The 110,847-nt window shown below is 71.3% G+C and carries 108 protein-coding genes and 1 pseudogene; 52 read left to right on the top strand and 57 right to left on the bottom strand.

The genetic code is table 11. The features are described 5' to 3' along the window. Window positions 1-831 precede the first annotated feature (831 nt). Entirely contained in the window at window positions 832-1,173 is a 342-nt protein-coding gene (locus F0L68_RS42280; RefSeq protein ID WP_188316508.1) for a hypothetical protein, read from the top strand. Window positions 1,174-1,228: 55 nt separating this feature from the next. After that, the gene (locus F0L68_RS11250; protein WP_149849443.1) at window positions 1,229-1,846 is read left to right on the top strand and encodes a hypothetical protein; all 618 of its coding nucleotides are present in this window, start codon (window positions 1,229-1,231) and stop codon (window positions 1,844-1,846) included. 126 nt (window positions 1,847-1,972) lie between these two features. Here F0L68_RS11250 and F0L68_RS11245 read toward each other — a convergent pair whose 3' ends face one another. The 4 genes from F0L68_RS11245 to F0L68_RS11230 form a co-directional block, all read right to left on the bottom strand. Next, on the bottom strand, window positions 1,973-2,353 hold the full coding sequence (locus F0L68_RS11245) for a hypothetical protein (protein WP_149849442.1): 381 nt from the start codon (window positions 2,351-2,353) through the stop codon (window positions 1,973-1,975). 147 nt (window positions 2,354-2,500) lie between these two features. After that, window positions 2,501-3,034, bottom strand: a complete 534-nt coding sequence (locus tag F0L68_RS11240) for a hypothetical protein (RefSeq protein ID WP_223198690.1) — start codon at window positions 3,032-3,034, stop codon at window positions 2,501-2,503. Continuing rightward, window positions 3,034-4,287: an ALF repeat-containing protein gene (locus F0L68_RS11235; protein ID WP_149849467.1), complete on the bottom strand. Its 1,254-nt coding sequence runs from the start codon at window positions 4,285-4,287 to the stop codon at window positions 3,034-3,036. The genes F0L68_RS11240 and F0L68_RS11235 overlap by 1 nt, the downstream gene beginning before the upstream one ends. 207 nt (window positions 4,288-4,494) lie before the next feature. Next, on the bottom strand, window positions 4,495-5,424 hold the full coding sequence (locus tag F0L68_RS11230) for an ADP-ribosylglycohydrolase family protein (protein ID WP_149849440.1): 930 nt from the start codon (window positions 5,422-5,424) through the stop codon (window positions 4,495-4,497). Between the two features lie 53 nt (window positions 5,425-5,477). Here F0L68_RS11230 and F0L68_RS11225 point away from each other — a divergent pair, with 53 nt between their 5' ends. Continuing rightward, window positions 5,478-6,173: an SDR family NAD(P)-dependent oxidoreductase gene (locus F0L68_RS11225; protein WP_223198689.1), complete on the top strand. Its 696-nt coding sequence runs from the start codon at window positions 5,478-5,480 to the stop codon at window positions 6,171-6,173. A gap of 34 nt (window positions 6,174-6,207) precedes the next feature. On the opposite strand, the gene F0L68_RS11220 is transcribed toward F0L68_RS11225, so the two are convergent. Both F0L68_RS11220 and F0L68_RS11215 read right to left on the bottom strand, forming a co-directional pair. Further along, a complete protein-coding gene (locus F0L68_RS11220; protein WP_149849438.1) occupies window positions 6,208-7,164 on the bottom strand; it encodes a zinc-binding dehydrogenase in 957 nt (318 codons plus the stop codon). A gap of 89 nt (window positions 7,165-7,253) precedes the next feature. Then, a complete protein-coding gene (locus F0L68_RS11215) occupies window positions 7,254-8,699 on the bottom strand; it encodes an MFS transporter (RefSeq protein WP_223198688.1) in 1,446 nt (481 codons plus the stop codon). Between the two features lie 142 nt (window positions 8,700-8,841). Here F0L68_RS11215 and F0L68_RS44545 point away from each other — a divergent pair, with 142 nt between their 5' ends. Further along, the gene (locus tag F0L68_RS44545; protein ID WP_276313847.1) at window positions 8,842-11,703 is read left to right on the top strand and encodes a helix-turn-helix transcriptional regulator; all 2,862 of its coding nucleotides are present in this window, start codon (window positions 8,842-8,844) and stop codon (window positions 11,701-11,703) included. Window positions 11,704-11,749: 46 nt separating this feature from the next. On the opposite strand, the gene F0L68_RS11205 is transcribed toward F0L68_RS44545, so the two are convergent. The 3 genes from F0L68_RS11205 to F0L68_RS11195 all read right to left on the bottom strand — a co-directional run bounded on the left by F0L68_RS11205 (window position 11,750) and on the right by F0L68_RS11195 (window position 16,276). Further along, window positions 11,750-12,517 (bottom strand): phosphotransferase, encoded by a 768-nt coding sequence (locus tag F0L68_RS11205; RefSeq protein ID WP_149849437.1) that lies wholly within the window; start codon window positions 12,515-12,517, stop codon window positions 11,750-11,752. 7 nt (window positions 12,518-12,524) lie between these two features. Further along, window positions 12,525-12,938: a VOC family protein gene (locus tag F0L68_RS11200; protein WP_223198687.1), complete on the bottom strand. Its 414-nt coding sequence runs from the start codon at window positions 12,936-12,938 to the stop codon at window positions 12,525-12,527. An 80-nt stretch (window positions 12,939-13,018) separates the two neighbouring features. Then, window positions 13,019-16,276, bottom strand: a complete 3,258-nt coding sequence (locus F0L68_RS11195) for a UvrD-helicase domain-containing protein (protein WP_149849436.1) — start codon at window positions 16,274-16,276, stop codon at window positions 13,019-13,021. A gap of 532 nt (window positions 16,277-16,808) precedes the next feature. Here F0L68_RS11195 and F0L68_RS11190 point away from each other — a divergent pair. Together F0L68_RS11190 and F0L68_RS11185 are read left to right on the top strand one after the other, a co-directional pair. Next, window positions 16,809-17,810, top strand: coding sequence for a LysR family transcriptional regulator (locus F0L68_RS11190; RefSeq protein ID WP_149849435.1), 1,002 nt, complete (start codon window positions 16,809-16,811; stop codon window positions 17,808-17,810). 88 nt (window positions 17,811-17,898) lie between these two features. Further along, window positions 17,899-19,221 (top strand): C39 family peptidase, encoded by a 1,323-nt coding sequence (locus tag F0L68_RS11185; RefSeq protein WP_223198686.1) that lies wholly within the window; start codon window positions 17,899-17,901, stop codon window positions 19,219-19,221. A 60-nt stretch (window positions 19,222-19,281) separates the two neighbouring features. Here F0L68_RS11185 and F0L68_RS11180 read toward each other — a convergent pair whose 3' ends face one another. Further along, window positions 19,282-20,145, bottom strand: coding sequence for an SDR family oxidoreductase (locus F0L68_RS11180; protein WP_149849434.1), 864 nt, complete (start codon window positions 20,143-20,145; stop codon window positions 19,282-19,284). A 197-nt stretch (window positions 20,146-20,342) separates the two neighbouring features. On the opposite strand from F0L68_RS11180, the gene F0L68_RS11175 reads away from it, so the two are divergent. From F0L68_RS11175 to F0L68_RS11165, 3 genes are all read left to right on the top strand, one after another. Continuing rightward, the gene (locus tag F0L68_RS11175; RefSeq protein ID WP_223198685.1) at window positions 20,343-20,753 is read left to right on the top strand and encodes a winged helix-turn-helix transcriptional regulator; all 411 of its coding nucleotides are present in this window, start codon (window positions 20,343-20,345) and stop codon (window positions 20,751-20,753) included. Window positions 20,754-20,838: 85 nt separating this feature from the next. After that, complete coding sequence (locus F0L68_RS11170) at window positions 20,839-21,945, top strand: S-(hydroxymethyl)mycothiol dehydrogenase (protein WP_149849433.1); 1,107 nt, start codon at window positions 20,839-20,841, stop codon at window positions 21,943-21,945. After that, window positions 21,942-23,009 (top strand): gamma-glutamylcyclotransferase family protein, encoded by a 1,068-nt coding sequence (locus tag F0L68_RS11165; RefSeq protein WP_149849432.1) that lies wholly within the window; start codon window positions 21,942-21,944, stop codon window positions 23,007-23,009. The genes F0L68_RS11170 and F0L68_RS11165 overlap by 4 nt, the downstream gene beginning before the upstream one ends. Window positions 23,010-23,054: 45 nt before the next feature. Here F0L68_RS11165 and F0L68_RS11160 read toward each other — a convergent pair whose 3' ends face one another. After that, a complete protein-coding gene (locus F0L68_RS11160; protein WP_223198684.1) occupies window positions 23,055-23,720 on the bottom strand; it encodes a dienelactone hydrolase family protein in 666 nt (221 codons plus the stop codon). 129 nt (window positions 23,721-23,849) lie between these two features. Between F0L68_RS11160 and F0L68_RS11155 the strand changes: the two genes are divergently transcribed. The 7 genes from F0L68_RS11155 to F0L68_RS11125 all read left to right on the top strand — a co-directional run bounded on the left by F0L68_RS11155 (window position 23,850) and on the right by F0L68_RS11125 (window position 30,873). Then, a complete protein-coding gene (locus F0L68_RS11155) occupies window positions 23,850-24,803 on the top strand; it encodes a hypothetical protein (protein ID WP_188316507.1) in 954 nt (317 codons plus the stop codon). 146 nt (window positions 24,804-24,949) lie between these two features. Further along, on the top strand, window positions 24,950-25,210 hold the full coding sequence (locus F0L68_RS11150; protein ID WP_149849430.1) for a hypothetical protein: 261 nt from the start codon (window positions 24,950-24,952) through the stop codon (window positions 25,208-25,210). Window position 25,211: 1 nt separating this feature from the next. After that, complete coding sequence (locus F0L68_RS11145) at window positions 25,212-25,463, top strand: hypothetical protein (protein ID WP_149849429.1); 252 nt, start codon at window positions 25,212-25,214, stop codon at window positions 25,461-25,463. Between the two features lie 76 nt (window positions 25,464-25,539). Next, window positions 25,540-28,317 (top strand): FtsK/SpoIIIE domain-containing protein, encoded by a 2,778-nt coding sequence (locus tag F0L68_RS11140; protein ID WP_149849428.1) that lies wholly within the window; start codon window positions 25,540-25,542, stop codon window positions 28,315-28,317. Next, window positions 28,314-28,796 carry a hypothetical protein gene (locus tag F0L68_RS11135; RefSeq protein ID WP_149849427.1) on the top strand — a complete coding sequence of 161 codons (483 nt, stop codon included), beginning with the start codon at window positions 28,314-28,316 and terminating at the stop codon, window positions 28,794-28,796. The genes F0L68_RS11140 and F0L68_RS11135 overlap by 4 nt, the downstream gene beginning before the upstream one ends. Before the next feature lie 479 nt (window positions 28,797-29,275). Then, window positions 29,276-29,677 carry a hypothetical protein gene (locus tag F0L68_RS11130; RefSeq protein ID WP_149849426.1) on the top strand — a complete coding sequence of 134 codons (402 nt, stop codon included), beginning with the start codon at window positions 29,276-29,278 and terminating at the stop codon, window positions 29,675-29,677. 185 nt (window positions 29,678-29,862) lie between these two features. Beyond that, window positions 29,863-30,873 (top strand): NADP-dependent oxidoreductase, encoded by a 1,011-nt coding sequence (locus tag F0L68_RS11125; RefSeq protein ID WP_149849425.1) that lies wholly within the window; start codon window positions 29,863-29,865, stop codon window positions 30,871-30,873. Window positions 30,874-30,933: 60 nt separating this feature from the next. Here the strand turns inward: F0L68_RS11125 and F0L68_RS11120 are convergent, their stop codons facing one another. Continuing rightward, window positions 30,934-32,136 carry an amidohydrolase gene (locus tag F0L68_RS11120; RefSeq protein ID WP_149849424.1) on the bottom strand — a complete coding sequence of 401 codons (1,203 nt, stop codon included), beginning with the start codon at window positions 32,134-32,136 and terminating at the stop codon, window positions 30,934-30,936. Window positions 32,137-32,288: 152 nt separating this feature from the next. Then, entirely contained in the window at window positions 32,289-33,962 is a 1,674-nt protein-coding gene (locus tag F0L68_RS11115) for an FAD-binding oxidoreductase (RefSeq protein ID WP_149849423.1), read from the bottom strand. A gap of 16 nt (window positions 33,963-33,978) precedes the next feature. On the opposite strand from F0L68_RS11115, the gene F0L68_RS11110 reads away from it, so the two are divergent. Both F0L68_RS11110 and F0L68_RS11105 read left to right on the top strand, forming a co-directional pair. Then, window positions 33,979-34,617, top strand: coding sequence for a TetR/AcrR family transcriptional regulator (locus F0L68_RS11110; RefSeq protein WP_149849422.1), 639 nt, complete (start codon window positions 33,979-33,981; stop codon window positions 34,615-34,617). Window positions 34,618-34,856: 239 nt separating this feature from the next. Continuing rightward, window positions 34,857-36,401, top strand: a complete 1,545-nt coding sequence (locus F0L68_RS11105) for a glycerol-3-phosphate dehydrogenase/oxidase (protein ID WP_149849461.1) — start codon at window positions 34,857-34,859, stop codon at window positions 36,399-36,401. Window positions 36,402-36,443: 42 nt separating this feature from the next. Here F0L68_RS11105 and F0L68_RS11100 read toward each other — a convergent pair whose 3' ends face one another. Both F0L68_RS11100 and F0L68_RS11095 read right to left on the bottom strand, forming a co-directional pair. Beyond that, window positions 36,444-36,941 carry an AAA family ATPase gene (locus F0L68_RS11100; RefSeq protein WP_149849421.1) on the bottom strand — a complete coding sequence of 166 codons (498 nt, stop codon included), beginning with the start codon at window positions 36,939-36,941 and terminating at the stop codon, window positions 36,444-36,446. Between the two features lie 218 nt (window positions 36,942-37,159). Continuing rightward, the gene (locus F0L68_RS11095) at window positions 37,160-38,182 is read right to left on the bottom strand and encodes a glycoside hydrolase family 113 protein (RefSeq protein ID WP_149849460.1); all 1,023 of its coding nucleotides are present in this window, start codon (window positions 38,180-38,182) and stop codon (window positions 37,160-37,162) included. 142 nt (window positions 38,183-38,324) lie between these two features. Between F0L68_RS11095 and F0L68_RS11090 the strand changes: the two genes are divergently transcribed. The 4 genes from F0L68_RS11090 to F0L68_RS11075 are packed head-to-tail and all read left to right on the top strand — an operon-like array spanning window position 38,325 to window position 41,288. Further along, window positions 38,325-38,603, top strand: coding sequence for a helix-turn-helix transcriptional regulator (locus F0L68_RS11090; protein ID WP_149849420.1), 279 nt, complete (start codon window positions 38,325-38,327; stop codon window positions 38,601-38,603). Continuing rightward, window positions 38,600-39,136, top strand: coding sequence for a hypothetical protein (locus F0L68_RS11085; protein ID WP_149849419.1), 537 nt, complete (start codon window positions 38,600-38,602; stop codon window positions 39,134-39,136). Before F0L68_RS11090 ends, F0L68_RS11085 begins: the two co-directional genes overlap by 4 nt. Before the next feature lie 44 nt (window positions 39,137-39,180). Next, a complete protein-coding gene (locus tag F0L68_RS11080) occupies window positions 39,181-40,092 on the top strand; it encodes an ABC transporter ATP-binding protein (RefSeq protein ID WP_149849418.1) in 912 nt (303 codons plus the stop codon). Beyond that, window positions 40,089-41,288 carry an ABC transporter permease gene (locus tag F0L68_RS11075; protein WP_149849417.1) on the top strand — a complete coding sequence of 400 codons (1,200 nt, stop codon included), beginning with the start codon at window positions 40,089-40,091 and terminating at the stop codon, window positions 41,286-41,288. The genes F0L68_RS11080 and F0L68_RS11075 overlap by 4 nt, the downstream gene beginning before the upstream one ends. 91 nt (window positions 41,289-41,379) lie before the next feature. On the opposite strand, the gene F0L68_RS11070 is transcribed toward F0L68_RS11075, so the two are convergent. From F0L68_RS11070 to F0L68_RS11060, 3 genes are all read right to left on the bottom strand, one after another. Next, complete coding sequence (locus tag F0L68_RS11070; protein ID WP_149849416.1) at window positions 41,380-42,711, bottom strand: citrate synthase; 1,332 nt, start codon at window positions 42,709-42,711, stop codon at window positions 41,380-41,382. A gap of 450 nt (window positions 42,712-43,161) precedes the next feature. After that, on the bottom strand, window positions 43,162-44,127 hold the full coding sequence (locus F0L68_RS11065) for a carbohydrate kinase family protein (RefSeq protein WP_149849415.1): 966 nt from the start codon (window positions 44,125-44,127) through the stop codon (window positions 43,162-43,164). A 117-nt stretch (window positions 44,128-44,244) separates the two neighbouring features. Next, on the bottom strand, window positions 44,245-44,865 hold the full coding sequence (locus tag F0L68_RS11060) for a TetR/AcrR family transcriptional regulator (protein WP_149849414.1): 621 nt from the start codon (window positions 44,863-44,865) through the stop codon (window positions 44,245-44,247). 118 nt (window positions 44,866-44,983) lie between these two features. On the opposite strand from F0L68_RS11060, the gene F0L68_RS11055 reads away from it, so the two are divergent. Next, window positions 44,984-46,126 carry an acyl-CoA dehydrogenase family protein gene (locus F0L68_RS11055; RefSeq protein ID WP_149849413.1) on the top strand — a complete coding sequence of 381 codons (1,143 nt, stop codon included), beginning with the start codon at window positions 44,984-44,986 and terminating at the stop codon, window positions 46,124-46,126. Between the two features lie 67 nt (window positions 46,127-46,193). Continuing rightward, complete coding sequence (locus F0L68_RS11050) at window positions 46,194-46,919, top strand: NIPSNAP family protein (protein WP_149849412.1); 726 nt, start codon at window positions 46,194-46,196, stop codon at window positions 46,917-46,919. Between the two features lie 63 nt (window positions 46,920-46,982). On the opposite strand, the gene F0L68_RS11045 is transcribed toward F0L68_RS11050, so the two are convergent. Then, a complete protein-coding gene (locus F0L68_RS11045) occupies window positions 46,983-48,197 on the bottom strand; it encodes an amidohydrolase (RefSeq protein ID WP_149849411.1) in 1,215 nt (404 codons plus the stop codon). A 46-nt stretch (window positions 48,198-48,243) separates the two neighbouring features. Further along, window positions 48,244-49,155, bottom strand: a complete 912-nt coding sequence (locus F0L68_RS11040; RefSeq protein WP_149849410.1) for an aldose 1-epimerase family protein — start codon at window positions 49,153-49,155, stop codon at window positions 48,244-48,246. Window positions 49,156-49,211: 56 nt separating this feature from the next. Between F0L68_RS11040 and F0L68_RS11035 the strand changes: the two genes are divergently transcribed. Both F0L68_RS11035 and F0L68_RS11030 read left to right on the top strand, forming a co-directional pair. Further along, the gene (locus F0L68_RS11035; RefSeq protein ID WP_149849409.1) at window positions 49,212-49,775 is read left to right on the top strand and encodes a TetR/AcrR family transcriptional regulator; all 564 of its coding nucleotides are present in this window, start codon (window positions 49,212-49,214) and stop codon (window positions 49,773-49,775) included. Between the two features lie 37 nt (window positions 49,776-49,812). Further along, the gene (locus F0L68_RS11030; protein WP_149849408.1) at window positions 49,813-50,652 is read left to right on the top strand and encodes an MBL fold metallo-hydrolase; all 840 of its coding nucleotides are present in this window, start codon (window positions 49,813-49,815) and stop codon (window positions 50,650-50,652) included. Window positions 50,653-50,687: 35 nt separating this feature from the next. Here F0L68_RS11030 and F0L68_RS11025 read toward each other — a convergent pair whose 3' ends face one another. Further along, entirely contained in the window at window positions 50,688-51,287 is a 600-nt protein-coding gene (locus tag F0L68_RS11025; RefSeq protein ID WP_149849407.1) for a hypothetical protein, read from the bottom strand. Window positions 51,288-51,310: 23 nt separating this feature from the next. Further along, complete coding sequence (locus F0L68_RS11020) at window positions 51,311-51,580, bottom strand: hypothetical protein (protein WP_149849406.1); 270 nt, start codon at window positions 51,578-51,580, stop codon at window positions 51,311-51,313. A gap of 147 nt (window positions 51,581-51,727) precedes the next feature. Between F0L68_RS11020 and F0L68_RS11015 the strand changes: the two genes are divergently transcribed. Together F0L68_RS11015 and F0L68_RS11010 are read left to right on the top strand one after the other, a co-directional pair. Further along, the gene (locus tag F0L68_RS11015; RefSeq protein ID WP_188316506.1) at window positions 51,728-52,576 is read left to right on the top strand and encodes a helix-turn-helix domain-containing protein; all 849 of its coding nucleotides are present in this window, start codon (window positions 51,728-51,730) and stop codon (window positions 52,574-52,576) included. A 26-nt stretch (window positions 52,577-52,602) separates the two neighbouring features. Then, window positions 52,603-52,884: a DUF397 domain-containing protein gene (locus F0L68_RS11010; protein WP_149849404.1), complete on the top strand. Its 282-nt coding sequence runs from the start codon at window positions 52,603-52,605 to the stop codon at window positions 52,882-52,884. On the opposite strand, the gene F0L68_RS11005 is transcribed toward F0L68_RS11010, so the two are convergent. Next, window positions 52,835-54,064 carry an MFS transporter gene (locus tag F0L68_RS11005; protein WP_149849459.1) on the bottom strand — a complete coding sequence of 410 codons (1,230 nt, stop codon included), beginning with the start codon at window positions 54,062-54,064 and terminating at the stop codon, window positions 52,835-52,837. The genes F0L68_RS11010 and F0L68_RS11005 overlap by 50 nt on opposite strands. Window positions 54,065-54,268: 204 nt before the next feature. On the opposite strand from F0L68_RS11005, the gene F0L68_RS11000 reads away from it, so the two are divergent. Continuing rightward, the gene (locus F0L68_RS11000; protein WP_149849403.1) at window positions 54,269-55,024 is read left to right on the top strand and encodes a CPBP family intramembrane glutamic endopeptidase; all 756 of its coding nucleotides are present in this window, start codon (window positions 54,269-54,271) and stop codon (window positions 55,022-55,024) included. Here F0L68_RS11000 and pdxH read toward each other — a convergent pair whose 3' ends face one another. Both pdxH and F0L68_RS10990 read right to left on the bottom strand, forming a co-directional pair. Further along, complete coding sequence (pdxH, locus tag F0L68_RS10995) at window positions 55,025-55,681, bottom strand: pyridoxamine 5'-phosphate oxidase (protein ID WP_149849402.1); 657 nt, start codon at window positions 55,679-55,681, stop codon at window positions 55,025-55,027. A 201-nt stretch (window positions 55,682-55,882) separates the two neighbouring features. Beyond that, complete coding sequence (locus F0L68_RS10990) at window positions 55,883-56,626, bottom strand: urease accessory protein UreD (protein ID WP_149849401.1); 744 nt, start codon at window positions 56,624-56,626, stop codon at window positions 55,883-55,885. A 122-nt stretch (window positions 56,627-56,748) separates the two neighbouring features. Here F0L68_RS10990 and F0L68_RS10985 point away from each other — a divergent pair, with 122 nt between their 5' ends. Continuing rightward, entirely contained in the window at window positions 56,749-57,429 is a 681-nt protein-coding gene (locus tag F0L68_RS10985; protein WP_223198683.1) for a DUF4232 domain-containing protein, read from the top strand. 150 nt (window positions 57,430-57,579) lie between these two features. After that, window positions 57,580-58,071, top strand: coding sequence for a DUF4232 domain-containing protein (locus F0L68_RS10980; RefSeq protein ID WP_223198682.1), 492 nt, complete (start codon window positions 57,580-57,582; stop codon window positions 58,069-58,071). A gap of 179 nt (window positions 58,072-58,250) precedes the next feature. Here the strand turns inward: F0L68_RS10980 and ureG are convergent, their stop codons facing one another. The 5 genes from ureG to F0L68_RS10955 form a co-directional block, all read right to left on the bottom strand. Continuing rightward, window positions 58,251-58,937: an urease accessory protein UreG gene (gene ureG / locus F0L68_RS10975; RefSeq protein WP_149849400.1), complete on the bottom strand. Its 687-nt coding sequence runs from the start codon at window positions 58,935-58,937 to the stop codon at window positions 58,251-58,253. 151 nt (window positions 58,938-59,088) lie between these two features. Next, a complete protein-coding gene (locus F0L68_RS10970) occupies window positions 59,089-59,793 on the bottom strand; it encodes an urease accessory UreF family protein (protein ID WP_438672269.1) in 705 nt (234 codons plus the stop codon). After that, window positions 59,793-61,511 (bottom strand): urease subunit alpha, encoded by a 1,719-nt coding sequence (locus F0L68_RS10965; protein WP_149849399.1) that lies wholly within the window; start codon window positions 61,509-61,511, stop codon window positions 59,793-59,795. Before F0L68_RS10965 ends, F0L68_RS10970 begins: the two co-directional genes overlap by 1 nt. Beyond that, a complete protein-coding gene (locus F0L68_RS10960; protein WP_149849398.1) occupies window positions 61,508-61,837 on the bottom strand; it encodes an urease subunit beta in 330 nt (109 codons plus the stop codon). The genes F0L68_RS10965 and F0L68_RS10960 overlap by 4 nt, the downstream gene beginning before the upstream one ends. 20 nt (window positions 61,838-61,857) lie before the next feature. Then, window positions 61,858-62,160, bottom strand: coding sequence for an urease subunit gamma (locus tag F0L68_RS10955; protein WP_149849397.1), 303 nt, complete (start codon window positions 62,158-62,160; stop codon window positions 61,858-61,860). A 287-nt stretch (window positions 62,161-62,447) separates the two neighbouring features. Between F0L68_RS10955 and F0L68_RS10950 the strand changes: the two genes are divergently transcribed. Beyond that, window positions 62,448-63,578, top strand: coding sequence for a citrate synthase 2 (locus tag F0L68_RS10950; RefSeq protein WP_188316509.1), 1,131 nt, complete (start codon window positions 62,448-62,450; stop codon window positions 63,576-63,578). A gap of 63 nt (window positions 63,579-63,641) precedes the next feature. Here F0L68_RS10950 and F0L68_RS10945 read toward each other — a convergent pair whose 3' ends face one another. Then, a complete protein-coding gene (locus F0L68_RS10945; RefSeq protein WP_188316505.1) occupies window positions 63,642-65,063 on the bottom strand; it encodes a YncE family protein in 1,422 nt (473 codons plus the stop codon). Window positions 65,064-65,361: 298 nt separating this feature from the next. Here F0L68_RS10945 and serC point away from each other — a divergent pair, with 298 nt between their 5' ends. Further along, window positions 65,362-66,498 carry a phosphoserine transaminase gene (gene serC / locus F0L68_RS10940; protein WP_149849394.1) on the top strand — a complete coding sequence of 379 codons (1,137 nt, stop codon included), beginning with the start codon at window positions 65,362-65,364 and terminating at the stop codon, window positions 66,496-66,498. Window positions 66,499-66,795: 297 nt separating this feature from the next. Then, window positions 66,796-67,746: a septation protein SepH gene (gene sepH, locus F0L68_RS10935; protein WP_149849393.1), complete on the top strand. Its 951-nt coding sequence runs from the start codon at window positions 66,796-66,798 to the stop codon at window positions 67,744-67,746. Between the two features lie 95 nt (window positions 67,747-67,841). On the opposite strand, the gene F0L68_RS10930 is transcribed toward sepH, so the two are convergent. After that, a complete protein-coding gene (locus tag F0L68_RS10930; protein ID WP_223198681.1) occupies window positions 67,842-68,078 on the bottom strand; it encodes a hypothetical protein in 237 nt (78 codons plus the stop codon). A gap of 185 nt (window positions 68,079-68,263) precedes the next feature. Between F0L68_RS10930 and F0L68_RS10925 the strand changes: the two genes are divergently transcribed. Then, window positions 68,264-70,093, top strand: coding sequence for an ABC transporter ATP-binding protein (locus F0L68_RS10925; protein ID WP_223198680.1), 1,830 nt, complete (start codon window positions 68,264-68,266; stop codon window positions 70,091-70,093). After that, window positions 70,090-71,955, top strand: a complete 1,866-nt coding sequence (locus tag F0L68_RS10920) for an ABC transporter ATP-binding protein (RefSeq protein ID WP_149849391.1) — start codon at window positions 70,090-70,092, stop codon at window positions 71,953-71,955. Before F0L68_RS10925 ends, F0L68_RS10920 begins: the two co-directional genes overlap by 4 nt. 69 nt (window positions 71,956-72,024) lie before the next feature. Here F0L68_RS10920 and F0L68_RS44540 read toward each other — a convergent pair whose 3' ends face one another. The 3 genes from F0L68_RS44540 to F0L68_RS10905 all read right to left on the bottom strand — a co-directional run bounded on the left by F0L68_RS44540 (window position 72,025) and on the right by F0L68_RS10905 (window position 73,683). Next, window positions 72,025-72,126 (bottom strand): DUF2537 domain-containing protein, encoded by a 102-nt coding sequence (locus F0L68_RS44540; protein WP_276313846.1) that lies wholly within the window; start codon window positions 72,124-72,126, stop codon window positions 72,025-72,027. A 5-nt stretch (window positions 72,127-72,131) separates the two neighbouring features. After that, a complete protein-coding gene (locus tag F0L68_RS44535; protein WP_149849389.1) occupies window positions 72,132-72,785 on the bottom strand; it encodes a DUF2537 domain-containing protein in 654 nt (217 codons plus the stop codon). A gap of 100 nt (window positions 72,786-72,885) precedes the next feature. Further along, window positions 72,886-73,683: a TrmH family RNA methyltransferase gene (locus tag F0L68_RS10905; protein ID WP_149849388.1), complete on the bottom strand. Its 798-nt coding sequence runs from the start codon at window positions 73,681-73,683 to the stop codon at window positions 72,886-72,888. A gap of 195 nt (window positions 73,684-73,878) precedes the next feature. Between F0L68_RS10905 and F0L68_RS10900 the strand changes: the two genes are divergently transcribed. Then, a complete protein-coding gene (locus F0L68_RS10900) occupies window positions 73,879-75,375 on the top strand; it encodes a glutamate-cysteine ligase family protein (protein WP_149849387.1) in 1,497 nt (498 codons plus the stop codon). Between the two features lie 79 nt (window positions 75,376-75,454). On the opposite strand, the gene F0L68_RS10895 is transcribed toward F0L68_RS10900, so the two are convergent. Then, the gene (locus F0L68_RS10895; RefSeq protein WP_149849386.1) at window positions 75,455-75,865 is read right to left on the bottom strand and encodes a hypothetical protein; all 411 of its coding nucleotides are present in this window, start codon (window positions 75,863-75,865) and stop codon (window positions 75,455-75,457) included. Between the two features lie 185 nt (window positions 75,866-76,050). Between F0L68_RS10895 and F0L68_RS10890 the strand changes: the two genes are divergently transcribed. After that, a complete protein-coding gene (locus F0L68_RS10890) occupies window positions 76,051-76,680 on the top strand; it encodes a superoxide dismutase (protein WP_149849385.1) in 630 nt (209 codons plus the stop codon). Window positions 76,681-76,858: 178 nt separating this feature from the next. Here the strand turns inward: F0L68_RS10890 and F0L68_RS10885 are convergent, their stop codons facing one another. The 4 genes from F0L68_RS10885 to F0L68_RS10870 form a co-directional block, all read right to left on the bottom strand. Next, window positions 76,859-77,602 carry an ABC transporter permease gene (locus F0L68_RS10885; protein ID WP_223198679.1) on the bottom strand — a complete coding sequence of 248 codons (744 nt, stop codon included), beginning with the start codon at window positions 77,600-77,602 and terminating at the stop codon, window positions 76,859-76,861. A 64-nt stretch (window positions 77,603-77,666) separates the two neighbouring features. Next, the gene (locus tag F0L68_RS10880; RefSeq protein WP_149849453.1) at window positions 77,667-78,917 is read right to left on the bottom strand and encodes an MFS transporter; all 1,251 of its coding nucleotides are present in this window, start codon (window positions 78,915-78,917) and stop codon (window positions 77,667-77,669) included. Window positions 78,918-79,127: 210 nt separating this feature from the next. After that, window positions 79,128-79,580 carry a MarR family winged helix-turn-helix transcriptional regulator gene (locus F0L68_RS10875; RefSeq protein ID WP_188316504.1) on the bottom strand — a complete coding sequence of 151 codons (453 nt, stop codon included), beginning with the start codon at window positions 79,578-79,580 and terminating at the stop codon, window positions 79,128-79,130. An 82-nt stretch (window positions 79,581-79,662) separates the two neighbouring features. Further along, window positions 79,663-81,123 (bottom strand): NCS2 family permease, encoded by a 1,461-nt coding sequence (locus F0L68_RS10870; protein WP_149849383.1) that lies wholly within the window; start codon window positions 81,121-81,123, stop codon window positions 79,663-79,665. A gap of 74 nt (window positions 81,124-81,197) precedes the next feature. Here F0L68_RS10870 and F0L68_RS10865 point away from each other — a divergent pair, with 74 nt between their 5' ends. Further along, the gene (locus F0L68_RS10865) at window positions 81,198-81,491 is read left to right on the top strand and encodes a DUF2530 domain-containing protein (RefSeq protein ID WP_223198678.1); all 294 of its coding nucleotides are present in this window, start codon (window positions 81,198-81,200) and stop codon (window positions 81,489-81,491) included. Window positions 81,492-81,629: 138 nt separating this feature from the next. Here F0L68_RS10865 and F0L68_RS10860 read toward each other — a convergent pair whose 3' ends face one another. The 4 genes from F0L68_RS10860 to F0L68_RS10845 form a co-directional block, all read right to left on the bottom strand. Continuing rightward, on the bottom strand, window positions 81,630-82,592 hold the full coding sequence (locus F0L68_RS10860; protein ID WP_149849382.1) for an LCP family protein: 963 nt from the start codon (window positions 82,590-82,592) through the stop codon (window positions 81,630-81,632). Then, window positions 82,592-83,092, bottom strand: a complete 501-nt coding sequence (locus F0L68_RS10855; protein WP_223198677.1) for a SigE family RNA polymerase sigma factor — start codon at window positions 83,090-83,092, stop codon at window positions 82,592-82,594. The genes F0L68_RS10860 and F0L68_RS10855 overlap by 1 nt, the downstream gene beginning before the upstream one ends. Before the next feature lie 117 nt (window positions 83,093-83,209). Then, window positions 83,210-86,209 carry a sacsin N-terminal ATP-binding-like domain-containing protein gene (locus tag F0L68_RS10850; RefSeq protein WP_188316503.1) on the bottom strand — a complete coding sequence of 1,000 codons (3,000 nt, stop codon included), beginning with the start codon at window positions 86,207-86,209 and terminating at the stop codon, window positions 83,210-83,212. Continuing rightward, on the bottom strand, window positions 86,206-87,177 hold the full coding sequence (locus tag F0L68_RS10845; protein WP_188316502.1) for a DUF3027 domain-containing protein: 972 nt from the start codon (window positions 87,175-87,177) through the stop codon (window positions 86,206-86,208). Before F0L68_RS10845 ends, F0L68_RS10850 begins: the two co-directional genes overlap by 4 nt. Window positions 87,178-87,277: 100 nt before the next feature. Here F0L68_RS10845 and F0L68_RS10840 point away from each other — a divergent pair, with 100 nt between their 5' ends. Beyond that, window positions 87,278-88,063: a glutaminyl-peptide cyclotransferase gene (locus tag F0L68_RS10840; RefSeq protein WP_438672271.1), complete on the top strand. Its 786-nt coding sequence runs from the start codon at window positions 87,278-87,280 to the stop codon at window positions 88,061-88,063. A 44-nt stretch (window positions 88,064-88,107) separates the two neighbouring features. Here the strand turns inward: F0L68_RS10840 and F0L68_RS10835 are convergent, their stop codons facing one another. Next, window positions 88,108-89,604 carry an MFS transporter gene (locus F0L68_RS10835; RefSeq protein WP_149849380.1) on the bottom strand — a complete coding sequence of 499 codons (1,497 nt, stop codon included), beginning with the start codon at window positions 89,602-89,604 and terminating at the stop codon, window positions 88,108-88,110. A gap of 241 nt (window positions 89,605-89,845) precedes the next feature. Between F0L68_RS10835 and F0L68_RS10830 the strand changes: the two genes are divergently transcribed. Both F0L68_RS10830 and F0L68_RS10825 read left to right on the top strand, forming a co-directional pair. Further along, window positions 89,846-91,684, top strand: a complete 1,839-nt coding sequence (locus tag F0L68_RS10830) for an MFS transporter (protein WP_223198676.1) — start codon at window positions 89,846-89,848, stop codon at window positions 91,682-91,684. Window positions 91,685-91,695: 11 nt separating this feature from the next. Further along, window positions 91,696-92,166 (top strand): DUF2771 family protein, encoded by a 471-nt coding sequence (locus F0L68_RS10825; RefSeq protein WP_149849379.1) that lies wholly within the window; start codon window positions 91,696-91,698, stop codon window positions 92,164-92,166. Window positions 92,167-92,200: 34 nt separating this feature from the next. Here the strand turns inward: F0L68_RS10825 and F0L68_RS10820 are convergent, their stop codons facing one another. Continuing rightward, window positions 92,201-92,587, bottom strand: coding sequence for a cold-shock protein (locus tag F0L68_RS10820; protein WP_149849447.1), 387 nt, complete (start codon window positions 92,585-92,587; stop codon window positions 92,201-92,203). A gap of 176 nt (window positions 92,588-92,763) precedes the next feature. Between F0L68_RS10820 and F0L68_RS10815 the strand changes: the two genes are divergently transcribed. Beyond that, entirely contained in the window at window positions 92,764-92,976 is a 213-nt protein-coding gene (locus tag F0L68_RS10815) for a hypothetical protein (RefSeq protein WP_149849378.1), read from the top strand. Here F0L68_RS10815 and F0L68_RS10810 read toward each other — a convergent pair. After that, window positions 92,942-93,628: an HAD family hydrolase gene (locus F0L68_RS10810; protein ID WP_149849377.1), complete on the bottom strand. Its 687-nt coding sequence runs from the start codon at window positions 93,626-93,628 to the stop codon at window positions 92,942-92,944. The genes F0L68_RS10815 and F0L68_RS10810 overlap by 35 nt on opposite strands. A gap of 82 nt (window positions 93,629-93,710) precedes the next feature. Between F0L68_RS10810 and F0L68_RS10805 the strand changes: the two genes are divergently transcribed. The 4 genes from F0L68_RS10805 (at window position 93,711) to F0L68_RS10790 (ending at window position 97,087) form a co-directional block, all read left to right on the top strand. Beyond that, window positions 93,711-94,331 (top strand): TetR/AcrR family transcriptional regulator, encoded by a 621-nt coding sequence (locus F0L68_RS10805; RefSeq protein ID WP_149849376.1) that lies wholly within the window; start codon window positions 93,711-93,713, stop codon window positions 94,329-94,331. Next, on the top strand, window positions 94,328-95,284 hold the full coding sequence (locus F0L68_RS10800; RefSeq protein WP_149849375.1) for a R2-like ligand-binding oxidase: 957 nt from the start codon (window positions 94,328-94,330) through the stop codon (window positions 95,282-95,284). The genes F0L68_RS10805 and F0L68_RS10800 overlap by 4 nt, the downstream gene beginning before the upstream one ends. 101 nt (window positions 95,285-95,385) lie before the next feature. Next, window positions 95,386-96,618, top strand: coding sequence for an Nramp family divalent metal transporter (locus tag F0L68_RS10795; protein ID WP_438672270.1), 1,233 nt, complete (start codon window positions 95,386-95,388; stop codon window positions 96,616-96,618). A 94-nt stretch (window positions 96,619-96,712) separates the two neighbouring features. Further along, window positions 96,713-97,087, top strand: coding sequence for a YccF domain-containing protein (locus F0L68_RS10790; protein ID WP_149849373.1), 375 nt, complete (start codon window positions 96,713-96,715; stop codon window positions 97,085-97,087). Window position 97,088: 1 nt separating this feature from the next. Here the strand turns inward: F0L68_RS10790 and F0L68_RS10785 are convergent, their stop codons facing one another. Beyond that, window positions 97,089-98,717, bottom strand: coding sequence for an AMP-binding protein (locus F0L68_RS10785; protein ID WP_149849372.1), 1,629 nt, complete (start codon window positions 98,715-98,717; stop codon window positions 97,089-97,091). Between the two features lie 88 nt (window positions 98,718-98,805). After that, complete coding sequence (locus tag F0L68_RS10780) at window positions 98,806-99,633, bottom strand: metallophosphoesterase family protein (protein WP_188316501.1); 828 nt, start codon at window positions 99,631-99,633, stop codon at window positions 98,806-98,808. A 196-nt stretch (window positions 99,634-99,829) separates the two neighbouring features. On the opposite strand from F0L68_RS10780, the gene F0L68_RS10775 reads away from it, so the two are divergent. Beyond that, on the top strand, window positions 99,830-100,153 hold the full coding sequence (locus F0L68_RS10775) for a hypothetical protein (RefSeq protein ID WP_149849371.1): 324 nt from the start codon (window positions 99,830-99,832) through the stop codon (window positions 100,151-100,153). Window positions 100,154-100,272: 119 nt separating this feature from the next. Here the strand turns inward: F0L68_RS10775 and F0L68_RS10770 are convergent, their stop codons facing one another. The 3 genes from F0L68_RS10770 to moaA all read right to left on the bottom strand — a co-directional run bounded on the left by F0L68_RS10770 (window position 100,273) and on the right by moaA (window position 102,689). Further along, complete coding sequence (locus tag F0L68_RS10770) at window positions 100,273-100,941, bottom strand: LysM peptidoglycan-binding domain-containing protein (RefSeq protein ID WP_149849445.1); 669 nt, start codon at window positions 100,939-100,941, stop codon at window positions 100,273-100,275. Between the two features lie 480 nt (window positions 100,942-101,421). Continuing rightward, a complete protein-coding gene (locus tag F0L68_RS10765; protein ID WP_149849370.1) occupies window positions 101,422-101,676 on the bottom strand; it encodes a MoaD/ThiS family protein in 255 nt (84 codons plus the stop codon). A 2-nt stretch (window positions 101,677-101,678) separates the two neighbouring features. Next, window positions 101,679-102,689: a GTP 3',8-cyclase MoaA gene (gene moaA, locus F0L68_RS10760; protein ID WP_149849444.1), complete on the bottom strand. Its 1,011-nt coding sequence runs from the start codon at window positions 102,687-102,689 to the stop codon at window positions 101,679-101,681. 265 nt (window positions 102,690-102,954) lie between these two features. Between moaA and F0L68_RS10755 the strand changes: the two genes are divergently transcribed. Beyond that, window positions 102,955-103,443 carry a MarR family winged helix-turn-helix transcriptional regulator gene (locus tag F0L68_RS10755; protein WP_149849369.1) on the top strand — a complete coding sequence of 163 codons (489 nt, stop codon included), beginning with the start codon at window positions 102,955-102,957 and terminating at the stop codon, window positions 103,441-103,443. A gap of 44 nt (window positions 103,444-103,487) precedes the next feature. Continuing rightward, window positions 103,488-104,288 carry an HAD-IIA family hydrolase gene (locus F0L68_RS10750; protein WP_149849368.1) on the top strand — a complete coding sequence of 267 codons (801 nt, stop codon included), beginning with the start codon at window positions 103,488-103,490 and terminating at the stop codon, window positions 104,286-104,288. A gap of 48 nt (window positions 104,289-104,336) precedes the next feature. On the opposite strand, the gene F0L68_RS10745 is transcribed toward F0L68_RS10750, so the two are convergent. The 4 genes from F0L68_RS10745 to F0L68_RS10730 all read right to left on the bottom strand — a co-directional run bounded on the left by F0L68_RS10745 (window position 104,337) and on the right by F0L68_RS10730 (window position 107,700). Further along, a complete protein-coding gene (locus tag F0L68_RS10745; protein ID WP_149849367.1) occupies window positions 104,337-105,419 on the bottom strand; it encodes a molybdenum cofactor biosynthesis protein MoaE in 1,083 nt (360 codons plus the stop codon). Further along, window positions 105,416-105,898, bottom strand: a complete 483-nt coding sequence (moaC, locus tag F0L68_RS10740) for a cyclic pyranopterin monophosphate synthase MoaC (protein ID WP_149849366.1) — start codon at window positions 105,896-105,898, stop codon at window positions 105,416-105,418. The genes F0L68_RS10745 and moaC overlap by 4 nt, the downstream gene beginning before the upstream one ends. A 28-nt stretch (window positions 105,899-105,926) precedes the next feature. After that, window positions 105,927-107,315, bottom strand: a complete 1,389-nt coding sequence (locus F0L68_RS10735) for an NAD-dependent malic enzyme (protein ID WP_149849365.1) — start codon at window positions 107,313-107,315, stop codon at window positions 105,927-105,929. A 199-nt stretch (window positions 107,316-107,514) separates the two neighbouring features. Further along, window positions 107,515-107,700 (bottom strand): hypothetical protein, encoded by a 186-nt coding sequence (locus F0L68_RS10730; protein ID WP_149849364.1) that lies wholly within the window; start codon window positions 107,698-107,700, stop codon window positions 107,515-107,517. Window positions 107,701-107,836: 136 nt separating this feature from the next. Here F0L68_RS10730 and F0L68_RS10725 point away from each other — a divergent pair, with 136 nt between their 5' ends. Together F0L68_RS10725 and F0L68_RS10720 are read left to right on the top strand one after the other, a co-directional pair. Next, the gene (locus F0L68_RS10725) at window positions 107,837-110,104 is read left to right on the top strand and encodes a helicase-associated domain-containing protein (RefSeq protein ID WP_149849363.1); all 2,268 of its coding nucleotides are present in this window, start codon (window positions 107,837-107,839) and stop codon (window positions 110,102-110,104) included. 146 nt (window positions 110,105-110,250) lie between these two features. Continuing rightward, window positions 110,251-110,568, top strand: coding sequence for a hypothetical protein (locus F0L68_RS10720; protein WP_149849362.1), 318 nt, complete (start codon window positions 110,251-110,253; stop codon window positions 110,566-110,568). Window positions 110,569-110,632: 64 nt separating this feature from the next. Here F0L68_RS10720 and F0L68_RS10715 read toward each other — a convergent pair. Next, a pseudogene (locus F0L68_RS10715) lies at window positions 110,633-110,847 on the bottom strand (ATP/GTP-binding protein); the annotation flags it as partial.

The raw sequence follows: 110,847 nt of genomic DNA, 5'->3' as shown, positions 1-110,847 counted from the left end.
GCCGACGGCCGGGCGGCGCGGCCCAGCCGCGCGAGGGCAGCGCCACCGCCGACGACGCATGGATCTTCGAACCACCGGGCAGCGACCGGACTCCCTACGAGCGCCAGTGTGGTCGGCCTGGCAGAGCTGGGCACGGCGCTCGGCTGCCGCGACGGCTCCGCCGCCTTGCCAACGGGTAGCCGGGTCACCTCAGCGAGGCCCACAGCCATCGGTCCGCGTCGGCGCGAAGCCGCCAGTCGGGAAGCTGCCTTCCGCGAAGCGCGAAGCAGTCGCGAAACGATTCGAGGCACCCTCAGCACGGGATCACGCTCCGCCGCAGGTCACGCGGTAGGTGGGACCGTGTGACGCAAGACCGTTCCTAAACCGTGTGTCGCAGGTTCGAATCCTGCCTGGGGCACCACCTTTCGCCGGGTGAAATCAAGCCCCTGACCTGTGCAAACGGGTCAGGGGCTTGATCTTTTTCCAAAGGGCATGAAGCGACGTTGAGGACCGTCATGACATCACTCGTGGCGCGAAACAGTCGTACGCTGGCCCTAGGTCAGAGCCGCACGAAGAGGGAGCGCGGGGGCATCGACGAGCTGCCCAGCGGTGCCCTGAGGGTCGTGTGTACGCCGGGCTCGACCCGATCACCAAGCACCGCCGGTACCTCACGGAGATCATTCCCGAGGGCACGCCCAAGGCAGAGCAGCTGGCCGAGAAGGCCCGAACGAAGCTGCTTGGAGCGGCAAGCTCTACGACGAGCTCAGCGGCGCCGACGATGACGACGCCGCCTGGACCGAGTTCGCCCGCCGCGCCGCTCCCTACTGCCGCCGCATCGCCGCCCTACATGCCGTGCTCGACGGCCGCGACCTGGTCGACGCCACCGACCTCGCAGCGGCTGCCGCGCTGGTCCGCTACGCGATCGGCTCCGCCAAGTACGTCCTGGACCGCACCATCCGCAACCCGAAGATGGATCGCCTGCGGCGCGCCCTCGACGGCGCAGGAGCCGACGGCCTGAGCCGTGAGGACATTTCCGCGTTGTTCAGCCGCAATCTCACGAAGAAAGTCCTCGACGAGCTCCTGGCCGACCTCCTCGACACCGGCGGGTACGAGGAGTTCACACGCCCAGCTCAGCGAGGCCGTCCAGCGCGCCGGTACCGCCGCGCCACCGACCCACCGAACGGCTCGGATTGACTTCCTTCGTTCCTTCGTTTCCTTCGTCAGCCCCTGTCCCCGGGAGGACAGCAACATGACCGCCACCAACCAGCCCGGTAACCCCGCGCTGCAGCTCGCCACCGCGACCTACATCGCCGGCCGCGCAGCCAACGCCGACTCCGCCTGCGTGGAGCACAATCCGCTGGGCGCTGGTGCCGCGATCGTGGACGGCATCGGCTCCAGCGCCGCAGTAGTCGCCGCAGCCCACCGGGCGGCCGAGACCGCCGCAGTCGTCGCCTCGCACCGCGGCGCGCAGACCGGGATCATTCGCCGCCCCGACGCTTCCCTCACCCCGAACGCCGAAAGCCCCGACGAGCACTGGACTGCTCGCCGGGGCCGAGGGAAGAACTCCTGTCACCAGCATACCCAGGAGGCCACGATGCCGCGCCCGCTCGTTCCGCCACCCGAGCTGGAGCTGACTGCCGTGCGCCGACTCGCCAAGCAACTCGCCGAGGTCGAATCGGAGGTAGATCGGATCTGCGCCGAGCGCAATCAGGCGATGATCGTCGCCAAAGCCGCAGGCGCCACCGGCGACCACCTTGCCGAAACGGCCGGCATCGCACGCCGCAACGCCATGGACATCGTCAAGACGACGCCGGGTGACACCAAACCACAGGTCGTAGCCGAACTTGACAGCCATTCGAACGCGTAGGCCATACCGCTCCGCGCCCCAGCGTCACGGTGACAGTGGCCACGGCCGGTCACTTCTTGGTTGCTGCCACGCCATTGCGTAGGGCACTTACGTTAGCGTGGCACGTGCCACTCTTCGCCGTTCGACCTACTGTCCGACTTGATGCAACATGTCAGCAGTCGAAATCGAGAGTCGAGTCGCGACCATGCAGACAAGTTCATCATCTGACGACATTCCTACGGCAACATCGCCACACCTCAAGTATTTTATCGCCGCAACGGAAGAGAACCACAGCACAAAACTATCGTCACCCGATGAACAAGCCAGATCTTCAGTTGAGTCGATGTCTCGCTTTTCAGGCTCCGAGTAGTCGGGAGTCACCTTCCACGGCCACATCTTGGTATCAAGCACTGGCACACCGGTCTCGAAATTGCCCTCTATATCAATAGCCCTATCAACCTTCGGGGGGACGTCAATCATCACTAGACCCAGCAGCGCCCCAGAGTCTGGCGCGATCTTCAGCTCCACATAGCCGCCACTGCTACCTGAAACGAATAGGTACAGTGGCTGATCGAGAGAATCGACGTGCCATCTGACTGCCATCGGGACCCACCGGTCCCCCTCCACTGATGCACCAGTGCAAGGAACAGACCCAAGAACCCTAGGCATTGCGGCTCACCCTACCATTCTGGCGTGAATCAGCGCCGGCAAGAGGTCCCCGGCACCTTGCCTGAACTCTAGCTGCCAACCCCCCACAGTCAAACGCTGGTTCAACGGGACGCCCCCCTTAGTCGCCTCGGCAACTGCCGCCTGCATACTCCGAAGCTGTTGCTGCATCTGTAGCTTCACTGCCTCCGGCGAGAGACCACGCGCGGCAAAGCCCTTGGCAGCTTCAGCGAAGTGGTCGGTCGCATTGCCATGCACCCACACCTTCGCACCATCGGTCGACAGCTCGAACGACTTAGGAATCCCCGCTCCAGAGATCTCAGGCTGAGTCGCCTTAACGCTGTCCCGCACGGTGCCCGTCGGTTTCACCGCCTTCGCCCGGGCTTCGACGATGACCGTTCTCCCCTTTTCCACAATATTCTTGGCGATAGATGTTTCCTCGATGAATTTTCCAAAATTTGAACCAACACGCCAGAGGGCTCGAGCAATCACGGGCCCCTTGACGAACATCACACCAAGGGAGGCCACATCAACTACCCCCATCAAGCAATTGACAAAGCTAGGATTGTTGACGCACGCTTAATGCCGCCGGCGAATAGGTCGACCAGAATCTGGCCACCATTTTGAATGATCCAGTCAAAAATACTCTTGTTCGCGTCAGCTTGCGCCTTGCGATACTGGTCAACCAGCTCTTGGCCGCCCACGGCACGCAGGGCGGCCTCGTCGTCAACCGTCACGTTGCCTGTGCCCACGGCATCGGCGTCTGCCTTGCGTTGCCTGCCTTCGGCCTGCAGCTGCTCTGCAGCGAATTTCTTGGCGTCCTCGGACGCTGCTGCTGCGTCGTCAGCGCTCTTGCCTGCTGCCAGCTCGGAGGCGCGGGCTTGGTCAGCGTAAGTCTGGGCAGTGGCGGCATAGTCGTTGGCGCGACTGGCTGAGGTGCGGGCCTGGTTGGCGGAGGTTTCGGCTGCTCGGGCGTCGGCGAGGGCGGCTTGTTGGGCTTGGCGGGCCTGCTGAGCCGAGGCTACGGCTTGGTCGGCGGATTTCTGGGCGGCATCGGCCGAGGCGTTGGCGGCCTGGGCGGCCTCGTTCTTGGAGTTCTCGGCCTGCCGCGCCCAACCGTCTGCCTCCGCAGAGGCATTGCTCGCGCGGGCGGCGAACTCGGAGGCCCGGTTGGCGGTCTCGTGTGCGGTGGCGGCGGTCTGGGCGGCCTGCGCGACGTGGCGGGCGATGACCGCAGCATGGGCGGCGGTGTCGGCGTCGCGCTGGGCAGTGGCGTACTGGCCGGAATTCAGGAAAACTTGCCGCCAGGAGGCGGGTCCTTCCTGGGAGGCCTGGCCGGCGGCTTTGACCTCGGGGCCGCCGGTGTTGATGACCTTCTGCACGGCCAGCTGCTCATCGACATCCCTGGTCTGCTGCTGGCCGTTCTTGAGGAAGTCACGCACGTCGGCGGGTGAACCAGACAGCGCCGCGTTGGCGGCACGCCGGGTGGACGGGCCGCCGGTGTTCAGCAGTCGCTGGACCTCGATCTCGTCGTCGATCCCGGTGCCTTCGTAGGCCCTGTCACGCAGGATCGCGAGCACCTGGTCGTGGGATCCGGCCAGAGCGGCGGGAGCGGCTTGCTTGAGCTTGGGCCTGCTGGTGGTGGCGGCCAGGCTTTCCAAAGCGACACGGTCATCCTGCTCGACGGCCAGAGTCAGACCGGTGGCCAGGAAGGCATGGACCTCGGCCGGTCCTCCGGCCAGGGCGGTCGCCGCGGCCGTCTGTGTCCACGCACCGCCACTGATCAGTAGGTTCACCGCAGCCTTGCGGCCTGCGATGACGGCCGCGTCCGCTGGGGTGTTGGGGTTGCGGGCTTCGGTGAGCAGGCGGCTGGTCTCGGCGTCACGCTGGGAGATCTGGTCTGCGTCGTAGTTGGAATCAAGCCCCTGACCTGTGTAAACGGGTCAGGGGCTTGATCTTTGTCGTGCTCTTGTCTGCCGCCGCTACGGCCGCCGTGCCACGGCCTACTCGACCACCCATGCCGGGAGGGGTTCACGAGCCGCGAGCCACGTCGGTGGGACGCCGATCGTGCCCGGTCGGTCGCCGATGCCGGTGTGGGACGCCACTATGCCGCCGACGATCGCGCTGGTGGTGTCGATGTCGCCGCCCGCAGCGACACACGTGGTGATCGCGGCGGGAAAGTCGGCCAGGTGGGTGGCCGCGACCCACAGCGTGAACGGGACCGTGTCCTGGGCGGTGACTCGGGAGCCGTTGCCCAGTTCGTAGGCCGCCTCGGCGGCGGTTCGGCCTAGCAACGCCCTGGCGCGCAGGACACCTTGGCGGACGTCGCCGGCGGGCAACCTGTCGGTCACCTCGTCCAGCAGTGCCTCGGGGGCGGGGCGGCCCTCGGCGCGACTGGCGGACGCGGCGACGGACGCCGCCACGGCTACCGCGACCGCGCCGGCGATGCCCTCCGGGTGCAGGTGGGTGACTTCGGCGGAGCGGGCGGCCTGGTCGGCGGCTCGGTCGGGATCCGCTGCGTGGTAGGCGCCCAGCGGCGCAACACGCATGGCGGCGCCGTTGCCGCAGGATCCTTGGCCACCGAACACCGCGCCTGCCGCGTCGCGCCACGGCATGCCGTCGCGGATCTGGTGCAGGATGACCACCGCTCCCGGCCCGTAGCCCCGGTAGGGCTCGCAGCGGTCGGCGAACAACGCGGCGAGGGCGTCCTGCCGGATCGAACTGTTGTCGCGGAGCTCGGTGACCACGGTGCAGGCCATCTCGGTGTCGTCGGTCCACTCCCACGGTCCGGGTGGGGGATTGCCCTCGGCGAGTTCCTGCCGCGACCTGCCTGGCACGAAGAACTGGGCGCCAAGGGCGTCGCCGACGGACAGGCCGGCCAGAGCGTTGTAGGCGAGGGTTAGTCGGTCTCTTTCGTTGAGGGTGTCAGTCATTACGGTCGATCATGCCTGATGGCACAGGAACTGCGGCAGAGGGAGAGCGAAACGTGGGTAACCGGAACGACGGCACCGTCTCGTTGGTCACCGGGGCGAACCGGGGTATCGGGTTGGAGGTCTGCCGGCAGCTCGCGGCGTTGGGGCACACCGTGGTGCTCACGGCCCGTTCGGCGGAGGCGGCCTCGGCGGCCGCGGAACGCCTTGGGGTGCAGGCCATGCGGCTCGATGTCACCTCCGACGGGGATGTGGCGCGGGTGGCGGACGAGGTCGCCAAACGGTTCGGGCGGTTGGACGTGTTGGTCAACAACGCCGCCATCACCTACGACACCTGGCAGCGCGCCACCACCGCCGATCTCGCCGTGGTGCGGGAGGCCGCCGAGACGAACCTGTACGGCCCGTGGCGGCTCACGCAGGCGCTCCTTCCGCTGCTGCGCGCCAGCGACCACGCCAGGATCGTCAACGTGTCCAGCGAGGCGGGCTCGTTGACCGGCATGGGCGGCGGCACGCCCGCCTACACCGCCTCCAAGGTCGCGCTGAACGCGGTGACCCGGATGTTCGCCGCCGAACTTCGCGACGCGGGGATCCTGGTCAACTCCGTGTGCCCCGGTTGGGTCGCGACGGACATGGGCGGCGCGGGCGGGCGACCGGTCGTCGAGGGCGCGGCGAGCGTGGTGTGGGCCGCCACCCTCCCCGACGACGGCCCGACCGGTGGTTTCTTCCGGGACGGCCACCCGTTGCCCTGGTGAGTCCCTGGGCGAGGGGAACGCGGGGCACGGTTGGTCAGACCCACTTGTCCAGCACGGGGCAGTCGGTTCCCTGCACCGTGAGCACGGCCTTGCCCCGGTAGTCTCGCGCGGCCAGCGCGGCGAAGGCGTCCTGGGTGCTGGTCCAGTCGCCGCGCCAGCCGATCTTCGGAGTCAGCCTGCCGTCGGCGACCAGGCCGGCGAGCAGGCCGATGTCCTCGCCCTTGGTGTCCTCGGGTAGCGGGCCGAACACGCTGACGATGCGCGCGCCGAGGCCCGAGGCGTAGAAGTCGCCGATGTGCAGGTTCGCGGGACCGCCGGAGCCGCCGTAGAGGGCGACCGTCCCGCCGGGGACGAGTCGGCGCACCGCCTTGGTCAGCGTCTCGCCGCCAATGCCGTCGAGCACCAGGTGGAACGGTGCAAGGTCCGGCCCGTCGAGGGTGGTCACGACGTCGTGCGCGCCGAGCTCGCGCGCCTCGGCCACCCGGTCCGGCCCGCTGACCAGGGCGGTGACGTGCGCCCCTGACGCGGCGGCCAGCTGAACCGCGAACTGGCCGACGCCGCCAGTGGCCCCGGTGATCAGGACCCTGCGCCCGAGCACCGCGCCGCCGGCGCGCAGCGCGCGCAGGGCCGTCAGGCCGGCGATGGGCAGGGTGGCGGCCTGCTCGAAGGACACCCCGTCGTCCAGCACGGTGGCCCACCTGGTCGGCACGGGAACTCGCTCGGCCCAGCCGGCCCAGTCGAGGATCGCGGCGACGCGGGCGCCCTCCGGCGGGCCGCTGCCGTCCCGCGCGGCGCGCAGCACGACTCCGGCGACGTCCTGGCCCGGCCGCCAGTCGGTGGGGCGTTGGCTGATCAGCAGCGCCTCGCCGGGGTTGATCGCGTACGCGCGGAGGCCGAGCAGGAACTCGTCCTCGGCCGGTTCGGGTTCGGGTAGGTCCTCGGTCAGGCGGAGGCCGCTCGGGGCGGAGGGGTCGGTGATAAAGCCGCGCATGGTGTCTGTCCTGCCTAGGGAGAGCGACGGGGGGAGATTTGGGGCGTGGGGAGGCATGCGGAGCGTTGGGGGTGCGGAGCTTGCGGCGATCAGGCTGCGGTTGGTTGGCGGTTGGGTTGTGAGACAAGGGGTTGGGTGGTCGCGGCTCGGGGTAGCAGCGTGATCAGGACGGTCGTGACGGCGACCAGGGCGACGTCGATCCACAGGGTCAGCTGCGCGGCGGCGGTGAAGTCGGCGCGGCCGGGGTGTGTGCCGAGCGCCCCGAAGAACAGCGCGCCAAGCACCGCGACTCCGGTCGCGCCGGCGAACTGCTGGGTGGTGGTGAGCACCCCGGAGGCGGCACCGGCCTTCGCGGGCCGCACCCCGGACAGGGCAACGCCGAGCACCGACGGGAGCGTGAGGCCGCTGCCGATTCCCGCCAGCCCCAACGGGAGCAGCAGCCACGGCGGGGTGAGGTCGGCGCCGAGCACCCGCAGTTCGACGGCGAGGCCGAGCACGCCGACGCCGGTCAGGGCGCTGCCAAAGGTCATCACGCGGCGACCGTGCCTGGCGATCAGGCCTCGGCCGAGGATCGAGGACAGCGCGGAGCCGACGGCCAGCGGCGCGAAGGTGAGGCCGGCGTGGAGCGGGCTGGCGCCGAGACCGGCCTGGAGCAACAGAGTCACCGTGAACATGAGGCTGCTGAAGGAAGCCATGAACGCGACGTTGACCGCGAGTCCGGTGCGGAACGAGCCCGCGCGGAACAGCGCGAGGTCGAGCAGCGGTTCGCCGCCTCGGCGCGCGATGCGGCGTTCCCAGGCGAGCGTGCCGACCAACGCGGGCACGGACGCGGCCATCGCGAGCCAGGTCCACGCCGGCCAGCCCGCCTCGCGGCCCAACGCCAGCGGGACCAGGGCCAGCGCGAGGGAACCGGAGACGCCGACGACGCCGACGGGGTCGAGCCGTGGCCTGCTGGCGGCGCGGCCCCTTGGCAGCCAGCGGGCCGCGAAGGTCAGCGCGACCAGGCCGACCGGGAGGTTGATCAGGAAGATCGCCCGCCAGCCGAGGCCGAGCACGTCGGCGTCCAGCAGCAGGCCGCCGAGCACCTGGCCCGCGGTGCTGCCGAGCCCGATCGTCACCCCGAACCAGGACAGCGCGCGCAGCCGCTCGCCCGGCGGGAAGGTCGCCGTGATCAGCGCCATGACCTGCGGCACCATCGCGGACGCCGTGAGGCCCTGCAACAGCCGCGCGCCGACGAGCTGGCCGGGCGTCCCGGCGAGCCCGCACAGCAGCGAGGCGAGGGTGAAGCCGGCCATGCCGAGCAGGAACAGCGTCCGGTGGCCGAACAGGTCGCCGAGCTTGCCGCCGGTCACCATGCCGCTGGCGTAGGTGAAGGCGTAGCCCCCGACGACCAGTTCGAGGGCGGCGGACCCGGCGTGCAGGGTGGTCTGGAGCGAGGGGGCCGCGACGTTGACGACGCTGAAGTCGAAGGCCGCCATGAACGACGCGGACAGGATCACCGGAAGCATCAGCCACCGGCGCGGGTCTTGGGACACGATCTCTCCTCCTTGGCCGTCGCGGTGGTGATCACCGCTGGTCAGAGCCTCGCTCCTGAGCGGGGTCTGGCACATTGGGTGGACTGCCTAGGTGGGTGTTCAGATCCCGGCCGGGGGCGCTGGGGCCGCCTACGATGCCGGGGTGGGGAATCCGATCTTCGTCGCGCGCGCGGCCGAGCTGGCGGCGTTGGCCGAGGCGTACCGGCGGGCCGAGGCCGAGGGTCCCGCCGTGGTGCTGGTCGGCGGCGAGGCGGGTATCGGCAAGTCGCGGCTGGTCGCCGAGTTCACGTCGGGGCTGCCCGGCGACGCGGTCGTCGTCCTCGGCGGCTGCCTCGAACTCGGTGCGGACGGGCTGCCTTACGCGCCGTTCGTCGCCGCGCTGCGCGCCCTGGTCGGCGAGGTCGGCGCGGCAAGGGCCGCGGCCCTGCTGCCGGCTGGCGGGCGGCGCGGCCTTGCGCACCTGCTGCCCGCGCTCGGCGACCCCGAGGACGAACCGGGTCGCGGTCACGGCAGGGCGCGGCTGTTCGACGACGTGTTGACGCTGGTGGAGGGCGCGGCCGACGGGCGCGTGCTGGTGCTGGTGCTTGAGGACCTGCACTGGGCCGACCCGTCCAGCCGCGAGCTGCTCGTGTTCCTGGTTCGCAACCTCACCCGGCGCGGGGTGCTGGTGATCGGCACCTACCGGTCGGGCGACCTGGACGACGAGCTGCGGCCGGTGCTGTCCTCGCTGACCCGCGCGCCCAACGTCCGGCTGGTCGAGCCCGCCGGGCTCGGCCGGCTCGACGTGGCCGCGGTGCTGGCCGCCAGGCTCGGCGGGGAGCCCGCGCCCGCGCTCGTCGACGAGGTGCACCGGCGCAGCCAGGGCAATCCGCTGTTCGTCGAGGCGCTGGCCGACGCAGGCCCGAGCACGCCGGCGCCGCTGCGCGACCTGCTGCTCGCCGGGGTCAGGGGCCTGCCGGAGCCGAGCCGCGAGGTGCTGCGGGCGGCTTCGGTCGCCGGTCAACGGGTCGGGCACGCCCTGCTGGTCGCCGTCACCGGCCTGGACGACCGCGCGGTGGAGCGGGCGCTGCGCCCGGCCGTGGACCGGCAGCTGCTGCTGCCCGTCGGCGACTGCTACGCGTTCCGGCACGCGCTCATCCGCGACGCCGTGTACGAGGATCTGCTGCCAAGCGAACAGAAACGGCTGCACGCGGGCTATGCGCGGGCCCTGGTCGCGGACCCCGGTCTGGTGCTCGCCGGGCGCGCCCCCGGCGAGCTGGCCGCGCACTGGCACGCGGCCGGCGACGGCGAGCGGGCGTTCGAGGCTGCCTGGCTGGCGGCGGGGGCGGCCCGCGATGCCTTCGCCCACACCGAGCAGTCGCGGATGCTCGATCGGGTCCTTGGGCTTTGGGAACGGGTGGCCAATCCGGAGGTGCGGATCGGCACCGATCTGGCCGGGCTGCTGTGGGTCGCCGCCGAGTCCTGCCTTGACGCTGGCGAGACCGAGCGCGGCGTCACGCTGGCCACCGAGGCGCTCGCCGCGGTCGCCGACCCGGAGCGGGCCGCGCTGGTCCTCGAGGTGCGCAGCCTGCTCAAGCACCGCGACGGCCGCGACGGGGTGGACGACCTCCGCGAGGCGCTACGGCTCGCGCCGGAGACCGCGGAGCGCACCAGGGGCCGGTTGCTGGCGACGCTGGCCAGCCGGCTGGAGGTGTTGGCCCGCAGCCAGGAGGCGCAGGACCTGGCGGCCGAGGCGCTGCGGCTCGGCCGGGCCGCCGGGGACGGCTCGGTGCAGGCGCTCGCGCTGGTCACCCTCGCCTCGCGGGCATCCCGGGACGGCGACGCGGACGGCGCGACCGAGCTGGCCGCGCGGGCCGGCGAGCTGGCGGCGGCGGCCGGCGACCACGACACCGTGCTGCTGGCGCGCGTGATGGCGACCGGGGCGCTGGAAGCCGTTGGCGCGCATGAGAGAGCGGTCGAGGTGGCGCGACGCGGCATCGCCGAGGCGCGCCGGGTCGGCTTGGCGGGCGGCCGGGGCGCGATGCTGGCCGCGGGGCTCGCCGAGTCGCTGTACTCGTTGGGGCGCTTGGTGGAGGCGCGCGAGGTCGTCGCCGAGGCGGTCGGGCTGCGGCCGCCGCCGTTGTACCTGGCGGTGTTGCTGACGCAGACCGCCGCGATCGCCCTCGCCGAGGGCGCGCCCGAGGAGGCCGCCGAGGCGGTGGCCCGCGCGCGCGAGCTGATGGGCGCGGACTACACGGGCCGGCAGTTCCTGTTGCCGCTGCTGAAGGTTCGCTGCCGGCTGGCGGCGGAGTCGGGCGACCAGGACGGCGCCGACCTTGCCGTTGACGAGCTGCTCGACGACGCGGGGGCGACCGCCTATCCGAGCCTGGTGTGGCCGCTGCTGGTGACTTGTGTGCGGGCGTGCCGCGCGGCACAGGCGCGGGCCGTGCGGAATCCGTTGGCACAGGGCGTGATCGCGCGCCGACTCGCCGGGCTGCGCGCGCTCGGCGAGCGGCTGACCGTGACCGGTCCGGTGCAGGCCGCGCACCGGGCGACGTTGCGCGCGGAGTTCGGCGGGGACCTCGCGAGCTGGGACGCGGCCGTCGCGGCCTGGCGCGAGGTGGGTCAGCCGTATCCGATGGCGGTGGCGCTGCGGCAGGCCGCCGAGTCGGCGCTCGCGGCCGGCGACCGGGCCGGGGCACAGGCGCGGCTGCGGGAGGCCGGATCAACGGCGAACTCGTTGGGGGCACAGGGTTTGCGGCACGAGCTGGAGCTGCTCGCCACGCGCGGGCGGTTGCTGCCCGAGCCCGCCGAGGACGACGACGGGCTCGGGCTGACCCCGAGGGAGACCGAGGTGCTGCGGCTGGTGGCTCGGGGGCGCAGCAACCGGCAGGTCGGCGAGGAGCTGTTCATCTCGGCGAAGACGGCGGGGGTGCACGTGTCCAACATCCTGGCGAAGCTGGGAGTCGGCTCACGCACCGAGGCCGCCGCCCTCGCGCATCAGCTGCGGTTGTTCGACGACTGACCGCTGCCCGGGTCTGCTGGGAAGACGTCTGGTCACGCGCTCCTGATCACAGCCGGTCGAGCACGCCGGCGACACCGGACCCGACCAGTTCGGGCTGGTCGGTGTCCAGGCCGTGCACGACCTCGAACCACGGCCCGAGCCGGTGCCACAACAGCCCTCGGCGGCGCTGGTCCTCGGTCGCGCCGTACGCCTCGGCCAGGGCGGCGGCGAACTCCGGCGGAGTCCCGTGCAGCACCCAGCCGAGGTCGAGGGCCGCGTCGTCGACGTGCGCGTCGGACCAGTCGATGACGCCGCTCAGGTCGCCGTGCCGGACCAGGATGTGCTCCGGCCCGAGATCCGCATGCACCACGGTGTCGCAGGGCAGGCCGAGGACGTCGGTCAGCAGCGCGTCGGCCGCCGCCCGCCGGTCGGCCGGCAGGCGGGGTAGCACGAGAGCCTGGAACCGTTGCAGCGTCTCGGTTCTGGCGCGCAGCACCGAGGACGCGTCCGGCAGCCCGAGCGCGACGGCGGCGGCGATGGGAGTGTCGTGCAGCGCGCGAAGGAACCTGCCGAGCTCGCGGCCGTGCGCGGCCGTGAGCCGGTCGGCCGGCTCGCCGGCGATCAACGGATGCCTGGCGACCAGCGGACCCGTCTCGACGATCTCGGGCACCGGCACGGGCAGCGGGAGCCTGCCGGACAGCCACGGCATCAGCCGCGCCTCCACGCGCAGCGCGTCGGCGACCTCGGGCCGCCGGGGCGTCCGCTCGATCCACCGCCCGTCGACCAGGGTCGCGGCGCTGTCCCAGCCGCCGGCCAGTTCGATTCGGCTCGTCATGCTGCCGCTACGCGGGGGTCATGAACTCGAGGCGGTTGCCGAGGTTGTCGAAGGTGTGGAAACGGCGGTATCCCGGGAAGTTCTCGTCCCAGGTGACCTCGACGCCGTGCCCGGCCAGCCGATCGGCGAGCGCGTCGACGTCGGCGACCAGGATGCCGGGGTGCGCCCGGCGCGCCGGAACGAAGTCGGCCTCGACGCCGAGGTGGATCTCCAGCCGGTCCGCGCGCACCCAGAGGCCGCCGCGCGCGGCCAGGTTCGGGGGCTTGCGCACCTCGGACATGCCGAGCACGTCGACGTAGAACCGGCGGCACTCCTGCTCGCTGCCCGGCGGGATGGTCAGCTGCACGTGGTGCAGCCCCATGCCGAACGGCGAGGTCGCCTCGGTCGTGTCGTACGGCAGCGGCTCGTGGTGCCCGGTCATCGTGCCCGCCTCCCCAGGTGGCCTGTTTTGCCCGATCCTAGGTCACCGACCTGCGGCGACCTCGCGGATTCAGGGCGGATTCAGAGCAGCCGCAGCTGCTGGCTCCGCCGCGCGCCCCGGCCACCCGGCGCGGCCGTCCGCCGCTCGACCAGGTGCGGATCGAGCGCGGTCAGGAAGGGCGACGGCCGCAGCTCGCCCCTGGCCCGGCGCGCGGCGTGGCTGAGGTGCAGGTGCGACTGGGCCCTGCTGATGCCGACGAAGAACAGCCTGCGCTCCTCGGCCTCCTCCTCCAGTTGTCGCGCCGCGGTGGTGGTGTCCCGCGCGCCGGGCCAGCGCAGCGGCAGCACGCCGTCCGCGCAGCCGACGATGAACACCACGGGGAACTCCAGTCCCTTGGCGGCGTGCAGGGTGAGCAGGGAGATGCGGTCGGCCCTCGGGTCCCAGGTGTCGACCTCCGCGCCGAGCGCGAGTTCCGCGTGGAACCCGGCGAGGTCGGCGCTGTGCGCCGCAGCGAGCGGGGCCAGCAGGTCGACCGCCTCGCGGACGGCGTCGACCTGGTCGGCTTCCGGCAGGTCTCCGCCGAGGACGTCCTGGTCGGCGCCCGCCAGGTCCGCGATGGCCCGCGCGGCCGCCTCGCGCACCAGCTGCGGCAGGGCCGCTGTGCCGGGATCGGCCGGCAGGTGGCGCAGCACGGCCTGCACGCCCTGGTGCCCGGCGAGGCGGTTGTGCGAGCGCTTCTGGAACGGCAGGCCCTCGCGGGACAGCGCAGCCATGATCGGCCGGGCCTGCGCGTCGGTGCGGTAGAGCACCGCGATGTCGTCGAAGGACAGCCCGCCGGCCGCGCCGTCGGAGTCAACCAGCCCGGAGTCTCGGGAGTGGAAGGACGAGCCGCCGAGCAGCTCCTCGATGCTGCGCACGACGAACTGCGCCTCGGCGTCCTCGTCCGCCGCGCCGTGCAGCACGATCCGGTCCGCGGCCGGCAGGGTGCGCATCGCGTGCAGCGCCCGGTCCGGCACGAGGGTGCTCGGCGCGATCGCGGCGACCGCGCCGGCCACGATCACCCCGCTCGACCGGTAGTTGCGGGTCAGCTGCACGAGCCGCGCGCCGGGGAAATCCTGTTGGAAGCGCAGGAAGAAACCCACGTTCGCGCCACGGAAGGCGTAGATCGCCTGGTCCGGATCGCCGATCGCACAAAGGTTTCCGTCCTGGTCGGTCAGCAACCGCAGCAGCCGGTACTGGAGCTCGTCGACGTCCTGGTACTCGTCGACGCAGATCCAGCGGTACCTGGCGCGGTAGCTCGCGGCGAGCGCCGGATCCCCGGCCAACAGCGTCACCGGCAGGGTGACCAGGTCGTCGAAGTCGACCAGTCCGCGCGCCCGCAGCGCCGCGTCGTAGCGCTCGGCGAGGGCCGCAGACGCTGGATCGGCCGGTGTTCCAGTGGCTGGTGTCCCTGTGGCTGCGGCCGGTGTTCCGGTGGCTGCCGCCCGTTTCGCGGCGGAGACCGTCTCCAGGGCACGGCGGGCCTCGCGGTTGGTCGCCGCGTCGAGCAGCCCGCGCAGCACCGCCAGCCGCGCGGACTCGTCGGCGACACCGAAGTCGGCCGCCAACCCGAGCCGTTCGTGCTGTTCCCGCAGCACGGCGAGGCCGAGGCCGTGGAAGGTGGACACGGTGATCAGCGGACCCTGCTCTGGCACGAGCGCATCGAGGCGTTCCCGCATCTCCTCGCAGGCGCGCCGGGTGAACGTGATCGCGAGGCACTCCTGCGGGGAAACGCCCTGCGCGGTAACGAGATTCGCCAGCCGGTGGGTCAGCGTCCTGGTCTTGCCGGTGCCGGGTCCCGCGACAATGAGCAGCGGCCCGTCCACCGACGCCGCAGCCGCGCGCTGGTCCGGGTCGAGCGCGTCCAGCAGCGACCCCGTCGGCGGTTCGGCCCGCTGTCCCGGCGGTTCGGCGAGCTCCAGTTCGAGCAGCTCCGACTCGGGCGTCCTCGGCTCGGGCTTTCGCGCGGCGGGCCTGCGCGGTCCTGGCGTCGGCGCGGGTTCGGGCAGGTCGAAGTCGAACAGGGCGGGGGCCTGTTCGGTCGGCGCGCACAGCTCGCCCGGCGCGAACAGCGAGATGGTCCCGTACTCGCCGTCGTAGCCGGCGTCCCGGCGAACCCGTTGGGAGCGCAGCCGTTCGACGGCCTCCACCAGCAGCGGCGACCTGGCCGCGCGCAGCTCGTCGAGCGGCAGTTCGAGCAGGATCGCCAGCTCGGGGCCGAGGGTGGTGACCAGCTCGGTCACCTTCTGCTGCACGGCCTTGCTCTTCGGCCCGACGCCGAGGATCTCGCCCATGATCTCGGGCAGCGGCACGATGCTGAGGAACTCCCCCGCCGTGTCCGGCCTGCGGCCCCTCGGGTGGTCGGCCAGCTCCTCGATGCGGCTGAGCACGCCGACGGTGAGCGGTTTCCCGCACTCCGGGCAGTTCCCGCCGTGCGCCCTGGTCTCGGCGGGCTCCATCCGCACCCCGCACTTGCGGTGGCCGTCGTGGTGGTACTTGCCCTCCTCGGGGAACATGTCGACGGTGCCGACGTAGCCTGCCCCGGTCTCCAGGGCGCCGCGCAGCTCGGCGTAGCCGAACTCGCCGTCGAGCACGGTCGCGTTGCGCCCCAACGCGGGCGGCGAGTGCGCGTCGGAGTTGCTGACCAGGTGGAACCGGTCGAGGCCGGACACCTGCCAGTTCAGCTCCGGGTTCGACGACAGCCCGGTCTCGACCGCGAACACGTGCTCGGCGAGGTCGACGTAGCAGTCGTCGACGGCGTCGAAGCCCGACTTGGAGCCGAGCACCGCGAACCAGGGGGTCCAGGCGTGCGCGGGGATGAGGAAGGAGCCGTCGCCGGACTCCAGCGTGATCTCCAGGAGGTCGCGCGAGTCGAGGCCGAGGATGGGCCTGCCGTCGGACTTGAGGTTGCCGATCCGGCCAAGCCTCGTGGTGAACTCCTCGGCGGCGGCGAGATCGGGCATGTAGCACAGGTGGTGCACCTTGCGGGTGCGATCGCCGCGCTTGTAGATCGTGGAGATCTCCACTTCCAGCAGGAATCGCACCGGGCCGTGACAGCTCGGCGGCAGGGTGCGCAGCACCTCGCGGTCCAGGTCGTCGCGGAGCCGGTAGAGGCCGGGTTCGGCGGGCACCAGCTTGGTGCGCAGTTCCTCGGCCCACGCGGGATGGGTGAAGTCGCCGGTGCCGATCACCGAGATGCCCTTGCGGCGCGCCCACCAGGCCAGGTGCTCCAGGTCGCAGTCGCGGCTACAGGCCCTGCTGTACTTCGAATGCACGTGGAGGTCCGCGTAGTAACGCACGGCGGAGCATCCTCCCACGCGGTCGGCGACGCGCCGCAGGTGCCGGCTTCCGGTGCCTTTCGGGGCAGTCCCGACCGCCGCATCATCCGTCCACAGTGGACGCTACCGATCCGCCAACCGGGTGAAAATGAACGACCCCGCCCCGGGGGCGCGCCCGGGGCGGGGCCAGCAGGAGGGGGCCGCCGACGCGCGGCCGCACGCGCGGTCGGCGGCCCCTGGTATCAACGGCGGTCGGCGCGAACCAAGATCGACTCGCCGCGCGACGGCCGGTGGTTGATGATCCACTGTGGTCGTTGGCACCACGCCCGACTTCCGGACTCCGCGCAAACGGACTGCCCGAACGGCAGCGCGGCAGGGCGTGGAGCCGCTACCGTGCTGAGTCCGAACTTCCGGAGCCGCATTGCTCCCCTCTCCATCCGTGTGGAGCTGGTGGGCGAGGGCGAGGAGTGTTCACCCTGTACAACCAGTCGACACCGAACTATGACCCGAACGCGGTATGGCAGCTCATAGCGAACAGGGATAGAAGGGCGTTATGCCCGAACTAGAGCTTCGGCACTTGCGAGCGGTCTGCGCGATCGCTGAAGAAGGCAGCGTCACCAAGGCTGCGGCCCGGCTTGGTCTCACCCAGCCGGCGCTGAGCGCTCAGCTCAGGTCGGTCGAGCGGTTGCTCGGCGGCCAGTTGTTCGAGCGAACACCCACCGGCAGCGTACCCACCGAGCTGGGCAGGTACGTGATCAGCACGGCCAGGGTCGTCCTCGACGACCTCGGCCAGCTGCTCACCTCGGCACGGGAGCGGGCCGCTGGCCCGGCCAGCGGCCCGCTGCTGGCCGGCTCCATGCCGATGCTGTTCGTCGCGCATCTGGTGGCCGAGCTGCGGGCGCGGATCCGGTGCACCGAGGTGCGCACGGAGATCGAGCCGTCGCCGCCCGCCCTGCTGGAGATGCTGATGGCCGGCCGGGTGCACCTCGCGGTGTTCGAGCGGTTCGACGGCATGCGGCAGCGCGAGCTGCGCGGCATCGAGCTGCGGACGCTGTTGACCGAGCCGCAGTTCGTCGCGGTCGGCGAGCGGAACCCGCTGGCGGCGCGCGAGTCGATCGACCTCGGGGACCTCGCCGACAGCGACTGGGTGATGCCGCCGCCCGAGCAGAACACCATGCGGATGCAGCTGCACGCCGCCTGCCACGCCGTCGGGTTCACGCCGAGGATCACCCACCACACCACGGAGAGCAGCACCGCGCGGGGCCTGGTCTCCGACGGCGCGGTGTCGCTGGCCGCGCCGTCCTCGCGCAGCGGCGACGGCATCGCGATCAGGCCGTTGCGCGGGGATCCGCTGTCGGTGCAGATCCTGGTGGCCACCCGCTCGGACGGCATGCTGGCCGGGCGGGCGCACGAGGTGTTCGCCTGCGCGGCGCACGCCTACCGCGCGGTGGTCGACCGCAACCCGACCTACGCCAGGTGGTGGATCGACCATCCGGAGGCCCACCCGGACCTCGACACCGCGCTGCTGCTAGCCCGTCCGGCCCAACCCCGTTGACACGGCTGACCTTCATCCGGTCAGCCGTTTACAAGCATTGGCACGACAGCGAAAATCACCCACCAGCAACCTAGGTTGGGTGGTTTCCATGAGGACACTCGCGACGCTGCTCGCCGTCCTGGTCGGCGGCGCGCTCACCATGGTGTCGGCCGTCCCGGTCGGCGCGGCTCCTGCCGACTCGCTGGGTTCACCGCCGACCGGGGCCAGCGGCCGCACCGGGCCGGACGACGCGAAGGTGGACTACCACCAGTGGCGTTCGGCCGAGTTCCTGGCCGGGTCGGCCGAGGGCACGGCGTGGACGCCGGGCGGCCTCACCATCGGCCATCCGGCTGGCACGATCACGCACACCGAGCCGGGGCTCGGCACCACCAGGGCCTACGACTACGCGCGATGGACCTCGCCGCGCCACACGCAGGGTTTCGACGCGTCGCAGCTGATCGCGTCGTGGAACGCGGAGACGCCGGCCGGCGCCTGGCTCCAGGTGGAGATGCGCGGCCGCACCGACAAGGGCGCCGACACCGCCTGGTACGTGATGGGGCGGTGGGCGTCTGGCGACGGCGACATCCAGCGCACCAGCGTCGCCGGCCAGTCCGACGCGACCGGCGAGATCGACGTGGACACCTTCCAGGCCGCGCAGGGCGTCGCGCTGCGGGCCTACGAACTGCGCGTGACGCTGTACCGGGCGCAGGGCACGACGGCGTCCCCGACGCTGTCCGCGCTCGGCGCGATGACCTCGGCCGTGCCGGACCGGTTCACCGTGCCGCCAAGCCGTTCCGGCGGGGCGTGGGGTGTGGAGCTGCCGGTCCCCCGCTACTCGCAGGACGTGCACGCCGGCCAGTACCCGCAGTACGACGGCGGCGGCGAGGCGTGGTGCAGCCCGACCTCGACCGAGATGGTGGTGGAGTACTGGGGCAGGACGCCGACTGCGGCGCAACTGTCCTGGGTGGACCCGAGCTACGCGGACCCGAGCGTGGACCAGGCCGCCCGCAACACCTACGACTACTCCTACCAGGGCGCGGGGAACTGGCCGTTCAACGCGGCCTACGCGGCGAGCTATGGTCTCGCGGCGCACATCACCAGGCTGCGGTCGCTGACCGAGCTGGAGCACTACGTCCGGCTGGGCGTTCCGGTGGTGACCTCGCAGTCGTTCCGGGCCGACGAGCTGGATGGCGCGGGTTACGGCACGTCGGGCCATCTGATGGTGGTCGTCGGGTTCACCCCGACCGGCGACGTGATCGCCAACGACCCGGCCTCGGCGACCGACGCGCAGGTCCGGCACGTGTACAAGCGCACCCAGTTCGAGAACATCTGGTTGCGCACCAAGCGTTATCGGGCGGACGGCAGCGTTGGCGACGGCTCGGGCGGCGTGGTGTACCTCATCGCCCCACGCGGCTACCCGCTCCCGAGCTAGACATGCCATGAAGGGTCCCGTCAGGACACCCAACGTCCTGACGGGACCCTTCGCGATAACTCAGGCGGTGGCGAATGCGGCGCGCGCGGCCTGCTCGATGGTGCTCGGCGCGCGGCCGAGCAGCTTCTCCAGGTCGGGGCGGACCTCCGACAGCACGCCCTTGCCGATGTTCACCTGGATGTCGGCGATCACCTCGGCGAGGAAGTCGGGCAGCCCGGCGGCCAGCAGCGCGGCGGTCAGGTCCTCGGCCGTGACGTCCTTGTGCGGCAACGGCTTCCCGGTGATCTCGGCGACCGTTGCGGCGAGCTCGGGGAACGACCAGGTGGTGGAGCCGGTCAGCTCGTAGATCGCGTTCTCGTGGCCGTCGCCCGCCACCACGATCGCGGCGGCCAGCGCGAGGTCGTCGCGCGAGGCGGTGGCGATGCGGCCCTCGCCCGCCGCGCTGGCCAGCGCGCCGCGCTCGACCGCGCCGGGCAGCGTCGGGGTGTAGTTCTCGTGGTACATCCCGTTGCGCAGGAAGGTGAAGGGGATGCCGCTCGCGCGGAGCCGCTCCTCGGTGGCCTTGTGCACGGCCGCCAGCTCCAGCGGGGAGGTGTCGGCGTCGGACACGCTGGTGTAGGCGATGTAGCGGACGCCAGCCTTGACGGCGGCGTCGATCGCGTTGACGTGCTGGGCGACGCGCTGTTCGTCGGGGCCGTTGGTGGAGACCAGCAGCAGCTTGTCCACGCCGGCGAAGGTCTCCGCCAGGCTCTCCGGCTCGCTGAAGTCGCCGCGCCGGACCTGCACGCCAAGGGCGGCGAGGTCGGCGGCCTTCTCGGGGTCCCGCACGGAGACCGCGAGCTCGGCGGCCGGCACCCGGTCGAGCAGGTGACGCACCGCCAGCCCGCCGAACTGCCCAGTCGCCCCGGTCACCAAGATCGTCATGGTCTCTCCTCGTTCACGCTGTTCGCTGACTGCACTCACCGTAGAGCTTGTACTAACCAAAAGAAAGTACCCACCTCAACGTAAGTAAGATCTAGACTAGTAAGCATCGAGGCCAGCGGCGCGCGAAACGCTTGATCTATGACGCAGCGCACAACACTTACTGGAAGTTAGTATCGTTCCGGCGGTAAGCTTGGGTCGTGACGAACAACAGCAACGCCCTGTTCGAGGGCCTTCCGCCCGGGGCGGACGTGTTCGACCGCAACTGCCCGTCCCGATCGGTGCTCGAACACGTGACCAGCCGATGGGCCGTCCTCGTCCTCGGCGCCCTCATCGACGGCACCAAGCGGTTCAGCGAACTGCGCAGGAACGTCGGCGGAGTCAGCGAGAAGATGCTGGCGCAGACCCTCCAGGCGCTCGAACGGGACGGCATGGTGCACCGCGAGGTCCGCCCGGTCATCCCGCCGCACGTCGACTACTCGCTCACCGAGCTGGGCCGCCGCGGCGCGGAGCACGTGCGCGCCCTGTTCGTCTGGGTGCAGGAGAGCATGCCGGACGTCACCGCCAGCCAACAGAACTACGACGAGCGCAAGGCCGCCGCCGTCAGCTAGGGGGCTTACGCCCGTGCGCCGGCCGTGCCAGTCTGCGAGTCTGGATCAAGCCGGTTCAACGTGGAACAGCGGGGAGGCGGACGCGGTGCCGCACGAAGTACGTGGAGTGGTTGCCCTCGGCAAGGGGGCTCCCGTGGCGGTGCACGACATCATCGTGCCTGACCCCGGGCCCGGCGAGGCGCTGGTGCGGGTGCAGGCGTGCGGGGTCTGCCACACCGATCTGCACTACCGCGACGGCGGCATCAACGACGAGTTCCCGTTCCTGCTCGGCCACGAGGCGGCCGGCGTCGTCGAGGAGGTCGGCGACGGCGTGACCGACCTCGCGCCCGGCGACTTCGTCGTGCTGAACTGGCGCGCGGTCTGCGGCTCCTGCCGCGCCTGCCTGCGCGGGCGGCCGCAGTACTGCTTCAACACCTTCAACGCGAGCCAGCCCATGACCCTGGCGGACGGCCGCCCGCTGTCGCCCGCGCTCGGCATCGGCGCGTTCAGCGAACTGACGCTTGTCCACAGTGGACAGTGCACTCGAGTCGACAGCGCCGCGCCGCCCGAGGTCGCCGGGCTGCTCGGCTGCGGCGTGATGGCCGGGCTCGGCGCCGCGCTGAACACCGCACCCGTCGGCCGGGGCGACTCGGTCGCGGTGATCGGCTGCGGCGGGGTGGGCAGCGCGGCCGTCGTCGGCGCGCGGCTGGCCGGCGCGAACCGGATCATCGCGGTGGACACCGACGCTCGGAAACTGCTCTGGGCCAAGGACTTCGGCGCGACGCACACCGTGCTGGCCGGCGGGGACACCGACGTCGTCGCCGAGATCAGGGCGCTGACCGGCGGCTTCGGCGCGGACGTGGTGATCGACGCGGTCGGCATCCCGCAGACCTGGCAACAGGCGTTCCACGCGCGCGACCTCGCCGGCACCGTGGTGCTGGTCGGCGTGCCGACCCCGGACCTGCGCATCGACATGCCGCTGCTGGACTTCTTCTCGCACGGCGGCGCGCTGAAGTCGTCCTGGTACGGCGACTGCCTGCCATCAAGGGACTTCCCGACGCTCATCGACCTGTACCTCCAGGGGCGGCTGCCGCTTGACCGGTTCGTGTCAGAGCGGATCGGGCTGGACGACGTCGAGGAGGCGTTCGCGCGGATGGGCCGGGGCGAGGTGCTGCGCAGCGTGGTGATGCTCGGCGCGGTGATCCCCTGTTGAGGACCGCGGAGTTCACCGACGAGGACTACCCGGCCCAGCCCTATCCCGGCGCGCGACCGGGCTTCTCCTTCGTGCACCACGACCGCGCCGGTTGGGCGCTGCGTCCCGACCGCGCCACGGCCAGCGGTTGGCGGGTCGGGCCGGACGGTGTCGAACTGGACCGGTGGCTCGCCGAACGCGGCGCGCCACCGCTGGCCGAGCGCGTTCCCGTGCTCGCCTACGGCTCGAACGCCTGCCCTGCCAAGGTGACCTGGCTGCGCGAGTCGCACGCGATGACGGGACCGGTCGTGGCGCTGCGGGCCAGGTGCGCTGGCGTGTCCGCGGTGTGGGCGGCCGGCTTCCGGATCGTCGACGACCAGCGGCCCGCGACGCTGACCGCCGCGCTCGGTGTCGTCGAGGACCACTTCCTGTGGTGGGCGACGCTCGACCAGGTGCGGGCGCTCGACGCGTGCGAGGGCAGGGACGTCCGGCACTGGCTGTCCCGGCTGGGCACCGGGCGGATCACCCTGGAGGACGGCACGGTGCTGGACGGCGCGCTGGCGTACACGGCGGCCGACCCGATGCGCCTGCCGCTGCTGGTCGACGGCGCCGCCGTGCCGTGCGCCGCGCTGGACCAGGCGGAGGCCGCGGCGCTGACCGGGCCGCCGGCCGACTCGGACGGCCTCGCGGTGACGCGGGTCGACGGCGAGCCGTCGGCGGACGCGTGGCCGGACCGGCTGTTCGTGTACGGCACGCTCCAGCCCGACGGGTCGGCGTGGCGGCGGATCGCGCCGCTGGCGCTTGGCGAGCCGGACCGGGCGTCGCTGCCCGGCACGCTGTACGACACCGGCCACGACTACCCGGCGCTGCGGCTGTCCCGTGGTCCCGGGGTGCCCGGCTGGGTGGTGCGGCTGCGGTCGCCGGAGCGGGCGCTGGTCGCCCTCGACGAGTACGAGGGCGAGGACTACCAGCGGATCCGCGTCACACTGCCGGACGGCCGGGCGTGCTGGACGTACCTGTGGACCGCCCCGGTCCGGGACCTGCCCGTCCTGCACCGAGGCTGGCACCCTGCCGGTCGGTCGTGAGCCCCGACCGGTCGGCCGTGCGGCTCGGTCGATCGGTCGTGCGCCTCAACCGGTGGTGAAGTCGAGGATGCGCCGCCAGGCGTCGGCGCAGGCGTCGCGCCACTCGCCGTGGGCGCGGTCGAAGAACGAGTGCGGCGCGCCGTCGTAGACGTGTAGCTCGTGCGGCTTGCCGAGGTCGGTCAGCCGCTGGTCGAAGGCGGCGAAGTCGGCCTGCGGGGTCGCCTGGTCGGCGCCCGCGACGAGCAGCAGCAGCGGAACGCGGATCGACTCGACGACGTCCGCGACGAGCTTCGGCTTGCCGTAGAAGCCGATCGCGCCCGCCAGGTCGAGGTCGCTGGCGGCCAGCCGCCAGGACTGGCTGCCGCCGAAGCAGAAGCCGACGGTGTACGTCGGGCCGTCGCCGAGCGCCCCGGCCGCGGCCGAGGCGTCCGTGTGCACCTGGTCCGGGGTCACCTTGGGCCAGTGCTGCTGCCAGTCGAACCCCTCCCCGCGCGGCCCGGTCCCCGCCGACCGCCCGAAGTAGTCGAACGCGACCGTGTCGAAACCGGCCTCGGCGAACCGGACGGCGAGGTCCTCGTAGAACGGGTGCAGGCCGCGAACGTCCGGCAGGAGCACGACGTTGCGGCCGTTCGGCGTCGCGGGCTTCGCCCGGTAGGCGTTGCACCGGTTGCCGTCGGCGGCGGTCAGCTCGATCGGTCCGTGCTCGGCCACGTCTCCTGGATTGGGCGGTCCTGGCGGTCTGCTGTCGTCGCTGTGGCACATGGGCTCGATTGTCTCGGCGAAGTCTGTCGGCGACCAGCGCGCGGGGCGCCACCGGTCTGGTGGACAATCGCTCACACGATGGTGGAAGAAGATCTCGAACTGCTGATCACCGTGGTGGTCGCGGCCGACGACGACGGGCAGGCCCGAGCGGCCTGCGACGGCTTCGTGCGGCGCATCGGCGGGCGCGTCGTCGAGGTGGTGGACTGCTCGGACGAGGAGCCCGACTGCTGGTCGGTCACGGTGAGTGTGGTGAGTCCCGAACGGGCGACGCACAACAGTGCCGCGGCGCTGGCCAGGGCGGTGCGCGTGTTCGTCCGCGATCTCGGGCCCGAGTTCGCCACCCCGCGCGTCGCCTGCGAGCCGCCGACGGCCTGGACGGTGCTCGACGATCCCGACCTGGTCGGCGACCTCGTGCCCGGCGCAGAACGGCTCCTGGTCGAGGCCTGGGCCGGCGGCGACCCCTACGTCAGGGAACCCCCGCCGGAGCCCGTCGCGCAGCCACCCGCCGAGGAACCGGCATCGACGGCCGTTCGGCTGCTGCTGCGGGTGGACGTGGCGACCGACCGCTCAGCGGGCGCCGAATGGCAGGCGCGCGCGGTGGCCAGCAGGATCGTCCGCTCCGGCCACATCATCGGCGTCGCATCGCAGGATTCCGTGCTGAGCGTGCGCGTCGACCTCGGCGAGCGAACCGAGGCCCCCGCCCAGGCCCTGCTGGACGCGGTGTCCTCGCTCGGCCGGTCGGGCTGGTCCTCCGTCGAGTGGCGGGACGACGCAGCGGTCATTCGCTGGTCGGCCAGTCCAGCGCCGCACTCCGGCATCACCGGGCTGGAGCTGACCGCGAGCAACACAAGCGACGACAACGACGACAGCAGCGACGCCAACGACGGCAGCGACGGCAGCGACGGCCCGGAACGCGCCGAGGACGGCCGCGCCGAGGACGACACCGTGCGCGACGGCCGGGAGGAGTCCGCTACTCAATCGGGTGAGGCCGTCCGGCCGTCGCCTGCGTCCGTTTGGACGCTGCCGTCCTGAGGGTGTGTGGCCGCCCGATCGAGTGGTGTCGCACATACGCCCGATCAGCCGATCAACCTTGTGTCCGACAAAAAACATTCGGTACTACTTTCAACCAAGGGCGGTCGAACGATCGCCGCACACGCGTTCGGGAGGGTACGGCCGAGATGGCAAGCATCGAAGAAGTACGGGCTGCGGTCGCCCTCGCTGCGGACAAGGCCCAGGAAGCCGCGCAGTACCAGCAGCAGGTCACCAAGCTCGCCGAGGAGGTCCAGGCGCTTCTGGCCGGCGCGATGCAGGGCACCACGCAGAACGACGCCGAGCAGGCCAACGGCGAGTTCGCGCAGGCCGTCAGCAACGCCAACGAGGTCCTTCAGCTGATCGGCGCGGGCATGTCGAGCATCGAGAGCATCGGCAACAGGCTGTGAGATGACGTCGATCGAGGAGGTCAGGACGTCACTCGAACAGGTCCGTGAGTTGCTGGCCGAGATGTACCGGGGCGCGGAGAGCGCGAAAGCGCTACTGGACGACGCCGTTTCGATTCTCGCCGAGAGCAGCCTTAACCACCAGGAATCCCTGCTGCCGGCCGAGTTCGGGAACGCCAGTGAAAAACTCGTCGACCTGTTGACGTTGTTTGCGAGGAACATGGGAACGGTGGAGGGCTTGACGGCACGGCTGTAGCAAACGCAGGCACCCCCGCCTGGTAACTTGATCATGGGTTCCCGCCCGGTCGCGAATGAATGCCGTGAGGTGGGCAGTGAGCAGGCGAGACGAGCGCCGCAAGAAGATCGAGGACGCCTTCGCGGAGTTCCGCCAGGCGATCGCCGGCGCGTTGGGCGCCGCGTCCCGCCAACACGCCCGGATCGCGGTCGAGCGCGCCGAGGACATGTTCGAGCTGATGGTCCGCAAGGTCGGCATCGACAACGCGCTCGAGGATCCCGCGCTGGCAAGGACCCTGCACAATCCCGTGCTCGGCGACCGGTTGGTGCGCACGCTGCGCGACCGCGTCGAGGCGTTCGAACCGTGGACCCGCAACGGGCCGAGCGGGCTCGAACGGCTCGTCGCGGAGTCGGCGCCCGGCCCGGCGGGCGATCCGTGGGAGTCCTGGCTCGGCCAGCCGGGCACCGGCGACGGCAGCACGGTGCCGGAGCTGTGGCGGATCGGCACGGCCGTGGTCGGGTCGGCGCCGCAGCAGCAGCCGTTCCCGGTCGCGGTTCCCTTGCTGGACAGCGCGCACCTGCACGTTTCGTCCACTTCGGACAGTCGGATGCTGGCCGACGCCCTGGTGGAGAGCCTGCTGCTCCGGGTGCTCAGCTACTTCCAGCCGGGCATGGTGCACGTGCACGTCTGGGACGTCGGCCAGCTCACCGGCTCGCTGCCCGGCCTGTACCCGCTCACCAGGGGCGGGCTGCTGACCGTGCACGATCCCGCCAGGCTGCACGAGCTGCTCGACGAGCTGTCCGAGCACATCCGCCGCGTGCACACGGAAATGCTGGTGGACGGCCAGGTCTCGCTGCGGGCGGTCAGCGGGCCCGCCGGGCGGCGGACCGTGCCGTGGCGGATCGCGGTGCTGTTCGGCAACCGCGCCGCGCTCAAGGAGGAGCACCAGCAGAAGCTGCAACGGGTCGCCCGCAACGGCCTGGCCTGCGGCGTCCAGCTCGTCATCGTGGATGTCCCGGTCACGGTGAACAGTCCGATCGAAACAGTGCAGTTCGCCGACGACCAGACCGCGACCTGCACGATGACCGGCAAACATGCGACCGTCACGATGGATCCCGCGCTGCCCCGCACGATGGTGCCGAGGGCGTGCGCCACGATCGCGGAGGCCTTGGAGGCCAGGCGAAGCAGGCTCGGCTCGTTCGCCGACCTGCTGCCGGCCGAGCTGTGGACGGAGAGTTCGGCCGCCGGCGTGCACACCCCGGCCGGCTACTACGACGGCGAACCGGTGCAGGTCCAGCTCGGCGACGCGTCCCCGCACGCCCTGATCGGCGGTCCGAGCGGGTCGGGCAAGACGAACTTCCTCTACGCCATGCTCGGCGGCCTCGCGGCCAGGTACGCCCCCGACGAGCTCGAGCTGTATCTGCTCGACTTCAAGGAGGGCGTGTCCTTCGCTCAGTTCGCGCCCGGCCGCAAGGACCCGAGCTGGCTGCCGCACGCGCGGCTGGTCGGCGTGAACGTGAACACCGACCGCGAGTTCGGCCTCGCCCTGCTCCGGTTCCTCGCCGACGAGATGCGGCGCAGGGCGGACGCGGCCAAGCTGCACGAGGTCACCAAGCTGGAGGAGCTGCGCGCCGAGGACCCGGACACGCCGTGGCCGCGCATCGTCGCGGTGATCGACGAGTTCCAGTATCTGTTCGCCGAGCGGGACCAGGTGACCAGCCAGGCGACGGCGCTGTTGGAGGACGTGGCGCGGCGCGGCCGGTCGCAGGGCATCCACCTCGTGCTGGCCAGCCAGGACGTGTCCAGCATCGAGGCGTTCTGGACGAAGCCGGCGATCTTCGAGCAGTTCGTGCTGCGGATCGCGCTGCCCAAGGCACGCAGGGTGCTGGTGGACGTGCACAACGACGCGGCCGTCACGCTGCCCCGCTGGCACGCGGTGATCAACCACGAATCCGGTGTGCGGCAGGGAAACCACCTCGCGCGGATCCCGGACGCGACCAAGCGCGGCACGTTCGACGAGTTGCAGGTCGAGCTGTGGCGGCGGCGGCCTGCCGAGCTGCCGAGCCCCCGGCTGTTCGACGGCAGCCTGGTGCCCAAACCGGCCGACCTGGTGGACTTCCAGGAACTGCGCCCGCAGTCGCACACGCCGACCGCGCTGCTCGGCCAGGTGATCGACGTGGCTGGCAGCGCGGCCAAGGTGCGGATGGAGCGGGCGCCCGGGCGCAACATCGCGGTGATCGGCTCGCTGGTCGCGGACGCGGCGGGCCTGCTCGGCGGCGCGATGCTTTCCCTTGGCCGGCAACACGAACCGGACGGCGCCGCGTTCACGCTCGCCTATCTGGTCGAGGACGCCTACCCGTGGGTGGACGCGGTCGCCAAGAGCCTGCGGGGCGACGGGCACCAGGTCGAGGTCGTCGACCTGGACGGGCTGCGGCCGGTGCTGCGCCGCAGCGCCGACGAGCTGACCGCGCGGCTGGCCAGCTCCTCGCTCGACACACCTGCGCTGCCGCACTATCTCGCCCTGTACGGCGTCGACGCCGCGCACAGCGCGCTGGAGCACAAGGACCCCGAGACCAGGCGCAGCGGCCTCGACGAGCTGCGCACGGTGTTGCGGCACGGCCCGGAGAACCGCACGCACGTGCTCGGCTGGTGGCGCGGCGTGCAGCGGCTCAAGGCCAGCCTCCCCATGGGTTCCACGGACGACATCGGTCCGTGGGTCGCGTTCGACGTGCAGGGCGCGGACCTCAACGCGCTGAACAGCGGCCTGAACACGGCCTGGTCGCCTCGGCCGCGCCGGGGTCTGTTCTTCGACCGCTTCCAGCACGCGCGACCGCAGGTAATCATCCCGTTCGACCTCGGGCAGGAGACACCGTGACCGAACGAACCAGCCGTGCCTTCGACGGCACGACACTCTCGCCGGGCGGCGACCCTCGGGTGTTCCCGGCGCAGCGGATGGCCAACCCCCTCGAGTCCGGAGCGGAACGCGACGTGGTGTCGGTGGTCGAGCGCTACAAGGAGATCGCCGGGATGGCGGCCGAGTCGGTCGACCGGATGCGCCGGCACGACCAGGAGCGCGCCTCGGTGCTGGACCGGGCGCTGCTGGAGTCCCAGGAGCGGATGGCCAGGATCGCCGACCAGGAACGGATCGTGCGGCTCGGCGTCGCGCTGCACTGGGAGGCCGCCGTCGAGGCGCTGTGGGACGAGCGGTGGATGACGATGAGCCCGCAGCCCCAGCCGGACGAGACGGTGCCCGACCACGACCAGCTGCATTTCGACGGGGAGATCGAGCGCACCTACCGCGCGCTGGAGGACGCGCTACAGAAACGCGGCCTCATTCGACGCAAGCGGGACTGAGCAGGCGCGGCTGATCTCGATCAGCGAGCCGGGGATGGTTTCCCGGGATTCGCGACCGGGCGCGCGGATTCCCCGTGACGTCGACGGAGATCGACATTCGCGGCAGCGAGCGAAGCGAGTGGCGCCGAACCCGGGATTCGGCTGCGGGCAACGGAAACAGCTCGTAGACAGGCCACGGCCCCCGAGGCACTGGGGGTTTGCGTCGGGGGCCGGGCCATCACCGGGCATTGGTGCGGGAGGCCGGTGTCTCCCGGTCTGTGATTGACGGAAGTGCACCAGTCCGTCAATCAGTACGACGCGACCGAGGATAGGGGCGCGCGAGGTCGCCCGGGAAGACCCAATTGCCATGACTCACCCGTTCGGGGACGCCCGTTTTTCTGATGCCGCCCGTCAGCGGAATCCAACCGGCGGGTCAAGGATGCCTAACGAATGAGTCCGAACGGCTTCCCCGGCCCCCATCCGGCGGGCAGGCTGCATCCGTGAGCAAGCAGGGTGAGCGCGGGTCGGGCGACGCGGCGGACAAGTCCGATCCACTGATCGAGGTCACGCTGCGACCGAGGGTGTTCTTCGCCGTCCTCGCGCTGGTCGCGCTGATCGCCGGCCTGGTGCTCGGGCTGATCCCGGTGCACGTCGCCGCGCCCGACCCGTCTAGGGCGGGCCAGCTCAGTTGCGGCAACGCGATCGGCGGCGTGGACACCAAGTCGGTGTGGGCCGGGCTCGGCGCGCAGGGCAACACCGAGCTGGTCGACTACATCAACATCTGCGAGCACGCGATGAGCGAGCGGGAGACGGCGGCCTCGGTGCTGTTCTTCGGCGGCGTGGTCGGGGGCCTGTGGCTCGGCGTGGTGCGCCGCCGCCGGGAGCCGACCCAGGGTTCGTAGGGCGGCGTCAGAGACATTCGCGGACAGGGCACCAGCCCGCTCGAACGAGTGGCAGGTCACAGCAGAGCGGCCGGGAACTGGGAACATCAGGCCCGATGGGCGCTGTTGAACCACTTGGTACGTTGAACCAGTTGGTACGTACCGCAGCCACGTTCCCGCAACACTGCCTCCTGGGAGGTCGCACCATGACCGTGCCGTCCACCGCCGTCGAGATCCGGCTCAAGTCCCGCCCGCAGGGCTGGCCGACCGCCGAGAACTTCGAGATCGTCGAGGCCGAGGTACCCACGCCGGAGCCGGGCCAGGTGCTGGTGCGCAACATCGCGATGAGCGTCGACCCGTACATGCGCGGCCGGATGAACGACACGAAGTCCTACGTCGAGCCCTACCGGCTCGGCAAGGCCATGCTCGGCGGCGCGGTCGGCGAGGTCGTCACCTCCACGGTCGACTCGCTCAAGCCCGGCGACGTCGTGCTGCACCACCTCGGCTGGCGCGAGTACGCCGTCGTGGACGCCAAGCAGGCCGTCAAGGTCGACCCCGACCTCGCGCCCGTCACCACCTACCTCGGCGTGCTCGGCATGCCCGGCCTGACCGCGTACGCGGGCCTGCTGGAGGTCGCCGCGTTCAAGGAGGGCGACACGGTGTTCGTGTCCGGCGCGGCGGGCGCGGTCGGCCAGGTCGTCGGCCAGGTCGCCAAGCTGCGCGGCGCGGCACGGGTGATCGGCAGCGCGGGTTCCGCCGAGAAGGTCAGGTACCTGGTCGAGGAGCTCGGCTTCGACGCCGCGTTCAACTACAAGGACGGCCCCGTCGCCGAGCAGCTGGCCGCCGCCGCGCCCGACGGCATCGACGTCTACTTCGACAACGTGGGCGGCGAGCACCTCGAGGCGGCGATCTCCTCGCTGAACCTGCACGGCCGCGTCGCCGTCTGCGGGATGATCTCGCAGTACAACAGCACCGAGCCCACGCCGGCCCCGCGCAACCTCGGGATGCTGATCGGCAAGCGGCTCACCGTGCGCGGCATGCTGGTCGGCGACCACTACCACCTCCAGCAGCAGTTCATGCAGGAGGTCGGCGGCTGGATCCGCGACGGCAAGCTGCGCTACTCCGAGACCGTCGTCGAGGGCATCCGCAACGCCCCAGAGGCGTTCCTCGGCCTGCTGCGCGGCGAGAACACCGGCAAGATGGTCGTCACTTTCTGAGCACTGGGTCCGCAGGCGAAGGGCGCTCCTCGGGTCACGAGGGGCGCCCTCGCCGTCGGGTCACTCCGCGAGGACGCCCCGCTCGGCCACCACGCGGCCCTCGTGCACGACGAGCGTGCGCGGGGCGCGGTCCATCACCGCAGCCGTGACCGAGTCGCCCGGCACCACGACGAGTTCGGCGGGATCGCCCTCGACCAGGCCGCCGCCCGGCCCGTCGAGCACCGCGGCCCCGCCCCTCGTCGCGATGTCCACGCACATCTCCACGTCGGCGTCCTTGCGGAAACCGTTGCGGTAGGCCAACTGCCAGGTGCGGTCGAGCATGTCGCCGTTGCCGTAGGGCGACCAGTAGTCGCGGATGCCGTCCTGGCCGAGCCCGAGCCGGACCCCGGCCCAGCGCAGTTCGCGCAGCGGCAACGGTTCCCGCGCGCCCGGCGCCACGGTCGTCACGGCGACGTCGTGCTCGGCGAGCAGGTCGATCAGCTCGCGCTGCCGCTCGGCGTCCACAGTGGACAGCGCGAAGCAGTGGCTGATGGTGACCCTGCCGCGCATGTCGAGCGCGGCGACCCGCTCGCAGATCAGCTCGAGCTGGAACGCGCCGAGCGAACCGGCGTCGTGCAGGTGCACGTCCACCCCGCGCTGGTACTTCTCGGCCAGGCCGAACACCACGTCGAGGTGCCCGACCGGGTCGCGGTCGTACCCGGCGGGGTCGAGGCCGCCGACCAGGTCGGCACCGGCGCGCATGGCCGCGTCGAGCAGCTCGGCCGTGCCCTTCTCGCGCAGGATGCCGACCTGCGGGAACGCCACGACCTGCACGTGCGCGCGGGCCGCGTGCTCCGCCCGCGCGGCGAGCACGCCCTCCAGCCGTTCCAGCCCGGAGTCGAGGTCAACCTGGGCGTGGCTGCGCACCATGGTCGCGCCGGCCGCGATGGTGCTGCCGAGGGTGTGCGTGGCGCGCTCGGTCACTGACAGGCCGGCGTCCCGCCAGTTGCGGCGGTCGTTCTCGACGAGGCCGGCCAGGCCCGCCGACGCCGAGTGCGGGCGGAACGGCAGCCCGAGCCTGGTGGAGTCGAGGTGGGCGTGCGAGTCGACGAACGCGGGCAGCAGCACGCCGCCACCGCCGTCCGCGACCGGGACGCCGTCCGGAGCCGGCAACCCGGCGCCGACCTCGGCGATCACCCCGCCTCGGCACAGCACGTCGACCTCGGGGACGTCCGGACCGCTCGGCCACGGGCGGACAGAGCGGATCAGCAGGTCACCTGTCACCTCAGCGAGACTAGAGCTTCTAACGTGATGGCGTTCGACTGGGAGTGGCGTCCAGGTGGTGCGTCGCAAGGCGGAGGAGCCCCTCATGGCGGAGCCATGTGGGGCGACGACAACGCGGCGAGGCGCCGCCTGGGCGTCACTCCGTCGGACAGTCATCGCGTTAGGAGCTCTTGGCCCAGAAGCTTGCCTGGGTTGAGGATGCCGCTCGGGTCGAGCGTGCGCTTCACGCTGCCGAGCACGTCCACGCCGAGCTCGCCGATCTCGGCGGCCAGGTAGGGGGCGTGGTCGGTGCCGACGGCGTGGTGGTGGCTGATCGTGCCGAGCGGCGGTTCGCCAGTGCCGATGCGGGAGATCGCCGCGCAGGCCGCGGCCTTGGCCTGCTGCCACTGGCCGATCGGGTCCTGCTCCGATCGGGGCACCAGCACCGTGAAGTACAGGGACGCGCCGGTCTCGTAGGCGTGCGAGACGTGGCACATCACCACGGGTCGGTGCTGCGGGGTGCGCAGCGCGTCGACGAGAGCGGCACGCACCGCGTCGCGGAGTTCGTCGAGCCTGGACCAGTGGGTCGCGGTCTCCAGCGTCTCGACGCAGACACCCGCGTCCAGCAGGGCGTCGCGCTGGCGCGGACCGTTGAACCTGCCGTGCAGCCACGCCTCGCCGAGCGGCCTGCCGAGCCGGACCGTGCGGTGCTCGCCGAGGACGCGCAGCGTGGCGGCGCGGCGGACGGCCGCCTCCGCCGGGGACGCGGCCTCCCAGCCGAGGATGAGCAGGCATGGCCTGGCGATCCCGCGCGCCCGCAGGTAGCCGCGCAGGGCGGTGGACTTCCAGCCGCCGCTGAGCGCGAGGGAGACCTCGGTCTCGTCCACATCGGACAGTCGGGTGATGTCGGCGAGAACCCGTTGCTGGGCAAGGTCTCGGACGGCCTCGCCGCCGGCCTCCCAGCCGTCCAGCACGTAACCCTCGTAGCGCCGCTCGGTCGGCGTCGGCCGAACCCGCAGCGCGACCTCGGTGATCACGCCGAACGCGCCCTCGCTGCCGACGACGAGCTGTCGGAGGTCGGGGCCGGCGGCCGAGGCCGGGGCGCTGCCGAGCCGCCACTCGCCGACCGGGGTGGCCAGCCGCAGGCCCTCGACCATGTCCTCGAAGCGGCCGTACCCGGCGGACGCCTGGCCCGCCGAGCGCGTCGCCGCGAACCCGCCGATGGTGGCCCGCTCGAAGGACTGCGGCACGTGGCCGATGGTCAGGCCGTGCGCGGCGAGCAGCCGTTCGGCGTCCGGGCCGCGCACGCCGGCCTGGAGCACCGCGATCCTGGAGACGGGGTCGACCGACACGAGCGCGTCGAGCCTGGCCAGGTCGAGCGCGACCACCGCGACCTTGTCGCCGCGCAGCGCGCTGACGCCGCCGACGACCGAGGTGCCGCCGCCGAACGGGACGACGCCGATGTCCTGCGCGGCGCAGGCCCGCAGCACCTCGACCACCTGGTCGGGATCGGCCGGCAGCACGACGGCGTCCGGCACGGCCAGCTCGCCAGCGCCCCTGTGCCGCATCAGGTCCACATAGGACAGCCCGCCGGCTCGGCCGAGCCGGGAGTCCCGGTCCAGCAACACGTTCGACTCGCCGACGAGCGCGGCCAGCGCGGCGCGGGCGGCGTCGGGCAGGGTCGAGTCGCCGACGGCGATGACGGAGTCCGGCCCGGCGGGCGTGCTGGCGGCGGCGAGGCCGGTGCGGTCCCGCAGCCAGCGCAGCGCGTGCGGCGGCAGGGCGGCGTCCGCCGCGCCGGATGGTGTCCAACTGCCCCGGAGGGTGTGGTCGATGCGCTCGGTCACCGCTACAGTGTGACACATGACGTCCAATCGTCACAGCACCGAACTGACCGCCACCCGCACCTCGACCAACCGGGTCGACGACGCCGCGCTGCTCGACGCCACCCGCGCCTGCGTGCTCGCGGTCGGCGTGCGGCGCACCACGCTGACCGACGTGGCCCGCCGCGCCGGGGTCAGCAGGATGACGCTCTACCGACGCGTCCCCGACGTGCGCAGCCTGGTCACCGCGCTGATGACCAGGGAGTTCGGCGCGCTGTTACAGGACGCGGCCAAGGCGGCGAGCCAGCTGCCGACGGCCCGGCAGCGGCTGGTCGCCGGGGCCGTCGACGCGGCGCGCGCGCTGGTCTCGGACCCGCTGCTGCGGCGGGTGCTCGAACTCGACGCCGAACTGATGCTGCCCTACATCGTGGACCGACTCGGCAGCACGCAGCGGATCGCCGAGCAGTTCGTCCGCGAGCAGATCGTGGTCGGGCACGGCGACGGCTCGGTGCGGCAGACCGAGCCCCTGGTGCAAGCCAGGCTGCTGTACCTGACCGTGCAGGCGGTCGTGCTGTCGATGCGCCCGGCCACCGCCGACCTCGCGCAGGAGTCGCTGCTCGCCGAGCTGGCGACCCAACTCGACGCCGCGCTGCGGCCGACCCTCCCCGGCGAGGCGTGAGATGACCGCCACGCCACCCAGACACGGCAAGCCAACCCACTCCGGCCATTCCTTCCCAGCGAGGTCCCTGTGACTGCCACACCCGCGTCCGCCACGCAGCGCCAGACCACGCGGGCCGTCGCACCACCGAGACACGGCAAGCCAACCCACACCGGCCATTCCTTCCCAGCGAGGTCCCTGTGACTGCCACACCCGCGTCCGCCACTCCCGCGTCCACCACTCCCCTGCCCGCTGGTTCGCTGCGGGCCACCTCGCTGAACGCGGCACGCCGCGCGGCCGACCTGGCCTCGGTGGCCGGCGGCCAGGTGGTCGACCTGCTCGTCGTCGGCGGCGGCGTGACCGGCGCGGGGGTCGCGCTCGACGCGGCCTCGCGAGGCCTGTCCGTCTGCCTCGTCGAGGCGCACGACCTCGCGTTCGGCACCTCGCGGTGGTCGAGCAAGCTGGTGCACGGCGGGCTGCGCTACCTGGCGCAGGGCGAGGTCGGGCTCGCGCACGAGAGCGCCGTCGAGCGCGGCGTGCTGATGACCAGGACCGCGCCGCACCTGGTCCGCTCGCTGCCGCAACTGGTTCCGCTGCACGACCCGGCGTGCGGGGCCGGAATCTCGCTGCGCGCGCAGGCCGTGGTCCAGGCCGGACTGCACGCGGGGGACGCGCTGCGCCGGCTGGCCCGCACCCCGTCCTCGGTGCTGCCCGGCCCGCGCCGGGTGCCGGCGGCCGAGGCCCTGGCGCTGGCGCCCGGCCTGCGCCGCGCCGGCCTGCGCGGCGGGCTGCTGTCCTACGACGGCCAGCTCGTCGACGACGCGCGGCTGGTGCTCGCGCTGGCCAGGACCGCGGCCGGGTTCGGCGCGAAGATCCTCACCAGGGCAAGGGTCAGCACGCTGCGCGGGGACGGCGCCGAGGTCGTCGACGAACTCACCGGAACCGCCTTCGAGGTGCGGGCGAACGCGGTGGTGAACGCGGCGGGCGTGTGGGCCGGCCAGCTGGTCGACTCGGTGCGGCTGCGGCCGTCCAGGGGCTCGCACCTGGTGCTCGACGCGGCGGCCACCGGGCTGACCGGCACGGCGCTGACCATCCCGGTGCCCGGCGAGGCCAACCGGTTCGTGCTGCTGATGCCGCAACAGGACGGCAGGGTGTACCTGGGCCTGACCGACGAGCCCGTGGACGGCCCGGTGCCGGACGTGCCCGAGGTGCCGCAGGGCGACGTGGACTTCCTGCTGGACGTGGCGTCCTCGGTGCTGGACCACCGGCTGCGCCCCGAGGACGTGCTCGGCAGCTTCGCCGGCCTGCGGCCGCTGATCGACCTGCCCGGCTCGCCCGAGGGCGGCCGCAGCGCGGACCTGTCGCGGCGGCACGCGGTGCTGACCGCGCCGGACGGCGTGGTGACGGTCGTCGGCGGCAAGCTGACGACCTACCGCAGGATGGCCGCCGACGCCGTGGACGCGGCGGTGCGCACCAGGGGCCTGTCCGCCGGGCCGTCCAGGACCACGAACGTGCCGCTGGTCGGCGCGGCCCCGGCGTCCACGCTGTCCACTGTGGACGCACCGGGCCGGCTGGTCGCCAAGTACGGCACGGAGGCGGCCAGGGTGCACGCGCTGGCCGAGTTCGACGCGGACCTCGCCGCGCCGCTCGCCCCCGGGGTCGCGGTGACCGTCGCCGAGGCCGTGTGGGCCGTGCGGCACGAGGGCGCGCTCGACGCGGCCGACGTGCTGGACCGGCGCAGCCGGATCGGCCTGGTGCCGGCGGAGCGAGCCGCCGCACTGCCCGCCGTGACCGCGCTGTTCTAGTGCTGCGCCTAGTACGGAAGCCGAACAGTGTGATCTGAACGGTCATCGATGGGATGGCGGTGGACCGGCAAGCGCTGCCAGTTGGTCCACCACGTCGGCGAGTGGCTTCCGGGTGTCGATCTCTATGGTGGCTGATGACCGAAGCAGCGGCTCGACCTCGGTCGTGTCCGCCACGATCTTTTCGCGTTCCTCGGCGGTTTTCCCGAAGGGGTTGGTGTCGCGGTTGGCGATGCGGTCGAGCATCACCGCTATGGGCGCGCTGAGCAGGACGACCTCGTCGAACCGCGGATAGAACGTGCCCTGGTTCCACACCGTGCCAGCGATGAACAGCGGCTCACCCGAACGCTCATGATCCGCGATCAGCGCGTCGATCCGGTCCTCGCGCCACTGCGGCTCCACACCGACGCCATCGGGACGGGGGACGTCGTCGATCCACCCCCCGAAGTCTGTGTCCACCACCCGATATCCCCGCTGTTCCAACCGGCTCAAGGCCGTCGATTTCCCCGTGCCGGACATGCCAGTCACCAAGATCACCGCCATCTGTTCATGGTAAAACGGGCAGGCGAAGTGTCGGGTGTTTGAGGCGTTGTCGCTGGTAGTGGTCCAGGCCGGTCTCGTTCATGGCACATTGGACGGTTTCCTCCATACCCCAACGACTCCCGGCAACACGGACGAGTTCGGCCAGCGGCAGCCGGGCGAGCATGCGCGCTGCCAGTTCGGGGCGGTGAGTCAAAGCCAGCGGGCACCGCGTGGTGCCGTCAGTCGCGGTAGTAGTCCGCGAGGGCGGTGAACGCGGCCTTGGGCTCCCACGGCATGTCCGGGTAGGTGTCGCCCTTGCGGTCTTCGAGGACCTTGACGATGCCGAAACTGGCCAGGTCGAGGTCGTGGCGAGGGTCGTCGGGGCGGTGCGGGTAGTTGCCGAGCGCGAAGAGATACACAAAGGCACTGTCAACGCCTTCGGCGTCGAAGATCTCCAGTAACTCGCGCAGGTAAGCAGCCTGGCCGGCCTCGTCGCGGACATAGTCACCGTTCAGTCGAACCGGGCGACCGGTGTGGTCGTCGAACTCGACGATCTCCATGCTGCGCGGCGCAACGTCACCCGCGCCCAGCCAGGTGGCCGCGCCGAAGCCGGTGATCGCGACCGGTTTCCCTTGCGCGACAAGGGTGCGCACGCCTTCCTGATATCGGTCGGCCACCGCGGCGGACCGGATGAGTTCGACCGACATGAAGTCGAACAGGGTCCAGTCGACGCGCTCGAACGGTATGCACGCGTAGGTGATCTTCCCTCCGAATCGTTCGCGGACCGTGGTGACGGCCTTGGCGAGGAAGTCGTTGAGGCGGGCATTCACCTCGACGAGTCGCTCGCCCCGACTGCTGAGCTGGCTTAACAACAGATCGAGGCGTTTCTCGAGGCTGTCGCCGGGCAGGAATCCCTGGTTCATGATGCTCAGCTCGACGCCGGTGACGAACACGACCTCGGCTCCCGTCGCCCGGATTCGCTCGGCCCTTTCCGCGCAGTCGGCGAACAGCGACAGCATTTCGGTGGTCGTCAGTTCCAGTGGGTAGGGCGAGAACCAGACCTCCAACCCCACCTCGGCGGCGCAGCGGGCAGCCAGTTCGAGCCGGTCCGGACTGCCGCCGACGATGTGCACGGCATTGCAGTGCAGGTCGTCGCGGATGATGGCCAGCTCCCGCCTGACCACGTCGAGTTCGAAGCTGTCACGGGAGATCTCGCCGTTGCGGACGAAGCCGGTGTCGTACGCGATGCCCTTGGCACGCATGAGTCTGTCCCCTTCCTGTGCTGATCCGAGGGGTCCAAAGTTAGAAGCAAACTTGCGTGCGCGCAAGTTCGCGTGCACGCAAGTTGACCGACGACCACGGAACGACTTGACGTGTCGTTGGGTTTTTGCAACGCTTCGTTCTGTGAGTCCAGTGAGACGCGGCAAGGACCTGCCGATATTCAACCGGCTACAGGTTCTCCGCGCGGAGCGCGGGCTGACCAGGGCGGCTCTGGCCGAGGCGGTTGAAGTGAACCCCCAGACGATCGGGGCGTTGGAGCGGGGCGACCATTACCCGAGCCTGGATCTCGCGTTTCGCATCTGCGAGGTCTTCGGGCTGCCGGTGGAGGCGGTCTTCAGCCGCAACCCGTTCACGCCGCTGTCCACCCAGGTCTACGGCTCGCGGCAGGAGGGTACGGAGTGAACACGACAACCGACACGCGACTCGGCCGCATCTACGACAGCTACCTCGCGCGCAGAGCCAACCGGGTGGCGAAAAGCCAGCAGCAGTTCCCGTCCTGGCGCAGCCGACACCGCCGCCGCGTCGCGGTCCGCTGGTGGGCAGGCTCGGTGCTGGCCGGCCTGGTCGGGTCGCCGTTTTCCTTCCACAACCCGATAACCACCTTGCTGCTGGCCGGATTCACGGTGTTCGTCCTGTTCTGGTACAGCTTGCTGAAGATCCTCACCAGGTCGGTGGCGGAGCGTCCCCGTGCGCTGCTGGACGAGCACGAACTGGCGCTGCGGGGGCGTTACGTCTACGTGGGCTTCTACGTCAGCACCATGAGCATGGCGGCGATCATCTTCTCGCTGCTGCCGGCGATCGTCTCCCCCGGCGGCTGGTGGGGGCCGCAGACCACCTACGGTCTCGCGCTCGCGCTGCTGTTGCTGTCCATCGGCCTGCCGACCGCGCTGCTCGCCTGGAACCTGCCCGACGACGATCCCGAGGACCTGCTGTGACAGCCCCGATCCCCACGAGGGACACCGCGCGAGGAGGACAGAACGTGACCCATGAGGTACTCGAGATCGACCGGGTCTCCAAGCGCTACGGCGAGATCGTCGCCCTACAGGACATGACCTTCCAGGTGCGCGCCGGTGAGCTGTTCGGTTTCGTCGGCAGCAACGGCGCCGGCAAGACCACGACGATGCGGATCACCCTCGGCGTGCTGGCCGCCGACTCCGGCGAGGTGCGCTGGGGTGGCCTGCCGATCACCTTCCAGACGCGGCGCAGAATCGGCTACCTGCCGGAGGAACGCGGCCTCTATCCGAAGATGAAGGTGCTCGACCAGCTCGTGTACCTCGGCGAGCTGCACGGCATGTCGACCAACGCGGCGCACCGCTCGGCGGAGAACTGGATCGCCCGCCTCGGCCTGCGCGAGCGCCGCAACGACGAGGTGCAGAAGCTCAGCCTCGGCAACCAACAGCGCGTGCAGCTGGCCGCCGCACTCGTGCACGACCCCGAGGTGCTGGTGCTCGACGAGCCCTTCTCCGGGCTCGACCCGGTCGCCGTCGACGTGATGAGCCAGGTGCTGCGGGAGCAGGCCGCGGCCGGCGTTCCGGTGATGTTCTCCAGCCACCAGCTGGATCTCGTCGAGCGGCTCTGCGACCGGATCGGCATCGTCCGAAATGGACAGATGGTCGCCTGCGGCACCGTCGACGAGCTGCGCGCCGGCGCGCCCCCGCAGCTGGTCGTCGACGCGCCCGACGCGCCCGCGGGCTGGGCCAACGGGCTAGCCGGCGTCACCGTGGTCGAGCAGGTCGGCACCCGCACGGTGCTCGAACTGGCCGGCGACGCGGACGACCAGGCCGTGCTGCGCGCGGCCATCGCGACCGGTCCCGTCAGGGAGTTCAGCCGCAGCAAGCCATCGCTCACCGAGTTGTTCCGCAACGTCGTCACCCAGGAGAAGACAGCATGAGCTCCCAAGGCACCTCGACGCACCCGGCCCGCCCGGTGCTGCTCGTCGCGCGGCGCGAGTTCCTGAACAAGGTGCGCAGCAGGTCCTTCGTCATCGGCACGGTCGTGATCATCGCGTTCCTCGCGGGCTACGTGCTGCTCCAGACCTTCCTGTTCGACAAGAGCACGACCAGCACGGTCGGGCTGACCGGCCAGGCCACGGTCGTGGCCGAGCAGCTCAAGGCCACCGCGAAGGCCGCGGGCAGGACCATCGACATCAAGGACGTCGCCGACCCGGCGGCCGGCGAGGACCAGGTGCGCAAGGGCGACCTGGACGCCCTGGTGACCGGCGCGTCCGGCGCACTGCGCGTGGTGGTCAAGAACAACCTGGACGACACGCTGCATTCGATCCTGGACACGGTGGCGCAACAGCAGGTGCTCGGCGGCCAGCTCGCCGAGGCCGGCCTCGACCCGCGCAAGGTCGAGCAGAACATGGCGCAGGCGAGGCCGAAGGTCACCATGCTCGAACCCAAGGACGAGCAGCACGGCGAGCGCCTCGCCGTCGGGCTGATCGTCGCCGGACTGCTGTACTACTCGCTGCTGGTCTACGGGATGATGGTCGCGCAGGGCGTCGTCGAGGAGAAGTCCAGCCGGGTGGTGGAGATCATGCTCGCCACGATCCGCCCATGGCAGTTGTTGCTTGGCAAGGTGATCGGGCTCGGCGCGGTCGGCCTGCTCCAGTTGTTGATCATCGGCGCCGGCGGGATCGGGCTCGCCGTGTCCACCAACGTGCTGGACACGACGTCCCTCGCCGGCGGCGCGCTCGCCGCGGGAGTGCTCTGGTACCTGCTCGGCTTCTTCCTGTACGCCACCATCTTCGCCGCGGTCGCGTCGCTGGTGTCGCGGCAGGAGGACCTTCAGTCGGTGGTCACACCGATCACCATGGCGATCGTCGTCGCGTTCGTGGTCGGCATCAACCTGATGATCCAGGACGCCTCCGGCACCGCGGTGACCGTGCTGTCGATGCTGCCGCCCTTCGCCCCCGTGCTGATGCCGGGACGGATGGCGCTCGGCGTCGCGCCAGCGTGGGAGGTGCTGCTCGCGGTGGCCCTCGCGCTCGCCAGCATCGCGGCCATCACCTGGTTCGGCGGCCGGGTCTACCGCAACGCGGTGCTGCGCACCGGCGCCAGGGTGAAGCTGCGGGAAGTGTTGCGCTGACAGGGTTTCCGCTGGACAACGACATCCGCCCCGGTCAGGGGGTCGCGGTTGCGATCCCCGCCGGGGCGGAATGTGGTGGTGTGACGAGAGGTCAGCGGCCGTCCATCGGAACGAAGTTCCGCTCGGGCGCGCCGACGTAGACCTGACGCGGGCGGCCGATCTTGGTGGCCGGGTCCTGGTTCATCTCGCGCCAGTGCGCGATCCAGCCGGGCAGCCGACCCAGTGCGAACAGCACCGTGAAGAACTTGGTCGGGAAGCCCATGGCCCGGTAGATCAGGCCGGTGTAGAAGTCCACGTTCGGGTACAGCTTGCGCTCGACGAAGTAGTCGTCCGCGAGCGCGGTCTCCTCGAGCTTCTTGGCGATCTCCAGGAGCTGGTCGTCGCCGCCGAGCTTGCCGAGGATCTGGTCGGCCGTCTTCTTGATGATGGCGGCGCGCGGGTCGTAGTTCTTGTAGACCCGGTGGCCGAAGCCCATCAGTCGGACGCCGTCCTCCTTGTTCTTGACCCGCTTCACGAAGGACTCGACGTCGCCGCCCTCGTCGCGGATGCCCTCGAGCATCTCCAGCACCGCGCTGTTCGCGCCGCCGTGCAGCGGGCCGAACAGGGCGTTGATGCCGGCGGAGATGCTGGCGAACAGGTTCGCCTCGGACGAGCCGACCAGGCGCACCGTCGACGTCGAGCAGTTCTGCTCGTGGTCGGCGTGCAGGATGAACAGCAGGTCCAACGCCTTGACCAGTTCGGGGTCGACGTCGTAGGGCTCCGCGGGGAAGCCGAAGGTCATCCGCAGGAAGTTCTGCACCAGGCCAAGGGAGTTGTCCGGGTACAGGAACGGCTGGCCGACGGACTTCTTGTAGGCGTAGGCGGCGATGGTGGGCACCTTCGCCAGCAGCCGGATGGTGGAGATCTCCACCTGGCTGTTGTCGAACGGGTTCAGGCTGTCCTGGTAGAAGGTGGACAGCGCGGACACCGCGGAGGACAGCACGGGCATCGGGTGGGCGTCGCGGGGGAAGCCACCGAAGAACCGCTTCAGGTCCTCGTGTAGCAGGGTGTGCCTGCTGATCTTGGAGGAGAAGTCGTCCAGTTGGGCCTGGGTCGGCAACTCGCCGTAGATCAGCAGGTAGCTGACCTCGATGAAGTTGGACCGCTCGGCGAGCTGCTCGATCGGGTACCCGCGGTAACGCAGAATGCCGGCGTCACCGTCGATGTAGGTGATCTCCGAGGAGCAGGAGGCCGTGTTGACGAAGCCGGGGTCGAGGGTCACCATGCCGGTTTTCGCCAGCAGCTTCCCAAGGTCGATCCCGGGGGCGCCCACAGTCGCGGGCACCACATTCATCTCGTGCTCTCCGCCCTCGTGGCGCAGCGCGACGGTACGGATGTCTGACGGCCTGTCCGTCGAAGTGGGCGCAGTCGTCGCGTCGGGCATGCAAGTCCCTCTCACGCTTGGGCGGGATGGCGCCAGCAGCTCGACCACGTGATGCGGGTCTCACGAACAGGCGTGCGGCTTGGGTTTCCGCACCGCAGCACCACCCCGTTGGGGTCCTGTCAGTTCAGCACGCTAGTCGGCGTCATCGCCGACCCGCAGCAGCAGCGTTAGCCGAATCCGCAAGTTGGGATCGGTATCACACCCTGCGCGAGACGCATCCCGGTCGGGATGGCCAGCGTGAACGTCCCGCGCGCGACGACGGAAAACCGCCGGTCAACGGCCGATTCGGTGGTCTGCGCCGCATCGGCCGACCGGGTGGCCGGCCCGCGAGAGCGTCGTACTCCACGGTAGTCCCTCCGACGGCCCGGACTACCTGATCAGGGGTGAGAGCTAGGCCCCACTCTCCGTGGGTTTCATCACCGCAACGCAACCCGAGGACACGGCGGGTGATCACACCGGGCGGCTGGCGGCAAGTTCGGCCAGGTAGGGCGGCTCCGCGCCGGCCCGCGAACAGGTCAGCGCCGCAGCGGCGCCCGCGAAGCCGAGCGCGGCCCGCCACTGCTCCTCGTCGAGCCCGGCCACCGCCGAGCGGCTCAGCGCGTCCTGGCTGTGCAGCCACGCCAGCAGCGCGCCCTGCACGGTGTCCCCCGCCCCGATCGTGTCCACAACGGACACCGGCACGGGTGGCGCCTCGACCAGCGCGCCGGCCGAGGTCAGCGCGAGCAGGCCGGCGCCGCCCCTGGTGAGCACGACGGCGGCCGGCCCGGCGGCCAGCCAGTCCAGCAGCACCGCGCGGACGGCGTCCTCGGGGGCGTCCTCGGGCAGCTCGGCGAGCCAGCGTGCGTCGTCGAGGGAGAGCTTGAGCAGGCCGACGTGCGGCAGCCAGGCCGCGAACCTGGCCCGGTAGGCGACGGGGTCAGGGATCAGCCCCACGCGCACGTTCGGGTCGAGCACGGTGAGCGTGCCCCGGTCGGACTCGCGCCGCAGCATCCGCTCGTAGACGCTCGCGCCCGGTTCCAGCACGAGCGAGAGGGTGCCGAAGGAGACGGCGGCGACCTCAGCCGGCAGCGGACCTGGGTCGGCGACCAGCCGGTCGGCCGTGCCGGCGACGTAGAAGGAGTAGCGCGCCGAGCCGTCGTCGTCGAGGCCGACCACGGCCAGCGTCGTCGGCTCGGGGCCGCGCTGCACCAGGCCGACATCCACAGTGGACATGCGCAGCCGGTCGACCAGCGCGTCGCCGAACAGGTCCGTCGACACCCTGGACAGGAAGCCGACCGGCGCGCCGAGCCTGCCCGCCGCGACGGCCACGTTGTACGGCCCGCCGCCGAGCCTCGGTTGCAGGTCCGCCAGCTGGCCGTCCGCCGAGGACGGCGCGGGGACCAGGTCGACCAGTGCCTCGCCGGCCACGATGATCACGCGGGACTCCCTCCGGTTGCGTCGCACAGGGTTGTACCTCACCGGGGCGCGCCGCACCTACGTGTGCCACCCGAATCTGTCCGGGACAGATTCGCGCCACGCGAGGCGGGCCGGGCTCTAGCGAGGCCCGGAGGCGAGGCCGCCGAGCAGCAGTTCGGCCAGGGCGGTGAACGCCTCGGCGTCGGACACCTTGGCGCGCTCGGTGAGCACGCCCGTCTGGATGCCCTCGATCAGCAGGCCGGCCATCTCCGCGACCAGGGTGGCGTGCACGTTGCGGAACACCCCGTCGCGCACGCCCTGGAGGATGAACGACCTGATCCGCTCGGCCGCGGCGCGGGCGTTGGCCTCGTAGGTCGCCGAGGTCGGCGGGAAGCCCGCGATGTCGGCGATGAACCGGCTGGAGGCGCGGCGCAGCTCGTCGGCGGCCCCGGCGAGGTAGCTGCCGACCCGCTCCCTGACGTCCGCGATCTCGGCGATGCGCAGCTCGATCCGCTGCGCCGCGCCCTTGAAGTAGCGCCCGACGACCCGCACCGCGAGCTGCTCCTTGCTCGACGCCAGCGTGTAGAGCGTCGACTTGGAGCAGTGCAGGCGGGACGCGAGGTCGTCGAGGGTGAGGTGGGCGAAGCCCTCGCCGAGGAAGAGGTCCTCCAGCCGGCCGAGCAGTTCGGCCTGCCGTGCCGTCGGCGCGGCTCGCCGAACGCGGCCCCTTGGCTGCGCGGGAAGCTCGGTCGCGGTCATCTCTCGACCTTGTCACATGAGTGTGAATCGATTCCAGTGACGGGAGCCACCTTGTGACAGTACTCTGGTACGTCCCACAGTACTGTTGTCAGTACCGATGGCTCACCGGAGGATCCCGATGCCAGCCGAACGAGTGCTTCCCAGCACAGAGGCCGAGGACCTGCTCTCCCTGGTCAGGGAGATCGCCAGGGACGAGCTCGCGCCGAAGGCGGCCGAGGCCGAGGAGCAGGGCCTGTTCCCCCGGGACGCGTTCCGGCTGCTCGGCAGGAGCGGCCTGCTCGGGCTGCCGTACCCCGAGGAGATCGGCGGCGGGGGCCTGCCCTACGAGGTCTACCTCCAGGTGCTCGAGGAGCTGGCCGCCGCCTGGCTGACCGTCGCCGAGGGCCTGTCCGTGCATGTGATGTCCTGCTACCCGCTGGCCAGGTACGGCGCCGACGAGCAGCGCGACCGCTGGCTCGGCGACATGCTCGGCGGCGAGCTGCTCGGCGCGTACGCGCTGTCCGAGCCGCACGCCGGGTCCGACCCCGCCTCGATGACCACCCGCGCGACGCGCGACGGCGCGGACTACGTCGTCAACGGCACCAAGGCGTGGATCACGCACGCCGGCGTCGCCGACTTCTACACGCTGATGGCCCGCACCAGCGACGACGGCGGCAACGGGATCAGCTGCCTGCTCGTGGACGGCGGCACCGAGGGCGTGTCGGCCGCGCCGCGCGAACGCACCATGGGCCTGACCGGTTCCACGGTGGCGCAGCTGCGGTTCCAGGGCGCGCGGGTCGCCGCGGAGCGGCGCGTCGCGCAGGAGGGCGCCGGCCTGAAGATCGCGCTGTCCGCGCTGGACTCCGGGCGGCTCGGCATCGCCGCGTGCGCGGTCGGCCTCGCCCAGGCCGCGCTGGACGAGTCCGTGCGCTATGCCAAGCAGCGCAAGCAGTTCGGCAAGTCGATCATCGACTTCCAGGGCGTCGAGTTCCTGCTCGCCGACATGGCCGCCGGGGTCGAGTCGGCGCGCGCGACCTACCTTGAGGCGGCCCGCCGCCGCGACCGTGGGCTGCCGTTCCGCCGCCAGGCCGCGATCGCCAAGCTCGTCGCGACGGATACCGCGATGAAGGTGACCACCGACGCCGTGCAGGTGCTCGGCGGCGCCGGCTACACGCGGGACTTCCCGGTGGAGCGGTACATGCGCGAGGCCAAGGTGCTCCAGATCTTCGAGGGCACCAACCAGATCCAGCGGCTGGTCATCGGCCGGGAGCTACGCCGCTAGCGAACCACACACAGAGGATGTCCCCGCCACTCGCCGAAAAGCGATCGTCGATGGCACCGTGTTGTCCATGACCCCCGTGCTCGAACTACGGCAGTACACGCTGCACCCCGGCCAGCGCGACACCCTGATCGACATCTACGAGCGGAACTTCGTGGAGAGCCAGGAGGAGCTGGGCGTCCGCATCCCCGGCCACTTCCGCGACGTCGACAACCCCGACCTGTTCGTGTGGCTGCGCGAGTTCGACGACATGGCCGCGCGGGAGCGCGCGCTGACCGCGTTCTACCTCAAGGGTTCCGTGTGGCGGGCGAACCGCACGGCCGCCAACGCGACCATGGTGGACTCGGACAACGTGCGGCTGCTGCGCCCGGTCGGCGAGCACTCGAGGTTCGCCGCGCCGACCGCGCCCCGGCCGCCGGTCGGCGCGACCGAGCTGCCCGCGTCCAGGGTCACGGCGACGGTCTACCACCTGGAGAACCCGGCCGACGCGGAGTTCGTCCGGTTCTTCGAGGAACAGGCGCTACCGGCGCTGACGGCGGCCGGCGCGGCGCCGATCGCCTGGTTCGAGACCGAGCCCGCCGAGAACAACTTCCCGGTGCTGCCGGTCGTCACCGGGGAGCACCTGTTTGTCTGGTTCGCCAGGTTCCACGACGAGCGGAGCCTGCTCGACCACGCCGACGCGCTCGCGGACTCGGACGCCTGGCGCGGCACGGTTGCACCCACGCTGTCGAAGTACCTGGCCCGCGCGCCGCAGGAGATCGTGCTGGCGCCGGCCGCCCGCTCGCACCTGCGCTGAGCGGGAAGCACCTCCGCCGAGCCGGCGTCGGGGCCCGCGAACGCGTCGCGGGCCCCGACCTGCCTACGCCTCGCGGTAGAACGGGTCGGCGACGACGCCCTCGCCGCGCTCCTCGGAGTAGGTGAAGACCTCCTTGCCAGACACGAAGACCCGCTGCGCGCGGCTCATCACGTCGAGCGGGTCGCCGGACCAGATCACCACGTCGCCGTCGAGGCCCGGGGTCAGCGAGCCGACCCGGTCGTCCAGCCCGAGGATCCGCGCCGGGTTGACGGTGATCGAGCGCAGCGCGGTGTCCCGGTCGAGGCCCTCCTTGACCGCCAGGGTCGCCTGGTGCACCAGGAAGTGGATCGGGATCACCGGGTGGTCCGTGGTGATCGCGATCTGCACGCCAGCGCGGGCCAGGATGCCGGGGTTGCGCAGGGACCGCTGCCGCACCTCGACCTTGGAGCGCGAGGTGAACAGCGGGCCGATGATCACCGGGATGTCCCGCTCCGCCAACATGTCCGCGATCAGGTGGCCCTCGGTGCCGTGGTTGACCACGAGCCGGTAGCCGAACTCGTCGGCCAGCCGCAGCGCGGTGGCGATGTCGTCGGCGCGGTGGCTGTGCTGGCACCAGGGCAGCTCGCGGTCGAGCACCCGCACCAGGATCTCCAGCGTGGGATCCCGGTCGAAGGGCTTGTTCTCCTCGGCCGCGTGCGCCCGCTTCGCCTTGTAGTCCTGGGCCTTGGTGAACGCGTCGCGGATCACCGCGGCCACGCCGAGCCGGGTGGACGGCAGCTTCTTCTGGTCGCCGTAGACCCGCTTCGGGTTCTCGCCGAGCGCGCTCTTCACGCTGACCGGCTCGCGCACCAGCATCTCGTCGACGGTGCGGCCCCAGCACTTCACCGCGACGGTCTGGCCGCCGATCGGGTTGCCGGACCCCGGCTTGATGACGGCCGTGGTCACGCCGCCGGACAGCGCGTCGACGAAGCCGAGGTCGGCGGGGTTGATGCCGTCGAGGGCGCGCAGGCGGGCGCCGTTCGGGTCGGTCATCTCGTTGGTGTCCTGGCCGGCCCAGCCCTCGGCCTCCTCGTGCACGCCGATGTGGCCGTGCGACTCGACGAACCCGGGCAGCACCCACGAACCGCCGGCGTCGACGGTCGGCACGCCGTCGGGCACGGCCACCTCGGCGCCCGTGCCGACCGCGACGATCTTGCCGTCCACGATCAGGACGGTGCCGCCCTCGATGGGCTCACCCTCGACCGGAACGACGTATCCACCAGTGATTGCGACATTCATGGTTAGCCACGCTAATCGTTTGGCCCGCCGCGCACCAAGGGAACGGCTACGCGGCGAGCGGCCGCACGCCCCAGCGCCCCTGCCAGGACTCGCCTGGGCTCAGCACGATGAGGTCCACACCGGAGTTCAGCGCGTCCGGCGGGCAGGTCATCGGCTCGATCGCCACGGCCCTGCCTCGGCCGGGGAAGTCGTCCGGGGTGTAGACCTGCACCCAGCGGAAGTCCGGGTCGGCCCACAGCTCGACGCCGCCGGTCGGCCCGCGCAGCGTGTGCCGGACCAGCCCGTCGTCATCGGGCAGGCAGCCGCCGAACGGCGTGTCCAGCGAGACCCCGCGAAGCGGCCGGCCCGACAAGAAGTCGAACTCGGTGCCCGCCACCGGGCGCGGCGGACCGGACGGCACCATCCGATCGGGGTCCAGCGGCAACACCGTGGTGGCGGCCAGCCGCAGCTCGCAGTCGTCGGTCGCCTGGACGCCTGCCCTCAGGTACGGGTGGGTGCCGAGCCCGAACGGGGTCGGCCGGTCGCCGACGTTGTGCACGCCGTGCGTGACGGTCAGCCCGCCCTCGTCGACCGCGTAGCTGATGGTGGTGCGCAGCGGCACCGGCCAGCCGGGCTGGGCGTCGAGGGTGATCTCCAGCGACACCAGCGAACCGGTGTGCTCGACGACCGTCCACCGCTCGTGCCTGGTCAGGCCATGGATCGCGTTGCCCCTGGCCGGCTCGGTGACGGCCAGCTGCTGCGGCTGCCCGGCCAGCTCCCAGCGCGCGCCCGCCGTGCGGTTGGGCCACGGCACGAGCACCATGCCCGCGCCCATCGGCGGCTTCTCGGCCTCGCCGAAGGTCTCCAGATAGGGCACGCCGGCGACCTCGTAGGCCCGCAGGCCCGCGCCGATCTCGGTGACCACGGCGCGGGTGGCGCCACACACGATGTCCAGCTGTTCGCCGGTCGGGCCAGTCATGTCGACCAGCGTATCGGCCCCTTGACTTAACTAGACCGGTCTGTATATTTCCAGACATGCCGAGAAAGACCGACACGCGAGAACGGGTGTTGCGCTCGGCCGCGACGCTGTTCCGCGATCAGGGCTACCACGCGACCGGCCTCGCCCAGGTGCTCACCGAGGGCGACGCGCCCAAGGGGTCGATGTACTTCCACTTTCCCGGTGGGAAGGAACAACTCGCGGTCGAGGCCGTCGCCCTGACCGGGGGCGAGACCAAGGACGCCCTGCGCGAACTGCTCCAGTCCACCACGGACCTGCGCGCCGGCTTCGATCTGGTGATCGAGCGACTCGCCGAAAACCTTGTCTCGTCAGGGTTTCTGGCCGGCTGCCCGATCGCGACCGTCGCGCTCGACGTCGCAGGCCAGAACGAGCCGATCAGGACGGCCTGCCAGGAGCAGTACGAATCCTGGGAGGCCGTGATCGCCGAACACCTGCGCTCGCACGGCATCGCGGACGCCGACGAGGTCGCCACCATGCTGCTCGCGGCCATCGAGGGCGGCATGCTGCTGGCGAAGACCCGACACGACATCGCGCCGTTGCGCGTCGTCGGCGCGCAGCTCCACCGACTCCTGGCCGGCTGACGGCCACCCCACCCAACTCCCCGCTCCGGAGCGAATCATGCTCGTGCACCACGTCAACTGCGGCACCATGCGCCCGTTCGGCGGCCGGCTCGTGGACGGCGAGGGCTCGATCCTCAGCCGCGCCACGATGGTCTGCCACTGCCTGGTCATCGAGACCGACCAGGGGCTCGTGCTGGTCGACACCGGCATCGGGCTCACCGACATGCTCAACCCGCCCGGCTCGCTCGGCCGGCAGTTCGCCACGACGGTGCGGCCGGTGTTCGACCCGGCGGAATCCATGGCGCGCCAGGTGGTCGCGCTCGGCCACAAGGTGGAGGACGTCCGGCACATCGTGCTCACCCACCTCGACCTTGACCACGCGGGCGGGCTGGCGGAATTCCCGCAGGCCAAGGTGCACGTGTTCGCCGAGGAGCTGCACGCGGCCAACAACCCGACGAACGCGCTCGAGCGCGCCAGGTACAGGTCTGTGCAGTGGGCGCACGACCCCGACTGGGTCACCCACCGCGTCGGCGACGGCGAACGCTGGTTCGGCTTCGAGGCGGTGCGCGAACTTCCCGGGCTGCCACCGGAAATCCTGATGATCCCGCTCGCCGGCCACACCAGGGGCCATGCGGGCGTCGCGGTGCACACCGGCGACCGGTGGTTGCTGCACGCCGGCGACGCGTACTTCTTCCACGGCGAGAAGGACCCGGTCCGGCCGCACTGCACGCCGGTCCTGACGTTCTTCCAGAACCGCATGGACGTCCTCCGCAGCGAACGGCTGGCCAACCAGGAACGGCTGCGCGAGCTGATGCGCGACCACGACTCCGAGGTGGACATGTTCTCCGCGCACAGCGTGCAGGAGTTCCGCGAGCGAACCACCCACGCCGTCCGCTGAATGCGGACCGGAAACACGGCCGCGCGGCCCGGCGCCTACCGCCGCGCGAACGTCCTGGCGGGCGGCGAGGCCGGGCCGCCGAGCAGCCGGGCGAACTCGGTGTCCAGCTGACGGGCCGCCTCGCCGCCCGCCCGCAGCACGAGCGTGGCCCCGTCCGCGCCGAGCACCTGCACGGCCAGTCCGGAGGCGTCCAGGGCCCGGCGCGTCGAGGCGATCCGCTCGCGCGGCCAGTCGAGCCGGCGCGCTGCGGGCTTGCCGTCCCAGTGTTTCCCGGCCCACTGCCGCACGCCGGGGAACAGCAGTAGCGGGAACAGGATGATCAGTCCGATCAGGACAATCCAGCCGACCAGCGACTCGATCGCTTTCAACACCAGGAAGACCAGCAACACCACCACGAACGGTATGACCAGCACGCCGAGCGCGATGGCCAACGGCCGGAGCCCGGCGTGCGCCGCCGCAGCCGCGCCGATACCCAGACCGATCGCGCCGAGCAGGGCGAGGCCGCCGATCCAGTCCTCGTCAAGCGAACGCAGCCAGGAGAAACGGCTGTCCCGCAGGATGTTGAAGCCCCCTGGCTGGAAAACCAGCCGCACCCGGCCGCCCGGCGTTGCCCGAACGCCACTCACCTCAGTCACTGCGGGAGCGTAACCGTCGCTGGTCAGGCGGGTGGCGAGTTGGCGATTTTCGTTCGTGCGGCACGGGTGTTGCGCAGATCCTGCTCGGCCACGGCCATCGCCTCGGTCAGTCCGGTGTGGAACGCGGCGAGGTAACCCTCGGGCAGCCGGAGCATGGGCAGGTCGTTCGTGCCGCAGATGACGACCTCGCCGGCCTCCGCGAGCACCGAGCAGATCGCGAGACCATTGTCCGCGTCATTGCAGCGAAGTAGCCATTCTCTCCTCGGCAGATTCCGCACGTTTCCGTCACTCATCGCAGCCTCCAGGTTGGCTTTGTCCTGCTACGCAAGAATTGCAGCGCAACAATTATTCGTGCAGTCGCTCGATGGGGTGAAGGTTGTCGCCGTGAAAACCCGGAAAGCCCTACCTTGACGGCAACACACCACTCCGGGGAGGCACACGTGGCACGACGCGCGGGCAATTCGGTCCGTTCGCGCCGGCTCGCTTTCATCCTGCGTAGGCTTCGCGGCGCCAGCGGGCACGGCATCGAGGCGGTCGGCAGGGCCGTCGGGATGTCCGGCAGCAAGATCAACCGCATCGAGCGCATGGAGAGCGGCGTCTACCGGGACGACCTCGAACGATTGCTGGACTTCTACGAGGTCAGCGCCGGTCACCGGGTCGAGCTGCTCGACATCGCCCGGCGCGCGGAGGAACGCGGCTGGCTGCGGCTGAGCAACGCGAACCTGCCAGAGGACTGGCAGACCTGGCTCGACTTCGAGCAGGAAGCCACCACCCTGCTCAGATACCAACCGCTGGTGATCCCTGGCCTGCTACAGACTCCCGAATATGCCAGCGCGATCATTCGGGCCACCGGAGGCGCGATCACCGAGACCGAGGTCGACGCCCTGGTGTCCAGCCGGATGGCTCGTCAGGGCCTGCTCCACCGCACCGACCCGTTGACGTTGCACGCGATCATCGAGGAAAACGTGCTGAGGCACTCCTTCGGCAAACTCGGAGCGCACGGGCGGCAGCTACGAGCCTTGGCGGACGCGACGATCAAATCCCGCGTGACCATTCAGGTGCTACCCGCCAAGTCGAAGCTGCATTCCGGGCTGAACGGGCCGTTCACCATCCTGAAGTACGACGACGAGCCCAGCCTCGTGCTGCTGGAGAACAAGGTCGCCAGCTTGTTCCTGGATGAGGACGAGCACGTCAAGATCTACTCTCGCTCATGGACGGAGCTTCAGCGACTCTCGCTCAGCCCCAAGAAGTCCATCGAGCTGATCGCTGATCTGGCCGAGCGACTGTGAAGCCGACAGATGCCATCATGAAAGGCATGAGCGCGCCTGACTTCGCCAACGCTGTGTGGCGTAAGAGCAACCACAGCGCCGACACCGCCAACTGTGTGGAGATCGCCTTCGCGGGCGACTGGCGCAAGAGCAGCCGCAGCCAGTCAACAGCCAACTGCGTGGAGGTCTCGTTCAGCGATGCGGCGGTGGCCGCTCGGGACTCCAAGAACCCGGACGGCCCGATCCTCGCCTTCCCGGCGACCTCGTGGGCCGGCTTCCTCAGCTATGCCCGCTCGGCGCCCGGTACCGCCAGAACGCGCCAAGACTGACCACCGCGACCACCGTCGCGACCAGCACGAGCACGCCGCCCGCGGCGATCGCCGGCCCGGCGCCGACGGCCGCGCCCATCGACCCGTGCAGCAGGTCCGCGAGCCTCGGTCCGCCTGCCACCACGACGATGAACACGCCCTGCATGCGCCCGCGCATCTCATCCGTCGCCGCCGCCTGGAGCATCGCGCCCCGGAACACCATGCTCACCATGTCCGCGACGCCACCGAGCGCCATGAACACCAGCGCGGGCCACAACGCGTGCGACAGGCCGAACCCGAGCACCGCGACGCCCCACGCGAGCACGCCGACCGTCACGCCGACACCGTGCCTCCGCACCCGCGTCAGCGGTCCCGAGAACAGCCCGCACAGGAACGCGCCGACCGGCATCGCCGCGTACAGCAGCCCCAGCGCGAGCCCGCCGCCCGGCGGGTCGCCGAAGGTCCGCTCGGCCAGCTCGGGGAACAGCGCCCTCGGCATGCCGAACACCATCGCGATGATGTCCAGCAGGAACGACGCCAGCAGCACCTTCTGCACGGCCAGATACCGGAAGCCTGCGACCACGTCACTCAGCCCGGCCCGCCGTGCCGGCCCGTCGAGCGGCGGCATCGGCGGCAGCCGCCACACCGCCCACAGCGCCACGGTCAGGGCGAGCGCGTCGACCAGGTACAGCACGGACAGGCCGAACACGGGCAGCAGCGTGCCGGCGAGCAGCGGCCCGAACACGGCCCCGAACACCATCACCGTCGACCCGAGCGCGCTGGCCGCAGCCAACTGCTCGACCGGCACGAGCCTGGCGATGGACGCGCTGCGGGCCGGCGCGTTCATCGCGAAGAAGCCCTGTTGCGCGGCCAGCAGCGCCAGCACCACCCACACCGAGCCGAGCCCGAGCGCCGCCTGCACCCACAGCAGCACGGACGTGACCGCGATGCCGATGTTGGTGACCAGCAGCAGTTTCCGCCGGTCGACCGTGTCGGCGACCGCGCCGCCCCACAGCCCGAACACCAGCAGGGGGACGAGCGCGACGGCGCCGGCGAGGCCAACGTAGCCGGACGAGCCGGTCAGGTCGTAGATCTGCTTCGGCACGGCGACCGCGGTGAACTGGCTGCCGACCGCCGTGACGATCGTGGAAACCCACAGCCTCCGGTACGCCACCACCCGCAGCGGCCGGGTGTCGAGCATGACCCTGCCGAGCAGCCGGCGCACGGCCGTGGGACTGTCGCCCTCCCGGGAATCCGACGGTGTCGTCGCGCCTGCGCTCACAACTCGTTAGCTTAGGACAACAAAGCCTGCGATTCGCGAGCGATTCGTCACGCTGCCCCGGCACGCACTCGTGTTCCGGAATGCCCCGAAATCACGCGGATCGGGGCACTACGATTTCCGATCATGCTGACGCGGTGGCGGGACCACGTGCTCCGTCATCCGGTGCTCGGCGCGGTGGAACTCGCGCTGACCTGGCAGCTCGCGGTGGTCGCCGCCGCCGAACTGCTGCCCTCGATGAGTCCCGGCTGGTTCCCTGGGCTCGGCGCCACCGTCGTGAACCTGATCTCCGCCGCCGTGGTGCTGGCGATCCTGCGCTCCTGGGGACTGTCGCGCGTCACTGGTGTGACCACCCTCGGGCGACTGTCGCGCTGGCCGGTGGTGCTGCCGCTGGTCGCGGTCGCCGGGCTGTCCGCGCTGCCCGGCATCGCCGGCGGCACCGCGCAGCTGGTCGGCGGCGTCGCGTTGATGCTCAGCGTCGGCGTCAGCGAGGAGATTTCCAGCCGCGCGTTGGTCTTCGAGGTCGCGCGGCCGCTCGGCGCGCTGCGCGGGGCAGCGCTGACGGCGACGCTGTTCGGCGCGAGTCACCTCGACAACTACCTGTTCTTCGGCGCACCGCTCGGCAACACGCTGTGGCAGGTGCTGACGGCCGGACTGTTCGGGTTCTGCCTGTGCGGGGCGAGACTGGTGATCGGCAGCGTCTGGCCGCTCGTGCTCGTGCACGCGCTGGCCGACTACCTCCAGGTCTACTCGCCCGGCAGGGACCCGGACTGGTTGCAAGCACTGGACATGATCGTCAATCTCGGCCTTGGATTGGCGCTGCTGCTGCGCGGCCGTTCGGCCAGCAGCGGCGCCAACCCACCGAAAGTCCAGGCAAGCTGACTACGGCGCGACGCGCTCGATCTCCCAGCCGTCGCGGCCGAGCCGGAAGCGCAGCCGGTCGTGCATCCGGTCCTGCCGGCCCTGCCAGAACTCGACCGTCTCGGGCTGGATGCGCCAGCCACCCCAGTGCGGCGGCACCGGCACCTTCTCGGAGTTCTCGAACTGCCGCTCGATCTTCGCCAGCGCACTGTCCAGAGTGGACCGTCCGGCGACGACCCTCGACTGCGGCGAGGCCCACGCGCCGAGCTGCGAACCCTTCGGGCGGCTCGCCCAGTAGGCGGCGGTCTCGGCCGCGCCGACCTTCTCCACGGTGCCGCGCACGTGCGCCTGGCGCTGCATGGCGAACCAGGGGAAGGTCGCCGACGCGTACCTGGTCGCCATCAGCTCGTGGCTCTTGGCCGAGGTGTAGTTGGTGAAGAACACCAGGCCACGCGCGTCCAGGCCCTTGGCCAGCACGGTGCGGGACGAGGGGTGACCGTCCGGGTCGGCGGTGGCCAGCACGAAGGCGTTCGCCTCAGGCAGGCCCGCGTTCGTCGCCTCGTCCAACCACTTCTGGAGCTGCTCGTGCCACGTTCCGGCGAGTTCCGCCTCGGTCAGTGAGCCGCTTTCGTAGGACACGCGCATCGCGGGTAGCGCGATGTTGGTCGTCTCCGTCATCCCGATCAACCTCCGCGAACGCGCACTCGTGATACCCGGTTCGCAGGAACGTACGGGTTTCCGACGCCAGAAGAAACCGCCTGGGCGGTGACGCGCCCCACCTGGAGTGTGATGGTCACCGCAACAGGTCGGATCGGAATCGTGAACGAGATCGAGTCAGATGGATTTCCCACCCCTTTTCAGGGTGTCGCGAGGATCCCTTCAGGACATTCCGGCGAGGGCGAGGAGTCGACCCGCGGTGACCACGTCGTCGGCCAGCGCGGTGACCAGGGTGCCGCCGGCCGCCAGCGGCGTGCGCGACCACCACTCGCCGCAGGCCGCCTCGACCGGGTCCTCGCCTGCCTCCTCGGCGGGGACCAGCAGCTCGGTGGCGAGCACCCGCCGGCCGGCCAGCGCCGCGAGGCTCGCGTCGAGGCACGGATCGCCGACCACCGTCCGTTGCTGGAGCACGGCCCGGCCCCCCCGGCGCACGCGCAGGACGCTGACCAGGCGTCCAGGCCGCTCCCCGCTGCGGCCGAGCACCAGCACCTCGCGCAGCCGCAGCCTGGCGTCCTCGGCCAGCTCGGCGACCAGTTCGGCGCTGTGGTCGGCGCGGGCGGTCACCACGGTCGGCTCCGGCAGGTAGGACACCGTCGCTCCGTCGGCCGCCTCGAACCGGATCGTCGCGCGGCTGCCGCCCGGCCGGTACCCCGGCAGCGCGAGCGTCGCCGCGACGCCCCGCAGGCACAGCTGGGCGCCCGCGCCGACCCGCACGGTCAGCGTCAGCTCGTCGCCGCCAAGGGGCGCGGTCGCCGAGCTGACCAGGTGCACCAGGGCCGCCGTGCTGGCCGAGCGGACGGCGCTGCGGTGCGGGATCAGCGTCAACGGCGTCATGGACCGGAGCTCGCGGACCACGCTGCGGCCGTCCTCGGCCCGCTCGACCACCAGCAGCGCGTCGGCCCTCACGGCGTCCACCAATCTGCGGAAGCCCGCGATGGCTGGCAACCTACTAACGGGGTGATACGTCCATGCAGTGAAAAAGTAAGCGACGGATCGTTCGCAGCCAACACGGTTCGGAGGCGGTGGCAGTGGCAGCGATTCAGCGTCTGGTCAACGGCGGAGCCCTGGTCTGCGGGGGCGTCCTCGCCGCGGCGTTGGTGGCAGGCTGCGGTAGTGGCACGACCCCGAGCGGCAGCGGCGGCACGCCACTGCCGGTCTCGTCGGGCAGTGCCTCGCCGAGCGGCACGACAGGGTCGACGGGGTCGGCACCGGCCCCCGCGCCCAACAGCCCGACGGCCAGTCCGGCGGCGCCCCCGGCGCAGACCGGTTCGACGGGGTGCAGGTCCACCGAGCTGGGCATCGGGCTCGGGCAGGGCAACGGCGCGGCCGGCACGATCTTCCGGCCCATCCAGTTCACCAACAAGAGCGACCACCCCTGCGTGTTGCAGGGCTTCCCGGGCGTGTCCTACGTCGCGGGCGACGACGGCCACCAGGTCGGCGCCGCGGCCGCACGGGACGGCGGCGAAGGGGCAGCGGTGACGCTGCCGCCCGGCGGGATCGCGTCCGCCGCAGTCGGCTTCGCCCAGATCGGCAACTTCGACCCCGCCACGTGCCAGCCGACGCCGGTGCGCGGCATCCGGGTCTATCCGCCAGGCGAGACCGCGGCGATGTTCGTCGACCTGTCCGGCCAGCAGGGCTGCGCGGGCAACACCGGACAGAGCGTCCAGTTGCGCGTGCAGACCGTGCAGTCGGGTGCCGGCGGGGCCTGAGCCGGATCCAATCTCTCGATTTGGCTGTAAACGATCCCCGTGAATGTCAGCCTGGTAGTGGATCGGCGATCCCGATCCACTACCAGGTACAGGGGGAATGTGATGGTAGGCATTTATCGATTGATCGGCGCGACCGTGCTCGGGGGAGCAATGGCCGCGTCGTTCGCCGTCGGGACACCGGCGAGCGCGCAGCCGAGGGCGGCACTCGACCCGATCTGCCAGGCGGCGGATCTCGGCCTCTCGTTCGGCCACGCCGAAGGTGCGGCCGGCACCGTCTACCGGGCGGTGCAGTTCACCAACTACGGGGACAACACCTGTGTGTTGCAAGGCTTTCCCGGTGTGTCCTATGTGGATGGTGATGGCAACCAGGTCGGGGCAGCGGCACGGCGGGACGGCCCGGCCGGGTCGCTCGTCACGCTGGATCCCGGCGCGACGGCGTCGGCGATCGTCGGCTTCGTGCAGATCGGCCTGTTCGATCCGGCCGTGTGCCAGCCGACTCCGGTAGCCGGCATCCAGGTGTACCCGCCGGACTCCACGGAGTCGCTGTTCCTGGAGATGCCGGGCCAGCAGGGGTGCGCCGGCGACGTCAGCCCGAGCGCGCAGCTCAAAGTGCTCCCGATGACGGACGACCCGGGCGCCTGAAAGACGGTCTCCAAGACCTGCGCAAGTGGTCGGGCAGGGCGCGCTCAGGCGGCGATCTGCGGCGTTGGCGTCCGTTCGAGTACCCACGTACGAGTCACGAACGCCTGCCTTGCAGCTCATCCACCTGACCGCGCCCGGGTGGTCCGGCTGCGTGCGTGGTCTACAAACGAATATTGCAGTCACGCGAGCTGCGCCAGCACCCAGTCGGTCACCTCGGGCGCGTCCGGTGTGCGCACGAGGGACTGACTGATCACCGGTAGCTCGCCCCGCATGCGGTGGGCGTCGGCCGCCATCACGGTCAGGTCGGCGCCCACCTGCTCGGCGAGGTCAATCTTGTTGATCACCAACAGGTCCGCGGTGGTTACCCCGGGCCCGCCCTTGCGCGGCACCTTGTCGCCGCCGGCCACGTCGACCACGAACACCTGGCTGTCCACCAGGCCACGACTGAACACGGCGGTGAGGTTGTCCCCGCCGCTCTCGATGATCACCAGGTCCAGCCCGGGGAACCGCTGCTCCAACAGCTCGACGGCGTCCAGGTTGGCGGTGATGTCGTCGCGGATCGCGGTGTGCGGGCAGCACCCGGTCTGCACCGCCTCGATCCGGTCGGGCGCGAGCACGCCGGCCGCGCGCAGGAAGTCGGCGTCCTCGGTGGTGTAGATGTCGTTGGTCACCACCGCGAGGTTCAGCCGGTCGCCGAGCGCCCGGCACAGGGCCGCCACCAACGCGGTCTTGCCGCTGCCGACCGGCCCGCCGATGCCGATGCGCACGGCCCGGCCGGCGCTTCGGGCCGGCGGATGCGGGTCGGGCTCGGTCGCCGTGGGATCGAAGTTCACGGGATGCGTGTGGCCTGCATCTGTGTGACCCACATCTGTGTGGCCTGCATCTGTGTGGCCTGCATCTGTGTGGCCTGCATCTGTGTGGCCTGCATCTGTGTGGCCTGCATCTGTGTGACCTGCATTCGTGTGGCCTGCATGTGTGTGGCTCACATCTGTGTGGTCGGCCGATGCGTGGTCGTGGTCAGCTCGCAAAGAGACGCACCTCTTCCCTGTGGCGACGGTCGTGGGCCTCGGCCAGCAGGTCGAGGCCGGGGGAACTTTGCGCGGGCAGGTCGGCCGGGGCCAGCGCGGCGGCGGCCGTCGCCGTCGCCACCACCGCGCGCAGCTCGGCGTCCAGGGCGGCCACGGCCGCGTTCGCGCCGAACGGGTCGAGGCCGAGCAGCCGCACGGCCGCGCTCGCCGGCCCGCTCACCGCGAGGTACCCAGCGCACAGCGCGGCGTCCGACGGCCCGCCACCGGCACCGGCCACCAGCGCGCCGAGCACCACCGGGTGGTGCGGCCTCGGCACGGCCGCGAGCAGGCCCTCCAACACCGCCGACGGCCAGGCGCGCCGGCCGGCCCGCACCGCTCCCCTGCCCTGCGCCCGCGACGCGGCTCGCTGCGCGGCGGATGGCGTGCGCGCGTCCAACTCCTCGTCCAGCAGCCGCCAGTGCCCTGCCGTGGCCCCGGCGGCGGCCGCGTGCGCCGACGCGGCCGCGAACACCGCGCCGAGCTCGCCAGCCGTGCGCAGCCGGCCGCGCAGGAAGCCCGCCAGGTCGGCCTCGCCGGTCACCAGCCCGCGCGCCGCGGCCTCTTCGACGCCGCCGGAGTGCACGTGCCCGCCGCCGGGGAACCTGGCGTCGGCCAGGATCAGCGTCACCATTGCCACACCGTCCACTGTGGACATCAGAACAGAAAATATCGTTGGGCCATCGGCAACTCGCTCACCGGATGTGGCTCGATCAGCTCGCCGTCCACGTGCACCGCGAAGCTGTCCGGGTCGACCCGGACGTCCGGCAGCGCGTCGTTGAGCACCATGTCCGCCTTGGTGATCCGGCGGGTGTTGCCGACCGCGACCAGCGCGCGGTGCAGGCCGAGCCGGTCGGCCAGGTCCGCGTCGACGGCCTCGCGCGACACGAAGTGCACGCTGCTCGCGGCCGCCACCCTCGGCGACGCGCCGAACATCGGCCTGGCCAGCACCGGCTGCGGCGTCGGGATGGACGCGTTCGCGTCGCCCATCGCCGCCCACGCGATGAAGCCGCCCTTGAACACCAGTTCCGGCCGCACGCCGAAGAACTTCGGGTCCCACAGCACCAGGTCGGCGAGCTTGCCGACCTCAACCGAGCCGACCTCGCCGTCGATGCCGTGCGCGATGGCCGGGTTGATCGTGTACTTGGCGACATAGCGGCGCGCCCGCAGGTTGTCCGCCGCCGAGTCGCCGGGCAGCGCGCCCCTGCGCAGCTTCATCACGTGCGCGGTCTGCCAGGTCCGGATGATCACCTCGCCGATCCGGCCCATCGCCTGCGAGTCCGAGCTGATCATGGAGATCGCGCCGAGGTCGTGCAGCACGTCCTCGGCGGCGATCGTGGTCGGCCGGATCCGGCTCTCCGCGAACGCGAGGTCCTCCGGCACCGACGGGTTGAGGTGGTGGCACACCAGCAACATGTCCAGGTGCTCGTCCAGGGTGTTCACGGTGTGCGGGCGGGTCGGGTTCGTCGAGGACGGCAGCACGTTCGGCTCGGCCACCACGCGGATGATGTCCGGCGCGTGCCCGCCGCCGGCGCCCTCGGAGTGGTAGGCGTTGATGGACCGGCCGGCGATCGCGTCGATGGTCGACTCGACGAAACCGGCCTCGTTCAGCGTGTCGGTGTGGATGGCCACCTGCACACCGGACTCGTCCGCGATCCGCAGCGCCGCGTCGATCGCCGAGGGCGTGGTGCCCCAGTCCTCGTGCAGCTTGAAACCGCCTGCGCCGCCGAGCAACTGCTCGCGCAGCGCCTCGTCCCGGACGGTGTTTCCCTTGCCCAGCAACAGGACGTTCACCGGCATGCCGTCCATCGAGGCCAGCATCCTCGCCAGGTTCCACGCGCCGGGGGTCACCGTGGTCGCCTTCGTGCCGTCGGCTGGCCCGGTGCCGCCGCCGATCAGCGTGGTCAGGCCGGCGGCCAGCGCCTGGTCGACCAGCTGCGGGCAGATGAAGTGCACGTGGCAGTCGATGCCGCCGGCCGTGAGGATCTTCCCGTTGCCGCCGACGATCTCCGTGGACGGCCCGATGACCAGGCCGGGGTGCACGCCGTCCATCGTGTCCGGGTTGCCGGCCTTGCCGATCGCCACCACGCGGCCGTCCCGCACGCCGACGTCGGCCTTCACCACGCCCCAGTGGTCCAGCACCACCACGCCGGTGATCACCAGGTCCGGCGCGCCCTCGGCGCGGGTCGCCATGCCCTGGCCCATCGACTCGCGGATCACCTTGCCGCCGCCGAAGAGCACCTCGTCACCGGCGTCGGCGCCTCGGCTGCGGTCCTCGGTGACCTCGATCAGCAGGTTCGTGTCCGCCAACCGAATCCGGTCGCCGACCGTCGGGCCGTACAGCTCCGCGTACCGCTCGCGATCCAACTGGGTCACGCCTGCTCCGCCCCTCGCTCGTCCAGCGCGCCGGACCACTCCGGCCGCAGCCCAGGCACCACCCGGCGGCCCGCGATCGGCACCAGGTCGACCTCGCGCTCGACGCCGGGCTCGAAGCGCACCGCGGTGCCGGCCGGCACGTCCAGCCGGTGCCCCCACGCGGCGACGCGGTCGAAGTCGAGGCCGGGATTGGCCGCGGCGAAGTGGTAGTGCGAGCCGACCTGCACCGGGCGGTCGGCGCGGTTGACCACGATCAGCCGGACGCGCGGCCGGCCGGGACTCAGCTCGACGGGATCGGGTCCGACGATGATCTCCCCTGGACGCATGGCGCCCACCTCCGCTCGGTTCAGGCGATGGGACCGTGCACGGTGACGAGCTTGGTGCCGTCCGGGAAGGTGGCCTCCGCCTGGACCGAGTCGATCATCTCCGGCACGCCGGGCTGGACCTGGTGCCGGCCGAGCACGTCGCGCCCGCTCCGCATCAGCTCGCTGACCGTGCGCCCGTCCCGCGCCCCTTCGAGGACGTGGTCGGTGATGAGCGCGACGGCCTCGGGGTAGTTCAGCAGCACGCCCCGCTCCAGTCTGCGGCGCGCGACGTCCGCGGCGACGTGCACGAGCAGCTTGTCGCGTTCGTGCGGGGTCAGGTGCATGGGAAATGGTGTATCACCAGATCACCTCTTCCGCCGATAGCGCGAACGGCCCAGCGACACACAGAAACACGAAAGAAATGCGCATTTAACTCGCATTTTCCTGGCCCGGATCTGAATCGTTCGCTGGATCGTGACCGACGCCACCGAACCCGACGATTGCGGCGGCTCGCAGACAGGAGCAGGGTGACGCCAACCGCGCAGCGCCGCCCGGCCTGATCGTGTTACGGGACCGCTGGTGGCGCGCCGGAGTCGGGGTACTTCGTAGCAAGGAGCGGACAGTGCACGACGTGGTGGCGCAAGCCGAGAAAACCGAGCTGGACGATGGGTTCCGGCCCGGACTGGAAGGCGTCGTGGCCTTCCGCACCGAAATCGCCGAGCCCGACCGGGACGGTGGGTCGCTGCGCTACCGCGGCGTTGACATCGAGGACCTGGCCGGCAAGGTCACCTTCGGCAGCGTGTGGGCGCTGCTGGTGGACGGACGCTTCGGGCCGGGCCTGCCGCCGGCCGAGCCGTTCCCCATTCCCGTGCACACCGGCGACGTCCGCGTCGACGTGCAGGCGGCGCTCGCCATGGTCGCGCCGATCTGGGGCTTCCAGCCGCTGCTGGACATCGACGACGTGGCGGCCCGCGAGCAGCTCGCCAGGGCCGCCGTGATGGCCCTGTCCTACGTGGCGCAGTCGGCGAGGGGCACCGACAAGCCCGCCGTCGCGCAGTCGCGCGTCGACGAGTGCTCGACCATCACCGAGCGGTTCATGACGCGCTGGCGCGGCGAGCCCGACCCCGCGCACGTCCGGGCCGTCGACGCCTACTGGGTGTCCGCCGCCGAGCACGGCCTGAACGCGTCCACCTTCACCGCGCGGGTGATCGCCTCGACGGGCGCCGACGTCGCCGCCGCCATGTCGGGCGCGATCGGCGCCATGTCCGGCCCGCTGCACGGCGGCGCGCCGGCCAGGGTGTTGCCGATGATCGACGAGGTCGAGCGGACCGGCGACGCCCGCAAGGTGGTGGCCGGCATCCTCGACCGCAAGGAGCGGCTGATGGGCTTCGGGCACCGGGTGTACCGGGCCGAGGACCCGCGCGCCCGCGTCCTGCGCCGCACCTGCCGGGAACTCGGCGCGGAACGCTACGAGGTGGCCGCCGCGCTGGAGCAGGCCGCGCTCGCCGAGCTGCGCGAGCGCCGTCCCGACCGCGCCATCGAGACGAACGTCGAGTTCTGGGCCGCCGTCATCCTCGACTTCGCCCAGGTCCCGCCGAGCATGATGCCCGCGATGTTCACCTGCGCGCGGACCGCCGGTTGGAGCGCGCACATCCTGGAGCAGAAGCGCACCGGTCGACTGGTCCGGCCGTCGGCCACCTACGTCGGCCCGGCTCCCCGCCGCGCCGACGAGGTCGAGGGCTGGGCGTCCATCGCAGGCTGATCGCGCCGCCGCCGACGTGGCGCAGGGCCGGCACGATCGCCCCCTACGCCACGTCGAGCGCGGTCACTCCTGGGTGGCGCTGCCGAGGTCGGCGGTTGGCAGGTAGTTCGCCGAACCCCAGAACTCGGCGAGGAAGCCCTCCGCGATCAACCGCTGGGCCTCGGGAAAGTAGAGCGAGGAGTCGCAGGCGGCGTGGCCGTTCGAGTCGGTGACCGCCGTGCACAGCAGGGTGCGGTCGGTCATGACGAAGACGACGGTCTGGCCCGCGATCGGCGCACCGCCACCGGTCAGGGTGGCGTTGAGGTTGTGGACCTCGGAGTGCGCCCTGGCGGTCTCGTCCAGCGCGACGGTGGCCGTCCGCGCGTCCATGGCGCTGGCGGCGCGGTTGTCCGCCCAGACGGTGCCCACGGCGACGGCGTCGTCCTCAGCGCCCTGAGGGCTGGGGATCCGCCCGGTGACCGCGTTGGTGGCGGTGTCGATCACCTTGAGCGCGTCGCCGGTATCGGCGTAGAGACGGCGGCCGTCGGGCGCAAGCGCCGGGACGCCCAGGTTGACGCCGACCGGGATGGTGGTCGTGACCGTGTTGCTCGCGGTGTCGACGACGGCGACGTCGCTCAACTCCTTGGCCACGTAGAGCTGCCGGCCGTCCTTGCCGAAGACGAGGTGGTAGCTGGCGTAGCCGGAGGGACCGAGCGGAACCTGACCGGTGACGGCGAGCGTCGCGGCGTCGAACATGGTGATCGACCAGGAGCCCCGGCTCGAGAAGGGGCCGATCATCGCGAGACGCAGCCCGTCCGGCGACAGCGCGACGCGACCGGCGGGGTGCCCAAGGTCAAGGTCGGTCGTCACCGTGCCGGACGCGGTGTCGACGACCATCAGGGAGTTGCCGCCGCTGAGGTAGGCGCGGCTGCTGTCCGGGCTGAACGCGACCCCCGCCAGGTCCATGGCCCTGGTCGGGATGGCGTGGCTGAGCGTGAACGTGGTGGTGTCGTAGTCGTACGCCGCCACGAAGACGCCCGCCCCGTTGCTGGGCTCCAACCCGTACAGGTGCTTCCCGTCCGGGCTCAGTTCCATGCCCGAGAAGCTCGGCAGATGGGGCTGCTCGGCCGTGCCGCCGAGCGGACCGATGACCTGGCTGGTCATCGGGTCGAGGAGCTGGATCCGGCCGAGGGGGCCCGTCAGGGCGTAGAGGTAGAGGCCGTCGGGGCTGGCGATCAGCCGCTGCACGGTGGTGCCGGCGTCGAGATGGATGGTGCCGGTGACGGCGCCGGTCGCGGTGTCGACCACCGACACGGTCCCTGCGGCGTTGTCGGCCACGTACGCGTACACGCCCGGCGGCGTGATGGTGATGTCGGCGGCGTGGACAGGCGGACGCGCCGGGGGTGCGGCCGACCCGCTCGGGGCGCCGACGGTCAGCGCGAGGACCGTCGCCGCCGCGGCGGCGACGGCCAGTCGTAACGAGGTGTGCAAGCGAGCCAGGTGCATGAGTGTCGTGCCCTCTTCCGTGGGACGAACGATGGTGACTTCGCTGGCAAACGCGCGCGTGCACCTCGGAGTGCACCCGCCGCAGAATTGTGGCAAACAGACAAAGAAGGCACAGCACGTTCTGTGCCATGGGAGATCCTCGACCATGCGGGCGAGCTGCGTTTCCCCACGGACCAAGACCGGCAAAAGCCCCAGCTCACGGGGTTACGTTCACCTGAGCGCCACGCGCCTGCAACACTGGAGCCCCGGCAACGGCGCCGGTCAGGCCAATTCCTGCACCCGCCCCCGGAGGCGTTGCATGACTCAGACCGCCGACCCGTCCACGCTCCAGCTGCCGGCCGAGCTCAAGCCCGTCGACGGGCGCTTCGGCTGCGGGCCGTCCAAGGTCCGACCGGAACAGCTGGCCGCGCTCGTCTCCGACGGCGCCGCCCTGATGGGCACCTCGCACCGGCAGAAGCCGGTCAAGTCGCTGGTCGGCCGGGTGCGCGCCGGCCTGAGCGAGCTGTTCTCGCTGCCCGAGGGCTACGAGGTGGTGCTCGGCAACGGCGGTACCACCGCCTTCTGGGACGCCGCCGCGTTCGGCCTGGTCCGCGAGTGCGCGCAGCACTTCACCTACGGCGAGTTCTCCGCGAAGTTCGCCAAGGTCACCCAGGGCGCGCCGTTCCTGGCCGACTCGATCGTCGTCAAGGCCGAGCCCGGCGATGCCCCCGAGATCGCCTACCGGTCCGGCGCGGACCTGGTCGGCTGGGCGCACAACGAGACCTCGACCGGCGTCGCCGTGCCGGTCAGCCGGCCGGCGGGCTCCGACGGCGCACTGGTGGCCGTCGACGCGACCTCCGGCGCCGGCGGCCTGCCGGTGCGGGCCGAGGACTTCGACGTCTACTACTTCGCGCCGCAGAAGTGCTTCGCCTCCGACGGCGGCCTGTGGATCGCGCTGATGAGCCCCGCCGCGATCGAGCGGGTCGGCGAGATCGGCGCGTCCGACCGCTGGGTGCCGGAGTTCCTGTCGCTGCCGACCGCGCTGGACAACTCGGTGAAGGACCAGACCTACAACACCCCGTCGGTGGCGACGCTGTTCCTGCTGGCCGACCAGATCGAGTGGATGCTCGGCAACGGCGGCCTCGACTGGACAGTCGCCCGCACCGCGGAGTCCTCCTCGCGGCTGTACTCCTGGGCCGAGGCCGGCGAGTTCACCTCGCCGTTCGTGGCGGACCCGGCCAACCGGTCGCAGGTCGTCGGCACGATCGACTTCGCCGACTCCGTCGACGCGGCCGAGGTCGCGAAGGTGCTGCGGGCCAACGGGATCGTCGACGTCGAGCCGTACCGGAAGCTGGGCCGCAACCAGCTGCGGGTCGGCATGTTCCCGGCGATCGACCCGGACGACGTGACCGCGCTGACCAAGTCCATCGACTGGGTGGTCGAGCGGCTCGGCTGAGAACCCGTCGCCCTGAGTGATCAACTGGGGACGCACCGCCCCGGCCGGCGCTCACCCGGACGGGCAAGTTGATCACCGCCGCGCCGCGCGACTCACACCGGCCTGGCCTGCGAAACCCCGGGTTGACTGAGCTAACCCACGGATGAGGTGAACATTGTCGATTCGGGGATGCGGACCACGCCCCGGATACGGCAAGATCACACAGAGATATCGGAGGGTGCGGCGTGCCTCCCACGTCAAGGAGGCGCGCCGGCCTACCGTGGGACGCGGCGAGGTGAAGTCATCGGGGAGGCCGAGATGCGAGCGTTGCGAGTCATCGGGCTCGATGAGGACGGCAAGTCCGTCGTCTGCGAGGACCCGGCGAGCCGCGAGCGCTTCCTGGTTCCCGCGGATGAGCGGCTGCGCGCTGCCGCACGAGGTGATCTCACCCGACTCGGCCAGATCGAGATCGAGGTGGAATGCCAGATGCGCCCTCGTGAAATCCAGGCCCGTATCCGTGCTGGCGAATCCGTCGACCAGGTCGCGGCCGCCGCCGGCATTCCGGCCCACCGGGTGGAGCGGTACGCCTACCCGGTGCTGTTGGAGCGATCCCGCACCGCCGAGCTGGCCCAGCGCGCGCACCCCGTGCGCGAGGACGGCCCGGACGTGCAGACCCTCGGTGAGGTGATCGCGCACTCCTTCGGGCTGCGCGGGCAGGACTACTCCGCCACCTCCTGGGATTCCTGGCGCGGCGAGGACGGCAAGTGGGTCGTCCAGTTGACGTGGCTCGCCGGCCACTCGGACAACCGCGCGCACTGGGCGTACCACCCAGGAGCGCACGGTGGCACGGTCACCGCTCTCGACGAGCAGGCCATCGACCTGATGGATCCGAATCCGAACCGCCCATTGCGCACGGTTCGGCCGGTGACTCAGCTCGCCAGGCAGGCACTCGAGCTCGATGGCCTTGGACGCGCGGCTGACCAGGTGGTCGAGCCCGTGGCGCGCCCTGCTGAGCCAGAGATCCTGGTGCAGGAGGAGCCCGCGCCACCGGTGGAACTGCCGGAACCGGCGGCGGTGGCGGTACCCGCCGCGCCGGAGCCGCAGGTCCAGCAGGCGGAACCTGTACTCGAGCAGGAGCCGCTCCCCGCGCTGGAGGTGGAACCGGTCCAGCGCAAGGCCGAACCACCCGTGCGACGGGGGAAGAAGAACCATCCCATCGTCCCGTCCTGGGAAGACGTATTACTGGGGGTCCGCTCCAACAGGGGCTGACCGAGAACCACCAGCGCCGAGAGGGCGCCATCGGCTAGGGCACGAGCCGGTGGCGCCTTTTCGGCGTTTTTGGCATGTCAGGCGTTTTTGGCGGGTCAGGTGGCCGGCACCGCGTCGAGCAGGTGGAGGTTCCATCCTTCCGTCTCGCACCAGTCCTCGGCGTCCTGGCGGTTGAGGATCGCGGCGTTCGACGGGCGTTTCTCGCCGAGCCGGTCCCAGCCGTCGGGGGCGAGCACGTACAGCTGCCCCTCGCGCGCGGCGAGCAGCCGACCACGGGGAAAGGCCATCGTTGGGGCGGTGCGCAGGAACCGCACCGATTCCGGACGGGTCATGCGCCCATCCTCCCGCGACTCCGCCCGACCGCCACCCTGGGTCCCCCGATCCGGCCACGGGCCTGCGCGCGGGACCGCCGTCTTGACCTCCACCTTGGTCGAGCATGCAGGGTCAGCCGAGAGGAAAACCAGATGCCTTTGTCGGTGGTTCTTCCTATCGTCAGGTGGACCAGAGGGGGAAATCCGTGAACACCGCGCCCGCGGAGGCCAACACCGACGGCGAACAACCCACGACCCACACCTCGACCCTGGTGACGCTGCGTCGCCTCGGTCCGTACTTCAAGCCCGTCCGGCTGCCCATCATCGGCTCGGGGCTCGCCACCCTTGGCGCGCTGCTGTGCGGCCTGACGATTCCGCTGGTCACCCGGCATATCGTGGACGGCCCGATCACCCACGGCGACCTGCACTCGCTGCCCTGGCTGATCGCCGCCGTGCTGGCGCTTGGCATCGGCGAGGCGACCCTGTTCTACCTCCGCCGCAAGCTCAACGCCGCCCCGTCGACGGCGATGGAGACGAAGATGCGGGAGGACCTGTTCCGCCATCTGCAACGGCTGCCCATCGCGTTCCACGACCGCTGGCAGTCCGGCCAGCTGCTGTCCAGGGCGACCAGCGACCTCAGCACGGTCCGCAGGTTCATCGCGTTCGCCGCGGTCTTCCTGGTGGTCAACACCCTGATCATCCTGATCGGCCTCGGCGTGCTGTTCTCGCTGTCGCCGATGATCGGCCTGATCGTGCTGACGTGCAGCGCCCCGCTGGTGGTCATCTCCTACCTGTTCGAGTCGAAGTACAAGATCGTCACGCGCCGCGCCCAGGACCAGGCGGGCGACCTCGCCTCCACGGTCGAGGAGTCGGTGCTGGGCATCCGGGTGCTCAAGGCCTTCGGCCGGGGCCCCGAGCTGGCCAAGCGGTTCGCCGCGCAGGCCACCGAGCTGCGCGGCACCGAGCTGCGCAAGATCCGCATCCTGTCGGGGCTGTGGGCGGTGCTGATCATGCTGCCCGAGCTTGGCATCGCCGGGCAGCTGCTGGCCGGCGGCTTCGGCATCGCCAACGGCACGCTGACCATCGGCACGCTGGTCGCCGCGGTCACCGTCAGCACCTACCTGCGTTGGCCGGTGGACACCATCGGCTGGCTGCTCGCCGAGACCAACCAGGCCGCGTCCGCCTGCGAGCGGTACTGGGAGGTGCTCGACTCGCCGGTGACGATCACCGAGCCGGCCGAGCCGAAGCCGCTGGCCCAGCCGGTGCGCGGGCACCTGCGGTTCGAGGGCGTGCGCTTCGCGTTCCCCGGCGCGACCCGCGAGGTGCTGCGCGGGGTCGACCTCGACGTGCGGCCCGGCGAGACGGTCGCGCTCGTCGGCGTCACCGGCTCCGGCAAGACCGCGCTGACCTCGCTGGTCCCCCGCCTTGCCGACGTCACCGGCGGCCGGATCACCGTGGACGGCGTCGACGTGCGGGACCTCGCGCTGGACGACCTGCGCACGGTCGTCTCCACCGCGTTCGAGGAGCCGGTGCTGTTCTCCGCGAGCGTGACGGAGAACGTCGCGCTCGGCTCGCCGGACGTGGCCGAGGCGGACGTCCGGCAGGCGCTGCGGATCGCCAAGGCGGAGGAGTTCGTCGACGCGCTGCCGTGGGGCCTGGACACCCGCATCGGCGAGCAGGGCCTGTCCCTGTCCGGCGGGCAGCGGCAGCGGTTGGCGCTGGCGCGGTCCGTGGTCGGGCGGCCAGCGGTGCTGGTGCTCGACGACCCGCTGTCCGCGCTCGACGTGCACACCGAGGCCGAGGTCGAGGCCGCGCTGCGGCGGGTGCTGCGCGACGTGACCGCCCTGGTGGTCGCGCACCGGCCGAGCACCGTGCAGCTCGCGGACCGGGTCGCGCTGCTGAGCGACGGCCGGATCACCGCGGTCGGCACGCACCGCGAACTGCTGGACAGCAATCCCGAATACCGCAGGCTGCTCGCCACCACCGAGGGCGCGGACAGCGGCGGCCGGCCAGGCGAGGAGGTGGCCGCGCAGTGACCACGACACAGGAAACCCCGCAGCAGCAACAGAACCAGACCGCGGAGCCGGACGAATCCTGGCGCGGGGTCGCGGCCGAGGACGTCGAGAACGTCGACCACTCCACCGGCCTGAAGCTCCAGGCCAGGTCTCGCAAGCTGCTCGGCTCGCTGCTGCGCCCGCACACGCGGCCCGCGCTGCTGGCGCTGGCGATCGTGGTCTGCGAGAACATCGCGATGCTCGCTGGCCCGCTGCTGATCGCGACCGCGATCGACCGGGGCGTGCCGGCGGCCATCGCCGGGCGGCCGGGCACGCTCGCCTGGTGCGTCGGCGGCTACGCGGCCACCACGGTGCTGGCCACGGTGCTGCGCTACTCGTTCCTCCGGCTGTCCGGGCGGATCGGGCAGGACCTGCTGCTCGACGTCCGGCAGCGGATCTTCCGGCACGTGCAGAAGCTCTCGCTGTCCTTCCACGAGTCCTACACCTCCGGCAAGGTGATCTCGCGGCTGACCAGCGACGTGGACTCGCTCAACGACCTGCTGGCGATGGGCCTCGACGGCCTGCTGACCTCGCTGCTGTCGATCGTGGGCATCGCCGCGCTGCTGCTCTACCTCGACCTGCCGCTCGCGCTGGTCGTGCTGGTCGGCTTCGTCCCGCTGCTGCTGGTGACCCGCTGGTTCCAGCGACGCTCGCGGCAGGCGTACCGGAACACGCGGGGCGCGATCGCCAAGATCATCGTGCAGTTCGTCGAGACGATGAACGGCATCCGCGCGGTGCAGGCGTTCCGCCGCGAGCCGCGCAACGAGGCCATCATCGGCGAGCTGAACACGCGGTTCCGGGACGCCAACACCGAGGCCCTCGGCGTGATGGCCCGGTTCACCTCGTCGGTGCGGCTGATCGGCAACGTGTCGCTGGCCATCGTGCTCGCGGTCGGCGCCGTGCGGGTGTCCAGCGGCGGGCTGGAGGTCGGCGTGCTGGCCGCGTTCACGCTGTATCTGCGGCGGTTCTACGACCCGTTCGACGACATCGCGATGTTCACCAACGCCTACGCGGCGGCCACGGCCGCGCTGGAGAAGATCTCCGGGGTGCTCGAGGAGGACGCGGAGGTGCGCGAGCCCGCCGATCCGACGCCGCTGCCGCACGCGCGCGGCGACGTCCGGTTCGACTCGGTGGAGTTCCGCTACTCCGCCGACACACCCGTGGTGCTGCCGTCGTTCGACCTGCACGTGCCGGCGGGACAGACGGTCGCGCTGGTCGGCGCGACGGGCGCGGGCAAGTCGACGCTGGCGAAGCTGGTGGCGCGGTTCTACGACCCGTCGGCGGGCACGGTCGCGCTGGACACGATCGACCTGCGCCAGATCACGGACGTCGACCTGCGGCGGGCGGTGACCATGGTGACGCAGGAGAACTTCCTGTTCGCAGGTTCCGTCGCGGACAACATCGCGTTGGGCCGCCCGAACGCGACCCGCGCGGAGATCGAGGCGGCGGCGGCCGAGGTCGGCGCGCACGAGTTCATCGCGCGGCTGCCGCAGGGCTACGACACCGACGTGCGCAAGCGCGGCGGCCGGCTCTCCGCCGGCCAGCGGCAGATGGTGGCGTTCGCCAGGGCGTTCCTGGCCGACCCGGCGGTGCTGGTGCTGGACGAGGCGACCTCCAGCCTCGACGTGCCGACCGAGCGGGCCGTGCAGTCCGCGCTGGAGACGGTGCTCGCGGACCGGACGGCGTTCATCATCGCGCACCGGCTGTCCACGGTGCTGATCGCCGACCGGGTGCTGGTGGTGGACGGGGGTCGCGTCGTCGAGGACGGCACGCCGGAGGAGCTGGTGGCCGGCGAGGGCCGGTTCGCCGCGCTGCACCGCGCCTGGCGCGACTCGCTGGCGTAGGGGTGTTCGCCGGTCCCGGCCGGGCCGCTTCGATTCGAGGCGGCCCGGCCGGGACGGCTCTCAGAGCTCCTAGAGAGTGCTCAGGATGAGGCCGAACCAGGCGAGCCCGACGCCGGCAACCACGCCGTAAGCCACCCACCGCCATACCGGCACGCGGCGGGCCAGCCACACAGTTCCTAGAGGGTGCTCAGGATGAGGCCGAACCAGGCGAGCCCGACGCCGGCAACCACGCCGTAAGCCACCCACCGCCACACCGGGACGCGGCGGGCCAGCCACACCGACGGCGCGAGGCCGCCGACGACCATGACGTTGGCGAACAGAGCAAGCAGCCAACTCGTCTCGCCGAGGCCGACCGACAGCGTCACCACGGCGAACACCACGACGGCCGCGGTGAACGCGCTCACCGTCAGCCCGGTGCCCCACGGCGTCGGCTCGGCCGGCGCCTCGGGGGCCGGCGCTGCGGGGACCGGCGCCTCGGCCCGAGGTTCCGGCTCCGCCTCGGGTTCGGCGGTCGGCTGGGCCCGCGTCGCGCGCGGTGGGGCTTCGACCACGGTGACCTCCCCGTTCAACGGGTCCACATAGGAGACCGGTCGGCCCATCGCGGCGGCCACCCGGCCGGCGAGCTGCTGGCCCCGGCGCGCCACCAGCGAGCCGGCCGCGCCGTCGACGGCGGGCTCGGCGCGGGCGACCGCGTCGGCGACCTTGGCCCACTCGTGCAGCGCGTCGGCGAGGCCGGCGCCGAGCGGCAGGCTGTGCGGGTCGACCTCCTGTTCGGCAGAGCCGTGCCGGCCGGCCAGCACGGCCCGCCCGCCCCGGACACGCAACTCCACGAACGGTTCCCTCCACCCGACCGGATCAAGCTGTCACACGAAACGTAGCGCCTCGGGTGCTCTCGTGTCGGCACGACGTCCGACGGGTGGACCCAGCGGATCAGGCGATCGCGTAGAAGGCGACCGCGGCGGCCGTGGCCACGTTGAGGGAGTCAACGCCGTCGGCCATCGGGATGCGCACCGACAGGTCGGCCGCCGCCAGCGCCTCGTCGGTCAGCCCCGGACCCTCCGCGCCGAGCAGCACGGCGACCCGCTCGCCGCGCAGGCCCGCGTCCGCCAGCCCGACGGCCGAGCCCTTCGGGGTCAGCGCTGCGACCCAGAAACCGTTGGCGCGCAACAGGTCCAACCCGGACGGCCACGGTTCGAGCTGGGCGAAGGGCACCCGCAGCACGTGGCCCATGGACACCCGGACGCTGCGCCGGTACAGCGGGTCGCTGCACCCTGGTCCGAGCAGCACGCCGTCGACGCCGAGCGCCGCCGCGTTGCGGAACAGCGCGCCGAGGTTCTCGTGGTCGCCGACGCCCTCCAGCACGGCGAGCCTGCGCGCGGAGCCGAGCAGCCCGGCCAGGTCGGGCTGCGGCGCGCGGTCGGCGACGGCGAGCACGCCCCGGTTCAGGTGGAAGCCGACGACCTCGGCCATCAGCTCGGCGGAGGCCACGTAGGCGGGCACGGCGATCCCGGCGAGGTGCTCGTCCAGCACCTCGATCCGGCGGCGCACGCCGAGCAGCGAGCGCACCGGGTAAGGCGAGGCGAGCAGCCGCTCGACGACCACGACGCCCTCGGCGATCACCAGGCCCCTGCCGCCGGGTCGATCGGGGCGTCGGTCGGCCGTGGACAGGTCCCGGAAGTCGTCCAGCCGGGGGTCCGCCGGGTCGCTGATCTCGATCACCTGAGCCACCGGAGAAGTGTGGCACCCGCGTCGGGACTAGCTCCGGGAGGCCGAATCCGCAACCGCTCAACCAGTGGTTTCTCGCTCCTTGTTACTACGATGTGACAGAGAGCACCGATTTGGGCGCTAGCGAGGAGATCCTTGCTGTGTCACGGTTGGCGCTCGCTACGCCGCCGGAGCCATGTCGACCGGAGGGGAGGCGGCATGGGAAGCGATGTCTCCCGCCGCTTGTTCACCAAGGAAGATCGCCAGCGTTACCGGGAGAAGGTGCAGCAGTGTCTGGACGCGCTCGGCACGATGCTCGCGGAGAACCGCTTCTCCTTTGACCGCAGGCAGATGGGGCTGGAGATCGAGCTCAACCTCGTCGACGACGCCATGTGTCCCGCGATGGCCAACAACATCGTGCTGGAGAAGATCGACGATCCGTCCTTCACCCAGGAACTTGGCCAGCACAACCTGGAAATCAACGTGCCGCCCCGCCCGCTGGAGGGCGACGAGGCGCTCGGCCTCGAACAGGACCTGCGCGACTCGCTCGACGACGCCGACGCGAAGGCGCACGACGCCGGCGCGAACCTGGTCATGATCGGGGTGCTGCCCACGCTGCGGCACGAGCACTTCGACGCGCGGTGGCTGTCCAACGGGCCGCGCTACGCGCTGCTCAACGACCAGATCTTCGCCGCGCGCGGCGAGGAGATGGTGCTGGACATGGAGGGCCTGCCGATGCCGGGCGGCGGCGTCGAACGGCTGCGCAGCTACGCCGAGTCGATCCTGCCCGAGGCGGCGTGCACGTCGGTGCAGCTGCACCTCCAGGTGGAACCCGACGACTTCGCCGCGCACTGGAACGCCGCGCAGTGCCTCGCCGGCGTGCAGGTGGCGCTCGCCGCGAACTCGCCGTTCCTGCTCGGCAAGGCGCTCTGGCACGAGACCCGCATCCCACTGTTCCTCCAGGCGACCGACACCAGGCCCGTCGAGCTGAAGAACCAGGGCGTGCGGCCGCGCGTGTGGTTCGGCGAGCGGTGGATCACCTCGATCTTCGACCTGTTCGAGGAGAACGTCCGCTACTTCCCCGGGCTGCTGCCCGAGACCGACGACGAGGACCCGGCCGAGGTGCTCGCCGGGGGCAGCGCACCGAAGCTGACCGAGCTGCGGCTGCACAACGGCACGATCTGGCGCTGGAACCGGCCGGTGTACGACGTCGTCGACGGCGTGCCGCACCTGCGCGTGGAGAACCGGGTGCTGCCGGCTGGCCCGACCGTGGTGGACACCATTGCCAACGCGGCGTTCTTCTACGGCGCGCAGCGGGCGCTGGTCACCCAGGAGCGTCCACTGTGGACGCAGATGTCCTTCCAGGCCGCCGAGGAGAACCTGTACACCGGCGCGCGGCACGGCATGCACGCGCAGCTGTACTGGCCGGGCATCGGCTGGATCCCGCCGGACGAGCTGGTGCTGCGCAGGCTGCTGCCGATGGCGCACGAGGGCCTGCGCGACTGCGGGGTCTCCGACGCGGCGCGCGAGCGCTACCTCGGCGTGATCGAGCAGCGCTGCCTGGCCAGGCGCACCGGGTCGATCTGGCAGCGCGAGACCGTCGCGCTGCTCGAGGAGCGCGGCGCGGACCGCGGCGGCGCGCTGGTCGGCATGCTCAGGCGCTACATGGAGCTGATGCACACGGGCGAGCCGGTGCACACCTGGCCCGTCGGCTAGGAACTGGCGCGCCCGCCAAGAACGATTGCCCAAGACCGCCGCCTGTCCTCAGGCACGGCCCCAGACGCGGCTGCGGGTCCTAGCGTCGCCGACCGGACTTCAGCGGGGCGACGTCGGCGCCGTCGTGGGTGTTGCGGCACTCGGTCGGCGTGACCGCCTCGACGGCGAGCGTCAGCATGCCGCGCACCCCGGTGTAGATCGACTCGCCCTTGGACGCGAGCGAGGCGTGCACCTGGTTGGAGTCGGAGAAGTCGCGCTCGTCCTTGGTGCGCTTCTTGCCGGCCTCCTCGGGCTTGGTCGCGCTGCGCAGGTTGACCTCGAGCCACGCGGCGACCTCGGTCGGGCTGGTCAGCACCTCTTCCGGGGTGCGCTCCAGCCGCTCCTGCCGAGGGGACGCGGAATCCAGCGAGGTGTGCTCCACATAGGCGTGCCAGTGGGTGTTCCGCAGTTGCCAGGTCTGTTCGACCGGCCACTCCTCCTCGGCGCTCATGGCGACATGATGCACCTCACCGGCGAATTCAGGTGAACACGGGGTCGAACTCACGTCGACTCCGCGCCGAACCCGGGCGAACTCCCGATATCGGACACGCCACATCCGGCTGATCTTGGCGACCAGTTGCCAGTAAGTTGCAACTACTACATAGTGGCAACCAACTCGCGGACAAGGGAGACAAAGTGGCCCCGTACGTGCTGCCGGACCTGGACTACGACTACGCGGATCTGGAACCGGCGATCATCGGCGAGATCAACGAGCTGCACCACAGCAAGCACCACGCGGCCTACGTCAAGGGCGCCAACGACACGCTGGAGCAGATCGACGAGGCCCGCGACAGCAACAGCTTCGGCGCGATCGTCGGGCTGGAGACCACGCTGGCGTTCCACCTGGCCGGCCACGCGCTGCACCAGATCTGGTGGCGCAACCTCAGCCCGAACGGCGGCGACAAGCCGACCGGCGAGCTGGCCGCGGCCATCGACGAGCACTTCGGCTCCTTCGACAAGCTGCGCGCGCAGCTCAGCGCGGCGGCCAGCACGATCCAGGGCTCCGGCTGGGGGATCCTGGCCTGGGACCCGATCGGCGAGCGCCTGATCACCCAGCAGCTCAAGGACCACCACTCCAACCTGTCGATCGCCACCACGCCGCTGCTGGTGTTCGACATCTGGGAGCACGCGTACTACCTCCAGTACCGCAACCTGAAGGCGGACTACATCACCGCGCTGTGGAACGTCGTCAACTGGGACGACGTGAACCAGCGCTTCGAGGCCGCGCGGGCCGGCCGCAACGGCCTCCTGCTGCCGACCTCGTGACGGCGGCGTAGTCCCGAGTAGTCCCGCCCCCGACCCGGCGGTGGATGCTCCGACAGGCGAAAGCCGCCGTGAAAACAGCGGCGCCCCTCGGTCTCCCGAGGGGCGCCGCTGTTGTTTCCCGAACTGACTGGCTGCTCCCACCACGAAGCAACGAGACTTAGGTTAGCCTAACTTCACGTCAGACGCGAGCCCGGCGCACCAGCCCGCGCGCGACCAGCTCGACCACCACCACGATCGCCGCCGCCTCCACCGCGAGCAGGGCGAGCAACACGACCAGCTGCAACGCGCCCGCCTGCCACACCGGGGCCCCGCCGAGCAGCATGCCGACGAACGCGCCCGGCAGCGTCACGATGCCGACCGTCCTGGTCTGGTCCAGCGCCGGCAGCAGCGCGTCGGCGGCGGTCGGCCGCACCAGCTCGCGCACCGCGACCGGCTCGGTGAAGCCAAGGGCCAGCGCGGCCTCGAATTCCCCGTGCCGGTCGTGCAGGGTGTCCAGCGCGCGGCGGGTCGCCAGCGTGGTCGCCGTCATCGCGCCGCCGACCAGGATGCCGCCCGTCGGGACCAGCGCGAGACCCGTCGGCGGCACGAGACCGGTGAGCAGCATCAGCGCCAGGGCCGGCACCGTGCCGGCCAGGATGGCCAGCCCGACCCAGATCCCCCGCCTGCCGGTCTTCGACCTGGCCGCCGAGGTCCCGGTCGCCACCGCCGCCATCAGCGCCAGGAAGGCGGCCGTGAGCGGCAGGGCGGCCAGCACCGCCGTGATCACCACCGACACCACCGCCAGCTGGAGGGCCGCCCGCACCGCGGCCCGCAGCACGGGGGCCGGCCCGAACAGCCCGCCGGCCCACCCGATTCCGGCGGCCGCCAGCGTGAACACCACGCAGACGACGACCAGCCGCACCCAGTCGTGCGAGATCACCACGAGACCACCACGCGAGCACCTCCAGGCAGGGATCGGGCGGCTCCGTCAGGCCGGGTCGCCCACGTCAGCGGCGGCGCAGCACCCGCAGCCGGGACCACGGTCGCACCGGCAGTGTGACGCCTCCCCTGCGCACCAGCACCAGCGCGGCCACCAGCGCGGTGAGCACCGAGACCACCCCGCCGAACACCAGCGGCGCGCGACCGGTGAAGTGCTCGGCCAGCCAGCCCATCACCGGGCCGCCGACCGGGTTGCCGCCGAGGAACATCAGCATGTAGAGGCCCATCACCCTGCCCCGCATGGCCGGGTCGACGGCGAGCTGCACGGTCGCGTTGGCGGTCGTGGTGAAGGTCATCAGCGCCGCGCCGACCGGGATCAGCGCGAGGCCGACCGCCCACAGCGTCGGCATCACGCCGGCGACCATCTCCAGGATGCCGAACGCGACCACGCCGCCGAACAGCAGCCGCAGCCTCGGTTTCCCGCGCGCGCTGCGCCGGGCCGCGAGCGTCGCGCCGGTCAGCGTGCCGACCGCGAGCATCGTGGAGAGGAAGCCGTAGGCGTCGGCCTGGCCGCCGAAGACGTTGCGCGCCACCACGGCGAGCGTCACGTAGAAGTTCAGCCCGAAGGTGCTCACGAAGAAGACCAGCACCATCAGGGTCACCAGGTCGGGCCTGCCACGCACGTACCGCAACCCCTCGCGCAGCTGCCCCTTCTCACGCGGCACCCGCTCGCTGCGGTGCAGCGTCTCGGGGTTCATCAGCAGCAGCCCGCCGATCACGCCGGCGAAGGAGGCCGCGTTGATCAGGAACACCCACCCGGTGCCGACCGCGGTAATCATCAGGCCGGCGATGGCCGGGCCGATCATCCTGGCCAGGTTGAACGTCATCGAGTTGAGCGCGACCGCGTTCGTCAGCTGGGCGCGGCCGACCATCTCCACCACGAACGACTGACGGATCGGGGTCTCCAGGGAGGCGACCGCGCCGAGCAGCAGGCACAGCAGGTAGACCTGCCAGAGCTGGACCACGCCGGTGACGTCGAGCAGGCCGAGCGCGAGCGCGCACAGGCCGAGCCCGGTCTCCAGGTAGAGCAGCAGTCTGCGCTTGTCCATCCGGTCCGCGAGCACCCCGGCCCACAGCGAGAACACCAGCGTCGGCGCGAACTGGAGGGCCGCCGCGATGCCCAGCGCGACCGGGCTGCCGTGCGAAAGCTCCAGCACCAGCCAGTCCTGGGCCACCCGCTGCATCCACAGCCCGATGAGCGAGACGACCTGCCCTGCGGAGTAGAACCGGTAGTTGCGCACCCCGAGGGACGAGAACATCCCCGTGCGACCGCGCTTCACCGACTTACCGTCCGAAGTGGACGGTTCCGGCGACGCCGAAGGTTCTGGCGCCGTCAGGAGTTCCGAGGGATCGGGCGGATCCGGCGGTCCCGGTGGACCGTCCTCGTCTTGCCGGCGCCGTGGCGGGGATAGCGAGGAGCTTGGTATGACTCGTTCTGCTCCAGTGTCACCCGCGTACGCCGGCACTCGTTACTGCCCCGCCATCCTGTCGATGATCTCCGCGGCGCGGGACAGGACGTCCCGCTCCTCTGGTGCCAACTCGGCGAGCCGGTGGTCCAGCCAGGCCTCCCTGGCCTCGACCTCGGCCCGGATGTAGGCCTGACCGGCCTCGGTGAGCTCCACGATCGCCTGACGTCCGTCGGTCGGATGCGGCCGACGGGTGGCGAACCCCAGCTCCTCGAGCGCCGCGATCACCCTGGTCATCGAGGGCGGCTGGACGCCTTCCTTCGATGCCAGTTCGCCAGGGGTCAGCGGGCCACACTTGAACAGCGTGGAGAGCGCCGAGACCTGGGTCAGCGAGATCGTCGAGTTGGTGCGCTGCGCGCGCAGGCGTCGGGTGAGCCTGACCACGGCGAGCCTCAGCCGACTCGCCAGCCCCTGCTCACTCGAAACATCCTCCGCCACGTAGTTAGCATACCTCACAATCTTGCCTCCCACTCAAGAATGCTGATCAGGCGCGGACGGGACCGCAGCCGGGACCGCAGCCGGGACCGGGGTCGACGGGTCAGTGCGCGAGCGCGGCCTGGATCGGACCGACGGCGAAGTAGGCGACGAAGGCCGCCGCGACGATCCACATCAGCGGGTGCACGCCTCGGGCGCGGCCGGTGCAGACCCGGATCAGGACGTAGCTAACGAAGCCAGCGCCGATGCCGTTGGCGATGGAGTAGGTGAACGGCATCACCACGATGGTCAGGAAGGCCGGCAGCGCGATCGAGAAGTCACCGAAGTCGATCTCCTTGACCTGGCTCATCATCATCGCGCCGACGACGACCAGCGCGGGAGCGGCGGCCTCGACGGGCACGATCTGGTAGAGCGGCGTGAGGAACATCGCGGCGATGAACAGCAGGCCGGTCACCACGTTCGCCAGCCCGGTCCGCGCGCCCTCCGCGATGCCGGCAGCGGACTCCACGAAGACCGTGTTCGAGCTGGCCGAGCCCGCCCCGCCGGCGACCGCGCCGAGCCCCTCGACGAACAGGGCCTTGCCGACACCCGGTAGCTGCCCGTCCTTGCCGACCAGCCCGGCCTCCTTGCCGAGGCCGGTCATGGTGCCCATGGCGTCGAAGAAGTTCGCCAGCACCAGCGTGAAGACCAGCAGCGCGGCCGTGATCGCCGGCAGGCGGGTCCACGCGCCGAACGAGACGTCCCCGACCAGCGACAGGTCGGGCAGCCCGACGACCTTGTCGGGAAGGGCCGGATAGCCGAGGTTCCAGCCCTTGGGGTTGACGCCCTTGGAGGGGCCGGCGTGCACGATCGCCTCGATCACGATGGCCAGCACGGTGCTGGCCAGCACCCCGATCAGGATCGCCCCTCGGACCTTCCGCGCCACCAGCACGCTGGTGATGATCAGGCCGATCACGAACACCACCGTCGGCCACGACGCGATGGACCCGCCGATCCCGAGGCCGACGGGGACGGTCGTGTGCGCCGCGTCGGGCAGCCGCCGCACAAAACCGGCGTCGACGAGCCCGATGAAGCAGATGAACAGCCCGATGCCCACCGCGATCGCGGCCTTCAGCTCGGCGGGCACCGCGTTGAACACGGCCGTGCGGAACCCGGTGGCCACCAGCACCAGGATCACCAGCCCGTCGACGACCACGAGCCCCATCGCCTCCGGCCAGCTGACCTGCGGCGCGATGGTGACGGCGAGCAGAGTGTTGATCCCGAGCCCGGTGGCGATGGCGAACGGGTAGTTCGCGATCAGCCCGAACAGGATCGTCATGACCCCGGCGACCAGGGCGGTCACCGCGCCGACCTGCGAGACCGGCAGGATGTGCCCGAGGATGTCGCGCTTGGCCCCGGCGTCGTCCGGCGAGAAGCTGCCGAGGATGAGCGGGTTGAGCACGACGATGTAGGCCATCGTCACGAACGTGACCAGGCCGCCGCGCAGCTCTCGGCTGAGGGTGGAGTCCCGTTCGGAGATCCGGAAGAAACGGTCGATCGCCGAGCGCGGCGCTGTGCTGGTCATTCATCTCCCCATTTCGTGCCGTGTCCGGCGGGAAGCTTGCCGGATGATTGTTTCGCCCGGGTAGCCTGCCTGACGTGGCCGAGACTTCGCAGGGTGACCCGGGGCAGCGCACCAAGGCGTTGCCGCCCCCGCCCCCGCTGCCGCCCCGGCTCGCCGACCCGGTGCCGATCGTGATGACCGGCACGGCGCTGTGGTTCGTGGCCTTCGTGGCGTTCCTCGTGGCCAAGCTCGGTTTCGGCGCAGGCGACGACGTGTGGCTGTGGTCCTGTCTGTCGGGCTGGGTGCTCGGCGTCATCGGCTACGGCGTGTTCCGCTGGCAGCGCGCGGCGGCCCGGCGCGGGTCCCGGGGTGCGCAGCAGGGCCTGTGATCCCCGAGCCGAGCAACGCGATCTTCATCGGTGCCCGGCTCCAGGCCGCCGGCCATTCTGACCGTGCAACGGCGACTTCCCCCGGTGCCGCTCGCTCGCGCGGCACCGGGGGAAGTCGCCTCATGCGGGGCCGCTACCTCAGTTGATGCACCCATCGCCGGGTGCGGGTGTGCCCGAGCCGGTCGGTGCCGCCGAGCTCGTGAAGGTTCGCGCGAACTCGCGCACGGCCTGCGGATCGACATCGAGCCCGGAGCCGGTCGGTCCCTCGTGCGTCGCACCGACCGGGATCGTCGCCGCCCGCACGGCAGGGCTCGCGGTGAAGCGCTTGGCGAACTCGAGCATGTCCCAGCCCGCGTCGACCCGGACGTTCTTCTGCACGAGGTCGATCACCTCGGGCAGCCTGGCGGGTTTGGTCAGCGCCTTCTTCGCGATGCCCTTCAGGAACGCCTGCTGCCGCACCACCCGGTCGAGGTCGCCGTTCGGCAGCCCGTGCCGTTGTCGGACGAACGCCAGCGCCTGGTCGCCGGAGAGCATCTGCCTGCCAGCGGGGAAGTCCGCGCCCGAGAACGAGTCCATGACCGCCGCCTTCAGGCACACCTCGACGCCGCCGACGGCGTTGCCGAGCGCCTGCATACCCTTCATCGTCACGACGGCGTAGTGATCGACGTGCAGTCCGGTGAGTGTCGTGACGGCGGCCGTCAGCTTCTCCATGCCGCCCGACGCCAGTAGTTGCTTCAGCTTGGTGTCCCCGTCGATCCTGATGTCCCGTGGCAGCGAGACGAGCGCGGTATCGCCGTTCGGTTTCACGTTCGCCAGCACGACGGAGTCGGCGATCTGGTTGTCGTCCACGCCGACGAGCAGGATGTTCTGCTCGGTGGCCGGTTGGGCGGCGGCGGGCTGCGTCACCGGCGTGGCGTGTGGCACGGTCACCGCGACGGCCGCGACGGCCGCCGCGACCACACCGGCCGCGACCAGCGCGAGCGGCCACTTCTTCTTGCGGGGTTTGCCCTTCTGCAACTCGGCCATGACCGCGCGCGGGTCGACGGCCTCGTTCGCCTCGGCGGCGATCGCTTGCCGGATGAGCATCTCGTTGTCGGTCATCACAGCACCTCCACAGGAGCGAGTTCGTTGGCGCGCAGCGTGGTCAGCGCGCGGGAGATGTGGCTGCGCACCGTTCCCTCCGAGCAGCCGAGCACCTTCGCGATCTCCGCGTCGGTGCTGTCCTCGTAGTAACGGAGAACGAGCGCCGCTCGTTGTTTTCTTGGCAGCACAGCGATCCTGCCGCGCATCGCGTCCCGCTCCGCGTGCTGGGCGGCATGATCGGTCACGGCCGGTGCCAGCGTCGCGAGCGTGCTGTGCGACAACGAGATGTCGCGCGCGGCCCTGCGGCCCCACCACGAGAGGTACTCGTTGGTCACCATGCGCTTGACGTAGAGATACGGGGCGTCCATTGCCGCGATGCGGCCCCATCTTGGCTGCGCCCGCAGCAGCACGTTCTGCACGATGTCCTGCGCCAGATGCCTGTCGCACGTCATCGCGGTCGCGTAGCGCAGGAGCCGATCAAGTCGATCGGCGACAAACCGGTCGTAGTCGTCCTGCACGCCGCCTCCAGTCTGCCGTGAGGTTTCCATAGCGGCCCGGAAACCCTCGAACGCGACCGAATTGTTGAAGGCTGTGCGCTACGTCACAGAAAGACCCGTCGTAGAACCCTGCCCGGATCAGCCCAGCAGGTTCACCGGCGTCGGATCCGCGATCAACGCGGCGAACGCGTGCCGATCGGTCCATCGATCGGTCACCCACGCCAACGCCCGCGCCAGGCCCTCCGCCGAGTCCTCCGCGTGCGGCTGGCCGTTGTCGTCGACCCACCACGGCACCTGGTGCTTCGCGCCCGCGCTGGTCACCATCAGCTCGTCGTGCACGACGATCACGCCGTCCGGCACCGGCACGCCAAGCAGCTCGCACGCCAGCGCCACCGCGCCCAGTTCCCGCCACGACACCGGCTCGCCCTGCTCGACCAGCTCGCCGACCACGGCCTCCGAGGCCAGCGGGAGGTCCAGCAGCTCGGCCAGCGCCTCGGGCACGCCGGGGCCCGGCTCGCCCGCCGCGACCTGGTCCGCCGGCAGCACGCCCAGCAGCCACGGCGAGTCGAGGACGACGACCGGCCCCACCTCGACCACCGAGCCCGACAGCGCGCGCACGTGCTCGGGCAGCTCCAGCTCGTTGGCCTCCAACACACCCTCGCGCAGGCCCTCGGCCAGCGCCGCGTGCACCCTCAGCACCACGCCGCCGCGCACCGAGCGCTCCGGATCGGCCAGGCGACCCAGCAGGTCCACGGCGTCGTCCGGCTCGGCCACCACCAACCCGGCGCGGACGCCGATGTCGGTCAGCAACTCCTCGTCGAGGCCGACCGGCGGCAACACGTCGTACAGGCCAGCAACGGTCTCGGCCGCCGGCAGCCGCCACGCCCTCGGCGGGCGACCCTCCAGGAGCGCGTGCCTGGCCAGCCACCAGGACGAGTAGCCATCGGGATCACGCAGCGCACGCCTGGTCACCGGGTTGTCCGCCAGCATCCGCAGCGCGACCGGCCACCGGTCGTCGGCGACCAGATCCAGGTCGCGGACGCCAACCAGCCTGGTGGGCGGCTCCTCGCCGTGCTCCCACCAGTCCTCCTCGTCGGCCAGGTCGTGGTCCGGGTCGGTCGGCGTCTCGTCGACCACCACCGCGAAGGAGTCCAGGCAACCGACCGCGACCAGCACGTCACGCGGCCAGTCCGCCGCCGCGTCGGCGTCGAGGACGGCCAGGGGGCCGTCCTCGGCCAGCGCGGATGGATCGAACACGTCCAGCAGCGGCGATCCCGGCAGCACCAGTTCGTCCGCGCGGCGCCAGTCACCCTCGGCCGAGGGCAACGCGAGGGCCGCCAGCCAGGGCTGCTCGCCCTGCCGCACGCCGGCGCGGTCGACCAGGCGCAGGACCGCGTCCGCCAGGTCGGCCGGATCGGCGATCGCCGCGCCAGACTCGGCTTCCTCGACCGACCTGCGCACCGCCTCCATCAGCGGCTCGCTGTCGAGCAGCTCGTGCGGGCCGGCCGGGCGCGCGCCAAGGCGTTCCAGCAACGGATGCACGGCGTCGGGGTGCGCGATGCGCAGTCCTGAAACGTCCACTGTGGACAGCAGTTCGAGCGTCTCGCCGTCGGTCTCCGGCAGCAGCACGCCCCTCGGCCCCAGCACGGTCCGGTCGTCGGACAGCGGCACGGGCAGGCTGCCGAGCTCCTCGCGCGCCTGCGAGTCCACCTCGGCGATCGGGTCGAGCGCGGCATACAGCCGCCGCCACCAGGACGGCTCGTTGCGCAGGTTCGTGACGATCGCGACGACCTCGGCCGTGCCGAGCCTGGGAACTTCCAGCGCCGCCAACGGCTTGCTGTGCCTCGGCTCGGCCAGCTCGGCCACCAGCAGCCCCGACACGTCCTCCTTCAGGAGGTCGACCAGCTCGGGGGACACCGCGTCGAGGACCTTCGCCCGCGCAGGTGCGACCTCGCCGCCGCCGGCCAGCGGCAGCCACTGCGCGGTGCGCAGGCCGGCGAGGACCAGCTCGCGGAGTCGTCCGTCCACTTCGGACAACGGAAAGCCCGGCAACGGGACGAGCGCGGTGCGTTGCGCCTCGGGCAGCTTCGCCAGCAGGTCGGGGTACGCGCGCGCCGCCTCGGCCAGCACCGCGTCGGCCGCCGGACCCGGCAGCAGCCGCCGCCTCGACGACTCGACCGGCAGCGTGGCCAGCAGCCTCGCCGGCAGCGACAACCGCTCGTCGGTCGGCGTCGGCGCGTGCAGCACGTCCTCGTCGAGCGGGACGGGCACCTCACCCCGAAGCTGAACCGCCCAGCAGACCGTCCACTGTGGACGCTTCTGGTCCTCGACGCCGAGCTTGCGCACGACCTCCTCGGCCAGTTCGCCCGAGGTCCGGTGGAGCAGCCAGTTGGTGACACCGTCGGGGCCGTGCAGCGAGACGGTGTCCTCCGCCGCCTCCTCGCGCCACCACCGCTGCCCGCCGACCTCGACCTGGCTCAACCCGGGCAGGGCGAGCAGCAGATCCGGAGCCTGCGCGGCGAAGTCGGCCAGCAGCGCGTCGCCGTCGATCCCGGCCCGCAGCGGCAGCCGCACCTCGGTGTCGAACCCGGCCGGCGGCGGATCCTCGGTCAGCTCGACCGGCCAGACCAGCCGGAGCACCGGCACCTGCCCACCGCGATCGGCGAACTGGTCGGCGATCTCGGGCAGGCCGGCGAGCGTCTGCCTGGTGCGCTCGGCCGAGAATGCCACGCCGTTCTCGCCGGACACGACCCTCGGCGCGTCGCTGACCGCGAGGACGGCCGCGAAGCCGACCCCGAACTTGCCGACGCTCTGCTCGGCCCGCTTGGCCGAGGCGCGCAGCGACGCGAGCGCGGCGACGCCGGCCCGGTCGAGCGGCGCGCCGGTGTTGGCCGCGCGCAGCTCTCTGTCCACAACGGACAGTCGGAGCGTTCCGGGCACACCGCCGAGCATCGCCGCGTCGGCCGCGTTCTGGGCCAGCTCGACCAGCAGCCGGTCCCGGTAGCTACCGAGCCGCAGGTCCTCCTCGGCGTTGGCGTCCTCGCGGAACCGCGTCGGCGAACCACGCCACGCGGTCAGCACGGACTCGCGTAACGGGCCGGTCCCCAGGGGGTCGGCGCCGGGAAGGTCCCGGTTCACAGCTCGACGCCCGGAGCGGCTTCCTCGGTGGATTCCGGAGCGACAGCCTCGGATAGTTCCGGAGCGACCGCCTCGGCGGATTCCTGACCGGCCGCCTCGGAAGACGCGGCGTCCTCGGACGATGCGGCGTCCTCGGCGGACGTGGCGGCCTGGGGGACGGCTTCGCGACGGGTCTGCGGGGTCACCTCGACGTCCAGGAGGGCGTCGTCGTAGACGAGGTCGGCGACGGGCACTGCGGGACCGGCGTCGACCTCCACCTCGGAGTGCGCGCCGCAGCCGTAGTCCACGTGCACCACGTGACCGTCGGCCGGGGTCAGCTCGTTCGCGCAGATGCCGAAGGCCGCGCCGAGCGAGCCGGCGATCTGCGTGTAGAAGCCGCAGGTCCCGCAGGTGGCCGGGGCGCTGCGGGCCATCTCGCTGCGCGGACCGAAGTCGCCGCCGTGCCAGCGGTCCGCCGCGTCGAGCCTGCCCTCGCGGGACAGCACCCGCACCCGGCCAAGGCCGATCTCGTTCGCCACGGCCTCGATCGCGGGGTCGTCCGACTCCAGGTACCCGGGGACGAGCCTGAGGTCGTCCGGGCTGGTCGGCATGAGGTCACCGACGCCGAGGTCGCCCGCGCGGACCCGCTCGTTCCACGGCACCCACTCGGGCCCGACCAGCGCGTCCGCGCCGGGCAGCAGCACGACCTCGCTGACCGTCACCTGCGTGCCGGGGCCGGCGAACGCCACGGTCACGGCCCAGTTCCAGCCCTGGTAGCCGGGGTGGCCTGCCTCGAACAGATGGGTTGCCGCGGCCTCGTCCTCGGCCTGCACGGCGACGTGCGCACCGACCCGATCCGCACCGGCCTCCAGCTGCGCGGCTGCGCGAGCGAGGTCCACGGCAGCGGCGAGCACCGGCTGGGGCTGCTGCCCGGCGGTGTCCTCGGCCTGTCCGGCTGGTCGGCGTCCTTGCGTCGGCGTGGCGGTCACACCTGAATTGTGCCGCACGACTTCGCGGACGCGCGCACACGTGTCACCCTCAGGTGTGCGGCTGCGTCCCAGGTTGATCGTCGCGATCGGCGCCCTGGCGCTGGTCGGGTTGCTTCTGTTGATCTCCACCAGACATTCCGGTCAACAATCCGTCCAACAGGGTGTCACCACCACTACACAGAACGCAACCGAAAGTGTGCCCCGGCTGCGGGCGGAGGTGCTGGCACGGCTGCCGCACGACACGTCCGCGTTCACCCAGGGGTTGGAGATCGCCGACGGCGTGCTCTACGAGAGCACCGGGCTGGCCGGGCACTCCACGATGCGGGCGCTCGACCCGACCACCGGCCTTGAGCTGCGCCGGGTCCCGCTGACGCCGCCGCTGTTCGGCGAGGGCGCCACGGTCGTCGGCGACCGGATCTGGCAGCTCACCTGGCAGGACGGCGTCGCCATCCAGCGGGACAGGACGACGCTGGCCGAGGTCGGCAGGAGCCGCTACCAGGGCGAGGGCTGGGGGCTGTGCCACGACGACAAACGGCTGGTGATGAGCGACGGCACCGACCGGCTGACCTTCCGCGACCCGGTCACCTTCGCGCAGGTCGGCGAGGTGCGCGTGACCAACGCCGGCCAGCCGCTGACCAGGCTCAACGAGCTGGAGTGCGTCGGCGGCGCGGTGTGGGCGAACGTGTGGCAGAGCAACGACATCGTGCGGATCGATCCGGGCAGTGGGCACGTGACGGCGGTCGCCGACCTGACGGCGCTGCGCCCGCCGGACCGGTCCGGCGACGACGTGCTCAACGGCATCGCCGCCGTGCCGGGCACCGACGAGTTCCTGGTCACCGGGAAGGACTGGCAGACCCTCTACCGGGTCAGGTTCGTGCCGGCCTGACCCGTCGGCGTGACTCGTCGGGGTGCGCCCGTCAGTGCTCGCCGCTAATGCGCGGAGGTCGCCCGGAACCCCGGCGGCACGAGCCACAGCGTGAGCGCCACCGCCACGATGGCCAGCACCGCCGAGACCGTGGACGTGGTGACCAGGGCGTCGACGAACGCCCCGCGCGCGGTGCTCAACACTCTCGCGCCCGCCGGGCCGCCGAGCTGGGACGCGATCTCCGCCGCGCCGCCGATCGACTCGCGCGCGGTGGCCAGCTCGTCCCCGTGCAGGTCGAGGCCGCCAACACCGCCCCGGTAGGCCAGCGCCGCGAGGCTGCCGAGCAGCGCGACGCCGAAGCCGATGCCCAGCTCGTAACAGGTCTCCTCGACGGCGGCGGCCCCGCCAGCCCGCTCCGGCGGCGCGGCCGACACCATCACGGCCGCCGCCGCGGTGATCGCCAGGCCGTCGCCGAGCCCGAAGCTGACCAGGGTGAGCGCCACCACCGGATAGCCGAGCGGCGTCGGCGCGAACGCGATCACCGCGAAGCCGAGCGCCAGCGCGCCGAGGCCGATGCCGAGCACCGCCCGCACGCCGATCCTGCGCACCAGCCACGGCGTGGCCAGCGCGGAGAACAGCGTCGCCAGCGCGGCCGGCAGCATCCGCACGCCAGCACCGAGCGGGCTGAGCGCCTGCACGTACTGGAGCCACAGGGACAGCAGGTAGAGCGCGCAGCCGATCGCCATCATCGCCACGAGGGTCGCCACGGCCGCGGCGACGAACGGCCTGCTGCGGAACAGTCGCACGTCCAGCAGCGGGTCGGGCAGCCGCAGCTGCCGCCTGGTGAACACCACCAGCAGCCCGAGGCCGGCCAGCACGGCGATCGGCGACAGCGCCGAGAACCCGTCCCCGACCAGGTGTTTCACGCCCCAGACGAACACCATCGTGCCGACCACCGAGAGCGCGCCGCCGAACCAGTCCAGCGGCCCGCTGCCCGGCGCCTTCGACTCGGGCAGCAGCACGACCCCGACGGCCACGGTGACCAGCACGACCGGCACGTTGACCCAGAACGCGGCGGCCCAGCCGTAGGCCTGCACCAGCACGCCGCCGATGATCGGCCCGATCGCCGCGCCAGCCCCGGCGACCGACGCCCAGATGCCGATGGCGAGGCCGCGCTCGCGCTCGTCGGTGAACACGTTGCGGATCAACGAGAGCGTGGAGGGCATCACCATCGCGCCGCCGACGCCGAGCAGCACCCGGCCGGTGATCAGCTGGACCGGGCCGTGCGCGGTGGCGGCCACCACCGAGGCGACGCCGAACATCACGAACCCGGCGAGGAACAGCCTGCGCCTGCCCCACCGGTCGCCGACCGCCCCCGCCGTGACCAGCAGGCCGCCAAGCACGAGGCCGTACACGTCGATGATCCACAGCTGCTCGATCGCGTCCGGCCGGATGTCGTCGATGAGCGAGGGCAGCGCGACGTTGAGGATGGTGGCGTCCATGGCCACCAACAGCAGGCTGGCGCACAGCACAGCCAGGACGGCCCATCGCCGGTCGCGCATCGGTCGATCCTCGCAGCCGGGCGAGGGCGAACCGGGGACGTGCGTATCCCTCGATCGGGGGAGCTGGCGGCCCAGCTCACGTCGGCTGGGCAAACCGGCGCATCGGGACGCCCCGGTGCGGCAGGATTGACGCGTGACGCGTTCCGGTCCCGCCGATGACTCCGATGGCACCTCCCGTGCCCGTCGGGGCTGGAGCGGCGCGAGCCGCAAACGTTCGCGCCGCGACCGCAGCGAACCGAACGTGACCGAGTGGCCGCCGCCGTCCGACGCGCGATCCACTCCGCCACCACCGGCTAAGCGCACGCCACCGCCGGCCAAGCGCACGCCGCCCCCGGCAAGGCGCACGCCACCCCCTGAGCCGACCCGCGCCTACCCGTGGGACGACGACCAGCCGGTGCGGCCGGCGAGCCCGCCGCCGTTCACCCCGGCCGGGCCGCCGCCCCCGCCGCGCCGGCCGGCCGCCGTGACCCGGCACTACCTCCAGGAGCCGCCGCGCCGCAGGGAAGAGCCGCCGCGCTACGACGACAGGCCGCGCTACGACGAGGACCGGCCGCCCTACGGTCAGGACCCCGCGCGCCGCCAGTACGAGGACGACGAGCCGGAGCAGCGGACCGACCCGACGCTGCCAAGGAAGCTCACCGTGACCCGCGTCGCGATGTGGCGCGGCCGACAGCTCAGCCAGCAGGCGGTGCAGGCGTTCCGCAAGGCCGCGCACGCCGACGGCGCGAAGCAGTCCGGCCTCAGCTCGCTGACCTACGCGGTGATGCTGAACTACGCCAGCGACGCCACCATGGCCGTCGCGCTGGCCAACACGCTGTTCTTCTCGGCCGCGACGGCGGAGAGCAAGCTCAAGGTCGCGCTGTACCTGCTGATCACGGTGGCGCCGTTCGCGCTGGTCGCGCCCGTGGTCGGGCCGATGCTCGACCGGGTGCAGCGGGGCAGGCGGATCGCGCTCGCCGCGTCCTGCGTCGGCCAGGGCCTGCTGGCCGTGGTGATGGCCATGCACTTCGACGACTGGCTGCTCTACCCGGCCGCGCTCGGCAGCATGGTGCTGTCCAAGTCGTTCAGCGTGCTCAAGGCCGCCGTCACGCCGAGGGTGCTGCCCTCGGGCATGACGCTGTCCAAGACCAACGCGCGGCTGACCGTGTTCGGGCTGGCCGCCAGCATGGTGTTCGGCGCGATCGGCGCCGGCTTCGCGAAGATCTTCGACTCGCCGGGCGCGCTGTGGTTCACCGCCGTGCTGTGCATCGCCAACGCCTGGCTGTGCCTGCGCATCCCGTCCTGGGTGGAGGTCACCGAGGGCGAGGTGCCGGCGTCGCTACGCGCCGAGCCGCACAAGGCCAGGCGGCAGCCGATGGGCCGGCACGTGGTGGTCGCGCTGTGGGGCAACGGCACGATCCGGATGCTGACCGGCTTCCTGATGCTGTTCGCCGCGTTCGTGGTGCGGTCGGCGACCGAGCACTCGCCGCCGATCCAGCAGCTGCTGATGCTCGGGGTGATCGCCGGGGCGGCGGGCCTCGGCAGCTTCCTCGGCAACGCGGTCGGCGCGCGGCTGCACTTCGGCAAGCCGGACCAGGTGGTGGTCGGCTGCCTCTGCGCCGCGCTCGGCACCACGCTGATCGCGACGATCCTGCCCGGCATCATGACGGCCGCGCTGGTCGGCCTGGTCGGCGCGGCCGGCAGCGCCCTGTCCAAGATCAGCCTCGACGCGGTGATCCAGGACGACCTGCCGGAGGAGTCGCGGGCCTCCGCGTTCGGCCGGTCGGAGACGATTCTCCAGCTCGGCTGGGTGTTCGGCGGGGCGCTCGGCGTGCTGCTGCCGCCGACCTACTGGATCGGCTTCCTGGTGCTGTCGCTGCTGCTCGGGCTCGGGCTCACGCAGACCATGTTGTCCCGCAACGGGAAGACGTTGGTGTCCGGCTTCGGCGGCGACCGCCCCGCACACCCGGACCGGGTCACCCGCCGCGTCCGCATGCCGCGCGGCGGCGCGTCGCCGTCGACCAGGGCGATGCCGACCGAGCGGTACGAGGAGCCACGCTGGCCGGCACCGGGCGAGCGGGACGAGGACGGCACCACGTAGGCTCGCTCGGCGTGCGCAGAGGACTGACGTTGCTGTTGGCGGCGGGTGCCGGGCTGGTGTTGGCCGGATGCTCCGCCCCCGACCCCGATGTGACCTTCTACTCGTCGGGCAAGACCGTCGTGGTCAGGCCGGCCCAGTACTGCGACCTCAAGTCGGGCCAGTGCGCCACGCGCGAGGACGCGCCGGCGACGCTGCGGGTTCCGGCCGGCCGGCCGCTCCAGATCTCGGTGCCCGGCGAGGTCGCCAACAGCACCTGGGCCGTCGTGTTCAGCTACCGCAACGCCAACGGCGAGCCGCAGCCCGACGCGCGCAGCCGGATCTTCCGCGCTGGCGAGCAGTACGCGTACACGCTGAACCTGCCCAACCCCGGGGACCAGCTCGACCACGCCGAGGTGCAGAAGATCGGCGTGGTCGACGTGGACCAGACCCAGGGCGTCCAGTTCGTGGTCGTCGGGAGCTGGGTGCTCGACACCCAGCGGTGACGCCCTGGTCCAGGCCGCTACCTACGGCTGCTGCCTACGGGTCGAGCTCCCGCGCGACGGCCCGAACCACGTCCGCGACGCGCTTGATGTTCTTGCGGTCGGGGTACCGGCCGCGCCGGAGGTCGGGCTGCACCTTGACCTCGAGCAGCTTGATCATGTCCTCGATGAGCCCATGCAGTTCCTCGGCGGGACGGCGCCGCGCCTCGGCGACCGATGGCGGCGGATCAAGCAGCTTGACGGACAACGCCTGCGGACCGCGCCGACCCTCGGCCATGCCGAACTCGATGCGCTGCCCTGGCTTGAGCGCCTGGACACCCGGAGGCAGCGCGGACGCCCGCACATACACGTCCTCGCCGTCGTCCTGCGTGACGAAGCCGAAGCCCTTTTCCGAGTCGTACCACTTGACCTTGCCGGTCGGCACTGTGCTCACCGTTCCCTCGTCGATGTCCAACGCCGCGGCCTCGGGCGCGTAAAGCACACCCTCGGCACGACGAACGCGCCCCGGGCGTGCCCGAGGCGCGTCCCACCAGGGTAGCCAGAATCGGACGCCGACAGCACCTCATCTTCGTCGGCGGACCCGCCCGTACACTCCCAACCATGACCGGAGCAGCACAAACGCCCAAGCTCATGGCCGTCGCCATGGTGTTGTTCGCGCTCGGCCTGCTCGCCGTGATCGCCATCTTCGCGATGTTCGCGCTCGGCCGACACGACCTGCCGCTGTGGCTGAACCTGGCGGCCGGCGTGCTCATCCCGGCCGGCATGGCGCTGGGTCTGTTCAGCGCGATACGGCAGGCCCGCCAGCGTCGCTGACGCCACTTACCTCCGCGAGGCGCTCGGCACGACGGTCGGCGAGGCGCTCGGCATTGGCGCGCAACCACTTCGGGAATCCGGTGAGGTCCGTCAGCACGATGTCGGCCCCGGCCTCGGTGAGCTGCCGTTCGCTGCACGGCCCGGTCAGCACGCCGACGGACACGGCGTCGGCGGCCTGCGCGCCGAGCACGTCCCCGACGTGGTCGCCGACGTAGACCGCGGCGCCGTGCCGCGTCAGCACCTCCGCCTTGCCGGCCGCCCACAGCCCGCCGAACAGCTCGTCCACCTGCCAGCCGAAGGCGTCCAGGTGCAGGGCCGCGTTGGCGCGGTACTTGCCGGTCACGACCATGGTCCTGCCGCCGAGTTCGCGCACGGCGGCAAGGGCGTCGGTCGCGCCGGGCAGCGCGAGCGTGGCCGGCACCACGATGTCGGGGTACAGCGCGCGAAACCGGGCGACCAGCTCGGGAATCCGCTCCTCGACGACGCCGAAATCGCGGAACGAGCCGTCCAGCGGCGGCCCGAGGTTCGCGGCGAAGTGCTCGCCGTCCAGCGGTAGGCCCGTCTCGGCGGCGAGCGTGTTCATCACGCGCGCCATGCCCGCTCGGGGGTCGATGAGCGTCATGTCCAGGTCGAATCCGACGGTCAACGGCACGTCGGCACCATACGTCACTTTACAGTTTTTTCGGTCTCGTCCAGATGCTTGACATCGAGCCCAAGTATGTAAAGCTCGCGGTGTGGGCCACATCACGCCGTTCTCCGAGCGCGCCAGGGCCTCCCTGCGCGAGGAGCTGCTCGACGCCGCCGCGGAACTGCTGGCCGCGCACGGCTTCCACGGCCTGCGCATGGGCGAGGTCGCCGCCGCGGCGGGGGTGAGCCGGCAGACCGTCTACAACGAGTTCGGCAACAAGGAGTCCCTCGTGCAGGCGATCACCCTGCAACGGACCGCCGAGTTCCTCGACGGTGTCGAGCTGCGGCTCGGCGCCGCCGCCGATCCGTTGCAGGGCATGCGCGCGGCCACCCTGTTCACCCTCGAACACGCGGCCGAAGACCGGCTGATCAACTCGGTGCTGACCGGAACCGACGCCGAGGACCTGCTGCCGTTCCTGACCACCAGGGGCCAGCCCGTGCTGCTGTCCGCGGCACAGGTGCTGAGCCACCACCTGCGCGAGCACTGCGCGGAACTCCCCGAGGAGCAGGTCGAGCTGCTCGCCGAGGCGTCCGTTCGGCTGGCGCTGAGCCACCTGCTGATGCCGACCGGCACGCGCGAGGAGGCCGCCGACGCGGTCGTCGCGGTGATCAGCGCGGCGCTGCGGGGCCAGCAACCACCTGACACACCAGCGAAGGAGCAGTCGTGACCACGACGGAGGCACGCCGAGCCGGCTTCCAATCCCTGCGCCGAGGCGGGTTGAACTGGGACGCGTTCCCGCTGCGCCTGTTCACCAAGGGCAACGCCAGGTTCTGGAACCCCGCGGACATCGACTTCACCGTGGACGCCGAGGACTGGCAGACGCTGACCGACGAACAGCGCCGCAGCTCCACCTACCTGTGCGCGATGTTCATCGCCGGGGAGGAGGCAGTCACCGAGGACATCCAGCCGTTCATGCGGGCGATGTCGGCCGAGGGGCGCTTCGGCGACGAGATGTACCTCACCCAGTTCTGCTTCGAGGAGGCCAAGCACACCGAGGTGTTCCGCCGCTGGCTGGACGCCGTCGGGCTGACCGACGACCTGCATCCCTTCGTCGCGAACAACCCTGGATACCGGGAGATCTTCTACGAGGCGCTGCCGGAGTCGTTGCGCGCCTTGGAATCCGACCCGAGCCCGGCGAACCAGATCAGGGCGAGCGTCACCTACAACCACGTCGTCGAGGGCACGCTCGCGCTCACCGGCTACCACGCGTGGAACAAGGTGTGCGCGACCGAGAACATCCTGCCCGGCATGCAGGAACTGGTGAAGCGCATCGGCGACGACGAGCGCCGGCACATGGCGTGGGGCACGTTCACCTGCCGCAGGCACGTCGCCGCCGACGACCGCAACTGGGCGATCGTCCAGCAGCGGATGGCCGAGCTGCTGCCCAGCGCGCTGAGCGCGATCCAGTGGGTCTACGACCAGTTCGACGAGATGCCCTACGACCTGGACATGCAGGAGTTCATCGACTACGCGGCGTCGCGGGCGCAGCGCAGGCTCGGCGCGATCGAGTCCGCGCGGGGCGTTCCGGTCGAGCAGATCGACCTGGACTACTCGCCGGAACAGCTGGAGGACGACTTCGGCGCGGAGGACGACGCCGCACTGGCCGCGATCATCCGGTAACGCTGGGCGATCACCCAGCACCCGACCGGCGCATTCACCCCTCGACCTACCGCAGGTAATTTGCAGGTAAGGAGCAACCGGGGGGAGCTGCTTTGGTGACCATCACGCAGGCCGTCCAAGCACTCCGACCGGCGGCCGCGCGGCTTCGGGCAGGCGCGGCACTGCTCGGCCCGGCCTTCGTGGCGGCCGTCGCCTACGTCGACCCCGGCAACGTGGCCACCAACACGGCGGCGGGCGCGCGCTACGGCTACCTGCTGGTCTGGGTGATCGTCGGGGCGAACGCGATGGCGGGTCTCGTCCAGTACCTGTCCGCGAAACTGGGGCTGGTCACCGGGTTATCGCTGCCAGAGGCGCTGCGGGACCGGATGCCGCGCGTCGGCAGGCTCGCCTACTGGTTGCAGGCCGAGGTGGTCGCGATGGCGACCGACCTGGCCGAGGTGCTCGGCGGCGCGATCGCGCTGCACATCCTGTTCCACCTGCCGCTGGTGCTCGGCGGCGCGATCACCGGGGTGGCCTCCACGGCGCTGCTGCTGGTGCAGAACCGCAGCGGGCAGCGGCCGTTCGAGCGGGCCGTGACCATCATGCTGGTCGTCGTGGCGATCGGCTTCGCCGCCGGCCTGTTCGTGTCCGCGCCCGATCCGGCGGCCACCGCGGCCGGGCTGGTGCCGCGCTTCGCCGACGGCGACAGCGTGCTGCTGGCCGCCGGGATCCTCGGCGCGACCGTCATGCCGCACGCCGTCTACGTGCACTCCGCGCTGGCCCGCGACCGGCACGGGCGGCTCGGCTCCGGCGCGGCGCGCGACAGGCTGCTCGCGGCGACCAGGGTCGACGTCGGCATGGCGATGCTGTTCGCCGGCGCGGTGAACCTGGCCATGCTGTTGGTCGCGGCGACCGCGCTGCGCGGCACGTCCTCGGCGGACACGCTGGAGGGCGCGCACGCGGCGATCGGCGACCACCTCGGCCAGGGCGTTGCGCTGCTGTTCGCCGTGGCGCTGCTGGCCTCCGGCCTCGCCTCGACGGCCGTCGGCTGCTACTCGGGCGCGGTGGTGCTGGACGGCCTGCTCCGGATCAGGGTGCCGCTGCTGGTGCGGCGGGTGGTCACGCTGGTGCCGGCCATCGGGGTGCTCGCCGCGGGCGTGGACCCGACGCGGGCGCTGGTGCTGTCGCAGGTGGTGCTGTCGTTCGGGATCCCGTTCGCCCTGGTGCCGTTGGTCTGGCTGACCGCGCGCCGCAGGGTGATGGGCGCGGCCGTCAACGGGACGCTGACCACGGTGTTCGCCGGGGTCGTCGCGGCGGCCGTCGTCGCGCTCAACCTGGTGCTGGTGTTCGCCTGACCAGCGGGGCCTCGATCGAACGTGACCCTGGTTTATCCCTGAACTCCACCGGTTCGGCGAGCCGGAACGGCCGAACGCGCGGCAGGATGGGGGCATGCGGCTGATCCTGAACCTGATCTGGCTGGTGCTGTGCGGTTTCTGGATGGCGCTCGGCTACGTGCTGGCCGGCGTCATCTGCTGCGTCCTGATCGTCACGATTCCCTTCGGGCTCGCGTCCTTCCGCATCGCGAGCTTCGCGCTGTGGCCGTTCGGGCGGCGCATCGTCGACCGGCCGAGCGCAGGCGCGCCCTCGCTGATCGGCAACATCGTCTGGATCCTGGTCGCCGGCATCTGGCTGGCGATCGGCCACGTCGTCACGGGTGCCGCGCTGTGCATCACGATCATCGGGATCCCGTTGGGGCTGGCCAACTTCAAGCTCATCCCGGTGTCGCTCATGCCGCTGGGCACCGTGATCGTGCCGGTCGACTGAACTAGGGCGTGTCCAGCCCGAGCAACTCGACGGCCTGCGCGCGCATCTCCACCTTGCGGACCTTGCCGGTGACCGTCATCGGGAACTCCTCGACCACCCGCACGTAGCGCGGCACCTTGTAGTGCGCGAGCTTTCCGACGCAGAACTCGCGCAGCGCCTCGACCGTGATCGGCTCCGCGCCGGGACGCATCCGCACCCACGCCATCAGCTCCTCGCCGTACTTCGCGTCCGGCACGCCGATCACCTGCGCGTCCACGATGTCCGGGTGGGTGTACAGGAACTCCTCGATCTCCCTCGGATAGATGTTCTCGCCGCCCCTGATCACCATGTCCTTGATCCGGCCGGTGATGTTCACGTACCCGTCGTCGTCCATCACCGCGAGGTCCCCGGTGTGCATCCACCGCGCCGCGTCGATCGCCTCGGCGGTGGCCTCGGGCTGGGCCCAGTAGCCGAGCATCACCGAGTAGCCCCTGGTGCACAGCTCGCCAGCGACTCCCCTCGGCACGGTCCCGCCGGTGGCCGGGTCGACGATCTTGACCTCGAGGTGCGGGCCGACCCTGCCGACCGTGGACACCCTGCGTGCCACGGAGTCGTCCGTCCTGGTCTGGGTGGACACCGGCGAGGTCTCCGTCATGCCGTAGCAGATGGACACCTCCGCCATCCCCATCCGGTCGATGACCTGCTTCATCACCTCGACCGGGCACGGCGAGCCCGCCATGATGCCGGTCCGCAGCGAGGACAGGTCGTGCGAGTCGAAGTCCGGCTCGGACAGCTCGGCGATGAACATGGTCGGCACGCCGTACAGGGACGTGCAGCGCTCCTCGCTGACCGCGCGCAGCGTCGCGCCCGGCTCGAAGGACGGGGCCGGCAGCACGATGCACGCGCCGTGGCTCGTGCACGCCAGGTTGCCCATCACCATCCCGAAGCAGTGGTACATCGGCACCGGCACGGCGACGCGGTCGGCCTCGGTGTAGCCGCACAGCTCGCCGACGAAGTACCCGTTGTTGAGGATGTTGTGGTGCGACAGGGTCGCGCCCTTGGGGAAGCCGGTGGTGCCCGAGGTGTACTGGATGTTGATCGGGTCGTCCGCGCTCAGTCCGGCCTGCGCGGCCGCGAGCAGCGCGGGATCGGCCCCTCGGCCCCGGTCGGCCAGCGCCATCCACTCGGGACTGCCGAGCAGGACCACCTGGCGAAGCTCCGGGCAGGCCGGCCGGACCTGCTCGATCATCCCGGCGTAGTCGGAGGACTTGAAGCCCGGCGCGGCGATCAGCGTGTCGATGCCGGCCTGGACCAGCACGTACTCCAGCTCGTGCACCCGGTAGGCGGGGTTCACGTTGACCATGATCGCGCCGATCTTCGCGGTCGCGTACTGCGTGAACACCCACTCCGCGCAGTTGGGCGCCCAGATGCCGACCCGGTCGCCCTTGCCGACCCCGGAGTCGAGCAGGCCCGCGGCGACGGCGGCCACCTCGGCGGCCAGCTCGCGGTAGGTCCAGCGCCGCCCGGTCGCGCACTCGACCAGCGCGTCCCGCTCGCCGTAGGCGGCAACGGCCCGGTCGAGGTTGTCGCCGATGGTGTCGCCGAGCAGCGGCACGTCCGAGGTTCCCGAGGCATAGCTGACGGTGGACATCCGAACCTCCGGGAGGGGCGACGTCGTGACGGCGGTCACTATCCTGGCCGACGGCGCCGGGAGCCATCAAGCGGGCGTCACGCCGCCGTCACGCGCGCTCGGTCCAGGGCAGCGGAACGACCAGGCAGGGGCCGCCGCCGTACAGGCCGGCGTCCACCGCGAGCACCGTGCCGTCCGCGTACAGCAACGGGCCGTCCACCTGCTCCGGCGGGACGCCGAGCTGGTCGGCGATCACGCTGTGGCCGTGCACGATCTGCCTGCCGCCGAGCGCGCCGAGCAGGTCGTCGGCCACGGCGACGCCGAGCGGGCCCCGGAAGGCGTAGCGGGTGGTCATCTTGCGCCAGCACTCCCACCACTGCGCCAGGTCGGGCTCGGCGAACAGCGCGGTCACCGCGTCGTTGATCTCGGCGATGGTGCCGCCCCACTCCAGGTAGGCGGTGGTGTCGGAGTGCATCAGCAGGTGGTCGTCGACGAGCGCGAGCACGGGCAGCGCGGTGAGCCACTCGACGTGCCGGTCGGTGAGCCGGTCCTGGTCGCTGGCCATGCCGCCGTTGAGCAGCCAGCTGCGTTCGAAGCTGCGGGGACCGCCGGCACCGGGCACGTGGGTGTCGCCGAACCGGTGCATGCCCAGCATCAGCACCTCGTGGTTGCCGAGCAGGGCGCGCACCTGGCCGCCGCTCGCGTCGGCCTGTTCGGACAGGCTCATCACGAAGTCGATCACGCCGATGCCGTCGGGGCCGCGGTCGACGAAGTCGCCGAGGAACCACAGCTCGGCCGTGCCGCCACACCATTTGGCGTCGGTGTCGACCAGGCCGGCGTTGTGCAGCGCGCGGGCCAGTTCGGCGAGGTGGCCGTGTACGTCGCCGACCACGTACAGCGACCGTCCCCCTACGGGCGCCTGTTCCTCCGTCTCCACAACCGCGACGATAGGGGACGCAGGTCCGCGCTGCTCGAAAGTCGATCAGACTGCGCAGACCGACCGTGCGCTTTGCCCTCTTCGGCCACCCGCACGGGTGAGGCCAAACCGGTGGATCCAGCGTGTTTGCCGTGTCAAACGGCGGTGCTGGCGCGTCTCAGTGGCGTCCGCACAATCGCGATCCGGGAGGCCCGCCATGAGCACATCCGACGGAATCGACCGCGTGGCGGCCGCGATCGACGAGACCATGCGCGAGGTGTCCTCGACGCCGCTGTGGTCACCGTGGGAACACGTTGAGTGGCTGCGGCTGAAGGCGGACCTGCTCGACCGCCTCGCCGCCGCGCGGGACGGCTCGACCGGCGCGCTGGCCAGGCGTGCCGAGCTGGTGCGCGACCGGGCCGAACGGCTGGCCGACCAGCTTAACCGCGTCCCGCAGGCACCGCAGCCCCGCTGGGAGCTGACCGGCGCGGACGAGACCGAGGTCGTCCGGATGTGGGCGGAGGCAGCCGACCGGGCGTGACACGGCGGGCAAAGCTGGCCGACCTCGACCGGCGGTCCTGAACGACGAGCAGGAGCCCCACCGCCGGGGGGTTGCGGTGGGGCTCCTGACCGTTCACTCGGCCGTACGGCCGAGCAAGATCACTTGGTAGCGATCTTCTGACCCGCGAAAATCAGGTCGGGGTTCGGGATGTACTGCTTGTTCAGCTCGGCCAGCTTGGTCCAGCCGCCGTCGACCTTGAGGTCGCTGGCGATCTTGGACAGGCTGTCGCCCGGCTTGATCTCGTAGTCGCCGTTCGGGTTCGACGTCGGCAGGGCCACGGGGGCGGCCGGCTGCACGGGAGCCTGCTGCACCGGGGCGGCCTTCGGCTGCACGGGGGCAGCCTTCTGCTTCGGCGCGACCTGCTGCTGCGGGGCGGGCGCGGTGCGCTGCTGCACGGGGGCAGCGTTGCCACCAAGACCCTTGGGGCCACACACCGGCCATGCGCCGATGCCCTGGCTCTTCAGCACGTTCTCGGCGACGCGGATCTGCTCGTCGCGGGAAGCGCCCTCAGCGGAACCGCTGCCACCGTTGGCGGCCCAGGTGCCGGGCGTGAACTGAAGCCCGCCGTGGAAGCCGTTGCCGGTGTTGATGCCCCAGTTACCGCCGCTCTCGCACTGGGCAACAGCGTCCCAGTTGACACCCTCCGCCTGAGCGGGGGCGGCAGCCATGGCGAGGGGGGTACCGACGATGACGCCGGCGACTGCGACCTTCGCGATGCTGCGGGCCGCGGTGGACTGCTTGCGGTGCTTGCCTCGGTAAGAAGCCATTTTCCTCTCGGCCTTCCACACCGGCGGTGGACACCTGTCGGGCTGGGCCGTGGTGCACCCGGCCGGTTCGCACCGGCTTCGCCCCAAGGCCGCCGTGGCGGCCGAAGGTGGTCACTCGTCCCCTGCCCGGAAGTTTTCCTTCGCTCGGGGTTTGGTGCCGAGAGGCCGCTGGGCAGGGCACGGTGCACGGTCTCTCGGGTCAAGCGCGGTCGGTCGGGGCCAACCGAGAAGCGACCGTACGTAACCGAAGCCGGGAAGGCCAAACGATCTGGACTGTGATCGTCGTCACACCAACACCCTGCGATCACCCGCTAGAGACCCCATTTCCGCTGGTAGAGGCGTCGTTATCAAGCCGTTTTCTTCCCGAGATCTGCCGAGATAGATCACCCTAAGTGAGGCCTGGGTCACGCGTGTCGCGCTTGATTAGTCCATCCGAGAAGTGCAAAACCGGCGTGGTCCGGACCACAAAACGACCACCGCTCAGCCGCCGGCAAACGGCGGCAGAACGTCGAGCAGAGACCCGTCCAGGACCGCGACACCCCGATCCCGAACGGCGACGCCGTCGAGCAGGAAACTGGACGAGGTGAGCACGCGCGCCAGTCCCTCGCCGTGGCGCGCACGCACCGCGTCGAGCACCCCCGCGACGGTGGTCTCGCCGGCGAGCTCCACCGGCTCCTCCGGCCGCCCTGCGGCGGCACGCGCCCCGGCGAAGTAGCGAACGGTCAACCGGGCCACGCTCAACCTCCGATAGCGCTCATGGGTCGATCCGGCTGTTCGAAGCCGGCGTCGTTGATGCCGTGTCCCGCCGCCTTCGCCCACATCGTGGAACGCCACAGGTCCGCGATCGCCTCGTCGTCGGCCCCGGCGCGCAGCGGCGCGCGCAGGTCGGTCTCGGTGCGGCTGAACAGGCAGTTGCGCAGCTGGCCGTCGGCGGTCAGCCTGGTGCGGTCGCAGGCGGCGCAGAACGGCCTGGTCACCGACGCGATGATGCCGACGACGGCGGGCCCGCCGTCGACCAGCCAGCGCTCGGCCGGCGCGCCGCCGCGCGCCACCGGCTCCGAGGTGAGCCGGAAGGCGGTGCGCAGCGAGTCGAGGATCTCGGTCGCGGTCACCATGCTGCCCCGGTCCCAGCCGTGCTGGGCGTCCAGCGGCATCTGCTCGATGAACCGGAGCTCGTAGCCGTTGTCGAGGCAGAACCGCAGCAGCCCGACGGCCTCGTCCGCGTTGACGCCGCGCATCAGCACGGTGTTGACCTTGACCGGGCTCAGGCCCGCGTCGCGGGCGGCGGCCATGCCGGCGATCACGTCGGCCAGCCGGTCCCGCCTGGTGATCGTCTCGAACCGGGCGGAGTCCACAGTGTCCAGTGAGACGTTGATCCGGTCCAGCCCGGCCTCGGCGAGCGACGCGGCGCGCCGGCTCAGGCCGATTCCGTTGGTGGTCATGGAGATCCGGGGCCTCGGGTCGAGCGCGGCGGTCGCCGCGATGACCTCGTCGAGCCCGCGCCGCAGCAGCGGCTCGCCGCCGGTGAAGCGGATGTTGGTGACGCCGAGCCGGGTCACCGCGATGCGGATCAGCCGGGTCAGCTCGTCGTTGCTGAGCACCTCGGACTTCGGCAACCAGTCGAGCCCCTCGGCCGGCATGCAGTAGGTGCAGCGCAGATTGCAGCGGTCGGTGAGCGAGACGCGGAGGTCCGTGGCGACCCGGCCGAAGCGGTCGACCAGCAGCGGCGAGTCCGGGCGCTCGGACATGTCGGGCGCGCTGTGCACGATCGGGAGACCCAGGTCCACTGCTGTCACAAGGTCAAGGGTAGTCGTCGCGCCCCTGTGCTTTGTCGACCGAACATCACCTCCGGATCGGCCGGGTTTTGGCCGGAATCCACATGGCCCAACGCGACTGGGCCGGTCGGAGCGTCCCTAGCCGCTGTTTTCGGTAGGTACTCTGGGTTCAGAAGTGAATCAGTAGCTAAGTCTCTTGGCTGTTGAGACGCTAGAGAGCTAAGAGGAGTGGATGGCGATGACGGGCTCTGCGCAGCGGCAGACGACGGTTCCGCAGGACGTGCTGGAGCGCTTCAGCAGCTTCGGGCGCGAGGGCAGCACCTACACGGTGATGTTCCACGCCAGGATCGCGGAGCAGATGGGCCTGTCCGGTACCGACCACAAGTGCCTCGACCTCGCCATGCGGTCCCCAGAGCCGCTGACCGCAGGCCAGATCGCCGAGCGCTCCGGCCTGTCCACCGGCGCCGTGACCGGCGTGATCGACCGGCTCGAACGCGCGGGCTTCGTCCGCAGGGTCCGCGACCCGCACGACCGGCGCAAGGTGCTCGTCGAGGTCGCCAAGTTCGACGAGAAGAAGTACGCCCACCTCTTCGAGGGCCTGGTGACCAACCTGGAGCGGGTGCTGTCCCAGTTCACTCCCGAGGAGTGGGACGTCATCGCGCGCTACAACGAGCAGATTCTCGAGTTCATGCGCGCGTTGGTTGAGCAGCCGGCCAATCCGGCCTGACCGAGCGGTCGCGGTCGACGCCACTGCTGGGGGATCATGGCGGCATGGCCGAACAGGCACCCAAGCGGTGGAACTACCTGATGGACATGGACGGCGTCCTGGTGCACGAGGAGCACCTGATCCCAGGGGCGGACACGTTCCTCGGTGAGCTGCGCGCCAACGAGGTGCCGTTCCTGGTGCTGACCAACAACTCCATCTACACGCCGAGGGACCTGCGGGCGCGGCTGCTGCGCACCGGGCTGGACGTGCCGGAGACCTCGATCTGGACGTCCGCGCTGGCCACCGCCAGGTTCCTCGACTCGCAGCGGCCGGGCGGCTCGGCCTTCGTGATCGGCGAGGCGGGCCTCACCACGGCGCTGCACGAGATCGGGTACGTGCTCACCGACCGCGACCCCGACTACGTTGTGCTCGGCGAGACGCGCACCTACAGCTTCACCGCGATCACCAGGGCGATCCGGCTGGTCGAGGAGGGCGCGAAGTTCATCGCGACCAACCCCGACGCGACCGGTCCAAGCCGGGAGGGCTCGCTGCCGGCCACCGGCTCCATCGCCGCGCTGATCGAGCGGGCCACCGGGCGCGAGCCCTACTACGTCGGCAAGCCCAACCCGTTGATGATGCGGTCGGCGCTGCGCGCGCTCGGCACCCACTCGGCGAACACGCTGATGATCGGCGACCGGATGGACACCGACGTCCGCGCCGGTCTGGAGGCCGGCCTTCAGACCATCCTGGTGCTCAGCGGCATCTCGGCCCGCGACACCGCCGAGCTGTTCCCCTACCGCCCGACCAAGATCGCGGAGTCCATCGCGGACCTCGTCGGGCACTCCGCCGACCCGTTCGCCGAGTAGGACGCGTCCGGGGGAAAGTGGTGCCACAGCGCCACTTTCCCCGTCCGGCTACGGGCAGTTGACCCACTCGTCGGTGCCGTCGGTGAAGACCTGGCGCTTCCAGACCGGCAGCCGGAGCTTGACCTCGTCGACCAGCTCCGCGCAGACCAGGAACGCCTCCTTGCGGTGCTCGGCGGCCACCGCGCAGGCCAGCGCCACGTCACCGATGGCGAGCGGGCCGACCCGGTGGCTCACCGCCAGCGCCCGCACTCCCGGGTGGCGGCCGGCCAGCTCGGCGGCGACGTCCGCGACGATCTGCTCGGCGCTGGGATGGCCGACGTACTCCAGCTCGCGCACGGACTTGCCGCCGTCGTGGTCGCGGACGACCCCGGCGAAGGTCACCACGGCCCCGGCGGCCCGGTCGGACACCAGGGCCGCGTGCTCCTCGACGGACAGCGGAGCCTCGCCGACCGCCGCGCGCAGCACCCGTGCCGGCTCGGTGCTGGCGGGGGCATGCGTGTGCCCGTGGCCGTGCGAGTGCCCCGGCGAACGGTGTTCCACAGATGTGTGTTCCGCAGATGTGTGGCCCACAGGTGTGTGGCCCGCAGACGTGTGAGCCGCAGACGTGTGGCCCACAGGTGTGTGAACCGCTGGTTTGTGGTCGCCGCCGCGCACCTGGTCCACCGCGTGGTCCAGCACGTCAGCCAGCACGCCGAGCCCGTCCCGGACTCCGCCAACCGAACCAGGCAGGTTCACCACCAGCGTCCGACCCGCGACCCCGGCCAGCCCCCTCGACAGCATCGACGTCGGCACCGAGGGCAGGCCGGCCGCGCGCACCGCGTCGGCTAGGCCCGGCACCTCGTAGTCCAGGACCGCCTTGGTCGCCTCCGGGGTCCGGTCGGTCGGGTTGATCCCCGTCCCACCGGTCGTGATCACCACATCCACCGCGTCGGCCACCGCCGCGCGCAGCGCATCGGCCACCGGATCTCCGTCGGGCACCACGACGGCGTCAGGCGCCTCGTAGCCCATGGCCCGCAGCCATTCGACGATGACCGGCCCGCCCCTGTCCTCGTACACACCGGCGGCGGCGCGATTGGACGCCGTGACGACTCTCGCGGTGCGGTGCGTGCCCACGTGTCCTCCGAGGCTCATCTGCCCTCCGGGCGCGTCCAGGTGCCGGTCTTGCCGCCGTCCTTGCGTTCCACTCGGACGGCGTCCATCGACGCGGCCGGGTCGACGGACTTCACCATGTCGTGCAGCGCGAGGCCGGCGACCGAGACGGCCGTCAGGGCCTCCATCTCGACGCCGGTGCGGTCGGTGGTGCGCACGCTGGCGCGGATGCGCACGTCGGACTCGCCGAGCTCGAACTCGACCACGACGGCGGACAGGCCGATGGGATGGCACAGCGGCACCAGTTCCGACGTGCGCTTGGCCGCCATGATCCCCGCGATCCTGGCGGTGGCCAGCGCGTCGCCCTTGGGCAGGTCGTCGGCGGCCAGCAGGCCGAGGACCTCCCTCGTGGTGCGCAGCACCCCGGTGGCCACGGCGCTGCGGGCCGTGGCCTCCTTGCCGGAGACATCGACCATGCGTGCCGCGCCACTGGCGTCGAGGTGGCTGAACTGCTTACCCATGGGTCCGAGCCTAGGCGGGGTTGCGGCGTCAGTCCCGGTCGGCCGCGGCCTTGCGGACGGCGTCGGCGACCGCTGGCGCGACGGCCGAGTCGAACACGCTCGGCACGATGTAGGACGCGTTGAGCCGGTCGCCCTCGACCACGTCGGCGATGGCGTTGGCCGCCGCGAGCAGCATCGAGTCGGTGATGGTCTTGGCGTGCGCGTCGAGCAGGCCGCGGAACACGCCGGGGAAGGCCAGCACGTTGTTGATCTGGTTGGGGAAGTCGCTGCGCCCGGTGGCCACGACCGCGGCGTGTTTCTGCGCCTCGATCGGATCGATCTCCGGGTCGGGGTTGGCCAGCGCGAAGACGATCGCGTCCTTGGCCATGGTGGCGACCTGCTCGGCGCCGAACAGGTTGGGCGCCGACACGCCGATGAACACGTCGGCGTCGACGAGCGCGTCGTGCAGGTTGCCGGTCACGCCTTCGCGGTTGGTGTGCTCGGCGATCCACACCAGGTTCGGGTCCATGCCGTCGCGGCCGGCGTGCACGATGCCGTCGACGTCGACGGCGACGATGTCGGCCGGGGTCTGGCGGAGCAGCAGGCGGATGATCGCGGAGCCGGCCGCGCCGACGCCGCACACCGCGATCTTGCACTTCTCGATGTCCTTGCCGACCACCCGCAGCGCGTTGCGCAGCGCGCCGACGACGACGATCGCGGTGCCGTGCTGGTCGTCGTGGAAGACCGGGATGTCCAGCTTCTCGCGCAGCCTGGCCTCGATCTCGAAGCACCTCGGCGCGGCGATGTCCTCCAGGTTGATGCCGCCGTAGACGGGGGCGATCAGCTCGACGGCGCGGATGATCTCCTCGGTGTCCTGGGTGTCCAGGCAGACCGGCCAGGCGTCGACGCCGGCGAACTTCTTGAACAGCGCGGCCTTGCCCTCCATCACGGGCAGGGCGGCGGCGGGGCCGAGGTTGCCGAGGCCGAGCACGGCCGAGCCGTCGGTGACCACGGCGACGGTGTTGCGCTTGATGGTCAGCCGCCTGGCGTCCTCGGGGTTGGCCGCGATGGCCTGGCAGATCCGCGCAACGCCGGGGGTGTAGGCGCGGGAGAGGTCGTCGCGGTTCTTCAGCTGCACCTTGGAGGTGACCTCGATCTTGCCGCCGAGGTGCATCAGGAAGGTGCGGTCGGAGATCTTGCGGACGACGATGCCGGGCAGCACCTCGAGCGTGTCGGTGATGTCCTTGGCGTGGTTGGCCGACAGCGCGTTGCACGTGATGTCGACGACCACTCGGTCGGCGTGCGAGTCCACCACGTCGAACGCCGTGATGACGCCGCCCACCCGGCCGACCGCGCTGGTCAGGTCGCCGGCCGCGCTGGCGGACGACGGCGCCTCGACGCGAATCGTGATCGAGTACCCGGGGCCGGGGACCGGCATCGAACCTCCCACAACGTTGCTGTTCACGCAGCCCCGAGCCTAGTCCGCGCCCAGTTACGGAACGCACGCGGCTCGCGCTGTGGCGGGGGCCACTCGCGGAGCCGGCTTTCCGTTCCGACAGGCGGAAAGCGGGCCCCTGAACGCGGCGCGGTCCCCGTTCCGACCGGCGGAACGGGGACCGTGACGTAGCAGCTCGGAACTACTTGTTGATCTTGGTCACCGGGTGGGTGTAGCCAAGGTCCTCAACGGGCAACGGAAAAGTGACCTTGCCGAAGGGCGACAGCGCGCCCTGCACGTCACTCGCGAGCTCGCTGACCGCGTGCTCGCCGTCCGTCACCTCTGGCCAGTGCGGGTCAATGCGCTCGGGGCGTGCGGCCTTGGCCACGGTTCCTCCTCGGTGCGGGTCCAGTGTGGGTGGGCCGGTATCGGCCCGTGCATACACCAGTGTGCCGCACAAGGCCCGTATGGCACGCGTCGCGTAGGTCTCACCTGCGGCGCGCCGGCCATATAACGTGGTCCGGGTGTCCGGCCTCCCACTCGCCGACTGGCTGCGCGCCCAGGACGACGACGCCATCGTGGCCCTGCTGCGCGCCCGGCCCGACCTGGCGACGCCGTCCCCTGCGGACACCACGGTGCTGGCCACCAGGATCGGCACCCGCGCCTCGGTGGCCAGGGCGTGTGAGGAACTGGACACGTTCACGCTGACGGTGGTCGAGGCGCTGCTGGTGCTGGACGCCGACCACTCGCCGACCACGCTGCGTGCCGTGACCAAGCTGCTCGGTAAGGGCGTCACCGCCACCAGGGTCCGCCACGCCGTCGCCCGGTTGCGCGCCCGCGCGCTCGCCTGGGGTCCCGACGACGCGCTGTCGGTGCCGCCGTCGGCGCGGGAGGCCGCGCCCGCGTTCCCCGGCGGCCTCGGCCGCTCCTCCCCCGCGCTCGCCGGGACCGACCTCGCCGCGCGGCTGGCCGGGCTCGACGCGCCGGACCGCAGGCTGATCGAGACGCTGGCCGCCGGGCCGCCCGTCGGCCGCACCAAGGAGGCCGCCAGGGTGGTGCCGCTCGACCGGGCCGACACCCCGGTGCAGCGGCTGCTCGCCCTCGGCCTGCTGCTGCGCAGGGACGACGAGAACGTCGAGCTGCCCATGGAGGTCGGCATCGCCGTGCGCGGCGACCGGCCGATGGGCGCCGTGCAGACCACCGAACCCGAGCTGGCCACCACGACTCCTGGACAGTCCACTGTGGACGCGACGGCCGGCGGTGCCGCGCTGGAACTGTTGCGGCACATGGAACGCCTGCTCGCGCTGTGGTCGGACGAACCGCCGCCGGTGCTGCGCTCCGGCGGGCTCGGCGTCCGGGAGCTGCGCAGGCTCGCCCGCGAACTCGAGGTCGACGAGCGGCGGGCCGCGCTGACCGCCGAGCTGGCCGTCGGCGCCGGGCTGGTGGCCGACAGCGAGAGCGGCGAACCCGAATGGGTGCCGACCGCCGCGGCCGACAGCTGGCTGGTGAGCCACCCGGAACAGCGCTGGGCCACGCTCGCCCAGGCGTGGCTGGAGCTGCCGAGGCTGCCCGGCCTGGTCGGCAGGCGGGACGAACGGGACCGGTTGCTCGGGCCGCTGTCCGACGAGCTGCGCCGCCCGCTGGCCCCGAGAGACCGCCGAGGCGTGCTCGACGCGCTGGCCGGGCTGCCGGCGGGCACCGGCGTGCCCAAGCCGGACGAGCTGGCCGCCGTGCTGGCGTGGCGGGCCCCGCGCAGGGGCGGCCGGCTGCGCGACGACCTGGTGCGCTGGACGTTGGAGGAGGCCACCGCCGTCGCGGTCGTCGCGCTCGGCGCGCTCGGCACCGCGGGCAGGGCACTGCTGACCGACGGCGCCGCCGCCGCGGCCGCCCGGCTGTCCGAGGCGCTGCCGGAACCCGTCGACCACGTGCTGGTGCAGGCCGACCTGACCGTCATCGCGCCGGGGCCGCTCGAACCGGAGCTGGCTGCCGAGATGGCGCTCACCGCCGACGTGGAGTCCGCCGGCAGCGCCACTGTCTACCGGGTCAGCGAGGGCTCGGTGCGGCGCGCGTTCGACTCCGGCCGCACGGCCGCCGAGCTGCACGAGCTGTTCAGGACGCGGTCGCGCACGCCGGTGCCGCAGTCGCTGACCTATCTGATCGACGACGCGGCGCGACGGCACGGCAGGCTGCGCGGCGGGGCGGCCGGCTCGTTCCTGCGCTGCGACGACCAGGTGCTGGTCACCGAGGTGCTGGCGCACCCCGAGGCCGACCGGCTGGAGCTGCGGCGGATCGCGCCGACCGTGCTGATCAGCCCGTTGGCGCTGGTCGACGTGCTGGACGGGCTGCGCGGCGCCGGGTTCGCGCCGGCCGCGGAGGGCCCGGACGGTCGGGTCCTCGACCTGCGGCCGAGCGGTCGGCGGATCGCCGGGAAGGGTCGCGCGACGCGGCGCTCGGCGCTGCCGATCCCGCCGAGCGACGAGCAGCTGGCCGAGCTGGTGCGCCAGGTGCGGGCGGGCGACCGGGCGGCGGCGACGCCGAGGGGCACGGCGGTGTCGGTGGCTGGCGGGCACGGCGCGGGGCCGTCCGCGACGCTGGCGCTGCTGCGCAGGGCCGCCGAGGAGCAGCGCAGCGTCTGGGTCGGCTTCGTGGACTCGCACGGCACGGCGTCGCAGCGAATCATCGAGCCGAGGTCCGTCGGGGCCGGCGTGCTTGAGGGGTTCGACCAGGCCTACGGCGAGGTGCGCCGGTACGCGCTGCACCTCATCACGTCGGCCGCCCTCGTCGACCGGTAACGCAGCGACACGCGATCGATCCCCCGAACGGGGCGGTTGTCTACCCGTTGGTGAGCGCGTGGCGATCTAGCGTCGATGGCGGGCGGTCGTCGACCAAGTGACGCCGCATCCCGGGAATCGTCAACGACGACGAAGGAGAGCAGCGCATGACCATCATCCGGTGGGCGCGACGAGCCGCCCTCAGCACCGCAGCACTCGCGCTGGCCCTGCCGATGGGCGCCGGGCTCGCGCACGCGGACGGCCTGATCGAAGTCGGCAGCGGCAACCAGATCGGCGTGAACGCGGGAGTGTCCTCCAACATCGACTCGGTGCCGGTGAGCGTCGGCGGCGGTTCCGGCGGCCTCGGCGCCAGCGTCAGCCTCGGCGGGCACCCGGACTGGCCCGGCGGCGACTGGTGCCATCCGGACGGTGACGGCGGGCTGGACATCGACCTCGACCTCGGCGTGGTCCTCGACATCGGATGACGGCCCCGACCGACGCGAAGGGCCGGCCCGCGGACGCGGACCGGCCCTTCGTGCAGGTCTTGGTTCAGCCGGCGCGAACCGACATCCACTGGCGCATGGCGTGCTCGACCAGATTGATCAGCGCCTGCTTGGTGGACTGCCGGTTGCGGGCGTCCACGGTGATGATCGGCACCGACTGATCGATCGTCAACGCATCCCGAATGTCCTCGATCCGATGATGCAACAACCCATCGAAACAGTTCACCGCCACCACATACGGCAACTGCCGGTCGTCGAAGA

The sequence above is a fragment of the Solihabitans fulvus genome (assembly GCF_008386585.1).
Classification (GTDB): domain Bacteria; phylum Actinomycetota; class Actinomycetes; order Mycobacteriales; family Pseudonocardiaceae; genus Solihabitans; species Solihabitans fulvus.
Note: the sequence above shows the minus strand (reverse complement) of the source record. Positions and strands in the feature narration are given on the sequence as shown.

Bases quoted from the DNA above. Each gene is read 5' to 3' on its own strand.
- F0L68_RS11250 (WP_149849443.1), top strand. From the start codon at position 1,229: ATGACCGCCACCAACCAGCCCGGTAACCCCGCGCTGCAGCTCGCCACC.
- F0L68_RS11240 (WP_223198690.1), bottom strand. From the start codon at position 3,034: ATGGGGGTAGTTGATGTGGCCTCCCTTGGTGTGATGTTCGTCAAGGGG.
- F0L68_RS11230 (WP_149849440.1), bottom strand. From the start codon at position 5,424: ATGACTGACACCCTCAACGAAAGAGACCGACTAACCCTCGCCTACAAC.
- F0L68_RS11220 (WP_149849438.1), bottom strand. From the start codon at position 7,164: ATGCGCGGCTTTATCACCGACCCCTCCGCCCCGAGCGGCCTCCGCCTG.
- F0L68_RS11205 (WP_149849437.1), bottom strand. From the start codon at position 12,517: ATGACGAGCCGAATCGAACTGGCCGGCGGCTGGGACAGCGCCGCGACC.
- F0L68_RS11200 (WP_223198687.1), bottom strand. From the start codon at position 12,938: ATGACCGGGCACCACGAGCCGCTGCCGTACGACACGACCGAGGCGACC.
- F0L68_RS11190 (WP_149849435.1), top strand. From the start codon at position 16,809: ATGCCCGAACTAGAGCTTCGGCACTTGCGAGCGGTCTGCGCGATCGCT.
- F0L68_RS11185 (WP_223198686.1), top strand. From the start codon at position 17,899: ATGAGGACACTCGCGACGCTGCTCGCCGTCCTGGTCGGCGGCGCGCTC.
- F0L68_RS11180 (WP_149849434.1), bottom strand. From the start codon at position 20,145: ATGACGATCTTGGTGACCGGGGCGACTGGGCAGTTCGGCGGGCTGGCG.
- F0L68_RS11155 (WP_188316507.1), top strand. From the start codon at position 23,850: ATGGTGGAAGAAGATCTCGAACTGCTGATCACCGTGGTGGTCGCGGCC.
- F0L68_RS11150 (WP_149849430.1), top strand. From the start codon at position 24,950: ATGGCAAGCATCGAAGAAGTACGGGCTGCGGTCGCCCTCGCTGCGGAC.
- F0L68_RS11145 (WP_149849429.1), top strand. From the start codon at position 25,212: ATGACGTCGATCGAGGAGGTCAGGACGTCACTCGAACAGGTCCGTGAG.
- F0L68_RS11125 (WP_149849425.1), top strand. From the start codon at position 29,863: ATGACCGTGCCGTCCACCGCCGTCGAGATCCGGCTCAAGTCCCGCCCG.
- F0L68_RS11110 (WP_149849422.1), top strand. From the start codon at position 33,979: ATGACGTCCAATCGTCACAGCACCGAACTGACCGCCACCCGCACCTCG.
- F0L68_RS11100 (WP_149849421.1), bottom strand. From the start codon at position 36,941: ATGGCGGTGATCTTGGTGACTGGCATGTCCGGCACGGGGAAATCGACG.
- F0L68_RS11095 (WP_149849460.1), bottom strand. From the start codon at position 38,182: ATGCGTGCCAAGGGCATCGCGTACGACACCGGCTTCGTCCGCAACGGC.
- F0L68_RS11075 (WP_149849417.1), top strand. From the start codon at position 40,089: ATGAGCTCCCAAGGCACCTCGACGCACCCGGCCCGCCCGGTGCTGCTC.
- F0L68_RS11070 (WP_149849416.1), bottom strand. From the start codon at position 42,711: ATGCCCGACGCGACGACTGCGCCCACTTCGACGGACAGGCCGTCAGAC.
- F0L68_RS11060 (WP_149849414.1), bottom strand. From the start codon at position 44,865: ATGACCGCGACCGAGCTTCCCGCGCAGCCAAGGGGCCGCGTTCGGCGA.
- F0L68_RS11055 (WP_149849413.1), top strand. From the start codon at position 44,984: ATGCCAGCCGAACGAGTGCTTCCCAGCACAGAGGCCGAGGACCTGCTC.
- F0L68_RS11050 (WP_149849412.1), top strand. From the start codon at position 46,194: ATGACCCCCGTGCTCGAACTACGGCAGTACACGCTGCACCCCGGCCAG.
- F0L68_RS11045 (WP_149849411.1), bottom strand. From the start codon at position 48,197: ATGAATGTCGCAATCACTGGTGGATACGTCGTTCCGGTCGAGGGTGAG.
- F0L68_RS11040 (WP_149849410.1), bottom strand. From the start codon at position 49,155: ATGACTGGCCCGACCGGCGAACAGCTGGACATCGTGTGTGGCGCCACC.
- F0L68_RS11035 (WP_149849409.1), top strand. From the start codon at position 49,212: ATGCCGAGAAAGACCGACACGCGAGAACGGGTGTTGCGCTCGGCCGCG.
- F0L68_RS11030 (WP_149849408.1), top strand. From the start codon at position 49,813: ATGCTCGTGCACCACGTCAACTGCGGCACCATGCGCCCGTTCGGCGGC.
- F0L68_RS11020 (WP_149849406.1), bottom strand. From the start codon at position 51,580: ATGAGTGACGGAAACGTGCGGAATCTGCCGAGGAGAGAATGGCTACTT.
- F0L68_RS11010 (WP_149849404.1), top strand. From the start codon at position 52,603: ATGAGCGCGCCTGACTTCGCCAACGCTGTGTGGCGTAAGAGCAACCAC.
- F0L68_RS11005 (WP_149849459.1), bottom strand. From the start codon at position 54,064: ATGCTCGACACCCGGCCGCTGCGGGTGGTGGCGTACCGGAGGCTGTGG.
- F0L68_RS11000 (WP_149849403.1), top strand. From the start codon at position 54,269: ATGCTGACGCGGTGGCGGGACCACGTGCTCCGTCATCCGGTGCTCGGC.
- pdxH (WP_149849402.1), bottom strand. From the start codon at position 55,681: ATGACGGAGACGACCAACATCGCGCTACCCGCGATGCGCGTGTCCTAC.
- F0L68_RS10980 (WP_223198682.1), top strand. From the start codon at position 57,580: ATGGCCGCGTCGTTCGCCGTCGGGACACCGGCGAGCGCGCAGCCGAGG.
- F0L68_RS10970 (WP_438672269.1), bottom strand. From the start codon at position 59,793: ATGTCCACAGTGGACGGTGTGGCAATGGTGACGCTGATCCTGGCCGAC.
- F0L68_RS10960 (WP_149849398.1), bottom strand. From the start codon at position 61,837: ATGCGTCCAGGGGAGATCATCGTCGGACCCGATCCCGTCGAGCTGAGT.
- F0L68_RS10955 (WP_149849397.1), bottom strand. From the start codon at position 62,160: ATGCACCTGACCCCGCACGAACGCGACAAGCTGCTCGTGCACGTCGCC.
- F0L68_RS10945 (WP_188316505.1), bottom strand. From the start codon at position 65,063: ATGCACCTGGCTCGCTTGCACACCTCGTTACGACTGGCCGTCGCCGCC.
- serC (WP_149849394.1), top strand. From the start codon at position 65,362: ATGACTCAGACCGCCGACCCGTCCACGCTCCAGCTGCCGGCCGAGCTC.
- sepH (WP_149849393.1), top strand. From the start codon at position 66,796: ATGCGAGCGTTGCGAGTCATCGGGCTCGATGAGGACGGCAAGTCCGTC.
- F0L68_RS10930 (WP_223198681.1), bottom strand. From the start codon at position 68,078: ATGACCCGTCCGGAATCGGTGCGGTTCCTGCGCACCGCCCCAACGATG.
- F0L68_RS10900 (WP_149849387.1), top strand. From the start codon at position 73,879: ATGGGAAGCGATGTCTCCCGCCGCTTGTTCACCAAGGAAGATCGCCAG.
- F0L68_RS10895 (WP_149849386.1), bottom strand. From the start codon at position 75,865: ATGAGCGCCGAGGAGGAGTGGCCGGTCGAACAGACCTGGCAACTGCGG.
- F0L68_RS10880 (WP_149849453.1), bottom strand. From the start codon at position 78,917: ATGTTCTCGTCCCTCGGGGTGCGCAACTACCGGTTCTACTCCGCAGGG.
- F0L68_RS10870 (WP_149849383.1), bottom strand. From the start codon at position 81,123: ATGACCAGCACAGCGCCGCGCTCGGCGATCGACCGTTTCTTCCGGATC.
- F0L68_RS10860 (WP_149849382.1), bottom strand. From the start codon at position 82,592: ATGACCGACAACGAGATGCTCATCCGGCAAGCGATCGCCGCCGAGGCG.
- F0L68_RS10835 (WP_149849380.1), bottom strand. From the start codon at position 89,604: ATGCGCGACCGGCGATGGGCCGTCCTGGCTGTGCTGTGCGCCAGCCTG.
- F0L68_RS10815 (WP_149849378.1), top strand. From the start codon at position 92,764: ATGACCGGAGCAGCACAAACGCCCAAGCTCATGGCCGTCGCCATGGTG.
- F0L68_RS10790 (WP_149849373.1), top strand. From the start codon at position 96,713: ATGCGGCTGATCCTGAACCTGATCTGGCTGGTGCTGTGCGGTTTCTGG.
- F0L68_RS10785 (WP_149849372.1), bottom strand. From the start codon at position 98,717: ATGTCCACCGTCAGCTATGCCTCGGGAACCTCGGACGTGCCGCTGCTC.
- F0L68_RS10775 (WP_149849371.1), top strand. From the start codon at position 99,830: ATGAGCACATCCGACGGAATCGACCGCGTGGCGGCCGCGATCGACGAG.
- F0L68_RS10770 (WP_149849445.1), bottom strand. From the start codon at position 100,941: ATGGCTTCTTACCGAGGCAAGCACCGCAAGCAGTCCACCGCGGCCCGC.
- moaA (WP_149849444.1), bottom strand. From the start codon at position 102,689: ATGTCCGAGCGCCCGGACTCGCCGCTGCTGGTCGACCGCTTCGGCCGG.
- F0L68_RS10755 (WP_149849369.1), top strand. From the start codon at position 102,955: ATGACGGGCTCTGCGCAGCGGCAGACGACGGTTCCGCAGGACGTGCTG.
- F0L68_RS10750 (WP_149849368.1), top strand. From the start codon at position 103,488: ATGGCCGAACAGGCACCCAAGCGGTGGAACTACCTGATGGACATGGAC.
- F0L68_RS10745 (WP_149849367.1), bottom strand. From the start codon at position 105,419: ATGAGCCTCGGAGGACACGTGGGCACGCACCGCACCGCGAGAGTCGTC.
- moaC (WP_149849366.1), bottom strand. From the start codon at position 105,898: ATGGGTAAGCAGTTCAGCCACCTCGACGCCAGTGGCGCGGCACGCATG.
- F0L68_RS10735 (WP_149849365.1), bottom strand. From the start codon at position 107,315: ATGCCGGTCCCCGGCCCCGGGTACTCGATCACGATTCGCGTCGAGGCG.
- F0L68_RS10720 (WP_149849362.1), top strand. From the start codon at position 110,251: ATGACCATCATCCGGTGGGCGCGACGAGCCGCCCTCAGCACCGCAGCA.